This is a genomic window from Spirosoma agri (assembly GCF_010747415.1).
In the GTDB taxonomy this organism is placed as follows: Bacteria; Bacteroidota; Bacteroidia; order Cytophagales; family Spirosomataceae; genus Spirosoma; species Spirosoma agri.
Window position 1 is genome coordinate 173014 of the sequence record NZ_JAAGNZ010000001.1, and the last position, 115343, is coordinate 288356.

Annotated in this window: 109 protein-coding genes and 6 tRNA genes (2 of these 115 only partly in view); 91 read left to right on the top strand and 24 right to left on the bottom strand. The window is 48.8% G+C overall.

From position 1 onward, the window contains the following. The 7 genes from porU to purB form a co-directional block, all read left to right on the top strand. Positions 1-238: the final stretch of a type IX secretion system sortase PorU gene (porU, locus tag GK091_RS00690; RefSeq protein WP_164034731.1), read on the top strand. The gene continues 3233 nt to the left of window position 1, outside the view; the window shows 238 of its 3471 coding nt (coding positions 3234-3471); the start codon falls outside the window, past its left edge; it ends in the stop codon at positions 236-238. A 115-nt stretch (positions 239-353) separates the two neighbouring features. Next, positions 354-1604, top strand: coding sequence for a type IX secretion system outer membrane channel protein PorV (gene porV / locus GK091_RS00695; RefSeq protein WP_164034732.1), 1251 nt, complete (start codon positions 354-356; stop codon positions 1602-1604). A gap of 120 nt (positions 1605-1724) precedes the next feature. Further along, positions 1725-3005, top strand: a complete 1281-nt coding sequence (locus GK091_RS00700) for a M16 family metallopeptidase (RefSeq protein ID WP_164034733.1) — start codon at positions 1725-1727, stop codon at positions 3003-3005. Positions 3006-3164: 159 nt separating this feature from the next. Next, positions 3165-3821 (top strand): glycerol-3-phosphate 1-O-acyltransferase PlsY, encoded by a 657-nt coding sequence (gene plsY, locus GK091_RS00705; RefSeq protein WP_164034734.1) that lies wholly within the window; start codon positions 3165-3167, stop codon positions 3819-3821. A gap of 136 nt (positions 3822-3957) precedes the next feature. Further along, entirely contained in the window at positions 3958-5319 is a 1362-nt protein-coding gene (locus tag GK091_RS00710) for a dipeptidase (protein ID WP_164034735.1), read from the top strand. A gap of 65 nt (positions 5320-5384) precedes the next feature. Then, positions 5385-6791, top strand: coding sequence for a DUF1207 domain-containing protein (locus GK091_RS00715; protein WP_164034736.1), 1407 nt, complete (start codon positions 5385-5387; stop codon positions 6789-6791). 92 nt (positions 6792-6883) lie between these two features. Further along, a complete protein-coding gene (purB, locus tag GK091_RS00720) occupies positions 6884-8224 on the top strand; it encodes an adenylosuccinate lyase (RefSeq protein ID WP_164034737.1) in 1341 nt (446 codons plus the stop codon). A 66-nt stretch (positions 8225-8290) separates the two neighbouring features. Here the strand turns inward: purB and proC are convergent, their stop codons facing one another. The 7 genes from proC to GK091_RS00755 all read right to left on the bottom strand — a co-directional run bounded on the left by proC (position 8291) and on the right by GK091_RS00755 (position 16436). Next, the gene (proC, locus tag GK091_RS00725) at positions 8291-9094 is read right to left on the bottom strand and encodes a pyrroline-5-carboxylate reductase (protein WP_164034738.1); all 804 of its coding nucleotides are present in this window, start codon (positions 9092-9094) and stop codon (positions 8291-8293) included. Positions 9095-9229: 135 nt separating this feature from the next. After that, a complete protein-coding gene (locus GK091_RS00730; protein WP_164034739.1) occupies positions 9230-10366 on the bottom strand; it encodes a TlpA disulfide reductase family protein in 1137 nt (378 codons plus the stop codon). Beyond that, entirely contained in the window at positions 10363-11868 is a 1506-nt protein-coding gene (gatB, locus tag GK091_RS00735; protein WP_164034740.1) for an Asp-tRNA(Asn)/Glu-tRNA(Gln) amidotransferase subunit GatB, read from the bottom strand. Before gatB ends, GK091_RS00730 begins: the two co-directional genes overlap by 4 nt. A gap of 96 nt (positions 11869-11964) precedes the next feature. Continuing rightward, positions 11965-12801, bottom strand: a complete 837-nt coding sequence (locus tag GK091_RS00740) for a phytoene/squalene synthase family protein (RefSeq protein WP_164034741.1) — start codon at positions 12799-12801, stop codon at positions 11965-11967. Between the two features lie 31 nt (positions 12802-12832). Beyond that, positions 12833-14305: a phytoene desaturase family protein gene (locus tag GK091_RS00745; RefSeq protein ID WP_164034742.1), complete on the bottom strand. Its 1473-nt coding sequence runs from the start codon at positions 14303-14305 to the stop codon at positions 12833-12835. A 287-nt stretch (positions 14306-14592) separates the two neighbouring features. Next, positions 14593-15108, bottom strand: coding sequence for an RNA polymerase sigma factor (locus tag GK091_RS00750; protein ID WP_162388520.1), 516 nt, complete (start codon positions 15106-15108; stop codon positions 14593-14595). Positions 15109-15467: 359 nt separating this feature from the next. Beyond that, positions 15468-16436, bottom strand: a complete 969-nt coding sequence (locus GK091_RS00755; RefSeq protein ID WP_164034743.1) for a KpsF/GutQ family sugar-phosphate isomerase — start codon at positions 16434-16436, stop codon at positions 15468-15470. A gap of 108 nt (positions 16437-16544) precedes the next feature. Here GK091_RS00755 and recQ point away from each other — a divergent pair, with 108 nt between their 5' ends. The 3 genes from recQ to GK091_RS00770 all read left to right on the top strand — a co-directional run bounded on the left by recQ (position 16545) and on the right by GK091_RS00770 (position 21433). After that, positions 16545-18755: a DNA helicase RecQ gene (gene recQ / locus GK091_RS00760; protein ID WP_164034744.1), complete on the top strand. Its 2211-nt coding sequence runs from the start codon at positions 16545-16547 to the stop codon at positions 18753-18755. Between the two features lie 94 nt (positions 18756-18849). Further along, on the top strand, positions 18850-20136 hold the full coding sequence (gene purD, locus GK091_RS00765) for a phosphoribosylamine--glycine ligase (protein WP_164034745.1): 1287 nt from the start codon (positions 18850-18852) through the stop codon (positions 20134-20136). A 100-nt stretch (positions 20137-20236) separates the two neighbouring features. Further along, the gene (locus GK091_RS00770; protein ID WP_246202107.1) at positions 20237-21433 is read left to right on the top strand and encodes a PSP1 domain-containing protein; all 1197 of its coding nucleotides are present in this window, start codon (positions 20237-20239) and stop codon (positions 21431-21433) included. 61 nt (positions 21434-21494) lie between these two features. Here the strand turns inward: GK091_RS00770 and GK091_RS00775 are convergent, their stop codons facing one another. Continuing rightward, entirely contained in the window at positions 21495-23273 is a 1779-nt protein-coding gene (locus GK091_RS00775; RefSeq protein WP_164034746.1) for a M56 family metallopeptidase, read from the bottom strand. Positions 23274-23277: 4 nt separating this feature from the next. Continuing rightward, complete coding sequence (locus GK091_RS00780; RefSeq protein WP_164034747.1) at positions 23278-23640, bottom strand: BlaI/MecI/CopY family transcriptional regulator; 363 nt, start codon at positions 23638-23640, stop codon at positions 23278-23280. A 108-nt stretch (positions 23641-23748) separates the two neighbouring features. Here GK091_RS00780 and GK091_RS00785 point away from each other — a divergent pair, with 108 nt between their 5' ends. Continuing rightward, positions 23749-24225 carry a gliding motility lipoprotein GldH gene (locus GK091_RS00785; protein ID WP_164034748.1) on the top strand — a complete coding sequence of 159 codons (477 nt, stop codon included), beginning with the start codon at positions 23749-23751 and terminating at the stop codon, positions 24223-24225. A gap of 18 nt (positions 24226-24243) precedes the next feature. Beyond that, on the top strand, positions 24244-24900 hold the full coding sequence (locus GK091_RS00790; protein ID WP_164034749.1) for a phosphatase PAP2 family protein: 657 nt from the start codon (positions 24244-24246) through the stop codon (positions 24898-24900). A gap of 81 nt (positions 24901-24981) precedes the next feature. Here the strand turns inward: GK091_RS00790 and GK091_RS00795 are convergent, their stop codons facing one another. Further along, positions 24982-25491: a DUF4293 domain-containing protein gene (locus tag GK091_RS00795; protein WP_164034750.1), complete on the bottom strand. Its 510-nt coding sequence runs from the start codon at positions 25489-25491 to the stop codon at positions 24982-24984. A 52-nt stretch (positions 25492-25543) separates the two neighbouring features. On the opposite strand from GK091_RS00795, the gene mnmD reads away from it, so the two are divergent. The 19 genes from mnmD (at position 25544) to GK091_RS00890 (ending at position 45172) form a co-directional block, all read left to right on the top strand. Then, the gene (gene mnmD, locus GK091_RS00800; RefSeq protein ID WP_164034751.1) at positions 25544-26215 is read left to right on the top strand and encodes a tRNA (5-methylaminomethyl-2-thiouridine)(34)-methyltransferase MnmD; all 672 of its coding nucleotides are present in this window, start codon (positions 25544-25546) and stop codon (positions 26213-26215) included. A gap of 92 nt (positions 26216-26307) precedes the next feature. Beyond that, positions 26308-26883, top strand: a complete 576-nt coding sequence (locus GK091_RS00805) for a thioredoxin family protein (RefSeq protein WP_164034752.1) — start codon at positions 26308-26310, stop codon at positions 26881-26883. Positions 26884-27217: 334 nt separating this feature from the next. Further along, on the top strand, positions 27218-29140 hold the full coding sequence (locus GK091_RS00810; protein ID WP_246202245.1) for a M13 family metallopeptidase: 1923 nt from the start codon (positions 27218-27220) through the stop codon (positions 29138-29140). 142 nt (positions 29141-29282) lie between these two features. Further along, positions 29283-29822: a hypothetical protein gene (locus GK091_RS00815; RefSeq protein WP_164034753.1), complete on the top strand. Its 540-nt coding sequence runs from the start codon at positions 29283-29285 to the stop codon at positions 29820-29822. Positions 29823-30078: 256 nt separating this feature from the next. After that, positions 30079-30161: transfer RNA gene (locus GK091_RS00820), tRNA-Tyr, on the top strand. A 49-nt stretch (positions 30162-30210) separates the two neighbouring features. Beyond that, positions 30211-30283 (top strand) — tRNA-Gly (locus GK091_RS00825). Between the two features lie 89 nt (positions 30284-30372). Next, a tRNA-Thr gene (locus GK091_RS00830) sits at positions 30373-30444 on the top strand. 154 nt (positions 30445-30598) lie between these two features. Next, the gene (gene tuf, locus GK091_RS00835) at positions 30599-31786 is read left to right on the top strand and encodes an elongation factor Tu (RefSeq protein WP_164034754.1); all 1188 of its coding nucleotides are present in this window, start codon (positions 30599-30601) and stop codon (positions 31784-31786) included. 110 nt (positions 31787-31896) lie between these two features. Beyond that, positions 31897-31970, top strand: a tRNA-Trp gene (locus GK091_RS00840). Positions 31971-31984: 14 nt separating this feature from the next. Beyond that, complete coding sequence (gene secE, locus GK091_RS00845) at positions 31985-32176, top strand: preprotein translocase subunit SecE (RefSeq protein WP_012928967.1); 192 nt, start codon at positions 31985-31987, stop codon at positions 32174-32176. 75 nt (positions 32177-32251) lie between these two features. Next, positions 32252-32812, top strand: coding sequence for a transcription termination/antitermination protein NusG (gene nusG, locus GK091_RS00850; protein WP_164034755.1), 561 nt, complete (start codon positions 32252-32254; stop codon positions 32810-32812). A 151-nt stretch (positions 32813-32963) separates the two neighbouring features. Next, positions 32964-33407, top strand: coding sequence for a 50S ribosomal protein L11 (gene rplK, locus GK091_RS00855; protein WP_164034756.1), 444 nt, complete (start codon positions 32964-32966; stop codon positions 33405-33407). Between the two features lie 25 nt (positions 33408-33432). Then, a complete protein-coding gene (gene rplA, locus GK091_RS00860) occupies positions 33433-34131 on the top strand; it encodes a 50S ribosomal protein L1 (RefSeq protein ID WP_164034757.1) in 699 nt (232 codons plus the stop codon). Between the two features lie 3 nt (positions 34132-34134). Next, a complete protein-coding gene (gene rplJ, locus GK091_RS00865; RefSeq protein ID WP_164034758.1) occupies positions 34135-34668 on the top strand; it encodes a 50S ribosomal protein L10 in 534 nt (177 codons plus the stop codon). 104 nt (positions 34669-34772) lie between these two features. Further along, positions 34773-35159 carry a 50S ribosomal protein L7/L12 gene (gene rplL, locus GK091_RS00870; RefSeq protein WP_164034759.1) on the top strand — a complete coding sequence of 129 codons (387 nt, stop codon included), beginning with the start codon at positions 34773-34775 and terminating at the stop codon, positions 35157-35159. A 249-nt stretch (positions 35160-35408) separates the two neighbouring features. Then, a complete protein-coding gene (rpoB, locus tag GK091_RS00875; protein WP_164034760.1) occupies positions 35409-39278 on the top strand; it encodes a DNA-directed RNA polymerase subunit beta in 3870 nt (1289 codons plus the stop codon). Positions 39279-39389: 111 nt separating this feature from the next. After that, positions 39390-43739, top strand: coding sequence for a DNA-directed RNA polymerase subunit beta' (gene rpoC / locus GK091_RS00880; protein ID WP_164034761.1), 4350 nt, complete (start codon positions 39390-39392; stop codon positions 43737-43739). Positions 43740-43868: 129 nt separating this feature from the next. Then, the gene (locus GK091_RS00885; RefSeq protein ID WP_164034762.1) at positions 43869-44735 is read left to right on the top strand and encodes a transglutaminase domain-containing protein; all 867 of its coding nucleotides are present in this window, start codon (positions 43869-43871) and stop codon (positions 44733-44735) included. After that, positions 44732-45172: a hypothetical protein gene (locus GK091_RS00890; RefSeq protein WP_164034763.1), complete on the top strand. Its 441-nt coding sequence runs from the start codon at positions 44732-44734 to the stop codon at positions 45170-45172. Before GK091_RS00885 ends, GK091_RS00890 begins: the two co-directional genes overlap by 4 nt. 52 nt (positions 45173-45224) lie before the next feature. On the opposite strand, the gene GK091_RS00895 is transcribed toward GK091_RS00890, so the two are convergent. After that, complete coding sequence (locus GK091_RS00895) at positions 45225-46160, bottom strand: hypothetical protein (RefSeq protein ID WP_164034764.1); 936 nt, start codon at positions 46158-46160, stop codon at positions 45225-45227. Positions 46161-46537: 377 nt separating this feature from the next. Between GK091_RS00895 and GK091_RS00900 the strand changes: the two genes are divergently transcribed. Next, complete coding sequence (locus GK091_RS00900; protein WP_164034765.1) at positions 46538-47356, top strand: Fpg/Nei family DNA glycosylase; 819 nt, start codon at positions 46538-46540, stop codon at positions 47354-47356. A gap of 21 nt (positions 47357-47377) precedes the next feature. On the opposite strand, the gene GK091_RS00905 is transcribed toward GK091_RS00900, so the two are convergent. After that, a complete protein-coding gene (locus tag GK091_RS00905; protein WP_164034766.1) occupies positions 47378-48643 on the bottom strand; it encodes a DNA polymerase Y family protein in 1266 nt (421 codons plus the stop codon). Between the two features lie 297 nt (positions 48644-48940). Here GK091_RS00905 and GK091_RS00910 point away from each other — a divergent pair, with 297 nt between their 5' ends. The 33 genes from GK091_RS00910 (at position 48941) to carA (ending at position 69840) form a co-directional block, all read left to right on the top strand. Next, positions 48941-49477 (top strand): S24 family peptidase, encoded by a 537-nt coding sequence (locus tag GK091_RS00910; RefSeq protein ID WP_246202108.1) that lies wholly within the window; start codon positions 48941-48943, stop codon positions 49475-49477. A gap of 401 nt (positions 49478-49878) precedes the next feature. Then, positions 49879-51996, top strand: coding sequence for an elongation factor G (gene fusA, locus GK091_RS00915; protein WP_164034767.1), 2118 nt, complete (start codon positions 49879-49881; stop codon positions 51994-51996). Between the two features lie 116 nt (positions 51997-52112). Continuing rightward, complete coding sequence (rpsJ, locus tag GK091_RS00920) at positions 52113-52418, top strand: 30S ribosomal protein S10 (RefSeq protein WP_077922220.1); 306 nt, start codon at positions 52113-52115, stop codon at positions 52416-52418. Between the two features lie 445 nt (positions 52419-52863). Continuing rightward, positions 52864-53484 (top strand): 50S ribosomal protein L3, encoded by a 621-nt coding sequence (rplC, locus tag GK091_RS00925; RefSeq protein ID WP_164034768.1) that lies wholly within the window; start codon positions 52864-52866, stop codon positions 53482-53484. A gap of 3 nt (positions 53485-53487) precedes the next feature. Further along, positions 53488-54117 (top strand): 50S ribosomal protein L4, encoded by a 630-nt coding sequence (rplD, locus tag GK091_RS00930; protein WP_164034769.1) that lies wholly within the window; start codon positions 53488-53490, stop codon positions 54115-54117. A gap of 2 nt (positions 54118-54119) precedes the next feature. Continuing rightward, positions 54120-54407, top strand: a complete 288-nt coding sequence (gene rplW / locus GK091_RS00935; RefSeq protein WP_164034770.1) for a 50S ribosomal protein L23 — start codon at positions 54120-54122, stop codon at positions 54405-54407. Positions 54408-54437: 30 nt separating this feature from the next. Beyond that, positions 54438-55262, top strand: coding sequence for a 50S ribosomal protein L2 (gene rplB / locus GK091_RS00940; RefSeq protein ID WP_164034771.1), 825 nt, complete (start codon positions 54438-54440; stop codon positions 55260-55262). A 9-nt stretch (positions 55263-55271) separates the two neighbouring features. After that, complete coding sequence (gene rpsS, locus GK091_RS00945) at positions 55272-55550, top strand: 30S ribosomal protein S19 (protein WP_018618700.1); 279 nt, start codon at positions 55272-55274, stop codon at positions 55548-55550. Between the two features lie 72 nt (positions 55551-55622). Then, a complete protein-coding gene (gene rplV, locus GK091_RS00950) occupies positions 55623-56015 on the top strand; it encodes a 50S ribosomal protein L22 (RefSeq protein ID WP_164034772.1) in 393 nt (130 codons plus the stop codon). 3 nt (positions 56016-56018) lie between these two features. Beyond that, on the top strand, positions 56019-56933 hold the full coding sequence (gene rpsC, locus GK091_RS00955; protein WP_164034773.1) for a 30S ribosomal protein S3: 915 nt from the start codon (positions 56019-56021) through the stop codon (positions 56931-56933). A gap of 87 nt (positions 56934-57020) precedes the next feature. Next, positions 57021-57449: a 50S ribosomal protein L16 gene (gene rplP, locus GK091_RS00960; protein WP_164034774.1), complete on the top strand. Its 429-nt coding sequence runs from the start codon at positions 57021-57023 to the stop codon at positions 57447-57449. Between the two features lie 22 nt (positions 57450-57471). After that, positions 57472-57666 (top strand): 50S ribosomal protein L29, encoded by a 195-nt coding sequence (gene rpmC / locus GK091_RS00965; RefSeq protein WP_164034775.1) that lies wholly within the window; start codon positions 57472-57474, stop codon positions 57664-57666. Between the two features lie 12 nt (positions 57667-57678). Further along, complete coding sequence (gene rpsQ / locus GK091_RS29785) at positions 57679-58050, top strand: 30S ribosomal protein S17 (protein WP_164034776.1); 372 nt, start codon at positions 57679-57681, stop codon at positions 58048-58050. 3 nt (positions 58051-58053) lie between these two features. Beyond that, positions 58054-58422 carry a 50S ribosomal protein L14 gene (gene rplN, locus GK091_RS00975; RefSeq protein ID WP_164034777.1) on the top strand — a complete coding sequence of 123 codons (369 nt, stop codon included), beginning with the start codon at positions 58054-58056 and terminating at the stop codon, positions 58420-58422. 3 nt (positions 58423-58425) lie between these two features. Then, positions 58426-58782 carry a 50S ribosomal protein L24 gene (gene rplX, locus GK091_RS00980; RefSeq protein WP_164034778.1) on the top strand — a complete coding sequence of 119 codons (357 nt, stop codon included), beginning with the start codon at positions 58426-58428 and terminating at the stop codon, positions 58780-58782. A gap of 15 nt (positions 58783-58797) precedes the next feature. Further along, complete coding sequence (gene rplE, locus GK091_RS00985; RefSeq protein WP_164034779.1) at positions 58798-59355, top strand: 50S ribosomal protein L5; 558 nt, start codon at positions 58798-58800, stop codon at positions 59353-59355. A 9-nt stretch (positions 59356-59364) separates the two neighbouring features. Beyond that, positions 59365-59634 (top strand): 30S ribosomal protein S14, encoded by a 270-nt coding sequence (rpsN, locus tag GK091_RS00990; RefSeq protein ID WP_162388479.1) that lies wholly within the window; start codon positions 59365-59367, stop codon positions 59632-59634. 89 nt (positions 59635-59723) lie between these two features. Next, positions 59724-60122: a 30S ribosomal protein S8 gene (gene rpsH, locus GK091_RS00995; RefSeq protein WP_164034780.1), complete on the top strand. Its 399-nt coding sequence runs from the start codon at positions 59724-59726 to the stop codon at positions 60120-60122. Between the two features lie 12 nt (positions 60123-60134). Continuing rightward, a complete protein-coding gene (gene rplF / locus GK091_RS01000; protein WP_164034781.1) occupies positions 60135-60692 on the top strand; it encodes a 50S ribosomal protein L6 in 558 nt (185 codons plus the stop codon). Between the two features lie 124 nt (positions 60693-60816). Next, positions 60817-61170, top strand: a complete 354-nt coding sequence (rplR, locus tag GK091_RS01005; protein ID WP_164034782.1) for a 50S ribosomal protein L18 — start codon at positions 60817-60819, stop codon at positions 61168-61170. Positions 61171-61173: 3 nt separating this feature from the next. Next, on the top strand, positions 61174-61692 hold the full coding sequence (gene rpsE / locus GK091_RS01010) for a 30S ribosomal protein S5 (RefSeq protein WP_164040465.1): 519 nt from the start codon (positions 61174-61176) through the stop codon (positions 61690-61692). 19 nt (positions 61693-61711) lie between these two features. Next, positions 61712-61891, top strand: coding sequence for a 50S ribosomal protein L30 (gene rpmD, locus GK091_RS01015; protein ID WP_164034783.1), 180 nt, complete (start codon positions 61712-61714; stop codon positions 61889-61891). Positions 61892-61987: 96 nt separating this feature from the next. Continuing rightward, positions 61988-62464: a 50S ribosomal protein L15 gene (rplO, locus tag GK091_RS01020; RefSeq protein WP_164034784.1), complete on the top strand. Its 477-nt coding sequence runs from the start codon at positions 61988-61990 to the stop codon at positions 62462-62464. Positions 62465-62491: 27 nt separating this feature from the next. After that, positions 62492-63808 carry a preprotein translocase subunit SecY gene (gene secY / locus GK091_RS01025; RefSeq protein WP_164034785.1) on the top strand — a complete coding sequence of 439 codons (1317 nt, stop codon included), beginning with the start codon at positions 62492-62494 and terminating at the stop codon, positions 63806-63808. Positions 63809-63840: 32 nt separating this feature from the next. Then, on the top strand, positions 63841-64653 hold the full coding sequence (gene map, locus GK091_RS01030) for a type I methionyl aminopeptidase (RefSeq protein WP_164040467.1): 813 nt from the start codon (positions 63841-63843) through the stop codon (positions 64651-64653). 7 nt (positions 64654-64660) lie between these two features. Beyond that, positions 64661-64879: a translation initiation factor IF-1 gene (infA, locus tag GK091_RS01035; RefSeq protein WP_019988520.1), complete on the top strand. Its 219-nt coding sequence runs from the start codon at positions 64661-64663 to the stop codon at positions 64877-64879. Between the two features lie 79 nt (positions 64880-64958). Then, the gene (gene rpmJ / locus GK091_RS01040) at positions 64959-65075 is read left to right on the top strand and encodes a 50S ribosomal protein L36 (RefSeq protein ID WP_046577847.1); all 117 of its coding nucleotides are present in this window, start codon (positions 64959-64961) and stop codon (positions 65073-65075) included. A gap of 2 nt (positions 65076-65077) precedes the next feature. Further along, a complete protein-coding gene (gene rpsM, locus GK091_RS01045; RefSeq protein ID WP_164034786.1) occupies positions 65078-65455 on the top strand; it encodes a 30S ribosomal protein S13 in 378 nt (125 codons plus the stop codon). A 100-nt stretch (positions 65456-65555) separates the two neighbouring features. Continuing rightward, positions 65556-65951: a 30S ribosomal protein S11 gene (rpsK, locus tag GK091_RS01050; protein WP_164034787.1), complete on the top strand. Its 396-nt coding sequence runs from the start codon at positions 65556-65558 to the stop codon at positions 65949-65951. Between the two features lie 78 nt (positions 65952-66029). Beyond that, the gene (rpsD, locus tag GK091_RS01055; protein WP_164034788.1) at positions 66030-66635 is read left to right on the top strand and encodes a 30S ribosomal protein S4; all 606 of its coding nucleotides are present in this window, start codon (positions 66030-66032) and stop codon (positions 66633-66635) included. A gap of 160 nt (positions 66636-66795) precedes the next feature. After that, positions 66796-67785, top strand: a complete 990-nt coding sequence (locus GK091_RS01060; protein ID WP_164034789.1) for a DNA-directed RNA polymerase subunit alpha — start codon at positions 66796-66798, stop codon at positions 67783-67785. Between the two features lie 71 nt (positions 67786-67856). Continuing rightward, entirely contained in the window at positions 67857-68651 is a 795-nt protein-coding gene (gene rplQ, locus GK091_RS01065; protein ID WP_164034790.1) for a 50S ribosomal protein L17, read from the top strand. Positions 68652-68736: 85 nt separating this feature from the next. Next, positions 68737-69840: a glutamine-hydrolyzing carbamoyl-phosphate synthase small subunit gene (carA, locus tag GK091_RS01070; protein WP_164034791.1), complete on the top strand. Its 1104-nt coding sequence runs from the start codon at positions 68737-68739 to the stop codon at positions 69838-69840. Between the two features lie 52 nt (positions 69841-69892). Here carA and GK091_RS01075 read toward each other — a convergent pair whose 3' ends face one another. Together GK091_RS01075 and GK091_RS01080 are read right to left on the bottom strand one after the other, a co-directional pair. Further along, complete coding sequence (locus GK091_RS01075; RefSeq protein WP_164034792.1) at positions 69893-73867, bottom strand: AAA domain-containing protein; 3975 nt, start codon at positions 73865-73867, stop codon at positions 69893-69895. 75 nt (positions 73868-73942) lie between these two features. Beyond that, a complete protein-coding gene (locus GK091_RS01080; RefSeq protein WP_164034793.1) occupies positions 73943-75019 on the bottom strand; it encodes a TerC/Alx family metal homeostasis membrane protein in 1077 nt (358 codons plus the stop codon). A 143-nt stretch (positions 75020-75162) separates the two neighbouring features. On the opposite strand from GK091_RS01080, the gene GK091_RS01085 reads away from it, so the two are divergent. Then, positions 75163-75903: a glycosyltransferase family 2 protein gene (locus tag GK091_RS01085; RefSeq protein WP_164034794.1), complete on the top strand. Its 741-nt coding sequence runs from the start codon at positions 75163-75165 to the stop codon at positions 75901-75903. Here the strand turns inward: GK091_RS01085 and GK091_RS01090 are convergent. Then, a complete protein-coding gene (locus GK091_RS01090) occupies positions 75863-77062 on the bottom strand; it encodes a type III polyketide synthase (RefSeq protein WP_164034795.1) in 1200 nt (399 codons plus the stop codon). The genes GK091_RS01085 and GK091_RS01090 overlap by 41 nt on opposite strands. Positions 77063-77168: 106 nt before the next feature. Here GK091_RS01090 and GK091_RS01095 point away from each other — a divergent pair, with 106 nt between their 5' ends. From GK091_RS01095 to GK091_RS01130, 8 genes are all read left to right on the top strand, one after another. Then, on the top strand, positions 77169-78032 hold the full coding sequence (locus GK091_RS01095; protein WP_164034796.1) for a UbiA family prenyltransferase: 864 nt from the start codon (positions 77169-77171) through the stop codon (positions 78030-78032). A 122-nt stretch (positions 78033-78154) separates the two neighbouring features. Then, positions 78155-78230 (top strand) — tRNA-Gly (locus GK091_RS01100). A 63-nt stretch (positions 78231-78293) separates the two neighbouring features. Continuing rightward, positions 78294-78378: transfer RNA gene (locus tag GK091_RS01105), tRNA-Leu, on the top strand. Positions 78379-78862: 484 nt separating this feature from the next. Further along, entirely contained in the window at positions 78863-79060 is a 198-nt protein-coding gene (locus tag GK091_RS30000) for a tyrosine-type recombinase/integrase (RefSeq protein WP_164034797.1), read from the top strand. Positions 79061-79073: 13 nt separating this feature from the next. Next, on the top strand, positions 79074-80000 hold the full coding sequence (locus tag GK091_RS01115) for a hypothetical protein (RefSeq protein ID WP_164034798.1): 927 nt from the start codon (positions 79074-79076) through the stop codon (positions 79998-80000). 193 nt (positions 80001-80193) lie between these two features. Further along, complete coding sequence (locus GK091_RS01120; protein ID WP_212592936.1) at positions 80194-80532, top strand: helix-turn-helix domain-containing protein; 339 nt, start codon at positions 80194-80196, stop codon at positions 80530-80532. Further along, the gene (locus tag GK091_RS01125) at positions 80529-81065 is read left to right on the top strand and encodes a hypothetical protein (protein WP_164034799.1); all 537 of its coding nucleotides are present in this window, start codon (positions 80529-80531) and stop codon (positions 81063-81065) included. The genes GK091_RS01120 and GK091_RS01125 overlap by 4 nt, the downstream gene beginning before the upstream one ends. Positions 81066-81310: 245 nt before the next feature. Further along, a complete protein-coding gene (locus GK091_RS01130) occupies positions 81311-81457 on the top strand; it encodes a hypothetical protein (protein WP_164034800.1) in 147 nt (48 codons plus the stop codon). Between the two features lie 433 nt (positions 81458-81890). Here GK091_RS01130 and GK091_RS01135 read toward each other — a convergent pair whose 3' ends face one another. From GK091_RS01135 to GK091_RS01150, 4 genes are all read right to left on the bottom strand, one after another. Next, positions 81891-82397 (bottom strand): hypothetical protein, encoded by a 507-nt coding sequence (locus GK091_RS01135; RefSeq protein ID WP_164034801.1) that lies wholly within the window; start codon positions 82395-82397, stop codon positions 81891-81893. A 12-nt stretch (positions 82398-82409) separates the two neighbouring features. Then, the gene (locus tag GK091_RS01140) at positions 82410-83561 is read right to left on the bottom strand and encodes a zinc-dependent alcohol dehydrogenase (protein WP_164034802.1); all 1152 of its coding nucleotides are present in this window, start codon (positions 83559-83561) and stop codon (positions 82410-82412) included. 27 nt (positions 83562-83588) lie between these two features. Beyond that, entirely contained in the window at positions 83589-83927 is a 339-nt protein-coding gene (locus GK091_RS01145) for a hypothetical protein (RefSeq protein ID WP_164034803.1), read from the bottom strand. A gap of 152 nt (positions 83928-84079) precedes the next feature. Next, entirely contained in the window at positions 84080-84856 is a 777-nt protein-coding gene (locus tag GK091_RS01150) for a hypothetical protein (protein WP_164034804.1), read from the bottom strand. Between the two features lie 283 nt (positions 84857-85139). Between GK091_RS01150 and GK091_RS29510 the strand changes: the two genes are divergently transcribed. Then, positions 85140-85361, top strand: a complete 222-nt coding sequence (locus GK091_RS29510; protein ID WP_246202109.1) for an SPW repeat protein — start codon at positions 85140-85142, stop codon at positions 85359-85361. Between the two features lie 224 nt (positions 85362-85585). Here the strand turns inward: GK091_RS29510 and GK091_RS01160 are convergent, their stop codons facing one another. Both GK091_RS01160 and GK091_RS01165 read right to left on the bottom strand, forming a co-directional pair. Further along, the gene (locus GK091_RS01160) at positions 85586-86494 is read right to left on the bottom strand and encodes an NDR1/HIN1-like protein (protein WP_164034805.1); all 909 of its coding nucleotides are present in this window, start codon (positions 86492-86494) and stop codon (positions 85586-85588) included. A 361-nt stretch (positions 86495-86855) separates the two neighbouring features. Continuing rightward, the gene (locus tag GK091_RS01165; protein ID WP_164034806.1) at positions 86856-87485 is read right to left on the bottom strand and encodes a DUF4142 domain-containing protein; all 630 of its coding nucleotides are present in this window, start codon (positions 87483-87485) and stop codon (positions 86856-86858) included. A 786-nt stretch (positions 87486-88271) separates the two neighbouring features. Between GK091_RS01165 and GK091_RS01170 the strand changes: the two genes are divergently transcribed. Continuing rightward, positions 88272-88535 carry an SDR family oxidoreductase gene (locus GK091_RS01170; protein WP_317166259.1) on the top strand — a complete coding sequence of 88 codons (264 nt, stop codon included), beginning with the start codon at positions 88272-88274 and terminating at the stop codon, positions 88533-88535. Further along, a complete protein-coding gene (locus GK091_RS01175) occupies positions 88535-88732 on the top strand; it encodes an OBAP family protein (RefSeq protein ID WP_164034807.1) in 198 nt (65 codons plus the stop codon). The genes GK091_RS01170 and GK091_RS01175 overlap by 1 nt, the downstream gene beginning before the upstream one ends. Positions 88733-88760: 28 nt before the next feature. Here GK091_RS01175 and GK091_RS01180 read toward each other — a convergent pair whose 3' ends face one another. The 3 genes from GK091_RS01180 to GK091_RS01190 form a co-directional block, all read right to left on the bottom strand. Beyond that, positions 88761-89813, bottom strand: a complete 1053-nt coding sequence (locus tag GK091_RS01180) for a glycoside hydrolase family 43 protein (RefSeq protein ID WP_164034808.1) — start codon at positions 89811-89813, stop codon at positions 88761-88763. 97 nt (positions 89814-89910) lie between these two features. Continuing rightward, positions 89911-91434 (bottom strand): RagB/SusD family nutrient uptake outer membrane protein, encoded by a 1524-nt coding sequence (locus tag GK091_RS01185; RefSeq protein WP_164034809.1) that lies wholly within the window; start codon positions 91432-91434, stop codon positions 89911-89913. Between the two features lie 19 nt (positions 91435-91453). Further along, positions 91454-94681, bottom strand: coding sequence for a SusC/RagA family TonB-linked outer membrane protein (locus GK091_RS01190; protein ID WP_164034810.1), 3228 nt, complete (start codon positions 94679-94681; stop codon positions 91454-91456). 1789 nt (positions 94682-96470) lie between these two features. On the opposite strand from GK091_RS01190, the gene GK091_RS01195 reads away from it, so the two are divergent. The 14 genes from GK091_RS01195 to GK091_RS01260 form a co-directional block, all read left to right on the top strand. After that, complete coding sequence (locus tag GK091_RS01195; protein WP_164034811.1) at positions 96471-96752, top strand: ACT domain-containing protein; 282 nt, start codon at positions 96471-96473, stop codon at positions 96750-96752. A gap of 266 nt (positions 96753-97018) precedes the next feature. Next, the gene (locus tag GK091_RS01200; RefSeq protein ID WP_164034812.1) at positions 97019-100057 is read left to right on the top strand and encodes a SusC/RagA family TonB-linked outer membrane protein; all 3039 of its coding nucleotides are present in this window, start codon (positions 97019-97021) and stop codon (positions 100055-100057) included. A gap of 84 nt (positions 100058-100141) precedes the next feature. Continuing rightward, complete coding sequence (locus tag GK091_RS01205; RefSeq protein WP_164034813.1) at positions 100142-101485, top strand: RagB/SusD family nutrient uptake outer membrane protein; 1344 nt, start codon at positions 100142-100144, stop codon at positions 101483-101485. Positions 101486-101497: 12 nt separating this feature from the next. After that, complete coding sequence (locus tag GK091_RS01210; protein ID WP_246202110.1) at positions 101498-102883, top strand: DoxX family protein; 1386 nt, start codon at positions 101498-101500, stop codon at positions 102881-102883. 12 nt (positions 102884-102895) lie between these two features. Further along, positions 102896-104668, top strand: a complete 1773-nt coding sequence (locus GK091_RS01215) for a hypothetical protein (protein ID WP_164034814.1) — start codon at positions 102896-102898, stop codon at positions 104666-104668. Next, entirely contained in the window at positions 104661-105239 is a 579-nt protein-coding gene (locus tag GK091_RS01220) for a c-type cytochrome (RefSeq protein ID WP_164034815.1), read from the top strand. Before GK091_RS01215 ends, GK091_RS01220 begins: the two co-directional genes overlap by 8 nt. A 2-nt stretch (positions 105240-105241) precedes the next feature. After that, positions 105242-106531: a sulfite dehydrogenase gene (gene soxC / locus GK091_RS01225; RefSeq protein WP_164034816.1), complete on the top strand. Its 1290-nt coding sequence runs from the start codon at positions 105242-105244 to the stop codon at positions 106529-106531. Between the two features lie 206 nt (positions 106532-106737). Next, positions 106738-109929 (top strand): SusC/RagA family TonB-linked outer membrane protein, encoded by a 3192-nt coding sequence (locus tag GK091_RS01230; protein WP_164034817.1) that lies wholly within the window; start codon positions 106738-106740, stop codon positions 109927-109929. A gap of 159 nt (positions 109930-110088) precedes the next feature. Then, the gene (locus GK091_RS01235) at positions 110089-111549 is read left to right on the top strand and encodes a RagB/SusD family nutrient uptake outer membrane protein (protein ID WP_164034818.1); all 1461 of its coding nucleotides are present in this window, start codon (positions 110089-110091) and stop codon (positions 111547-111549) included. 14 nt (positions 111550-111563) lie between these two features. After that, positions 111564-113273 carry a tetratricopeptide repeat protein gene (locus tag GK091_RS01240; RefSeq protein WP_164034819.1) on the top strand — a complete coding sequence of 570 codons (1710 nt, stop codon included), beginning with the start codon at positions 111564-111566 and terminating at the stop codon, positions 113271-113273. Positions 113274-113407: 134 nt separating this feature from the next. Beyond that, positions 113408-114289, top strand: coding sequence for a DUF1684 domain-containing protein (locus GK091_RS01245; protein WP_164034820.1), 882 nt, complete (start codon positions 113408-113410; stop codon positions 114287-114289). A 309-nt stretch (positions 114290-114598) separates the two neighbouring features. After that, positions 114599-114856, top strand: coding sequence for a hypothetical protein (locus GK091_RS01250; RefSeq protein ID WP_164034821.1), 258 nt, complete (start codon positions 114599-114601; stop codon positions 114854-114856). A gap of 52 nt (positions 114857-114908) precedes the next feature. Then, positions 114909-115103, top strand: coding sequence for a hypothetical protein (locus tag GK091_RS01255; protein WP_164034822.1), 195 nt, complete (start codon positions 114909-114911; stop codon positions 115101-115103). 146 nt (positions 115104-115249) lie between these two features. Beyond that, on the top strand, positions 115250-115343 hold the beginning of the coding sequence (locus GK091_RS01260; RefSeq protein ID WP_164034823.1) for a hypothetical protein. 551 nt of this gene lie beyond the right edge of the window; only the first 94 of its 645 coding nucleotides appear in the window; the start codon lies at positions 115250-115252; its stop codon lies beyond the right edge, outside the window.

Consider the following 115343-nt stretch of genomic DNA (forward strand, 5'->3'; position numbering starts at 1 on the left):
ATCTGGCGAGCCACTTGACTGGACACTCCAGATTATCGATTTGAATGGCCGGTTACTCAACCAGCAAACGGGCCAGTGCAGCAACTGCTCGTCAGTACTGGACATTGGAGCCTGGAACGGATTAACTGAGGCTCATCAAGTTGCACCCAATGGAGTATACATAATCAGAGTACACGTTCGGTCGGTGGCAGATGATTCTTCGGCCGATGGAAGTTGCAGACTAGTGCTAGTTAGATGATTATGGGTTAATGAAACCCATTTGTTTTCTAATCCGACGAATCCTTGTAATTTTGGCCGTTCAGGGCTGTTCTATTCACCACAACCAGTCGCTGTTGTTGATCAACACTCTTTGTATGAAGCGCAATTTTTTCCGTGTTCTTCTTGGCGTTTGCACTATTTTTCCTTCCGTCATTTTCGCCCAAACCAATCTAGCAGGACAGAATCTGGGCATACCAACATCAGCCGTTCCCTTCCTGAATTTCACGCCGGATGCCCGTTCGGGTGCGCTGGGTGAAGCCGGAGTGGCCTTAGGTGATGCCGATGCCAATGCTATTTTCTGGAACCCATCCAAGCTGGTTTTCGCCAAGCAGGCTAAAGGGGCATCCATTTCGTACACCCCCTGGCTCCGGGATCTGATCGGTGATATGTATTACACCTATCTGACGGGTTATTCTAAAGTGGGTAAGAACTCGGTGATCGGCGGATCGCTGATGTATTTTGACCTGGGAACTGTCAATTTTACAACCGCAACGGGCGTTGCAGCCGGCACGTTTAATTCCCGTGAATATGCCCTTACCGCGTCGTTCTCGCAGCGACTATCCCAGAATTTCTCGCTGGGTGTCGATCTGAAATATTTAAACTCGAACCTAGCCTCTGGTTCATCGAACCCAGGTCTGAAGCCGGGTGGAACGGCAGCCGCTGACATTAGCGCTTTTTACCGGAACGAAGCGCGCGACAATGCGACCGGAAAGGGCATTGGCTGGGCATTCGGCGGTATGATCTCTAACCTAGGTGGTAAAATCAACTACGGTGGACAGCAGCAGTATTTCATTCCCACGAACCTGCGTCTGGGAACCGCACTGACCATTTACGCCGATCAGTACAACAAGTTTAACATTGTGGCAGATGTCAATAAACTGATGGTGCCAACGCCCCCTGAATACGCACGGGATGCTAACGGAAATCTAATTCAGATAGCTGGCAGTAACCCTGCAAAATACCAGATTGCGCGGGGTAAGGACCCCGACCGGAATTACCTCAGCGCTGTCTTCGGCTCGTTTGCTGATGCACCCGGCGGTCTTGGCGAAGAGTTGAGAGAGTTCACCGTTTCGACGGGCGTTGAGTACTGGTACAACGAACAATTTGCGGTTCGGGCCGGCTACTTCGGCGAATCGAACATCAAAGGTGGTCGCAAATACGCGACGACAGGTATCGGCCTGCGCCTTCAGCAGCGATTTGGGGTAGATTTCTCGTACCTTATCCCGGTCAATCAGGGCAATCCGCTCGCCAATACATTCCGTATCTCGCTACACCTGAACTTTAGCGGTACCAATGCCGTCGGTTCAGAAGATGACGAGCCTATCTCAGAAGATACCAACGATTAATCACCTTCACGCATGGAGGTAGCGTGTCGGATGGCTACGAGTCATCACAGACTATAACGACCATAAATCAGAAATGGCATTTCGCGCTGAGATGCCATTTTCTTTATAAATACGCATCCAATGGTACTAGATAGAAAGCAACCACCGGCCTTTCAGGTCATTCAGGAAATACAGCTTCCCGCCTTTCAAACCCACACGTTAGACAACGGTGTTCTTCTGAACCTGGTTGCCATACCGCAGCAACCTGTACTGCGAATAGAGTGTATTTTTGACGCTGGGACATGGCAGGAACAAGTGCCCGGAACATCCTTTTTTGCGTTGAAGATGCTAGCCGAAGGAACCGCTGGTCGCTCATCGGCGCAGATCAGCGAATACCTCGATAGCTATGGTGCGTTTCTGGAGTTGAACAGCGGACCAGACCGGGCGAGTGTGGTTGTTTATTGCCTCACCAAGTTTCTGCCCAACGTGCTGCCCGTTCTTCGTGAACTATTGACGGAGCCGACGTTCCCCCAAAAAGAACTGGATGATCTCCGTAATATCACCCTTCAGAACCTGCGGGTCAACTACGAGAAGAATGCTTATGTAGCCGGGGTTTTATTTCGGGAGAAGTTATTTGGTCCGCACCATCCGTATGGCCGCAGCCAGCGCCCCGATGTGATCGAGCAGCTTACCCGCGAAAGCGTTGTCAATTTCTACGAACGCTCTATACAGAAGCGGCCTTACCGATTGTTGCTGGCTGGCCAGGCATCCGAAAATGAGGTCCTGCTGATCAATAAAGAACTAGGACAGCTGCCGATCGACAACGGAGATGTGTTAACCGGCGGAGCACCGGCTATTGATGACGATGGCTTGCCCGTACTCTCGGAAAAACCGGATAGCATCCAGTCATCGATCCGGTTGGGCCGACGGCTTTTTACCCGCTCGCATCCTGATTTCTTCAAGATGCTTGTGACGAACGAACTGTTGGGCGGCTACTTTGGCTCACGACTCATGAAGAATATTCGTGAAGAGAAGGGCTTTACGTATGGCATTTCATCCAATATGCCTTCCTTCCGGCGGGATGGTTACTTCATAATCGGCACCGACGTTAACAAAGAGAATACGCAACAAACGCTGGACGAGATACAAAAGGAAATTCGGATTCTACAAACTGAAGCTGTGCCACTGGAGGAACTGGAAACCGTGCAAAACTTTATGGCGGGGGAGTTTGTCGGCTCGCTGAATACACCCTTTGAAATTGCTGACCGCTACAAAGTCATTTTGCTGGATGGGTTGCCCGTCGATTTTCTGACCACGTACATTGAGCGTCTGCGAGCCGTAACACCTGATGACATTATGGAAACGGCTAACAACTACCTGGCCGAAGGCAGTCTGCGCGAAGTAGTCGTTGGCGGCAAATAAGGCCATTTAGAAATTTATTAGAACCATGCTTTGTTATAAATAGTATAAAGTTGTCGAATAGATGACAATAACCTAATTTTGGGGCCACATTTCATTAATCCACCCTACAGCTCGTGTTGCTCGTCTGTTTCCTAACATTCGTTTACTAAATTTGCGTTAATGAACGTCTTATTAATTTGTATTACCACACTGGTCGCGTATCTACTTGGCTCCATTCCAACTGCCGTCTGGTATGGTCAGGGCTTTTTTGGGATCGATATTCGTCAGCATGGTAGTGGTAATGCCGGTGCAACAAATACATTCAGAGTATTGGGTAAACGGGCGGGTACGATCGTCATGCTAGTCGATGTACTAAAAGGCTACACGGCTGCCATCATGTCTATATTACTGTGGTATCTGGATGTGATCACCCATAATGAGATCATGACTTTTGAGATCGTGTTTGGGTTGGTTGCCGTTTTTGGGCATCTTTATCCAGTTTTTGCTGATTTCAGAGGAGGCAAGGGCGTTGCATCGTTGTTAGGAATGGTGCTGGCTATCCACCCCGAAATGGCGCTGGTCTGTATCGGCATTTTCCTTCTGGTTGTGATTGCTTCTCAATACGTTTCCCTTGGTTCGATTCTGGCTGCTCTTGCGTTTCCAGTGCTGCTGTTGCTGCGCGTCTTCGGCGAAAAAGAAAACCCATTGCTAATCGTTTTTGGCTTCGTTATGTTTCTGATGGTGGTGATAACGCATCAGAAAAATATAGGTCGATTGATGCGTGGTCAGGAAAACCGAACCGTGTTGATTCGTCTGCGGAAAAAGCGCGAACAATAAGAATCCTATAGATTGACAATATGGAATGCCCCGACGTTGCACAAAATGTGCTTAACTTCGGGGCAAATTCTTTTTCGCCTATAAGATGATACCTGATTCAAAGCACTATCATGTATCAGACACCATATAGCCAGCTATGACTACGTACCTTGACGCTAACAAGCAGCGATTTCTGGATGAGCTTCTTGAATTGCTGCGTATTCCCTCTGTTTCAGCCGATTCCAACTTCAAAGGCGATGTTCGTCGAGCGGCCGAGTTTGTTAAAGAAAAACTAGCGGCTGCTGGTCTTGATAACGCCAGTCTGTACGAAACACCGGGCCATCCGGTCGTTTACGCCGAAAAACTTGTAGATGCCAGTCGTCCAACCGTTCTGGTTTACGGGCACTATGACGTGCAACCCGCTGATCCGTATGAACTCTGGAACTCACCGCCTTTTGAGCCGACTATTCGTAACGAGCGCATCTACGCGCGTGGTGCCTGCGATGATAAAGGTCAATTTTACATGCATATAAAGGCCATCGAAGCGATGATCGCTACCGACGGATTGCCTTGCAACGTGAAAGTGATGATCGAAGGGGAAGAAGAGGTAGGTTCGGATCACCTCGGTACGTTTGTCGCCGAACATCGTGACATGCTCAAGGCCGACGTTATTTTGATTTCTGATACGAGCATCATTTCGAACGAAACACCGTCGCTCGAAACCGGATTGCGGGGCCTCTCTTACGTGGAAGTAGAGGTGACAGGTCCCAATCGCGACCTCCACTCAGGCGTGTATGGTGGGGGTGTGGCCAATCCTGTCAATGTACTCTGTGAGATGATTGCCTCATTGCATGATGAATCCGGCCGCATTACGATTCCTGGTTTTTACGACGATGTTGCTGACCTAAGCGATGCCGAACGGGCCGAATTAGCCAAAGCACCCTTCGTCCTGGAGGACTACAAGCAGGATCTGGGAATCAATGACGTGGCCGGAGAAATGGGTTATTCAACCAACGAACGAACCTCAATTCGTCCTACACTTGATGTGAATGGCATTTGGGGGGGGTACACGGGTGAGGGAGCTAAAACGGTACTGCCATCAAAAGCATCGGCCAAGATTAGTATGCGGCTGGTGCCAAATCAGACACCCGACGAAATCACGGAGCTATTTACGAAGCACTTTACCGCCATTGCACCCGCCAGCGTTAGCGTCAAGGTGACACCGCATCATGGCGGACTACCCTATGTGACACCTGTAGATTCCGTAGAGTTCGAAGCCGCGAGCAAGGCGTTTGAAGATGCCTGGGGTAAAAAGCCGATTCCAACGCGGGGTGGTGGCAGCATTCCCATCGTTGCACTGTTCGAACGAGAATTAGGAATCAAGTCTATTTTGATGGGCTTCGGATTGGATAGCGATGCGCTCCACTCACCCAACGAAAGCTATGGCCTGTTCAACTTTTATAAGGGAATAGAAACCATTCCTTATTTCTACAAAAATTACGCCGAGCTAAAACGATAATCCTAACTCTGCTTTACCCGACGCGGTTGTTTCAAAGCCGCGTCGGTATTAATTGCCCCTAGTCTATGAAGAAAGCGCTACTAATTTTCCTGTTGAGTACTCTAATAGGAACCGTCACGTTTGCCCAGCAACCTGCTACACCAGCTAAAACAACCGCTCCTGCCGCTCGGACATTGACACCAGCGGAGCAAAAGCAAAAGGATAAAATAGACCGTGAAGTTCAGCGCGAACGGCAGATAAGGGCTGAGTGGGCCCAGAAACAGCGTGAGTACGAAGCGAAGCAGGCGGAGAAAGAACGTCAGAAGCAAGCTAAGAAAGCGGAAAAAGAGCGCCAGCAACAGGAAAAAGAATCAGGAAAATTGAGCCCGGCACCCGTCAGCGCACCACCAACGCCTGTAGCAGAGCCTGCATCGCCAACATCAACTCCTACGCCGACGGTCACGGAGCCAACGCGTAAGGAAAAGCGGGAAAAACGGAAAAAAGAGGAGGCTGAGAGACCTGCTCCCCCCGTTCAGGAGGCACCTAAAGAGGTAACACCGGCTGAACCGGCTCCTGTTTCCCCAGCTCCTGTTGAAAAGCCTAAAAAAGCAGAAAAACTACCACGTCCTAAGCGGGAGAAAAAGGCCGTAGTTCAATCGGTTGATTCTGTGGCTGCCCCGTCGATTGCCAGCGAGCCATCGATGTCCAGACCCCGTCGCGAGTTTTTACCGAAAGGGCATCTTTTCGAGCCAATTTTGCTTGATCCGCTCGAAGCACAAACGTACGGTAGCGTACTACCTGCCTATTATACCGACGGAGAGAAGTACAAAGGGAGTATTGTTCCGTTCGCGTTTGGATTTGCAAAGGCGTTTTATCGGCGGACGCCTGAACCCGGCCGTTCATCGGAATGGGTGCTTGATCTGGCTTCGTTTACTCAGTTTGAAGCTTATCATGATAATAAGCTGAACAAAGCGCGTCGGCAGATCATGAACAACGATTATAAGATCAGCATTATTTATAATGTCCGGCGGGGAGCCAACAACTACCGCTTCCGGGTCTATCACATCTCGTCGCACCTGGGTGATGATTACATCTACCGCAACAATATCACAGCGCCGACGCCCAACTCGGTCAACTACGAACAGCTGGACGCGACGTACAGCCGGAACGTGAACAACTGGCGGCTGTATGGGGGGGCTGGTATTGTACTCCGCAAATCAGAAGAACGCAAGCTGCTGAGTGCCCAGCTTGGCGCGTTCTACAAAAAACCATCCGATAAGGCGGCTCGTCTGGTTGGTGGGGCTGACATTAAATTCTGGCAACAGACCGGCTTCCGGCCCGGCATTCATGCGGGTATCGGCATTGAGTTAGGACGGACGCAGAATAATCTGACGTTCCTGCTCGAAGGCTATTCCGGATTCCGACCCTACAGCCAGTACGAGAACCAGCAGGTTAACTGGGTCGGTATCGGCCTGTATCTGAACCCGTTTTGATCGATTTAGGGAGAAGGTCAGCTTCCCGAAAGTTCAGAGCTTTGGAAAAGTTCTAAAGCTATTGACGTTTCTTTTGCCTTTTGTTTTATCGTATGGATTTATCAGCATTAACGGCTATATCACCCGTTGACGGTCGTTATCGGCGTCAGGTTGATGGGTTGGCTCCTTATTTCTCAGAACTTGGTCTTATTCATTACCGGGTTCGTATTGAGATCGAATACTTTATCGCGCTTTGTGAATGGCCAATTCCCCAACTGGCGGGTGTTGAACCTGCGCAATTTCCTGCACTTCGTGCTTTGTACGAAAACTTTACAGAAGCCGATGCCTTACGCATTAAAGACATTGAGAAAACAACCAATCACGATGTAAAGGCCGTCGAGTATTTCATCAAAGAAAAGCTAAAAGGATCGCCCGTAGAGCCGTATCTGGAGTTTGTCCACTTCGGCCTAACATCGCAGGATATTAATAATACCGCTGTGCCGCTCCTGCTGGACGATGCCCTCGAAACAGAGATTCTTCCGCTATATCGTCAGGTGTTTGTTCGCTTACAGCAGTTAGCGGAGCAGTGGGGTGACATACCTATGCTGGCAAAGACACATGGTCAGCCCGCATCGCCAACGCGGCTGGGAAAGGAGTTGATGGTGTTTGTCGAGCGCGTTGAAAAACAACTGCATTTATTGGCCGACATTCCAACGGCTGCTAAATTCGGGGGAGCAACCGGCAACTTCAACGCTCATGTGGTGGCGTATCCGAACGAAGACTGGAAAAAATTTGGTGATGCTTTTGTTGAAGGGCTGGGTATGGTGCGTAGCCAGTTTACAACGCAGATCGAGCATTATGACATGCTGGCGGCTACGCTGGATGCGTTTAAACGGCTGAACACGATTCTGATCGATCTGGATCGTGATATCTGGACGTACGTGTCCATGAATTACTTCAAGCAACGGCTCAAGGAAGGTGAAGTAGGCTCGTCGGCAATGCCGCACAAAGTCAATCCCATCGATTTCGAAAATTCGGAAGGGAATCTGGGTATCGCCAACGCCTTGTTTGAACACCTTTCGGGGAAGTTGCCGATCTCGCGACTGCAACGGGATTTGACTGATTCGACCGTGTTGAGAAGCCTTGGTGTTCCGTTTGCCCATTCCGTCATTGCGCTTAAATCGTTGCTGAAGGGGCTGGACAAACTTGAACTCAATCCGACTGCTATTCACAACGACCTTGACGATAACTGGGCAGTCGTAGCGGAAGGAATTCAGACCATTCTTCGGCGCGAAGGCTATCCGCAACCGTATGAAGCGCTGAAAGCCCTGACCCGCACGAACCAGAAAATTACGGCTGATACCATCAAGACGTTTATCGATGAGTTGAACGTCTCCGATTCGGTAAAGACTGAACTACGGGCGATCACCCCCTTTAGCTACACCGGCTTGTAGATCCGGTCGGCTAGTTATTCTCCGATTTCAAGACGGGCCAAACCGAAGTTTGGCCCGTCTGTTGTATTAGCCTTTTGAGAGTTCGGTGGCTCTGATCTGGGCTGCTTTGATTCCGGTAACGAGCGTATCGGACAGTCCACCGCTTTCAAATTCGCGCAAAGCAGCCTCAGTAGTACCTCCTTTTGATGCCACCGCTTTGATAAGATCGTCCAGCGATTTGTCCGCATTGTTGATCAGGTGGTAAGCGCCCAGCATTGTCTGCTTCACCAGTAATCCGGAAACGGCGTCGTCAAAACCCATTTGCTTACCTGCTTCGATCATGGCTTTCACGACATAGTAGAAATAGGCAGGACCACTACCGCTTAGGGCCGTTACGGCATCCAGCATCGCTTCGTCTTCCAGAAAGATAGACCGTCCCGTAGCGTTGATGAGGTTTTCGACCCGGCGCAAACTGCTCGAATCAACCTCTTTAGCTGCGGTAAAACCAGTGATGCCCATACCCAGCATGGCTGGCGTGTTAGGCATGGCGCGTACTACAAGAGGATGGTCGAGTTTTTCCTGGATCTGGGCGATGGGAATGCCCGCCATAATGGATAGCACAATTTGTTTTGGCTGTATCACATCCCGCAATGCTTCATATACACCATTGAAGTCCTGCGGTTTTACCGAAAGGATAACTAAGTCGGTCTGGCCAACATGGGCGCCGATGGTATCGACAACGACACCCGCTTTTTCCAGTTTCAGTGATTCAGAACGATCGGCGCTTTTTTCGATCAGTAGGAGGTCGTCTTTTTTTACCAGATCATATTGCAGAAACGACTTGGCAAAGGCCATACCCATGTTGCCGCAACCAACGATAGCAATTTTCATTTTTTCACTGAGTGAGTGTGCAAATTAGTAGAGTAGCGCGTGATGAAGTAGTGTTTTCGAGGTGTTGCCGGTCGGACAAAGAAAAAGGTCAGGCTGTTACACCTGACCCTACAAAACTACAAACTTGTCTTTAACCTATTGCCCCCCTTTCAGGATTTCATCGAGTTTCTGCTCCAATGCATCCCCCCGCAGGTTTTTGGCAATGATTTTCCCTTCTTTATCAAGCAGAAAGGTAGCTGGAATCGCCTGAACACCGTATTGCTGAGCGGCTGCCGATTGCCAGTATTTTAGGTCAGAAACGTGCGTCCAGGTCAGGTTATCGTTGCGAATGGCTTTGGTCCAGTTGCCTTTGGTCTGATCGAGCGAAACGCTGTAGATGGCAAAACCCTTGTCTTTGTACTTGTTATACATCCGGACAACGTTCGGGTTTTCCATTCGGCAGGGTCCACACCACGACGCCCAGAAATCAAGCAGAACGTACTTGCCTCGTAGCGACGATAGGGGAACCGGTGTGCCTGTCGTATCAGTAAGTGCAATTTCGGGAGCCTGCGAACCGACCATCACACCTTTGATCCGGGTAACGCGGCCAATCAGCGATTTTGCGTGGGGGCTGTTCGGATTCTCTTTCTCGAAGCGTTGTGCCAGTGCATCGTAGGTTGCAAAATCAGTATCGATATTGATGAAATTCAGCGCAAACAACGATACAAGCGACGTTCCCATTTCGGGCAGTATCGCTTTTACTTTGTTAACCACATCCTGTTCCGCCGTCTGGTACTCCTGCTCGATCTGCGCAATTCGTTTGCTATCCTTCTTCTCGGTCGCGGTTGCCACCTGCTTGTTCCAGTTAGCAACCCGCTTTTCCATATCCGTCCGTAACGCTGACAGCTTTTCGTAGTACTCCATGTTTTTGGAGCCGGTTATAGTTGCCGCACCGGTCTGCCCGGTTTTGGCATCCATCCGATAACCGTCTGCCGTCACCATGAGTGTTTCCCCACCTTCAACCAGCAGCGCCAGTTTTTGACCACCGCCAACGTTCAGGACAAATACTTCCCCGCCATCAGCTACTTTACCGTTCAGCGTGAAGGTGTTGCCTGCCTGCACTTTGGTCGAGTCTACTTTGCGGGTTGGCTGTGAGTTGGTTTCCAGATAGACGTAGCTTCCCGGCGTAGCCGTTTTGATCTTGCCCGTTACTGTGAACGGCTTTGTCGTTTGTGCATTGGCCGAGAAACTGATGACCAGAAAGCCAGCTACGCTCAAAAACAGGTTTTTCATGTTGCTTGTAGTGTCTTCGTTATTAATTCATTCACCAATTTAGGATCGGCCGAACCTTTCGATTTTTTCATTACCTCGCCGACAAACATACCCAGCAAATTCTTCTTTCCCTTCTGGTATTGAGCTACTTTGTCAGGCCAGGCAGCCAGTACTTCTTCTACCAACGATTGCAACGCATCCGTATTGCGATTCTGTACCAAACCATGCGTTTTGGCCAGTTCAGCGGCTGAATGGTCAGGCTGGGCGATCATCAGGGTAAAGACCTGTTGCGCAGCCGTCTGGCTCACCACACCGTCATCAATCAACGTAATGAGCGAAGCCAACCGGTCAGACGAAATTGGAAACTGACGGTCACGAATTGTTTTTTCGTTAAGCTGCCCTTTCACCGCCCCCATGATCCAGTTGGATGCTGCTTTGTAATTAGAAGTATGGCTGCAGACAGCTTCGTAATAGTCAGCCAGTTCTTTCGAATCTGTCAAAAGGGCCGCGTCGTAATCAGGCAAGCCATAATGAGTGATGAATTTCTGGTACAGTTCAGTTGGCAGAATGGGCATCTGCGACTGAATGGTCGCTAACCAGTCGTCCGAAATGTGTACGGGTGTAAGATCGGGATCGGGAAAATACCGATAGTCATTCATCGTCTCTTTCTCGCGCATGGCAAAACTAAGGCCGGTTGCTGCGTCGAATGTGCGGGTCTCCTGTGTAATTCGCCCACCGGATTCAGTAACCTCGACCTGCCGTTTAAATTCGCTATCGACTGCCCGCATCACATTCCGGATAGAGTTCAGGTTCTTCACTTCCACCTTCGTCCCCAGATTAGTCGCACCTTTGGGCCGGATGGAAACGTTGACATCGCACCGCAACGATCCTTCCTCCATATTGCCATCGCAAATGTCCAGATAACGAACCAGCCGACGTACTTCGGTCAGGTATTGCCCGGCTTCATCGGCTGTGCGAATAGTGGGGTCGGTTACCATCTCGATCAGGGGTGTACCAGCACGATTGTAGTCAAGCTGAGTAGCCCATTCATCCCCATCGTGAATCGACTTGCCGGCATCTTCTTCGAGATGAATATGGTGTAGCTGAATCGTCGTTTGATAGGACTGTCCTGTTTCCGGGTCTTTCGCCTTTATCGGAATACCGCCACCCACGCAGATCGGCCCTTTATCCTGCGAAAGCTGATACCCTTTGGGCAGATCAGGATAAAAATAATTTTTTCGGGCGAAAACATTGTGGCGGGTAATTTCACTACCGCAGGCCAGCCCCATACGGATGGCATACTCAACGGCTTTACGATTCAGCTTGGGGAGTGTGCCAGGATGGGCCAGCGTGATGACACTTATGTTTGTATTCGGCTCAGCGCCAAACGCGTTTGCGTCGGCCGCAAAAATTTTGCTTTGGGTCAGCAGCTGGCAGTGCACTTCCAATCCAATTACGGCTTCGTATTGGACTCCGTTTGGCTGCGCCAGCACCTCCGGCGAAGAATTCTCTTCGGCTACCATTGACAGAAACTATATGATTCATAGCAAAGATAGCGAAAAGGCGCGCAGGGCTACGCAATAGCCTTATCATTCCTTTGAGAAGGCTATTGCACTAATTTAGATTACGTTCAGCCGAAACTTCAGATAGGTTTGTGCTAATAACGCAAATTTCTGCGGGTTTGGCACCCGAATGCGCTCATTCTGAATCCGGGAAGCAGGGAGCTGCTTAATTTTATTGAAGAGGGTCTGGTAATAGGCGTAGGCCAGATAAACACCGAGTTTGGCACCCCTTGGCAGATTCATGATACCTCTGTAAGCATCATCGAAGTCGCGCTGGATGTCTTTCTCGATGAGTTGCTTTGCATCGATGCCAAATTCATTGAAATCGACGCCAGGAAAATACGTACGTCCCCTGTCGACAAAATCGCTTTTTAGATCACGTAAAAAATTAACTTTCTGAAAAGCAGCACCGAGTTTTCGGGCTGGTTCGCATAACCGATCGAATTCGCTGCGATCGCCTTCGCAAAAAACCCGAAGGCACATCAGGCCCACGACTTCGGCGGAACCATAGATGTATTCATTATAACCCGCAGCATCGTAGTCCTGAAAATGCAGGTCCATTTCCATGCTCTTTAAAAAGGACTCGATCAGTTCATGTTCAATTTTGTACTGCCTAACAACGAGCTGGAACGATTGTAATATTGGATTGAGGCTAATTCCTTCTTCGATGGCCTGGTATGTATCGTGCTTAAAACGAGCTAGTAACGTCTTTTTGTCATACTCATGGAACGTGTCTACAATCTCATCGGCGTACCGAACGAACCCGTAGATGGCGTAGATCGGCAAGTGAAACTTACTGTCCAGTGTTTTGATACCTAAGGTAAACGACGTACTGTAATGCTCTGTAATTAGTTTACTACATTTCAGTGCGGTTGTGTTGAACAACGCCATCATAGGAGAAAAAGGAAGAGGTTAGTTCCGTAAGTTAGACAAATTCTTTGGCAACTTCGTCCGCAACGACAAGACCAGAGATAAGGGACGGAGGAACACCCGGTCCCGGAACCGTCAGCTGACCCGTGTAGAACAGATTGTTCACTTTTTTGTTTTTCAGCGATGGCTTTAGTAAGGCAGTTTGTTTTAGCGTATTTGCCAGTCCATACGCATTTCCCCGGAACGCATTGTAGTCACCTATGAAGTCGTTATGTGCGTAGCTGCGTTTGTAAATCAAGTGATTACGAATATCATCACCAACGTATGCTTCCAGCCTGTCCATAATGATCGTAAAGTAGCGCTCACGAGTGGCATCATCATCGGTGAGGTCAGGCGCGACTGGAATTAGCAGAAACAAATTCTCGCAGCCTTCCGGTGCAACACTCGGGTCGGTCTTCGATGGGGCCGATGCGTAGAACAAGGGCTTCGTCGGCCAGCGTGGTGTTTCGTAGATTTCCTGGGCGTGTAACGAAAAATCTTCGTCGAAGAACAGGTTATGATGCTGAAGCCGGGGCACCCGCTTGTTGACACCCAAGTAAAACAAAAGCGACGACGGGGCCATGACGCGCGTCTGCCAATACGCATCGTCATAATTACGATAAGCCGCATCGACCAGTTTCGTCTCAACATGATTGTAGTCAGCTCCTGCAACAACGACATCGGTTTCAAAAATACCCTGATCGGTCGTAACGGTATGCGCCCGCCCTTTGAAGACGTCAATTTTTTGCACGGTCTGACCCAGCAGAATCTTCACGCCTTTCTCTTCGGCCAGACTGACCATGGCCTTGACGATTTCGTGCATGCCACCCATCGGATACCAGGTCCCCATCGCCATTTCGGCATAGTTCATCAGGCTATACATAGCCGGAGTGTTACTTGGTGTTGCACCGAGGAACAGAATCGGAAACTCTATAATTTCGAGTAGGCGTGGATGCTTGAAAAATTTGCGGGCGTGGCTGGCAAACGACTGAAAAACGTCGAGTCTCGTGACATCGTACAATAATTTCAGGCTCATAAACTCCCAAACTGAGCGGCTTGGTTTCCAGACGAACTTATTGATGCCAACATCGTACTTGTAAGACGCTTGTTTAAGGAACTCGCGCAGACGTATGGCACTACCTGGTTCGATCTGTTCAAATAAGTTCTCCAGATTATCCAGACCCGCTGGTAGATCGACGGCCTCGTCCGGACCAAAGACGACCGTATAAGAAGGATCAAGCCGAACTAGGTTGTAGTAATCAGCGGTTTTTTTGCCGAAACGCGCGAAGTAATTGTCAAAAACATCAGGCATCCAATACCAGCTCGGTCCCATATCGAAGGTAAACCCGTCTGTTTGAAACATACGAGCTCGTCCACCGGGCATATCGTTTTTTTCGAGGATAGTGACATCGTAACCCTTGTCAGCCAGACTGGTTGCAGCGGCTAACCCGGCAAATCCGGCACCAATAACAAGAACTCGTTGAGGCATTAGTAAAGAGTTAATTGAGCAATCGGGTTAATTAGTAAAATGATTGACCAACCCTTTTGTTCAAAAATACGTAATTACCTAACCTGGTCCTGTATTACTGTAAACAGTTTCTATGTTACACCCAACTGTTGGTTTTACAAGAGTGTATAAACAAAAAAAGTTGGGCGGAAATCCACCCAACTTTTCGAACCTTCCTCTTTTTTAACCAAAAACTACTCAATCAATGTGTTTGAGACGGATGTGAGTCACAAAAGTCTCGCCTATATTTTGTTGCGTACTCAAATTTCTTAGCTGTTGAAATGAGCGTACACCTTCAGTTGGTCTTTCAGTTCTTTCCGCGCGATGTGAATGCGGTTTTTCACCGTGCCAATGGGGATGTCTAGTTTCGCTGCGATCTCGTGGTATTTGAAGCCACGGAAGTGCATCATAAACGGAGTGCGGTATGTGTCGTCCAAGCCATTGACGGCCCGATTGATATCTTCCTGAGCAAATGATGAATAAGCCAGATTGTCTGTGCTACTCTCCATTGAGTTAATGTAGTGCAGATTGTCTGTCGTATCAATGAATGTATTTTTCCGAACCATCCGTTGGTAGTTAGTAATGAATGTGTTCTTCATGATTGTATATAACCAGGCCTTCAGGTTTGTACCGTCCGTGTACTTATCACGATTGGTAAAAGCTTTCAAAAGGGTATCTTGTAACAAATCGTTTGCATCTTCAACATCCTTGGTGAGCCGCAGAGCGAACGGACGCAGCGATTTGGACACTTTTCCAATATGATGAGTAAATTCGAGAGCAGTCATGATTACAAATGTTTTTTTGTTGAACCTGATTTGATAAGCTATTGGACAAAAAAACAACCAGCCTTCAACGGTTCGTCAACAATTCTGAAATTAAACGTATAATTGGCTGATTTTTAGGATATTAATTATAATTTTTTCTGTGCCAGCGTTTACCGTGTTTATAATTTTGGCTGGTCGATTGTGGAATATTCCCCACAGAGTGTGGAACACAGTGTGGGGATAATGTTTAACAAACTCGCTTCTTTAGCTAAACAGATATGCACAATCGAAACATAGTATTATCCATACCAAAAAACCTTTCTTCAAAAAAGCTTAATAGCTTCTCCGAAGAAAGGTTTTTTTGAAACAGGCTTTAATTTTTATACCAGGCCCTCTTTCAACAGGTCATGCAGGTGAATGAACCCTTTGACACGATTATTATCAGTAACAATTAGCTGGGAAATATCCCGATCTCTCATTAATTGAAGGGCACCCATCGCATATTCGTCAGCGTCGACACATACAGGATCGGTCGTCATGACATCGTGAGCCTGAAGTTCCCAGAACGTATTGTGCTGATAAGCCATACGGCGTATATCGCCGTCCGTTACGATACCTGCTAGTAATCCGGACTCATCGACAACGGCGGTTGCGCCGAGTCGTTTTGCCGAAATCTCAAAAATTACATCCCTTACCGATGTGTCGAGCGATACTTGTGGGCATTGGTTATGGGGAAATATATCACCAACTTTCAGGTAAAGCTTTTTGCCGAGTGAACCACCTGGGTGATATCGGGCAAAATCGTGTTGGGTAAAGCCTCGCGCTTCCAGAAGGCTGATAGCCAGGGCATCGCCTAACGCTAGGGCAACCGTTGTGCTGGTTGTTGGGGCCAGATTCATGGGATCGGCTTCACGTTCGGCGAAAGCATGTAAAACAAAGTCTGAGTGCTGAGCCAGGTAGGAACTACGATCACTGACAAGTGCGATCAGTTGCACATTGGCTCGCTTCAACAGAGGCAGCAGAACTTTGATCTCAGCCGTATTCCCGCTTTTGGAAATGATTAGAATTATGTCGTCGGCCTGAATCATCCCCAGGTCACCGTGTATGGCATCAGCCGCGTGCATGAACAAGGCAGGTGTGCCCGTGGAATTCATGGTGGCCACGATTTTTTGACCGATGAGTGCGCTCTTTCCGACTCCGGTCACAACGAGTCTGCCCGTGGCAGTAAGTATTGCCTCGACAGTTGCCTCGAACTGTTCATCGAGTAACTCGATTGCATTCCGAATCGCTTCTGCTTCGGCCAGTAATACCTCTCGGGCTATCGTCTTGGAATTTTTTAACACTTTCAACGTCAGTTTTCGCGATGAAGAATGGTTTGCAGTGTATATTCGCTAACTTTATATAGCAAAGATACGGTAAGCGAATAGAGTAAAGGTAACTTTTGTACGATTTGTAGAATGATGCAGGTTGATCAGACGGTCCATGTGACCATCAAAGAGCGGCTAAAAGAGATTTTTGGGTATAGTCAGTTCCGGGGCGATCAGGAAGCCATTATTCACAGCATTTTGGCGGGCCGTAACACGTTCGTTATCATGCCCACTGGCGCAGGAAAGTCACTGTGCTATCAGTTACCAGCTATTGTCAGTGAGGGCACAGCCATCGTTATCTCGCCCCTTATTGCCCTGATGAAGAATCAGGTCGACCAGTTAAATGCGTTTGGAATAAATGCTCAGTTCCTGAATTCGACGCTTTCCAAAGCGGAAATGAATAAGGTTAAGAAAGATACACTTAGCAGTTCACTTAAGCTTTTATATATTGCGCCAGAGTCATTAACGAAAGAAGAGAATTTGGATTTTTTAAAGAAAGCCAATATTTCTTTTGTCGCGATCGATGAAGCACACTGTATTTCGGAATGGGGTCATGACTTCCGTCCGGAGTACCGAAAAATTCGCGGAATTGTCGACAACATCGGTAATCTGCCTGTAATCGCCCTAACCGCTACGGCTACTCCCAAAGTACAGCAGGACATTCAGAAAAACCTGCAAATGGAGGACGCCAACCTCTATAAAACATCATTCAACCGTAAAAACCTGTACTACGAGATCAAGCCTAAGGTCGATGCCAAGAAGCAACTGATCAAATATGTCAAACAAAACAAGGGAAAATCAGGGATCGTTTACTGCCTGAGCCGTAAGACGGTGGAAGAGATCGCTGAACTGTTGAGAGTGAATGACATAAAAGCCTTGCCGTATCATGCGGGTCTCGATCCACAGACGCGGATGAACAACCAGGACGCGTTTCTGAACGAGGACGCCGATGTTATCTGTGCTACCATCGCTTTCGGAATGGGTATCGATAAGCCCGATGTTCGATTCGTCATTCACTACGATGCGCCAAAATCACTGGAAGGTTATTACCAGGAAACAGGTCGGGCCGGACGCGATGGCCTGGAAGGCAACTGCGTCATGTTCTATAGTTACGACGATATCGTAAAGCTTGAAAAATTCAATAAGGACAAGCCGGTTACCGAACGCGATAATGCCAAGCATCTACTGACTGAAATGGTATCGTACGCCAATCTGGGTGTTTGCCGTCGTCGGCAGCTGCTCGGTTATTTTGGCGAGTACATGGAGAAAGACTGTGGATTTTGCGATAACTGTCTGAAACCAACTGAGAAATATAAGGTCCAAAATGAAGTTGTGCTGGCTTTGCAGGCCGTTCTCCAAACTGACCAGCGGTTTGACGTTGCTCACCTGAGCGACGTTCTGACAGCGACTACGAACCAATACGTGACCAGTTACGAGCATAATCGGCTGGAGGTTTACGGGAAAGGCCGGGAGTTCAATGAGAATGCCGTTTTCTGGTGCTCGTTGCTGAAGCAGATCACCATTTACGGGTATATCGAAAAAGACGTCGACAACTACGGCATTCTGAAGCTCACACAACGGGGGCTTACGTACATTGAAGATCCTTATCCGATCTCGTTATCGAAAGATCACGATTACGAGCAGCAGGCTGTTGATCAGAAAGAAGATGACGACAAGGATTCGGATACGGCTGCCGGTGGCGTTGCCTACGATGAGGAACTGTTAGGCTTACTTAAGGCTCTGCGCAAGAAGATTGCAAAGGAAAAAAACCTGCCGCCATATGTCATCTTCCAGGATCCGTCTATGGAGGAAATGGCCACGACGTATCCAACTACCCGCGAAGAAATGGCGCAGATCAACGGCGTCGGGATGGGGAAGGTGCAGAAATTTGGCCGGCCTTTTATTGAGTTGATAACCAAATACGTTGACGATAATGACATTGAAACGGCAAAGGATGTCGTCATCAAATCCACGGTCAACAAGTCGAAAGTTAAGATTTACATCATTCAGCAGATTGACCGCAAGGTTGATCTGGAAGAAATTGCCGAATCGAAGTCGCTTTCGATGGAAGACCTGATGGAAGAGGTCGAGCATATCTGTTATTCCGGTACCCGGCTCAACCTCGATTATTACATCAATCAGGTTATGGACGAAGATCGGCAGGACGAAATTTACGAGTACTTCATGCGCGCCGAAAGCGATAATATTGCCGTTGCCATGCGCGAGTTTGGAGGAGACGATTTTACCGAGCAGGATTTACGATTGATGCGTATCAAATTCCTGTCGGAAGTAGCCAATTAAAAAGCAACAGTAGTGCGAAGTGAGGAATGAGAATATCAATGCGTAAAACTGTGCGTCAGTATTCTCATTTCTCGCTTTGCACTACTCAGACAAAATGAATATATTAATACTGGGTTCGGGTGGGCGTGAACATGCCTTTGCGTGGAAATTGTCGCAAAGCCCGTTATGTGATAAGCTGTTTGTGGCACCGGGTAATGCCGGAACGGCGCAAATGGCGACTAATTTGCCGATTAGTTACACTGATTTTTCGGCGGTTGCCGATGCCGTTCGGACAAACGCGATCGACTTGCTCATTGTTGGTCCCGAAGAACCGCTGGTGAATGGCGTCGTCGATTATTTTCGGCAACTACCCGACCTGGCTGATTTGCGGATCGTTGGGCCCGATGCACAGGGAGCGCAACTGGAGGGCAGTAAAGACTTTTCGAAGCAGTTCATGGTTCGCTATGGCATACCAACGGCTTCTTCCCAGACATTTACAGCGGCTTCGCTGACCGAAGGACTAGCGTATCTGGACAGCCATTCACTACCGGTTGTTCTTAAGGCGGATGGATTGGCAGCAGGCAAAGGAGTCATCATTGCGGAGACAACGGCGGACGCTAAAAATGCCTTATTCGAGATGCTCGACGGACACAAGTTCGGGGAAGCAGGAAATAAAGTTGTCATCGAGCAGTTTCTGCGGGGCATTGAATTATCTGTATTTGTATTGAGCGACGGCGTTAACTACAAAATTCTGCCTGAAGCAAAAGACTACAAGCGTATTGGCGAAGGTGATACCGGACTCAATACGGGAGGCATGGGCGCGGTGTCGCCTGTTGTATTTGCCAACGATAGTTTCTTGCGGAAGGTTGAAGAAAAAGTAGTTAAACCAACGCTCTCAGGACTGCAGAAAGAAGGAATTCTGTATAAGGGCTTTATTTTTATCGGATTGATGAAAGTAAACGGTGAACCCTACGTTATCGAGTATAACGCTCGCATGGGCGATCCTGAAACCGAAGTTGTTCTGCCCCGTCTTCAGACGGATTTCGCTGAGTTGATGGCGGCAACGGCAGAGGGAACGTTGGATAAAGTCGTGGTGCAGGTTTCGCCCCAAACAGCCGTAACGACGGTTGTCGTGTCAGGTGGTTATCCCGACGCGTACGAAAAGGGTAAAATAATTTCGGAGTTAGGGCGTCTGGAAGATGTGACCGCTTTTCATGCCGGAACGCTGGTCGACGGAAGTGAGATCGTTACGAATGGCGGACGGGTTCTGGCCTTAACGGCACAGGCCAATTCGTTGGAGAATGCCGTACGGAAGTCGCAGGAAGCGGCCCGGATGGTACAATTTGAAGGGAAGCAGTACCGAAAAGATATTGGTCTTGACCTGATCCGGTACGCTGATTAACCGAGAGTTTTAACGTCGTATCGTTATAAAGTTGTCTAGTTTTCATTTATTCCATTCAACTCGATAACGCTACAACCGACAACTCGATAACTATATAGATATGAGTTGTAAATCATGTGCAACCGGCGGTTGCGGAACCCAGCGAGGAGCATCCGATGGTCAGAAAACGGCCACCACAGGATGCGGTAGCGGAGGGTGCAGCACAGGAGGATGTAACAAATTAAATTCGTTCGACTGGCTCAGCGATATTGCGATGCCAGGCTTGAAATATGATGTCGTTGAGGTGAAGTTTAAAGGTGGCCGAAAGGAATACTACCGAAACGTTCACCAGCTTGATTTGACAACGGGGGATTATGTTGTCGTTGAAATGCAGTCCGGTTTTCATATTGGGGCTGTTTCGCTGCAAGGCGAATTAGTCAGGCTACAAGTGAAAAAACGGGCGGTCAAAATAAACGATGACACGAAAGTGATTCATCGGATCACGACACCGAAAGACCTCGAACGTCATGAGCAGTCTGTACTGCGGGACCTTCCCGCTCTTTATCGGTCCAGGGAAATTATTCGGGAACTGAAGCTGAACATGAAACTGTCTGACGTCGAATTTCAGTCAGACAATACGAAAGCGACGTTCTATTACTCATCGGAGGAGCGCGTTGATTTCCGGGAGTTGATCAAGATGCTGGCCAGCGAATTCAAGGTCCGGATCGAGATGCGGCAAATTAGTTTGCGTCAGGAGGCCGGTCGCCTGGGTGGTATCGGTTCCTGCGGTCGCGAGCTATGCTGTTCGACGTGGCTAACCGACTTCAAAAACATTGCTACGTCGGCTGCTCGTTACCAGAATCTGTCGCTGAATCCGGCGAAACTTTCGGGACAATGCGGTCGACTGAAATGCTGCCTGAACTACGAGCTGGACACGTATATGGATGCGTTGCGCGACATTCCCGCGATTGAGAAGCCGCTTGAAACGCAGAAAGGACGGGCCTATTTGCAAAAGACCGACATTTTTCGGAAGCTGATGTGGTTTGGTTACGGGGCAGAGAGTACCTGGTATCCGTTACCAATTAACCGTGTGCTGGAGATTACCGAATTGAACAAGCGAGGTATCATCCCGGAATCGTTCGACGTCCTGACGCCCATCGGGGAGAAAGAACCCACAACGGCAGCGACCCTGAACAGCGATCTACAGAAGCTCGACGCGAAATATGCGACGCGGAATACGAAAAAGAAAAAGAAGAAACCGAAAGGGTCGACTGATAAGGTAACCGTAAAGCCTGCCCCAAACGGAAAGACTCAATAAGTCAAACCCCGGCTCTTGTAGCTGGGGTTTGTTGTTTTGATCAATCAGGTTTTGGTCGCACTCAGAAATCACCGGTGTAAAACGGGCTGAACACGTAGTAACTGCTATCGCGCTTGGCTCGTTTGGGCGTTGTCAGGATATACAGGACAAAGCGGTGTTTGCGATCAGGACCGTCGATGGTCCATTCATCGAACGGTCGTTCGCGTGTATATAACCGATCCACCTCCCGAACGTGGACACTCTCGATTTGCTTTGGTTTGACCGCAATGCCATTGATATACGTGTCGATATCAGCGGTGTAGTCGTCATACAGCGTTAAAAAATCAGCCTTCGTGCGTTTCACAAAAGCATGTTTGTTTGCGAAGAACGTTGCTTCGAGCAGCTTATTCATCGAAAACGTATTCGACGTGCCTAGTGGATTGTCCGATATGGCTGCTGCTTCCAGATAGCGTTTATACGTCAATCGCAGCGACCCCAGGGGGCGGTTTGTGTGCTTTGTAGAAATGAAGATTCTGAACAACTCCGGCGTCTTGTCTGCTTCGGGGGCATCCTCCCATTTTTGATAAACCAGCAGATCACTGACTTCTTCGAAAGTGATCGTCGATAACGATTGAGGAGATGATTCCTGCCCGTTGATGAAAAGCTTCATCGGTCGATAATCCGACTCTCTAACCGCTAGGTGATTATTGCGCAGACACAAGAGTTCTGGGTATTGATTTATCCTTGTAAAATTGATCAGTTTTCCGTTGACCCGTCGCTGGCCAGCGTTGTTTTCGTTTTCCAGCAACGATGACTGCTGAAACCAGGGCATGCCCGATTTGTCGAGTTCGGCCGCTAAAACGCGTGTGGCGTTGGTCAGAGGAAAAGACGGGGTTGGACTTTTCATAAATAGACTCTTTTCGCTCTCTTCACGCTCAACGTGCCGGCAAGCCAGGGCCATGGTGCCCACCAGCGCACACCACACGACATACCAGACCCAGGCGATTACGCTTGATGGCGTACGATTCATCATCGCAATACGCTGGCGTAAGGTCGGGCCGCTGAATTGATTGGCAAACATGGGCGATCCCGTCGATAAACTTACCCGGACCAGGCTGTACTGATAGGCTCTCGTATCAACTCCTTCGGTCAGTACCGCCCGATCTGCACTAAATTCCAGCGATTGATGCAGCAAATGACGAAACAGATAGGCTGCAGGATTAAACCAGAACAGAATACAAACCAGCTCCGCAGTCAGCATATCCAGACTATGCCATAAGCGAACGTGGACCCGCTCATGGCGCAGAATTTGTTCCAGTTCGTCGGGATCGTGATGATCTGGATTCACGACAACCCAGTGGAAAAACGAGAAGGGGGAAGTGACCTGCCTGTCACGTACGAGGGTGAAGCTATCGTATACCTCGTGCGACGACCGGCGAATGATACGCGCCAGCGACGCAACGTGAATGCCAAGTCTGCCAAGCAGCAGCAGTACACCAAGCAGATAGAACGTAACCAAACCGCTTTGCCAGGACCATTCCCGGGAAGGGGCTTTTGTGGTAAAAGCCGGATAGGTACGTCCATTGGGAAAGGTAATCGTTACTTCGGGTTGTCTAAAGGGTGGCTCGGGTAATACACTGGGTAGGATAACCTGCGCTGTCTGCTGCATCACCTTCCGGACGGGTTGAGGCCGCCAATCGGGTAACTCCATCAGGGGAAAGGTAACGGCCGCTATCAGTCCTAACCAGAGCGCAAGGCGATTAGCGCCAAAGAATGTCTTACGCCGGAGCAGCACAAAGTAGGCAGTACTGACAATGGCCAGTAAGACATTCGCCAGCAGAACGTAGCGCAGGGTTTCCATACCGCTATTTTTTTTGTTCGATCATTGCCAGAATCTCCCGCAGTTCGTCGGCCGAAATCTTTTCGTTCTTCGCAAAATAGCTGACCAGATTCTTATACGAGTTATCGAAATAATCGCCCACCACTTTTTTGATCACGAACCGGTTCTGGTAGGCTTCCTTGCTAATAATGGGATAATACTCGTGGGTGTTGCCATAGGCCCGGTGACCGATGTAGCCTTTTTCCTCCAGATTGCGCACGATCGTTGACACCGTATTGTAGTGAAGAGGAGGGTTCGTAAACTGCGGAACCATATCTTTTACGTAGCCCTGTTCCATTTTCCAGAGCACCTGCATTATTTCTTCTTCTTTCGACGTTAACTTTTCCATAGAACAAACGTATAACTATTTGTCTAGTTTGCAAACTAATTGTCTCGTTTTTTACTATTTGAAAAGCCAGATAGCCCGTCGTAGCTTTGTAGCCTATTGAGCGGATGTATGAAACAGTTGAGTTTATTGATGGTGACCCTGTTGCTGGTACTGAGTTGCGACACCAATGCGGTCTATAAGGAATACACGGATATTGACGACGGAAAATGGTATATCAAGAATGCACCAACGTTTACGTTCGAGATTAAGGATGCGTCGATACCCTATAATATCTATTACAACCTGCGAAACAGCCTTTCGTACGGTTACTACAATCTCTACCTGACCCGCTACCTGCGTGATGCCGATGGAAAAGAGATTGAGTCCCGACTCGATGAACTGATCCTGATGGACCCCAAGACGGGCAGACCGAACGGCGACGGTCTCGGTGATCTTTTCGATCACAAATTTTTGATGAAGCGCGATTATCGGTTTCCAAAGCCGGGTAAATACACCATGCAGATCAAGCAGTACATGCGTCAGGACCCGCTCCTGAATATCCAAAGCGTTGGTATCACAGTTGAGAAAGCTATATCTACCAACTAACTTACTGATATACTGCTAATGATAGTCGATTTTCTGCGAAAAAATAGATCGTTCTTCCTGCCTTACCTTGTCGCCCTGATTGTGCTAGGTGCTTTGCAATGGCTCTATACACAGGAGCAATTGATGCAGTGGGTAAACAGTAGAAACAGTTTGATCGCCGACAACCTGTTTCCCTACGTGACGTACATGGGTGACGGCGCTTTTTTTGTCGTTATCTGCGTGATCCTACTGATCTACAATAAGCGTGTTGGCTTTGTAGCGTTTGCGAGTTTCGCTTTGTCTTCCCTGGTTTCGCTCTTCTTAAAAACGGTCGTCTTCCCCAACTCACCCCGGCCGCTCAAATTTTTCGAGCATTCAACGTACGAATATCATCTTATTAAAGGACTGGATATTTACAGCTACAACAGCTTTCCATCGGGCCATACGACCTCGGCTTTTGCCGTGTTTGGCCTACTCGCTTTTCTGGATGCCAGGAAAAAGCGGGGCTATTTCTTTGTACTGTTAGGCTTTCTGACCGGTTATTCGCGCGTGTACTTATTTCAGCACTTCGTTGAAGATGTCTATGTCGGTTCGATCGTTGGTACGCTATCTTCCGTATTCATCTACCTGTTTTTGTACCGATGGATGAAGAACGATAAGGCGCTTAAGCAAGCCTCCGGCGAAGAAGTTGCCTGATGCCATCAGAGACTAAAAACAAGCAATCCCGGTAATCAAGGCCATTGATTACCGGGATTGCTTACTCAGTTAGTAAAAAAACTAACGCAGCCGATCGGAACCACGCACCAGTTTTTCGTCCCGACGAATGAAGCGGTTAGCCAGTGCATTGCAGACGAGCGCGGCAATGATGGCATAGAAGCCCAGCAAAAAGCTACCCTGATCGGCGGGATTACCGTATGCTTTGCCGAAATACAAGGTTCTGTAAAGGACAATACCCATGATAGCCGTCAGCATCAAGGCATTCACCGCGCAAAGTGCCGATTGAGTAAGCCGGTTACGGTACTGAAAAATGGCATAGAGCGATGACAGGGCAACCAGCCCCATCAGGAGCCCCAAATACCAGACCGATGTTACCGAGGTAGACGATGCGATCTGTACGGGAACACCTGCCTGTGGGGAAACATTTTCCTGCTGACTGTATTGCAAAGCAGTAAGACTAGCCATTTCGGGTGACTTCAAGCCGGCTTTTTCCCAGAGTGGATTTGATAAGGCAACGCCCATGGCAACAGCAATAAGAAACAAAAATATCGTTTGAACACGTTGGATCATTTGTGAAATAGATGATTTGGGAGTGCAAAAATAGCCCAAAAATTGATAGTGTATGAAAGCAGATGTTCAGTTGTTGATTACGGCGGATGGATCGCATACCGCCGTTAATCAGGTACTCAATAAAACATACCATTCCATCCACGGTGCTTACCAGGAATCGCAGCGGGTTTACATTGAATTAGGCTTGTTTTCCGCGTTCGATGCGTTTCCGGATGGGCCTATCCACGTCTTCGAAATGGGATTTGGTACCGGTCTGAATGCGTTATTGACTGCGCGTGAAGCAGAACGGCAGCAACGCCAGATTTTTTATACGACAATCGACGCGTACCCAATGCCGCCGGAAGCCACCAGCCAGTTAAACTACGATCAGTTTTTTGGCACGTCGTATCTAACGGCGCTGCACGAATCGCGGTGGAACGAGCCTGTTGAGGTGAATCCCTATTTCAGATTGACAAAAATCGAAAGTGAACTCCAGGCGCTGCAAATTGATGAGCGTTTCCAGCTGATTTATTATGATGCGTTCGCACCAACTGCCCAGCCTGAACTATGGGAGACCGAAATTTTTCAGCAACTGGCCGATCTGTTGCTTCCTGGTGGATTACTGACGACGTATTGCTCCCGAAGTTATGTTCAGCGTAATATGCGGGCAGCTGGTTTTACGGTTACGAAACATTCCGGCCCCTTGCACAAACGCGACATTTTGAAAGCGGAAAAAGTACGTTAGGGCGGCCGAGGATTAAAAAATAGACGACTGCTAATTTTATCGGACCAGTGACGTTATTCTCAAAACAGTTGCTTTATCGATCGAACAAGGCTATGAACCGTCTATTTATTTTCTTTGCCGCTTTCGTTTTACTCACGGCCAGCGCGTTTCGAACCACTCTACCTACCGAGCCAGCAAAAAGCCCACAAACAGACGCCAAACATATCAATTGGCTGACCGTTCAGGAAGCCTATGCGCTGACGCAGAAAAAGCCGAAGAAGTTCGTGATCGATGTTTACACCAACTGGTGCGGCTGGTGTAAGGTTATGGATCGGGAAACATTCTCTAAACCAGCCATCGTCGACTACGTAAACGAAAACTATTATGCCGTCCGACTCAATGCCGAACAGACGCAGGATATAAAACTAGGCAAAGAAACCTTCAAATACGTCAGCTCTGGCGGGCGGGGGATTCACGAACTGGCGGCTGCACTGCTGAAAAACCAGATGAGTTACCCGACGACGGTGTTTCTGGACGAGAAATTTCAGCTTATTCAGCCCATACCCGGTTATCTGGAGCCTCGCACGTTTCATCAGGTGATCACCTATTTCGGGCAAAATTATCATCAGAAAGAGCCATTCGATCGGTACAAGGCAGGTACGTACGCCAGAGTGTATCAGGGTAAATAAACTAACCTGCAATAAAGATGGCCTATAGAGGTCAGTCGACCAACGAAAGCGGTTCGGCTGACCTCTATCCGTTTTATATACGGCGTAAACAAGCCCTCTTAAAGGCCTGCGTATATGTTTGTCTCGTATTTTTGTGGGCTTCATTAACCCTGACCAATAAGCCTGCATGAAGAAACAACTGGTTTTTCTCGTATTGGTACTAGCTGCTGTCAATGCACTGATGGCAAGTGGCGGACCCGCCCGGCCTCGATCGGGCGCGTTCCCCAGAAAAGACGCTATACATATACGTTTACGCCCGAACATACCCCCTCGTAAGTTCATAGATCCGCAGAACATGGACCTGACGGTTAAGCCGGGTGACAATTTCTACCAATATGCGAACGGAAACTGGATTCGTTCCAATCCGATTCCGGCTTCGAAAACGTCGTGGGGGAGCTTCAATGAGCTACGCGAAAAAAGCCTGAATGCGATGAAGTCGCTACTGGAGGAGGCTACTAAAACAACGACGAAGGGTCGTCTTTATCAGATGGTAGGCGATTACTATACGAGCGGTATGGACAGTCTGGCCATCGAAAAAGCCGGTTTCGACCCAATCAAGCCTGATCTGGCCCGCATCGATAAGGTAAATAACAAAGCTGCTTTTCTTAATGAGTTAGCTTACCAGCGGACACAGGGTAATGGCATGCTGTTTGGCTTCAATGTTACACCGGATCGAAAGAACGTTACCAAGTATTTGCCACAGCTTACACAGGGCGGTACAACGCTACCCGACCGTGACTATTATCTGAAGAGTGACCCGCGAAATCAGAAGATCCGTGATGCTTATCATGAGAATCTGATTAAGATGTTTGCCTTGATCGGTGAAGAGCCAACGCAGGCGTCACAGGATGCAGATGTAGTTGTGCGTCTGGAAACGGCGCTGGCAAAGGCGCAAATGCCACGGGTGGAGATGCGCGATCCATATAAGACCTATAATAAAGTGGCCGTGTCTGCTTTTAGTCCGCAAACTCCGGGCGTTAGCTGGGCTGATCAACTGAGTAAATACGGCGCGATGGGGCAGGATACCTTGCTCGTTCAGAGCCCAGCGTTTTTTAAATCGTTAGATAGCCTGCTCACGGCTACACCGATCGAGGACCTGCGGACGTATATGCGCTGGAACATTGTGAAGAATGCCGCTCCCTATCTAAGCGATGGTTTTGTGACACAAAATTTCGCCTTCGCAAAAGTGTTGACTGGTCAGAAAGAGCAGACACCGCGTTGGCAACGTGTGAGTAGTCTGATCGATGGTACGCTCAGCGACCTTCTCGGGCAACTTTATGTGCAAAGTTACTTCAAGCCGGAGGCCAAGCAACGAATGCTGGCGCTGGTCGATAACCTTGAAGCGTCTTACAAGGAGCATATCAAGAATCTGGATTGGATGAGTGAGGATACCAAGAAAAAGGCGCTTGTAAAATTGCTGGCGTTTAAACGAAAAATAGGTTATCCTGATAAATGGAAAGCATATGAAGGGGTTACAATCAGCCGGAATGATTTTTATGGAAATGTAAAATCGGCTAATAAATGGCAATACAATCATGTCATTAGTCGATTGGGAAAACCCGTTGATCGCACCGAGTGGGGGATGACACCGCCAACCGTAAATGCACAATATAGTCCGGTGAATAATGACATATCGTTTCCGGCGGCCATTTTACAATTTCCGTTCTTTGATTTTGACGCTGATGATGCTGTTAACTACGGAGGTATTGGTGCTGTGATTGGCCACGAAATGACGCACGGTTTCGATGATTCTGGCCGACAATACGACGCTGACGGCACCCTACGTGATTGGTGGAGCAAAGACGACGCTACGAAGTTCAAAGAACGGGCTGATAAAGTGCGGGACCAGTTTTTTGGCTTTAAGGTACTGGATTCGATCAAGGTGAACGGACAGTTGACATTGGGCGAAAACCTTGCTGACCTGGGTGGACTGGCCATCGCTTACGACGCGTTCAAAAAAACGTCTCAGGGAAAATCGAAGACCAAAACGGACGGCTTTACCCCCGATCAGCGATTCTTTCTGTCTTGGGCTCAAGTGTGGCGTAGCAATCAACTACCCGAATCGACTGCCCAACGAATCATGACCGATCCACATGCGCCGGATCTTTATCGTGTCAATGGACCTGTGTCCAATATTGACGCATGGTATCAGGCTTTCAACGTTCAGCCTGGTGATAAACTCTACAAACCAAAAGAACAGCGAATCAAGGTATGGTAAACGTCGATTGAGTGTGAACGAACGAAGTATGACGTAGCCAACGATTCAAGCACACTCAATGCTCATCAGTAGTCAATTATATTCTTGGTCATTTGCTGATTGATCGGTAGATATAGTCCCTATTCGCCTGAACTCTAGCTTTATGAAAGCATTCCAATTTCTCGCAGTTTTGTTAATGGTGAGTCTGTCATGTCAGACAAAACCAAAGCAGGAAACTAAAAAGACAGCCGCCAGCGATCAGCCAGACAGCGCGGCAATTCTGGCGAAACGAGCCGGTCCCGAAGCTCCCCGGTCAGCCGCTGATCGTCTGGTAAGAGCCCTCTACTTTGAACATAACGCTAAAGAAAATCCGTTTCAGGAAACGAAAGATCGGACGCTGATCGACCAGTTCTTTGCGAAACCCACTGCTGACCTTATCTGGAGCGATGCGCAAAAAGCACCAGTAAAAGTTGATCGGACAAAAATAAATCTCCTCTATAATGCTCCAAATACAGCCATTAAAAAAATGTGGGTCGAACCAGCCGCTGTAGGTGGGACGAGAGCCATTGTGTACGTAACATTTCAGAACAATGGAAAACCCCAGGAACTCAAAATTGATCTACAACAGCTAAATGGGCGGTGGCGCATCACAGAAATTTTTTATCCCGACAATAGACAGTTGACGAAACTACTTAGTAAATAAGGACTATCACTAGCGGCTGGCAAAAAGCATTAAGTAGGGCCGTAGATAGTAAATAGGTTCTGTATACCCCAAATGACCCGTACTCGTTCACTTTCAAAAGGAGCTATAGTAAATAGCGGTACAGTATTCAACAGCCCGTTTTCTCATTTTCTGTAAATTATTTTTTAATCATTTGTTGACAACACGATAAAAGCGTGTAATTTTGCAACTCCAAACCCGGAAGGGGGCGGGAAATGTTCTTTACCAGTGTTTTTTTGGGGAGTTTCCAGAGTGGCCAAATGGATCAGACTGTAAATCTGCTGGCGTACGCCTTCGGAGGTTCGAATCCTCCACTCCCCACAAAAAAGTTGTACGGTTCATGAATCTAGTAAATTGTACAACTCTTTTTGCGGAAGTAGCTCAATTGGTAGAGCGATAGCCTTCCAAGCTATAGGTTGCGGGTTCGAGACCCGTCTTCCGCTCTACAGTGAGCAGTTAACGACAATGACCACTCGTTTCTACGATGGGAATTTACTTGTTAACTGCTTGCCGTATAACTAGTAACTAACAAGCCGTTATAGCTCAGCGGTAGAGCACTTCCTTGGTAAGGAAGAGGTCCGGGGTTCAAGTCCCCGTAACGGCTCAGGACTTCTTCGCGAGGTCTTTTTGATGGAACCGCCCGTGCGGTTTCAAGCCAAAACAGTGTCAGACCATAATGGAGTGATACCGTCTGGCTTATTTTACGTTCAGCGAGTTCACTCAATAACAAAAACAGTTCATAATAGCGTTTTAAAAACATGGCAAAAGAGAATTTTGACCGCTCGAAACCGCACGTTAACATCGGTACGATTGGTCACGTTGACCACGGTAAAACGACGCTGACGGCTGCCATTACGAAAGTGCTGGCCGAAAAGGGTCTGGCCGCAATTCGGGACTTCTCCTCGATTGACAACGCTCCAGAAGAAAAAGAGCGTGGTATCACCATCAATACATCGCACGTTGAATATTCAACGGCAAACCGTCACTACGCACACGTTGACTGCCCAGGCCACGCTGACTATGTAAAAAACATGGTAACTGGTGCTGCTCAGATGGATGGTGCTATTCTGGTGGTAGCTGCAACGGACGGTCCAATGCCTCAGACTCGTGAGCACATTCTGCTTGCTCGTCAGGTTGGTGTACCTCAGCTTGTTGTGTTCATGAACAAAGTGGACATGGTTGACGATCCAGAGTTGCTCGAACTCGTAGAAATGGAAATCCGCGAACTGTTGAGCTTCTACAACTTTGACGGTGACAACATTCCTGTTATTCAAGGTTCAGCGCTTGGTGGTCTGAACGGCGATGCGAAATGGGTTGGCACAATCGAAGAGTTGATGCAGAGTGTGGATGATTTCATTCCTCTGCCTCCTCGTATGACGGAGCTTCCATTCCTTATGCCTGTAGAGGACGTATTCTCGATCACTGGTCGTGGTACAGTAGCTACGGGTCGTATCGAACGGGGTATCATCAATTCGGGTGAGCAAGTTGAGATCCTGGGTATGGGTGCTGAAAACCTGAAATCAGTTGTAACGGGTGTTGAAATGTTCCGGAAAATTCTGGACCGTGGTGAAGCCGGTGACAACGTAGGTCTTCTGCTCCGTGGTATTGAAAAAACCGATATCCGTCGTGGTATGGTTATTTGCAAACCGGGTTCAGTAACTCCTCACTTGAAATTCAAAGCTGAGGTTTACGTTTTGTCGAAAGAAGAAGGTGGTCGTCACACACCATTCTTTAACAAATACCGCCCTCAGTTCTACTTCCGTACCACGGACGTAACGGGCGAAATTACATTGCCAGCTAATGTTGAGATGGTAATGCCAGGTGATAACATCACGATTGAAGTAAGTTTGATCAACAAAATCGCTATGGAAAAAGGTCTCCGTTTCGCTATCCGCGAAGGTGGTCGTACCGTAGGGGCTGGTCAGGTAACAGAGATCCTCGATTAAGTAAGTAACTCAAAACAAGTGCATTTCTTTCTGGAGTGCACTTGTTTTTTGATATTTTTTCGTACTTTTGCAGTCCGAATTCACAGGCACAGAATTTCGGACTTTTTTATACGGGTGTAGTTCAAGGGTAGAATAGCGGTCTCCAAAACCGTTGATGGGAGTTCGAATCTCTCCACCCGTGCCAATCCCTTACATACAATGGATAAGTTTATCTCGTTTCTGAAAGCTTCATGGGAGGAGGTTCAGCATAACGTGACTTGGCCTAAATTCAGCGATCTGCAATCCAGTTCAACGCTGGTATTGGTAGCATCGTTGATTTTTGCGCTGTTGGTCGGGTTAATTGATTTAGTGTTTGAGAATGGACTGAACGCATTTTATCAGTCATTCTAACGTATGATTTGGGGTTGCTGATTTATGGTGACAGAAATCATACGTCAAAATCAACAATCATAAATCCTAACCAATATGAGCGGCATACAATGGTACGTCATCCGGGCGGTATCGGGACAGGAGAAAAAAATAAAATCCTACCTCGATAACGAAATTATCCGGCAAAAGTTGGATGAAATTATCCCGCAGGTGCTAATTCCTTCTGAGAAGGTATATGAAATGCGTAATGGTAAGAAGCGAGTTCGTGAGAAGTCGTTTTTTCCAGGATATATCATGATCTCGGCTGATTTGGGTAACAACCGCGCGCTCGACATGATCCTGAATATGCCCGGCGTTTTGGGTTTCTTAGGTAATGCTCAGGTTGGAACAACGACTAAAGTGCCCGTTCCTTTGCGACAGTCGGAAGTTAATCGCATGCTGGGTCGAATGGAGGAAGAAGCCCAGGAAGTTGCAGCACCGACAGTAGGCTATCTAAAGGGTGAAAATGTGAAAGTCGTTGATGGCCCATTTGGGGGTTTCATTGGCACAGTAGAAGAAGTATTCGACGACCGGAAGAAATTGAACGTCGTTGTGAAGATATTTGGCCGGAGTACTCCGGTAGAACTCAGTTACGCACAAGTAGAAAAAGAAAGCTAGTTCAACGCTGGTTTTCAATTGGTCAGAAAGCCTATGCTTCCCTCAGAGGACGACTGATCAAAACAGCTTGGTGAATGGTGAATGGTTCTGATTTTATGAATGTGACTAATACATCAGATATCAAACCTCATGAACCGCAAATTTTAATACGATGGCAAAAGAAGTAGGTGGCTATGTAAAGCTGCAAGTCAAAGGCGGGCAAGCTAACCCCTCACCTCCGATCGGTCCGGCGCTTGGTTCCAAAGGTTTAAATATCATGGAATTTTGCAAGCAGTTCAACGGCCGTACGCAGGATAAAGTGGGAACGGTATTGCCGGTTTTGATTACGTACTATAAGGACAAGTCCTTTGATTTCGTCATTAAAACCCCGCCAGCACCAATTCTGCTGATGGAAGCAGCTAAACTGAAAGGTGGCTCTGCTCAACCAAACCGCAACAAAGTTGGCTCCGTGTCGTGGGACCAAATTCGGACAATCGCTGAAACGAAAATGCCCGATTTGAATGCCTTCACGATTGAGTCAGCAATGAAGCAAGTGGCTGGTACAGCCCGCAGCATGGGAATTACGGTGACTGGTGCAGCGCCATTCGAGAACTAATAGACTTGCCCAGGCAAACACAGAAATGGCTAAGTTAACGAAAAAACAAAAGGAAGCTCAGTCGAAATACGACGCTGCTAAAGAATATTCACTGGAACAAGCCGCTGATATTCTGAAGCAGATTTCGTACACGAAGTTTGATGCTTCTGTGGATATTGATGTTCGGTTAGGCGTTGATCCACGTAAAGCTGACCAGATGGTTCGTGGCGTTGCTACTTTACCTCATGGTACAGGTAAAACGATCCGCGTTTTGGTGCTTTGCACCCCGGACAAGGAGAACGAAGCGAAAGAAGCAGGTGCTGACTATGTAGGTCTGGATGACTACATTCAGAAGATTGAACAAGGCTGGACGGACGTTGACGTGATTATCACGATGCCGAGCGTTATGGCTAAAGTTGGTCGTCTGGGTAAAGTTCTGGGTCCACGCGGTCTGATGCCAAACCCGAAATCGGGTACGGTAACACCCGATGTAGCTAAAGCTGTTCGCGAGGTGAAAGCTGGTAAAATCGACTTTAAAGTTGACAAGACCGGTATCATTCACACCAGTATTGGTAAAGTGTCGTTTTCGCCCGAGAAATTGGCTGAAAACGCGCAGGAAGTTATTGCAACACTTATGCGCTTGAAGCCTTCATCAGCCAAAGGTACGTATGTGAAAACAATCTACCTGTCGAGCACAATGAGTCCGGGAGTTAGTATTGATAAAGGCACAGTAGCCGGAATTTAAGCCATGAAGCGCGAGGAAAAAGGAGTAATTATCGAGGAATTAACTGAAAAGTTTCAGAGCGTTCCCTTCTTCTACATCACGGAAGCCAATGGCATGACGGTTGCTGAAACCAACAATCTCCGTCGGATGTGTTTTGATCGGGGTATCGAGTACAAAGTGGTGAAGAATTCATTCATCAAAAAAGCACTCGAAACACTGGATACGGATTATACGCCGTTCAACGAAGCGGTGCTACATGGTCAATCGGCGGTGATGTTTCACCCTGAAAATGGCAAGGCACCGGCGCAGCTTATCAAAGAGTTTCGTAAAACAAACGACAAGCTGCAACTGAAAGCGGCTTCTATTGATAGTAGCCTGTTTATTGGTGCTGATCAACTTGATACGCTCATCGCATTGAAGAGCAAGCAAGAGCTGATTGGCGAAATCATCGGTCTGTTGCAATCGCCTGCTAAAAACGTCATCTCGGCGTTGCAAGGTGGTGGAAACAAGCTGGCCGGTATCCTCAAAACGCTGTCGGAGCGCGAGGAAGCAGCTTAGCTGTAAGGCGGACAAATGTTCGCACTCTTCCGAAAAATCAGATATGGACAGGATGTCCGTATTACTTACATATCGTATCACAACCAAATTAAGAAAATACTACAATGGCAGATTTGAAAGCGTTCGCTGAGCAGCTTGTAAGCCTGACGGTTAAAGAAGTTAACGAACTGGCTACTATCCTTAAGGATGAATACGGAATTGAGCCGGCTGCTGCCGCTCCCGTAATGGTAGCTGGTGGTGCTGCAGGTGGCGGTGATGCTGCTCCAGCTGCTGCAGAAAAAACGTCTTTTGACGTTGTTCTGAAGTCAGCCGGTGCTGCTAAACTGGCTGTTGTTAAACTGGTTAAAGATCTGACAGGTTTGGGCCTGAAAGAAGCAAAAGAACTAGTTGACACCGCGCCAAAACCAGTGAAAGAAGGCGTTAGCAAAGACGAAGCTGAAGCACTGCGTAAGCAACTTGAAGAAGCTGGTGCTGAAGTAGAAGTGAAATAAGCATCCACTTATTGGTATATGCTCCAGGCAGGAGAGGCCAGACCAACGTCTGGTCTTTTCCTGTTTGGAGACTTTTTTGTCTATGCCCTTGCAAAAGACAAACTTTTTTTTATTGCCTTATGTTGTCTATTCACGCCCCTTGGGTTGGGTGACGCCTGGGGTCTGAATAGCCGCCTAGTTCGAGTGCCGTAGCAAATCCTCGCAACGCACTCATAGAGAATCGGTTACGCAACTAAACGAAGCACAATCTTGGCTACAAACGCGAAAATCAGTACGCGCAAAAATTTTGCGACGATTCAGCCAGTGATTGGGTATCCAGATTTTTTGGATATTCAAGTAAAATCCTTCAAAGATTTTTTCCAGCTTGACACGCCTTCCAACCAGCGTTCGGAAGAAGGTCTGTTCAAAGTTTTTCAGGAAAACTTCCCAATTTCGGACTCCCGTGAGAATTTCAGACTGGAGTTCATTGATTATTCTGTCGATCCACCGAAGTACTCTGTTGATGAGTCAATTGACCGGGGATTGACGTATTCTGTTCCTCTGAAAGCTAAATTGCGTTTGTCGAACAATGATCCTGACAATGAGGACTTTGAAACGATCGAGCAAGAGGTATTTCTGGGTAACATTCCGTACATGACCGAGAAAGGCTCGTTTGTTATCAACGGAGCTGAACGGGTGATTGTTTCACAGTTGCATCGTTCGCCGGGAGTGTTCTTCTCTATGAGTAAGCACACAAACGGTACTAAACTTTATTCAGCTCGGATCATTCCGTTTAAAGGGTCGTGGATCGAATTCTCGACGGATGTTAACAATGTCATGTACGCGTACATCGACCGGAAGAAGAAATTCCCGGTTACGACGCTTTTACGTGCCATTGGTTTTGGTTCGGATAAAGATATTCTGGATTTGTTCGGATTGTCGGAAGAAGTTCCAGCTACGCCAGCAAACCTGAAAAAAGCGATCGGTCGTCGGTTAGCTGCTCGGGTACTGCGCACGTGGACGGAAGATTTTGTAGATGAAGATACGGGTGAAGTCGTATCGATCAGTCGGAATGAAGTATTGCTTGAGCGCGACTCGGCTATTTCGGCAGATGATATCGATGTGATCACGGATTCAGGCCAGAAGTCGGTCATCCTGCATAAGGAAGACATGAACATGGCTGATTACAATATCATCTATAACACGCTGCAAAAAGATAGCTCGAACTCTGAAAAAGAGGCCGTTGAGCAAATTTACCGGCAGCTTCGGAACGCCGATGCACCTGATGAACAAACCGCTCGGGAAATTATCCAGAGTTTGTTCTTCTCAGATAAGCGGTATGATCTTGGTGATGTAGGTCGGTACCGGATAAATAAAAAACTCGGTCTGGATATTTCGTCAGACATGAAGGTTTTAACGACAGAAGATATCGTCTCTATCGTAAAATACCTGATTGGCCTGATCAACTCGAAAGCCGTAGTCGATGACATTGACCACCTGAGTAACCGGCGCGTCCGGACGGTAGGTGAGCAATTATATGCTCAGTTCGGTGTTGGTCTGGCACGGATGGCACGGACTATTAAAGAACGGATGAACGTTCGGGACAACGAGGATTTCAAACCCGTTGATCTGATCAATGCCCGTACATTGTCGTCGGTGATCAATTCGTTCTTTGGGACGAACCAGCTGTCACAATTTATGGACCAGACAAACCCTTTGGCTGAAGTGACGCACAAACGTCGTATGTCAGCGCTGGGGCCAGGTGGTCTATCCCGCGAACGGGCGGGCTTCGAGGTTCGTGACGTACACTATACGCACTATGGTCGACTATGTACGATCGAAACACCAGAGGGTCCAAACATTGGTCTGATTTCATCACTTTGCGTCTATGCTAAAATCAATAGCATGGGCTTCATCGAAACGCCGTACCGCATCATTGAAAACGGTAAAGTGTCGATGGATAAGCCAGTGATGTATCTGACGGCCGAAGAAGAAGATACGCACTATATCGCACAGGCAAACGCTGGTATCGACGATAAGGGTAACTTTAACGTGGATCGGTTGAAGGCTCGTTTTGAAGGCGACTTTCCAATTGCTGAACCCGCGAACGTGACGTTCATGGATATTGCGCCAAACCAGATCGTATCGGTGGCTGCGTCGATGATTCCGTTCCTTGAGCACGATGATGCTAACCGCGCCCTGATGGGATCGAACATGCAACGTCAGGCTGTGCCACTGCTCCGTCCTGAAGCGCCAATCGTGGGTACAGGTTTGGAAGGTCGTGTCGCTGTCGATTCCCGGACACTGGTTATCGCCGAAGCGGATGGTGTTATTGAGTTTGTCGATTCAACGAAAATTGTTGTTCGCTATGAACTTGATGATGATCAGTTGGCCGTAACGTTTGACGAAGACCGGAAATCATACAAACTGATCAAGTTCCGTCGTACCAACCAGGATACATGCATCAACCTGAAACCAACTGTACTGAAAGGTCAGAAAGTGAAGAAGGGTGATGTCCTGTGCGAGGGATATGCGACGCAGGCCGGTGAGTTGGCCCTTGGCCGGAATATGAAAGTTGCTTTCATGCCTTGGCAGGGGTATAACTTCGAGGATGCTATCGTAATTTCGGAGCGCGTTGTGCGTGAAGATATTTTCACATCGATCCACATCGAAGAGTTTGAACTGGAAGTACGTGATACGAAACGGGGTGAAGAGGAACTTACTTCTGAAATCCCGAACGTGAGCGAAGAGACGGTTCGGAATCTGGATGAGAATGGTATCGTTCGTGTGGGCACGGAAGTGAAGGAAGGCGATATTCTGATTGGTAAGATTACGCCGAAAGGAGAAAGTGATCCAACACCAGAAGAAAAACTGCTGCGTGCCATCTTCGGAGATAAGGCTGGTGATGTGAAGGATGCTTCCAAAAAAGCGCCACCGTCCCTGAAAGGCGTTGTTATCGACACCAAACTATTTGCTCGTCCGGCCAAAGAAGATCGGGGCAAGCATAAGGATGAGGTAAAAGCGTTGATGAAGAAATACGGCCGTGAATTGAACGACTTCCGTTTCCGGATGATCGAGAAAATGGTCGCATTACTTGACGGCAAAACCAGCTTGGGCGTTAAGCATAAATTCGGTGATGAAATTGTTAGCAAAGGAGTGAAGTTTAACCGGAAGAATATTACGGATAACTTGTTCCCTGACAAAAACTCATACCGAGATGAAAGTGGTTACGCCGTACCAGAAGAAGCGAACATTCTGATTGACCTTAACCTGGATGGTTGGACTGAAGACGATAAGCTGAACCAAATGATTGTTCATCTGGTGAAGAATTACAACAATCGTCGGAGCGAGATCACGGGCAAATTCAAGCGCGAACGGTTTACACTCGAAGTTGGCGATGAACTGCCTGCGGGTATCGTGAAACTGGCTAAAGTTTATATCGCTAAGAAGCGTAAGCTGAAAGTGGGTGATAAAATGGCTGGTCGTCACGGTAATAAAGGGGTTGTTGCCCGGATTGTTCGCGATGAAGACATGCCGTTCCTTGAAGATGGAACAAAGGTCGACATCGTTTTGAACCCGCTTGGCGTACCATCCCGGATGAACCTGGGTCAGATCTATGAAACGGTCTTAGCGTGGGCTGGTCAGAAACTGGATCGTAAATACGCGACGCCAATTTTCGACGGAGCTACCGAGCAGCAGGTTGCTGATGAGCTGGATTTAGCTGGATTACCATCGTTTGGTCGGACGTATCTATACAACGGCCTGACGGGTGAGCGTTTTGATCAGCCGGTAACGGTTGGTATCATTTACATGCTCAAACTTGGCCACTTAGTTGACGATAAGATGCACGCGCGTTCTATCGGACCTTACTCGCTCATTACACAGCAGCCGCTGGGTGGTAAAGCACAGTTCGGTGGTCAGCGTTTCGGTGAGATGGAAGTGTGGGCGTTGGAGGCTTTCGGAGCATCCCACATCCTACAAGAAATCCTGACCGTTAAATCAGATGACGTGGTCGGTCGTGCGAAGGCATATGAGGCTATCGTGAAAGGTGAAAACCTGCCGAAACCGAATATTCCAGAGTCGTTCAACGTACTTGTACACGAGTTGCGTGGTCTGGCGCTTGAAATTACATTAGAGTAGTAATAGGAGCGGGAAATTAGGAGTGAGGAGCAGAAATATTAAACGCAAGTTTTATTCTCGTTCCTTACTTTTAACTTCCAACTCCTCTTTTAAACCTATAATCTCCAACCAATGTCGTTCAAAAAGAACAAGAAACTCAATAGCGACTTTGCCAGCGTGACGATCAGTCTGGCGTCGCCGGAGTCTATTTTGGAGAGTTCCTACGGCGAGGTGACACAGCCGGAGACGATCAACTACCGGACCTACAAACCCGAAATGGGAGGCTTGTTCTGCGAGCGCATTTTCGGGCCAGTAAAGGACTGGGAATGTCACTGCGGTAAATACAAGCGGATTCGCTACAAAGGCATTATCTGCGACCGTTGTGGTGTTGAAGTGACTGAGAAAAAGGTTCGCCGGGAGCGTATGGGCCACATCGAATTGGTGGTGCCTGTTGCGCATATCTGGTATTTCCGCAGCTTACCCAACAAAATTGGTTATCTGCTCGGTCTTTCGACCAAAAAACTTGACCAGGTTATCTACTACGAACGTTACGTAGTCGTTCAGCCCGGTGTGAAAGCCGAAGATGGGATTAACCAACTCGATTTCCTAACGGAAGACGAGTATCTTGATATTATTGACAAGCTGCCGAGCACCAATCAGCATTTAGACGACAAGGACCCGAACAAATTCATCGCCAAGATGGGGGCTGAAGCGTTGGAAATGCTATTGTCGCGCGTTGATCTCGACGAACTGTCGTACTCACTGCGTCACTCGGCAGCTACCGACACATCGCAACAGCGTAAAGCTGAAGCCTTGAAGCGGTTGAAAGTTGTCGAAGCATTCCGGGAAGCGAATGGCCGTATCGAAAATCGTCCCGAATGGATGATTATCAAAATGGTACCGGTAATTCCACCCGAATTACGTCCGCTTGTCCCATTGGACGGTGGTCGTTTTGCTACCTCCGACCTGAATGACCTGTATCGTCGGGTTATCATTCGGAACAACCGCTTGAAGCGTCTGATCGAAATCAAAGCCCCCGAAGTAATTCTCCGTAACGAAAAACGGATGTTGCAGGAAGCTGTCGATTCGCTGTTTGACAACTCGCGGAAAGTAAACGCCGTTCGTTCGGAAGGTAACCGTGCCCTGAAATCGCTGTCTGACATGCTAAAGGGTAAACAAGGTCGTTTCCGTCAGAACCTGTTGGGTAAGCGTGTCGACTATTCTGGTCGTTCGGTTATCGTGGTTGGTCCTGAACTGAAATTACACGAGTGCGGTCTGCCGAAAGACATGGCGGCTGAATTGTTCAAGCCGTTCGTTATCCGGAAGCTCATCGAGCGCGGTATCGTGAAGACAGTTAAATCGGCGAAAAAGATCGTTGACCGGAAAGATCCTGTTATCTGGGATATCCTGGAAAACGTACTGAAGGGTCACCCTGTATTGCTCAACCGGGCTCCAACATTGCACCGGTTAGGTATTCAGGCGTTCCAGCCGAAACTGATCGAAGGAAAAGCGATTCAATTACACCCACTTGTCTGTACAGCCTTCAATGCTGACTTTGATGGTGACCAGATGGCCGTCCACGTGCCGCTGGGCCAGGAAGCTATACTTGAAGCGTCTTTATTGATGCTGGCGTCGCACAATATCCTAAACCCTGCCAACGGTGCACCGATCACGGTACCATCGCAGGACATGGTGTTAGGCTTGTATTATGTGACCAAAGGCCGTAAGAACACGCCAGAGTATCCGATTTCGGGTGAGGGTATGACCTTCTACGGGGCTGAGGAAGTAATCATTGCGATCAACGAAGGAAAAGTTTCTAAACACGCCAACATCAAGTGCCGGGTAAGAGTCCGGGATGAGAGTGGTGAAATGGTGTTCAAAGTAATCGATACCGTTGCCGGCCGATTACTGTTTAACCAGGCTGTTCCAGAAGAGGTAGGATATATCAATGAACTGCTGACGAAGAAAAAGCTGCAACAGATCATTGCGCTTATCTTCAAAATTTCGGGCGGTGCACGGACAGCTCAATTCCTTGACGAGATCAAAGAACTTGGCTTCCAGATGGCGTTCCGGGGCGGTCTGTCAATCGGTTTGAGTGATGTCATGATTCCTGAAGCAAAACAGGGACTCGTTGACGAAGCAAAAGCTGAAGTACAGAGCGTTTGGGATAACTACCTCATGGGTCTGATCACGGAGAACGAACGCTACAACCAGGTTATTGATATCTGGACACGCGTAAACTCCCGTCTGACCGAGACGTTGATGAAACAGCTCGAAGCAGATCAGGGTGGGTTCAACTCAATCTATATGATGATGCACTCGGGAGCCCGTGGTTCGCGTGAGCAGATTCGTCAGCTGGGTGGTATGCGGGGTCTGATGGCCAAGCCGCAGAAAAACTTACAGGGTTCAGTTGGTGAGATTATTGAAAACCCGATTCTGTCAAACTTCAAAGAAGGTCTTGACGTGTTGGAGTACTTTATCTCGACTCACGGTGCCCGGAAAGGTCTTGCCGATACAGCGCTGAAAACAGCTGATGCTGGTTACCTGACCCGTCGTTTACATGACGTGGCGCAGGACGTTATCATCAGTGAAGACGATTGCGGTACACTGCGTGGTCTGCAAGTTTCAGCATTGAAAGATAATGAAGACATCGTTGAGCCACTGTCCGAGCGTATTCTTGGTCGTACTACGGTTCACGATATTTACGATCCGCTTTCCAAGGAACTGATCGTTGGTTCCGGCGAGTTGGTTACTGAAGAAGTGGCTGCTCGTATTGACGAAACCAGCATTGAAACGGTAGAGATCCGCTCGGTACTGACTTGCGAATCGCGTCAGGGTGTTTGTGCGAAGTGCTACGGTCGTAACCTGGCCTCTGGCCGTATGGTTGACATCGGTGAAGCTGTAGGCGTAATTGCCTCGCAGTCGATCGGTGAGCCTGGTACTCAGTTAACCCTGCGTACGTTCCACGTTGGTGGTACAGCATCAAACATTGCCGTTGATGCTTCGATCAAAGCTAAGTTCGACGGTCTGATCGAATTTGAGGAAATGCGTACGGTTCAGTCAGAAGATGCCGAAGGTAATCCGCAAACGGTCGTTATGGGTCGTTCGGGTGAAATTCGGATCGTTAATCCGAATGATCGCAACGTGGTTCTGATCAGCAATAACGTTCCTTATGGTGCGTTCCTGCGGGTTAAGGATGGCGATATGGTGAAAAAAGGTGACGATATATGCGCATGGGATCCTTATAACGCTGTTATCCTTTCTGAACTGACTGGTACACTAGTGTTTGACGCGATTGAAGATGGAATCACCTATCGCGAAGAATTCGATGAGCAGACCGGTTTCCAGGAGAAGGTAATTATCGAAAGCCGCGACAAAGCTAAAAACCCGGCCATCGTTGTAAGTGGTACCAGTTCGCTGTTATTACACCTCGACGAAACGGGCAACGGCCAACTGCAAAAAGGGTACAACCTGCCGGTTGGATCGCGTCTTGTTGTGAAAACAGGGCAATCGATCAAAGCTGGTCAGCCGCTGGCGAAGATCCCACGTAACGTAGGTAAAACCCGCGATATTACGGGTGGTCTGCCCCGAGTAACGGAATTATTCGAAGCACGGAACCCATCGAATCCGGCGGTTGTAAGCGAAATTGATGGTGTCGTGACCTACGGTACGATCAAACGCGGTAACCGTGAGATCTTTATCGAGTCGAAAGACGGTACGAAGAAGAAGTATCTTGTACCGCTGTCGAAATTTATCCTTGTTCAGGATAATGACTTCGTACGGGCAGGGGCTCCTTTATCGGACGGCGCCATTACGCCGAGCGACATTCTGGCTATCAAAGGCCCGACGGCTGTTCAGGAGTATCTGGTAAATGAAATTCAGGAAGTTTACCGTCTGCAAGGGGTAAAAATCAACGATAAGCATATTGAAGCCATCGTGCGTCAGATGATGCAGAAAGTTGAGATTATCGACTCGGGTGATACGAACTTCCTCGAAGGACAGGTCGTTGATAAGTGGGCTTTCCGCGAAGAAAACGACAAAGTTCTCGATGCGAAAGTTGTGATGGATGCGGGTGATTCGGCCAACTTCAAACCTGGCCAGATTGTAACAAGCCGTCAGCTTCGCGATGAAAACTCGAGTTTGAAACGTCGTGATATGACGCTGGTAACTGTCCGTGACGCAATGGCCGCCGTTTCGCAGCCAACGCTGATGGGTATTACGCAATCGTCATTGGGTACGGATAGCTTCATCTCGGCTGCTTCTTTCCAGGAAACGACGAAAGTATTGAGCGAAGCCTCGATCCGTGGTAAACGCGATATGCTCGATGGTCTGAAAGAAAACGTTATCGTCGGTCACTTGATTCCTGCCGGAACAGGTCTCCGTCGCTACCAGAATGCGATTGTTGGTTCGAAAGAAGAACTAGAATCGCTGACAGAATCACGCGAACAATTCGCCCGCACCAAAAAACGGGCGACAGTGTAAGCGTCGAACTACATCGGTAAAAAAAGTACCCCAACTGCTTCCAGTTGGGGTACTTTTTTTATGCTAACTAGCCAAACAAATAAGGAGAAATACGGATTATCAAGCTACAAGCATCACTTAAATTAAACTATGCAACTTAACGCTGGATGCGAACTTTCGTTCGAAGCGCAGGAACTCACTCCATTGATACTAATGCTACGCCCTCGCTCAGGAGCGGGTCAATGGATAATCCGTGAAGAGTATCAAATTACACCAATCGTTAATGTTACGGAGTTCACCGACATGTATGGTAATCTATGCCAGCGGGTTGTTGCTCCAGAAGGTCCTTTTTCAATTTATTTCTCAGCGACGGTTCAAACGGCTGATGAAATAGATGTATCACCTGGCGCTCCTTACACACCAGTTGAAGAACTACCGGACGACGTATTGCATTATACGTTACCAAGTCGCTACTGTCAGTCCGATCAATTAGGTAAGTTGGCTGTAGAAATTACGAAAAACAGCGCGCCGGGCTATGACCAGGCTGAGGCAATTCGCCGGTGGATCCACGAAAATGTAGTGTATCAATACGGGACCAGTGATGCCAGTACGTCGGCTGTAGACACGGCTGATAAGCGTATAGGCGTTTGTCGGGATTTTACGCACTTGGGTATTACGCTATGCCGGGCGCTGAATATTCCTGCACGAATGGTTGTTGGCTATCTTTATGAGCTTGATCCTATGGACTTACACGCCTGGTTCGAAGCGTATGTCGATGGACGCTGGTTTACGTTTGACGCTACCCAAAATCAACCACGGGGCAATCGGATCACAGTAGCTTATGGACGTGATGCGGCTGATGTTGCGTTTACAACTCAATTTGGAGCCATGACGCTAAATAACATGAAAGTTTGGGTTGATGCCGTTGACATAGACAATGAGGAAAAAAAAGTGGATAAAGATGCAACTCTTTCTGCCTCAGTTGGGTCTACTAGTCAAACGGGTACAAGTCAATGAATAAAAATCTTCTCTTTTGTGCTCTACTTTTTTCCATGACTGCTTGTCAGCAAAATGATGAAATTCAGCCGAATTCATCGTCACTGGCAGGTGAGGTTGTTGGAAGCTACCAGACTAACCTATATATAGATCCGTCCTACGCAGCTACGCCAACGGATAAAATGCCATCAGCTGAACTCAAAGCTGAATCAGACAGTACGGTAACACTGATCTATACAAGGCTGTATCCGGCCAGGGAGGTGAAGCAGCTAGCGCACGTAGGTTTGATTCGTCAGGCCGAAGCCGTTCAGCTACGAATAGCCGACTCGAGCATCGGATCGTTCCAGACAGATCGCGTGTTCACCAATAATGGCATGGAGAAGCAGGGTAAGGTCTTACGCATAGCTTTACAACAAGGCGAACAGGATTTAATCTATTTCACTGGGCACAGGAAATGAAAAAAGCGCGACACCGTTGGGTGCCGCGCTTTTTTACTTAGAATGACTGGTGTTATCGAACTGCGAACTCACCGGCACCAATCCGGAATCCTTCTGCATACAGTTCAATGGTGTATTTGCCCGGTTTATAAGGAATGCCCCGAGTATACAGTAATTCAACATTTTGGCCATTACTGGTGTAATTGACCGTTTGTTTGGTTGTATAGATGGTCTCATTTCCATCTACGGTGAACGTACCAGATCCGTTGGCCATATCAGACACAACCGCTCCAGTCGGATCAAGAACACGGACAAATACTTCTTTTGGCTCTTCTCGTGTGAGCGGATTATCCAGCAACGTATAGACCAGCTTGATTTTGTCAAGGCGCTTTGCTTTGTAGGAGTCATCCTCCTTCACTTTGCCTTTGTTGTTCACCGCAAAAACTTTAACGTTTTGCGCTTTCAGAGCAGCGGCCCGCGTGACTTTGGTGCTTAAATCCTGATTCTGTGCAACCACTGTAGTAACGGAATCAGTCAGCCGTTGTTTCTCCGTTTTGAGGCCAGTATTTTCTTCGTCCAATACTTTGACATTGGTGGCCAGTGTCACGTTCTCACGCTGAAGATTAGCAATGAGAGTATCCTTCTCCACTAGGAACGCTTCGTATTGCTTGATCTTGGCATCGTATTTAGACATAGAAATTCTGTTGCCCCGACGAAGCGATGCTTTATCTTCCTCCAGCTGAGCCTTGACCTTCTCTAATTCAGTAACGTCGCCACCTAATTTTTGTACCTCAGCAATTTTGGCATCAAGTGCCGTTGAGATCGAGTCTAGCTTAACGCGAGTGGTTGAGAGCTCCTCAACGCGCTCAGAAATGGTAACTTCCTGGTTATCAGATACCTTCTTCTGGTCGAAGTATAGATAACTAGATACACCAGCCAAACCTGTCATTATGATCAAAGCTGCTAGCAGACCACCATTCGTCTTTGACTTTGGGGGGTTATTCTCCATAATAGTTTTCAGTTTAACGGTTTAACATGCACAGACTCAAAAAAGCCGCTTGCGCGGTTGTGTAGAGGTTGCTCCATCTAAGGTAGTTAGGCTAGGAATGTATACGAATAAGGCAAATAGTCAGATCTTGACGGCTAGACACACTGTCGGAACGACCCTCAATACTGGCATATTGTACAAAAGAACCGATTACTGTTCAAAAAAGTTTTCTACCGGTACCTAGAAGACAAAGGTAATGTACTGTGATTATCAATTTATTAAACCGAATAGTAAATAAATTTAGCGGACTTCTCTAGCGTTAGACACGACAAGATGTAAGCTGTGATGCGGAGTGGCAACAATAAAATGCCACGAGTAGTTATCAGCTAAAAAAAGCAATGCCTGAACTACCTGAAGTCGAAATTCGACGTCAATACTTAGAAGCATCTTCGCTTCACCAGTCGATTAGTACCATCGAAGTAGAGGACAAGAAGCTACTGACAACCGATTACAGCGTGCTGCAGAAAAAGCTGGAAGGATGTCAATTTATCGGCACGCAACGTGTGGGCAAGAACTTGTTTGTGCTCACAAATGATCCAGAAAAGATCGTTCACATGCATTTTGGCATGACCGGTGATTTAGAATATTACCACAATTCAATTGATCGACCCCGTTTTGCGCGAATTGTGTTTGAATTCACAAATGGGTACAATCTTGGTTTTCTCTGCCCACGTAAGTTTGAGCGTGTCGGGCTGATCGATAATATTGACGCGTTCCTGCAACGAAAAAAAATTGGTAAAGATGGATTGGCTATTTCGCTGGACGAACTCGCTTCGAGCATCCGACGTAAAAAAGCGTTGATCAAACCAGTCTTGCTCGATCAGCATGTTGTGGCTGGATTGGGTAACTGGATTGTCGATGAGGTCTTGTTTCAGGCGTATGTTCATCCTGAGCAACGAGCCGACACGCTAACTGATCGTCAGCTAAAGCAAATTCATACGGCGATTTATCTGGTTTTAGAAACCGCTATCCGCTACGAAGCTACGTATCGCGATTTCCCGTCTAGCTTCCTCATCCACGTGCGTGAGTGGGATAACTCTCCTTATGATGACGTCGAAGCCCATAAATTTTGCCCGCGTTGCAAAACAAGGATCGAACGGTCAACCGTTGGTGGACGGACTACCTTCTTTTGTCCGAATGAGCAAAAACTTGCTTAAGCTTACGAAGAGAGACGAAGCTTATAAGTCTTTTATGTTGCCAAAGCCGATAACATCGCGGTAAACGGGGTTATCGCGGAGCTCGGTTGCGCGACCGATCTTATCAGCACCAAATTTTGTCTTTAACTCGTACAGCGTTTGTCGAAATTTGTCCTTGCGGGTGTTGTCGGTAAATAGACTCAAAGGGACAACTTCAGTTGGTATGAATCGAAAAACGGCGACACACATCGTTCGGAGGTGTTCGTTCAAAACAGGTTCGCAGTGGTGCGCTGCCCGAAAGGTATTGAGCCGCGCCAAAATAACCTGATAAAGCTCGATGCCATCCTGTTTGGGTTCTAAGAAGTGTACCTCATAGTTGAACGTCTTACCCGTATGGTATCGGCACGAAAAGGACATATCCTGGCAAAAAACGCCTTGTTTTACCATACGACGTTCAAGCGTCAGACAAAGTGACTGCAAGAGTTCATCCAGCCGTTCCGGGGTTGCTCGCTGTTCAGCCGATAGGGTGCGCAGCGCTGACATGCTCTTATTACTCTCATTCGTTGCCATGTCAACTTCGCCACCAAAGTTCAGACGGATGTGCCAATGCCAGCCAATTATACTTTTACAAACGGCTTTCAGGTGCTGGGGTGATGCGTACCGTAAGTCGATGGGCGTGTGTATCCCGCCCGCTTCCAGGCGGGCTGCCATACGTTGCCCGATACCAGGTAAATCAGTAAGGGATAATGTCTGTAAAATAGTGTCAATCGTATCAGGTGTGATGATGGTAAGACCATCTGGTTTTTGGATATCCGACGCTAGCTTAGCCAGGAAGGCGTTGGGAGCAATACCTATGGAACACAACAAATAATCGCCAACTTTCTCACGAATGGCCAGCTTGATCGTTCGGGCAACTTGTACCATATCCTTGTAAATCAGTTGATAATTCGTCAGATCAATGATCGCTTCGTCAATACTTTTTGGAACAACGTCGTCAGAAAATGAACGCAAAACGGTAATAATCCTGGCGTGGAATTCCCGATATCGATTTGGATGTGTTTCTATTGGCACTAACTCAGGGCACAGTGTAATCGCCTGATCCAGACGCATTCCCGTTTTCACACCTCGCTGCTTGGCTTCTATCGAAGGAGAGATTACGCAACCATGCCGACCCGTGTAGACGCATACGCCCACAGGACGTCCACGCAACCAGTAATTCTCCTGTTGTTCGCAGGAAGCAAAAAAGCTGTTCATGTCCACAAACAGCACCGTAGGCTGGATATGCTGGGCAAGTCGGTTGCGATTCATTAATTTTAATAGAATAAAGTGGCTACTAGGCTGTTCATTTATTTGTATTTGTAGTATGTTTGCTGTAATACAAGCGCAATATATTTTACTTGTATTATATCTGCTAACTATTGTACAACAATGGCAGAAAAATGTTTGGAAAAAATAAAGGACGTGGTGACTATACAAGATCGACTTAAGCAGGTTTTCGATGCCTTAGGTATCACTATATATCAGATAGCCAAGGAGTTAGGTGAAAACCCATCTAAATTTTATAATATTTTGAATGGTCGGGCAAAACCATCGTACGACACGATAATGAGTTTACTGGCTTGCTACCCGCAAATCAGCGCCGATTACCTGATTCGGGGAACATTGCCAGTACTGAATTCATTAGAGGCTAATGCAAAAGTGATGGTAACCGATGAGGATACGCTTGAAATACCGTTCGTGCCCGTCAGATTTTATGCCACGTTTGTCGAAAGCTACGCCGATGGCTACGGGTCTTCCGAAACTGAATTGTTCCGGGTGCGCAAGCCCGTCCTGAAAGGTCACAAACAGGCGGTCGTGCTGGAAATTTCGGGCAATAGTATGAGTCCGCAGCTGGCGCACGGGGCAAAAGTTCTAGCAGTACCCATCAATGAAAGCGATTGGGAATACCAATCGGGGGGTGTGTACGCAGTGATGTACCGTGATTATTTTGTTGTCAAGCGGATTCGCGATAACGAACTCATCACTCGCAAATACCTGACCTTACACTCCGATAATCCGAACGGCGGCAATGTAACGGTATCACTACAGGACATTCGGGGTATGTGGAAGATAGTGACAATTGTCGAAGCACCCGTGGAATAAACATTCACGGTACCAATCAAAAAAGTCTGTCTTGAGAGCAGACTTTTTTGATTGGTACCAGATAGTATACTACCCGATTGAACCGTCCTATTGCAGGTCCCGCTCCTTGTTTATCTTAAATCTATCAGATAGAGCGTACAGACATGGTTAACCGTGGCTACCGGGTGTAAGAGCACATTGGATGTAGTTTGGCGCTTCAACGGATAGACAGAGCAAATTGAGACTATTTGTGAGGAAAGCTTCGCTATCAGGGAATAAGCAACTACATTTCTACGACTTCTGTTTGTTTTCTGGTTGACTTTCAGTAATTTTGCGACCTGATTTGTGAAAGGTGCCTACTGTGAACTTACCGGCCCTTTCCTGCTGTTTTAGAATCAAATAACTCTCAGTATAACAAGCTAATGGCTCGCGATTTAAATTTCACGAGAAACATCGGTATCGCTGCTCACATTGACGCAGGTAAAACGACCACAACCGAACGAATTCTCTATTACGCCGGAGTAAGCCACAAAATTGGTGAGGTTCACGATGGTGCTGCTACGATGGACTGGATGGAGCAGGAGCAGGAGCGTGGTATCACGATCACTTCTGCTGCTACGACTGTTGACTGGACGTACCGCGAAAATAAGTACCACATCAACATCATCGATACGCCAGGTCACGTTGACTTCACCGTTGAAGTGAACCGTTCGTTGCGCGTTCTTGATGGCCTGGTGTTTCTTTTCAGTGCCGTTGATGGCGTTGAACCACAGTCGGAAACCAACTGGCGTCTGGCTAACAACTACAACGTTGCTCGTTTAGGCTTCGTAAACAAAATGGACCGCTCTGGTGCCGACTTCCTGAACGTGTGCAAGCAGGTGAAGGAAATGTTGGGTAGCTACGCTGTCCCCCTTCAGTTGCCAATCGGCGAAGAAGAAAACTTCAAAGGTGTTGTTGACCTCGTTAACTTCCGCGGTATTCAGTGGAACGAAGATGATAAAGGTATGACGTTCCAAGAGGTCCCTATTCCGGCTGATATGTTGGAAGAAGCTACCGAATGGCGCGAGAAACTGCTTGAAGCCGTTGCCGAATTTGACGATTCGCTGATGGAGAAGTATTTTGAAGATCCCGAATCAATCTCGGAAGACGAAATTCTGGCGGCTCTGCGTAAAGCAACGATCGCTATGAAAGTTGTTCCGATGCTTTGCGGTTCATCGTTCAAAAACAAGGGTGTTCAAACCATGCTCGATTACGTGATGGCATTGTTGCCATCACCAATGGACAAGGAAAGCATCAAAGGAACGAACCCAAACACGGGTGAAGAGATTTCTCGGAAACCATCGTCGTCTGAGCCGTTCTCTGCCTTGGCGTTCAAAATTGCAACGGATCCATACGTAGGTCGGTTATGTTTTGTACGTTCGTATTCAGGTGTTCTGGAGTCTGGTTCTTACATCTTGAATAACCGTTCGGGTAACAAAGAGCGGATTTCGCGGATTTTCCAGATGCACGCTAACAAACAGAATCAGATCGAGCGTCTGGAAGCGGGTGACATCGGTGCTGTAGTTGGTTTCAAGGATATCAAAACCGGCGATACGCTGTCGGATGAAAAGAACCCAATCGTTCTTGAATCGATGGTATTCCCAGAGCCCGTTATTGGTTATGCGATCGAGCCTAAGAAATCGGCTGATCAGGATAACTTCTCGAAGGCGATTGGTAAACTGATTGAAGAAGATCCAACCCTCAAAGTTGAGTCAAATGAAGAAACCGGCCAAACCATCATCCGTGGTATGGGCGAACTTCACCTCGAAATCATCATTGACCGTATGCGTCGTGAGTTCAAGGTAGAGGTGAACCAGGGTGCTCCACAGGTAGCTTACAAAGAGAAGCTAACTAAAAACGTTGAGCACCGTGAAGTATACAAGAAGCAGTCAGGTGGCCGTGGTAAATTTGCTGACATCGTATTTGAACTCGGACCACGTACCGAAGACGAAGCAGGTGTTATTCAGCCAGGCTTGGAGTTTGTAAACGGTATCGTAGGTGGTGTTATTCCCCGTGAATTCATTCCTGCTGTACAGAAAGGCTTTGACGAATCGCTGAAAAACGGTCCGTTGGCTGGTTTCCCACTTCAAAGTATGCGGGTTCGGTTGTTCCATGGTTCGTACCACGATGTCGACTCCGATTCGCTATCTTTCGAAATGGCAGCTCGTCTTGGCTTCCGTGAAGCAGCCCGTCAGGCTGGTCCGAAATTGCTCGAACCAATCATGGCGGTTGAGGTACTAACTCCAGAGGAATACACCGGTCCGATTACAGGTGACTTGAATCGTCGTCGGGGTGTGATGAAAGGTATGGATACGAAAGCCGGATCACAGGTGATCAAAGCCGACGTTCCGCTTTCTGAATTGTTTGGTTACGTAACTGATCTGCGTACAATGTCTTCTGGTCGTGCTACAGCGAACCTGACGTTTGCGCACTATGAAGTTGTTCCTCAGAACATTTCTGATACAGTTGTTGCCAAAGAAAAAGGTACAGTGAAGGCGTAAGCCTATTCGATATTGGGCAGTAAGTCAATCATGGCTTGCTGCCCATTTTTTGTGCTGTCGGAGTAAATGGTTCTTTCGGCAGTATTCTTCATAAACACATAACGAACCACAACACAATGAGCCAAAAAATTCGCATTAAGCTAAAGTCGTTCGACCACATGCTGGTTGACAAATCGGCCGAGAAAATTGTAAAGGCTGTAAAATCGACGGGTGCTATCGTAAGTGGTCCAATCCCACTGCCGACAGACAAAGAGATTTACACCGTACTGCGGTCGCCCCACGTTAACAAAAAAGCGCGGGAGCAATTCCAGCTTTGCACCTACAAGAGGCTAGTAGACATCTACAGCAGCAGCGCAAAAACGGTTGATGCGTTGATGAAACTCGAATTGCCGAGTGGTGTTGATGTAGAGATCAAAGTCTAACGATTTTTTGCCAAAGGCTTACTGCCGTCAGTTCGAGACACAAGTGTTTTGAATTGGCGGCATTTTATATTAATGGCTTAGTTAGCTAATGAATTGTTTTTTATTCCGAAAATAGTTTGAAATAGTAGTTTTATTTATGTAAAATATTTTCTACTTTTGCACTCCCAAACTCGGAATATTGAGGCAGTGACATACGAGGGTGAAGGTCCGCTACTGGTGGAAACCACATCTGACTTTTTAGCAAGCAAACCTTGTAACACATGGTTTTGTCTGCTGCTTAAGGTCAGGTGCAACGCGCCCGTCCTTTTTTTATGTCATTTTGGGTCTGACTGTTAAGCACATATAGGATTAATCTGACTATTTGCTTACCTTTGCGGCCCGATTCAGAAAGTCTGATGCGGGAAATAATACCTATTTTTTACCTGCTTACTTTAAACAAACACAAATGTCTGGTTTAATTGGCAAGAAAATCGGGATGACCAGCGTGTACAATGCGGACGGGCAGGCTCTGGCATGTACAGTGATTGAGACGGGTCCCTGTGTCGTAACTCAAGTCCGTAGCGTCGAGAAAGATGGCTACACGGCTGTGCAACTAGGTTTCGGCGACAAGAAAGAAAAGCACACCAACAAGCCTGAGATGGGCCACTTCAAAAAAGCTGGCACTACACCAAAGCGTAAACTCGTTGAATTCAAAGAATTCACGCAGGAGTTTAATCTCGGTGATACACTCACGGCAGTCGACGTATTTGGCGAAGGTGATTTCGTTGATGTAGTCGGAACAGCCAAAGGACGCGGTTTTCAAGGCGTTGTAAAACGGCATGGATTCGGCGGTGTCGGTGGCCAGACGCACGGTCAGCATAACCGGGGTCGTCACCCAGGTTCGATTGGTGCCTGCTCATTCCCTTCACGGGTATTTAAAGGTCTGCGCATGGCAGGCCGTATGGGTGGCAACCGCGTTAAGGTTCAAAACCTGCGTGTTCTGCGCATTTTGCCTGAGCAAAACTTGCTCGTTGTTAGCGGTTCGATTCCTGGAGCCAAAAATTCATACGTTATTATCGAGAAGTAGGTCATGGAAGTAATCGTATATAACAGCAAGGGCGAAGACACAGGCAAAAAGGTCACCCTTCCGGAGGAGGTTTTCGGGATTGAACCGAACCAACACGCGATTTACCTCGACGTGAAACAATACCTGGCCAATCAGCGTCAGGGAACGCACAAAGCGAAAGAGCGTGCTGAAAATGCGCACTCAACTCGCAAATTGAAGAAGCAAAAAGGTACAGGTGGTGCTCGCGCCGGTAGCGCTAAGTCGCCTGTGTTCGTTGGTGGTGGCACAATTTTCGGACCACGTCCACGTGACTATAGCTTCAAACTGAACAAAAAAGTGAAATCGCTGGCTCGCAAATCGGCACTTGCTGCTAAAGCGCAGGCTAATAACATTTCGGTTATTGACAGCATCACGATAGACGCACCACGCACGAAAGATTACATCCAGTTCCTGACCGACCTGAATGTAACGGGCCGCAAAACGCTGCTTATCCTGCCAGACGTGAATCTAAACGTTGTCTTGTCGAGCCGGAACGTACAGAAAGCAAAAGTAATGACTGCTTCGCAGGTGAATACCTATGATCTGGTCAACGCTGACCGGTTGCTGATTAGCGAAGAAGCTTTGTCAACCATCCAAACGCTGTTCGACAAATAATCATGAGCGTACTGAAACGACCAATCGTCACCGAAAAAATGACGGGCCTTAACAAGCAGGGGAAGTATGCTTTTGAGGTTGAATTGAAAGCGAATAAACTTGAAATCGTTAAAGCTGTCGAGAAATTGTACGGCGTAAACGTTGAAGCTGTTCACACGATGCGTTCGCTTGGTAAAAAGCGTAGCAAAAATATTAACGGGCGCGTTGTAACGGGCAAAACCCCAACTACCAAGAAAGCAATCGTTACGGTTGCAGAAGGCGAAGTAATCGATATTTACGCTGACCTGTAAACCGGGCGTTGCCCTACCAATTAATCAGTCATGGGAGTTAAAAAACTAAGACCAATAACGCCGAGTACACGTTTTCGCGTGGCACCCGACTTTGCGGAAATAACGACCTCCAAGCCGGAAAAAAGCCTGCTGGAGCCCCTAAAGAGAACCGGTGGCCGGAACAATGAAGGTCACCGCACTATGCGCTACATTGGAGGAGGTCATAAGCGGCATTACCGTATCATTGACTTCAAGCGCGATAAAGTCGGCCAGACTGCCGAAGTTTTGACTGTAGAATACGATCCAAACCGTTCTGCCCGCATTTCGCTGGTTCAGTACGCTGATGGCGAAAAGCGATATATCATCGCACCTCAGGGTATTACGGTTGGCCAGACGATCCAGTCTGGCGCAGGTTCTACCCCCGATGTGGGCAATGCGATGCCATTAGCGTCAATGCCGATTGGTACTATTGTTCACAACATCGAACTGACACCTGGAAAAGGTGGTGCAATGGCCCGCTCTGCTGGTACATACGCTCAGTTAGTTGGTCGTGAGGACAAGTACGCGATCCTACGTCTGCCTTCGGGCGAAACCCGCCGGGTTTTAAGCGCAGGTATGGCAACGGTTGGTTCGGTCTCTAACCCGGATCACATGAACGTTGTTGTGGGTAAGGCTGGCCGTAACCGTTGGTTAGGTCGTCGTCCACGAGTTCGCGCTGTGGTGATGAACCCTGTCGATCACCCGATGGGTGGTGGCGAAGGCCGGGCATCCGGTGGTCACCCACGCTCGCGCAATGGCCAGTTCGCTAAGGGTCAGAAGACCCGTAATAAGAACAAGGCATCAGAAAGCATGATTATTAGCCGACGCAAAAAGTAACAGATACTAATGGCACGTTCACTCAAAAAAGGCCCATATATTGATTTTCGTCTGGACAATAAAGTTCAAACGCAAAATGACTCGGGCAAGAAATCGGTCATCAAAACCTGGTCGCGTCGTTCAATGATTTCGCCGGATTTCGTAGGCCACACGTTTGCTGTGCACAACGGCAATAAATTTATCCCGGTCTACGTAACGGAAAACATGGTAGGCCACAAGCTCGGTGAGTTTTCTCCGACACGCAACTTCCGGGGTCACACCGCAAAGAAAGACAAGGGCAAACGATAAGCTGTTCGCCGTTTATGGATTGTAGGTACTAACAAACTATAAATCATAAACGACAAACCACAAACTGAAAACATGGAAGCAGTAGCAAGACTTAGAGATGTGCCCACGTCGCCCCGTAAGATGCGGTTAATCGCCGATCTGATTCGTGGTCAGCGCGTTAGCCGGGCGTTGGGTCTGTTAAAATATCAGCCGCAAGCCGGTGCCGCCGTATTGCAGAAAGTGCTGTTGTCGGCAGTTGCCAACTGGCAGCAAAAGAATGGAGATGAGCGTATTGAAGATGCTGATCTCTATGTAAAAACGATCTTTGTAGACGGTGGTCCAATGCTGAAGCGTCTGCGCCCGGCTCCTCAGGGCCGTGGTCACCGGATTCGGAAGCGGTCGAACCATATCACGATTGTGATAGACAGCGCTGCTCAGCCGGTATTAGGTCAGGCAGAAGTAGAAACCCCAGAAAACGAGAACTAAGAAATGGGACAAAAAATTAATCCAGTTGGCCTACGACTTGGTATTGTTCGGGGCTGGGAATCGAGCTGGTACGGTGGTAAAGAGTTTGCGGAAAAGCTCGTTGAAGACGAAAAAATCCGTAAGTACGTTGCAGCCCGTATTCCGAAAGGAGCCATCGCACGCGTGGTTATCGAACGTACACTGAAGCGTGTTACATTAACAATTCACACAGCCCGTCCGGGTATTGTAATCGGCAAAGGTGGTGGAGAGGTCGATAAGATCAAAGAAGAATTGAAGAAGGTAACCGGTAAGGACGTTCAGATCAATATCTTCGAAATCAAACGGCCTGAAATTGATGCTAAACTAGTTGGTGAGGCTATCGCTCAGCAATTACAAGCGCGTATTTCGTTCCGTCGTGCCATGAAGCAAGCCATCCAGTCAGCAATGCGGGTGGGTGCTCAAGGAATCAAAGTAAAAGTATCAGGTCGTTTAGGTGGTGCAGAAATTGCCCGCTCGGAACAGTATAAAGAAGGACGTGTTCCTCTTCACACGCTCCGTGCTGACATCGACTATGCTATTTCAGAAGCACAAACCGTCTATGGTAAAATCGGCATTAAAGTGTGGATTTTTAAAGGCGAAGTGTATGGCAAACGTGATCTGTCGCCGGCGGCTATGATGAGCCAGGCACAGGCAGGAGAGCGTAGCGCTGGTGCAAATGACCGTGGTGATCGTCGTGGTCCACGTGGAGACCGTGATGGTAACGAACGTGGTGGCCGTAACCGGAATGACCGTGGCGGCAACGACCGTGGTGGTAATCGCGGTGGCGGTGGTGGCCAGGGCGGAAATCGTGGTGGCCAAGGTGGTCAGGGCGGTAACCGTGGTGGCGGTGGTGGCCAAGGTGGCAATCGCGCTGGTGGCGGTGGAGGACCAAGACGATAAAATCAGCCAGATAGTCAATCAGTCGGTCAGTTAGTAAGTGTACTGTTCGACTGACCAGCTGTCAAACTGACTAACTGATATTGAGCTATGTTACAGCCAAAAAGAACAAAATTTCGCAAGCAGCATAAAGGACGGATTCCTGGCATCGCATCGCGCGGCCACGAAATAGCATTCGGCACGTTCGGTATTAAATCACTGGAACCAGGCCGGATAACTGCCCGTCAAATTGAAGCCGCTCGTATTTCAGTAACGCGGGCTATGAAACGCGAAGGCCAGGTTTGGATTCGTATTTTTCCCGATAAGCCAATCACCAAGAAGCCAGCCGAAGTACGGATGGGTAAAGGTAAGGGTGCACCAGAATACTGGGTGGCTGTAGTAAAGCCCGGCACGATCATGTTTGAAGCAACGGGCGTTAGTCTGGAAACGGGTATGGAAGCCTTACGCTTAGCAGCTCAGAAACTGCCGGTTCGGACCAAATTTGTGGTCCGGCGTGATTACCAGGAGCAAGGCGCATAAACTCCCCTAAGCGACGAACAAAATGAAAAAAGAAGACCTGAAAGGACTGTCGGCAGACGACCTGCGTAATGAACTTAACGCAGAAAAGGATCGCCTGCTGAAACTGAAGTTCGCTCATGCGGTATCTCCTGTTGAGAACCCTATGCGCATCCGCGAGAGCCGGAAACGGATTGCTCGCCTGAATACTGAACTGACGGTTAAATCGCGGCAAGCCTAATAAGATACGACGATGGAAGAGCAACAAGCACCAGCACCGCAGGAAGAAGCAAACACTTCGGCGGTCGTAGCAACAGAACAGCCGCAGGCAGCCACTCAAGCAACACCTGCAACAGGTGATGCCACGGCGTCAGAGCGGAACGCTCGGAAAGAGCGTATCGGACGGGTGACAAGCAATAAAATGCAGAAAACGATCACTGTCGCTATTGAGCGTAAAGTGAAACACCCATTGTATGGTAAGTTTCAGAACAAGACGAAGAAACTGACTGTACATGATGAGAAAAATGAGTGTGGTATCGGTGACACAGTTCGTGTTATGGAAACTCGCCCATTGAGCAAGAACAAACGTTGGCGTTTAGTCGAAGTCATCGAAAAAGCGAAGTAAGCCATGGTACAGCAAGAATCTAGATTAGGTGTAGCCGATAACAGTGGCGCGAAAGAAGTGCTGGTTATCCGCGTTCTGGGTGGTACGGGCAAGCGTTATGCATCGGTCGGTGACAAGATTGTCGTCACGGTGAAACAGGCTCTGTCATCCAGTAGTATGAAGAAGGGTACGGTATCGAAAGCCGTAGTCGTTCGGACGAAGAAGGAAATACGTCGCAAAGATGGGTCATACATCCGTTTTGAAGATAACGCGGCTGTGCTTCTTAACAACAACGATGAGCCTCGCGGCACCCGGATTTTCGGACCTGTGGCTCGCGAACTTCGTGAGAAGCAGTTTATGAAAATCGTATCGTTAGCTCCAGAGGTATTGTAAGCAATGGAAAAGAAAATAACGCTGCCGAAACATAAATTCCACATCAAGACGGGTGATACCGTCCTCGTGATTGGTGGTAACTCGAAAGGCCTGCGCGGTGTAGTGAAAGAAGTAATTGTAGAGAAAGATCGTGCTCGGGTTGAGGGCGTCGCTATAATTACCAAACACATGAAGCCAACAGCCTCTAGCCCGCAGGGAAGCCTGGAAAAAACGGAAGGTTCTGTTCACATCAGTAACTTGAAAGTGATCGATCCTGCCACCGGCGAACCAACCCGTACGGGCCGCAAGTTGAATGAAAAGGGCAAACTGCAACGGTTCTCGAAAAAGACCGGCAATTTTATCCCTGACGTCCGTAAATAATAAAGGTCTAAGAAAATGGCAACGCCAAGACTGAAAGAAAAATATCTAAATGAGGTCGTGCCTCAGTTGAAAGATAAGTTCCAGTATAAGTCGGTTATGCAAGTACCGCGCCTGAGCAAAATCGTTATCAACAAAGGGATCGGTGCCGCTGTCGCAGATAAAAAGCTGGTTGACGTAGGTGTCGAAGAACTAACGACCATCACGGGTCAGAAGGCCGTTCCGACTATGTCGAAAAAGGCCGTTTCTAACTTCAAACTACGGGAGAAAATGCCCATCGGCGCGAAGGTAACATTACGTGGTGAGCGGATGTATGAATTCATGGACCGGTTGACGACTGTATCGTTACCCCGCGTTCGTGACTTCAAAGGCATCAGCGATAAAGGATTTGATGGCCGTGGCAACTACACATTCGGTGTGCAGGAGCAGATCATCTTCCCTGAGATTAGCATTGACAAAGTAGCTCGGATTTCGGGAATGGATATCACTTTTGTGACGACTGCCGGTACTGATACCGAAAGCTACGAATTGTTGAAATCATTGGGTATGCCGTTTGCAAACGCTAGCAAGAAATAACCGATAGACATGGCAAAAGAATCAATCAAAGCACGGGAGCGGAAACGTGAAGCACTTGTAGCTAAGTATGCGACAAAGCGTGCTGCTCTGAAAGCTGCTGGTGACTATATCGGTCTGGACAAGCTACCTAAAAATGCATCGCCTGTTCGTCTGCACAATCGGTGCAAACTGACAGGACGCCCACGGGGTTACATGCGCAAGTTTGGTATCTCTCGGGTAACGTTCCGTGAGATGGCATCAGCCGGTAAAATCCCAGGTGTAACTAAATCAAGCTGGTAGTTCCAGTACCATTTCCATTTGTAATTCAGTTTCCGTAATTTTGCGAACTTTCTTGGAAACAAGGGTTTGCAAGTAACGCAACACTAAGAATGAATACAGATCCAATAGCAGATTTTCTGACTCGTATCAGAAACGCTATCCGGGCCAAGCACCGGGTTGTCGAAATTCCTGCTTCTAATATAAAGAAAGAAATTACTAAGGTTTTGTACGATAAAGGGTACATCCAGAACTACAAGTTCGACGATAGCTCTGTACAGGGTACGATTAAAATCGCTCTGAAGTATAATCCTACGACGAAGCAACCCGCTATTGTTGATCTGCAACGCATCAGCCGCCCAGGTCTACGTCAATACCGGGGAGCTGACCATCTCCCCCGTATCCTGAACGGATTGGGTGTGGCCATCATCTCTACGTCGAAAGGCGTTATGACGGACAAAGAAGCAAAAGTGCTGAATGTGGGTGGTGAGGTATTGTGTTACGTGTATTAATCCGAACGAACGATGTCACGCATAGGTAAGAAACCCATCGCCCTTCCAAGCAACGTTACCTTGTCCGTTGATGGACAAAACGTTGTGACCGTAAAGGGGCCCAAAGGCACGCTGACCCAAACGATTGACCCGGACATTTCGGTAGCAGTCGAAGAAGGGCAGATACAAGTGTCACGCCCTACTGAACAAAAACGTCATAAAGCACTACATGGCCTGTACCGTTCACTGGTAAGCAACATGGTCGTCGGTGTTAGTGAAGGTTTTAAACTGAACCTCGAAGTAATTGGGGTAGGTTATAAAGCATCCGTTGCCAACAACGTACTCGAACTTCAGCTTGGATACTCACACAACGTGTATCTGGCTGTTCCAACCGAGATCAAAGTAACGGCTGTAACTGAAAAAGGACAGAATCCGAAAGTATATCTGGAAGGATCAGACAAGCAACTTCTTGGTGATGTAGCGGCCAAAATTCGCTCACTTCGTAAAGTTGAGCCTTATAAGGGCAAAGGTATCCGTTTTGTCGGCGAGCAAGTTCGCCGGAAAGCTGGTAAGTCTTCGTCGAAGAAATAAATGGCCTGTGGCTTATTGGTTGTATAAGATTGTCAGCGCGATTTTCACAATACGTAGATCGGATACAATCAATAAGCTACAGACAACAAACCTATAATCGCCTATTTGGTCGGAATCAAATAACATGGCAACTAGTAAACAAGAAAGAAGACAGCGGATTAAGTTTGGTATCCGGGCAAAAGTTTCCGGTACGGCTGAACGCCCCCGGCTGTCAGTTTTTCGCTCTAACACAGCGATCTATGCCCAGTTGATCGATGACGTAGCCGGTAACACACTAGCTGCTGTTTCGTCGGTCGAATTGAAGAGCGAAGTCGAAGGTAACACCGTCGAAACGGCGAAGAAAGTCGGACAACGGCTTGCCGAAAAAGCGCTTGCGAAGAACATCAACACTGTTGTGTTTGACCGCAATGGCTATCTGTATCACGGTAAAGTAAAAGCACTGGCCGACGCAGCCCGCGAGGGTGGCCTTAAGTTCTAGATGATGAACACAAACGCAGCAAGACCGACAAAGTTTAACGAAGCCGACCTGAAAGAAAAGGTGGTCGCCATCAACCGCGTAGCGAAGGTGGTAAAAGGTGGTCGCCGGTTCAGTTTCTCGGCAATTGTCGTCGTTGGAGACGGTAATGGTGTTGTCGGATATGGACTAGGCAAAGCCAATGAAGTAACGGACGCTATTGCTAAAGGAGTAGAAGATGCCAAGAAAAATCTGGTGCAGATTCCATTGCTCAAGCATACGGTGCCTCACGAAATGGAAGGCAAATTCAGTGGTGGATTCGTTTTGCTGAAGCCTGCGGCACCTGGTACAGGTGTAATCGCCGGTGGTGCAATGCGGGCTGTTCTTGAATCAGCTGGTGTACGCGATGTATTAGCGAAGTCAAAAGGTTCGTCAAACCCACACAATGTAGTTAAAGCTACACTTGACGCACTTCTGAAAATGCGTTTACCGCATCAGGTTGCTTTTCAGCGCCAGATAAGTTTAGCAAAAGTATTCAACGGTTAATTAGAAAGGAGCAACAGACATGGCACGAGTACGCATCACGCAGGTCAGCAGCACCATCAAGAGACCGCTTTCCCAGAAAAATGCAATCAAGTCATTAGGCTTGGGCAAAATCAACCACAGCGTTGAGTTAGAATACAATGACTCTTTGAAAGGTGCAATCAATAAGGTGCAGCACTTAGTAAAGGTTGAAGAAATTTAAGTATCTTTGCGATTCTTTTGGCTTCCTGTCTGTCATGATGATCAATCATCGGTGTAGTAAGGAGTCAAAAGAATCATCTTTTTAACAATTATAGCAATGAATTTAAGCAACCTTAGACCGGCAAAAGGTTCCGTCAGAGAGCGCAAGCGAGTCGGACGCGGGCAGGGATCAGGCATGGGCGGTACGTCTACGCGTGGTCATAAAGGAGCGCAGTCGCGCTCAGGTTATAGCCGCAAAACACATTTCGAAGGTGGTCAAATGCCACTGCAACGTCGTGTGCCGAAATTTGGCTTTAAGAATATCAACCGCGTCGAATACAAACCTCTCAATCTGGATTCTATCCAGGCTTTAGTTGATGAAACGCAAGCAACGGTAGTAGATATCGCTTTTCTGCTTCAACATGGGCTGGTGAGTAAAAAAGATCTTGTGAAAATCTTAAGCCGCGGTGAATTGACTGCGTCTGTAGAAGTTCATGCACATGCGTTCTCGAATAGTGCCAAAGAAGCTATCGAAAAGGCAGGTGGAAAAGCAATTGTGCCCGCTAAACAAGCGAAAGAGGAAGCAACGAACTAAGTTGTACGGCATCAGCCGCCTACTTTTATGAACCGACTGATCACCACGTTTAAAAATATTTTTGCAATTGACGAGTTGCGGAGTCGTATCCTCAACACGTTGTTGTTTATTACGGCGTTTCGTCTCGGTTCGGCAATCGTGCTACCGGGTGTTGACCCTAGCAAACTGAATCTCAACCCTCAGGGGTTGCTCGGTTTGCTAGATACCTTTCTGGGTGGTGCGTTTAGCAAGGCGTCTATTTTTGCACTAGGCATCATGCCATATATTTCGGCATCGATTGCTATTCAGTTGCTTACGCTTGCTCTACCTTACTTCCAGAAGATGCAGAAGGAAGGAGAGTCTGGTCGAAAACGCCTGAATCAAATTACGCGGGTATTAACAATTGGCGTAACGGCTGTACAGGCAATTACGTACATTCGTACTACCATACCCGCTGATGCGCTATTGATTGACCGTGGTCTGTTTACCATATCCTCTCTGTTCATTTTAACTTCAGGTACAATTTTTTGTATGTGGTTAGGTGAACGAATCACAGACAAAGGTATTGGCAATGGTATATCGATGATCATCATGATCGGCATCGTATCACGGCTTCCAGGCGCTATTATCGGCGAGCAGCAATCTAGAGGTACGGGTGGAATCTTGCTTTTTGTCATTGAGTTGGTTGCGCTGTACTTCGTCGTCATGGGTGCTGTTGTCCTGACGCAAGCTGTTCGGCGGATACCTATTCAGTACGCCAAGCAGGTTATTGGTAACAAAGTAGTGGGAGGGCAGCGACAGTATCTACCGCTTAAACTTAATGCTGCTGGGGTAATGCCAATCATCTTTGCTCAAGCGTTGATGTTCATTCCTGGTTATCTATCGGGCCTTTTTGCGGAGAAAAGCGATTTTGCAGCTGGTGTACAAAACGCCTTCCAGAGTTATACGACTTGGCAGTACAATGTTCTGTTCGCGCTGCTGATCATCATCTTTACATTCTTTTACACAGCTATCTCTGTTAACCCGACTCAAATTGCGGACGACATGAAACGTAGCGGTGGGTTTATTCCAGGGGTCAAGCCAGGGATTCAAACGTCAGAATATATTGGAACTGTTCTTGATCGTATCACACTACCAGGTGCTATTATGTTAGCCATTGTAGCGATCCTGCCTGCTATTGCTAATTTATTGGGGATGACAAGCGGCTTTGCTCAGTTTTTTGGTGGTACATCATTGCTGATCATGGTTGGTGTTGTTCTTGATACGTTGCAACAGGTTGAGAGTTATTTGTTGATGCGTCGTTACGAAGGATTGATGAAATCCGGTCGTGTACAGGGACGGACGAACGAGACAGTTGCAGCCTAACGATAATGGCAGGTTCCGATAAAAAAGAAAAAATGATTTATTACAGGAGCGATGAAGAAATCGCCCTGATAAAAATCAGTGCGCAGGTACTCGGTAAGGCTCATGCTGAAATTGCCAAGCTGATCCGACCCGGTGTTCAAACGAAGGAACTTGATAGGGTCGCCGAAACGTTCATTAAGGATAATGGTGGCTCTCCATCTTTCTTGGGCTACAACAAGTTTCCAGCTTCCCTGTGCATATCGGTTAATGATGTCGTCGTCCATGGTTTTCCGAGCCGTTACGAGCTTCGGGATGGTGACATTATCTCAATTGATTGCGGAGTAAAATTAAATGGCTTTCACAGTGACAGCGCCTATACGTATCCAGTAGGAGACGTAAACACCGCAACCCGCCGATTGCTATCCCGGACAAAAGAATCACTTTATATCGGAATAGAAAAAGCAATTGAGGGAAATCGGGTAGGTGATATCGGATTTGCTATTCAAACGTACACGGAGAAATTTGGTTATTCGGTGGTTCGTGAATTAGTTGGCCATGGTGTTGGTCAGGACTTGCACGAGGCTCCGGAAGTGCCAAATTATGGTAAAAGAGGGCAGGGGCCCCAATTACGTGAAGGAATGATCTTGGCGATTGAGCCGATGATCAACTTTGGTAAGAAGGGAATTGTACAGGAACGGGACGGCTGGACGATTCGGACAGTTGATCGCAAACCTTCTGCTCACTTTGAACATACGGTAGCGGTACGTAAGGGAAAAGCGGAAATCTTGACAACCTTTGAATACATTGAAGCAGTCACCGCGAACACGAGCCTGATGGTCGAAACACCTGAACTGATGGCGGCATAAAGCGAACATGGCAAAGCAGAATTCTATAGAACAGGATGGTGTGATTTTGGAGGCATTATCAAATGCAATGTTCCGAGTCGAATTAGCGAACAAGCATGAGGTAGTTGCTCATATCTCTGGTAAGATGCGGATGAACTACATCAAGATTTTACCCGGAGATCGCGTGAAACTGGAAATGTCGCCCTATGATTTGAGTAAGGCGCGGATTGTGTATCGATACAAGTAAGAACGAAAAGAAAGAGTACATCTACCTCGATTAGATTATTGCTCTTGATTTTACTTCTTAACTATTAACTCTAACAAAGATGAAAGTTAAAGCGTCCATCAAGAAGCGTAGCGAAGACTGCGTCGTGATCCGTCGGAAAGGGAAACTGTACGTGATCAACAAGAAGAATCCCCGTTATAAACAAAGACAAGGCTAAGAATGGCACGTATTGCAGGTGTTGATATTCCAGATAAGAAGCGTGGCGAAATCGCGCTTACTTACATCTACGGCATTGGCCGCAGTCGGGCTAAGAAAATCCTGGTAGATGCAGGTATCAGTGTTGATAAAAAAGCCAGCGAGTGGTCGGATGAAGAAGCGAGCGCAGTGCGTAATGCTATTTCAAACGAGTACAAAGTTGAAGGTCAGCTACGTTCTGAAGTTCAGTTGAGCATCAAACGTTTGATGGACATCGGTTGCTATCGCGGCTTGCGTCACCGGAAAGGGTTGCCTGTCCGTGGCCAGCACACGAAAAACAACTCACGTACTCGGAAGGGTAAGCGTAAAACTGTTGCTAACAAGAAGAAAGTCACCAAATAATTAATTGGTCGTTTCGAATCATATATAGTCATGTGCGGTTACTCAACCTTTGGGTAGCAAATTATGACAGCTTATGATAATGACGATTACCTAACAAACAATGGCTCAAGCAAAACGCAAAGACAAAGCGAAAAAGCGGGTAGTAATTGTTGAACCCGTTGGCCAGGTACACATCCGGGCTACGTTCAACAATATTATCATTTCGATTACCAACATGAACGGCCAGGTTATCTCCTGGGCATCGGCGGGTAAAATGGGCTTCCGTGGCTCAAAGAAAAATACCCCATACGCTGCTCAAACTGCCGCTCAAAACTGCGCTACCGTTGCTCATGATCTGGGCATGCGTAAAGCAGAAGTATTCGTGAAAGGTCCAGGATCAGGTCGTGAGTCGGCCATTCGTACCATTCAGAATTCTGGTATTGAAGTTACGACAATTCGTGATATTACTCCGTTGCCGCACAATGGTTGCCGGCCGCCAAAACGTCGTCGCGTATAACTACGGATGGCATGAATAGGGGCAGGCGACATTTGGTTGTGTCTGTCCATTGTTTCACACTTATTCATTCATTGAAGAATGGCACGTTACACAGGGCCTAAGGCCAAAATTTCGCGCAAGTTCGGTGAGCCAATCATGGGCCCGAGCAAAGCGCTTCAGAAGAAAAACTACGGACCAGGTATGCATGGTCGGGGGCGTAAACGGAAACAGTCCGAATATGCACTCCAATTGCTCGAAAAGCAGAAAGTAAAATATACATATGGTATTCTGGAGCGTCAGTTCCGGGCATTGTTCCACCGGGCTCAGGTTCGTGAAGGCATTACGGGTGAAAACCTGTTGAAGCTGTGTGAAGCCCGTCTTGACAATACTGTTTACCGTCTTGGTATTGCTTCGTCACGCCGTGCAGCTCGTCAGTTAGTATCGCACAAGCATATTGTTGTTGACGGTGAAGTTGTCAACATTCCGTCTTACTCGTTGAAGCCAGGCCAATTGATTGGTGTTCGTGAAAAATCGAAATCGCTCGAAGCCGTTACATCCAGTCTATCCGCTCGTAATACAAAGCGTTATAACTGGGTTGAATGGGATAATCAGGAGCTAACAGGTAAGTTTATCAGCTATCCTGAGCGTGATCAGATTCCGGAGAACTTCAACGAACAGGCCATCGTCGAATTGTATTCGAAGTAATTAGGCTGGCAGAACTCAACCGGGTTCTGCTGGTTTTACTATAAATTGTTTATAGTCTGTGGTTTATGATTCCTGGTGATGGAACACATAGGCCAAATAGTATAAACTTGTTTCAGTCTTCACGCCAAGGCAGAGAACTGCTGTAAACGATACGAAACGTATGTCAATTTTAGCGTTCCAAATGCCCGACAAAGTCGTAGTGGAGAAAGCTGACGACTTTCACGGGGTGTTTGAATTCAAACCCCTTGAAAAAGGATATGGTGTGACAATAGGCAATGCGCTTCGGCGTATTCTGCTGTCGTCGCTGGAAGGTTACACGATAACAAGTGTAAAATTTCCGGGCGTGTTACACGAATTCTCCTCCATTGAGGGTGTTGTTGAAGACGTGACCGAGATCATCTTGAACCTGAAAATGGTTCGATTTAAGAAGATTTCGGACATGGTTGACAACAAAATTACAGTCAACATTAAGAAGCAATCAGTCCTGAAGGCTGGTGATATATCTAAGTTTTCGCCGTCATTCGAAGTGCTGAATCCAGAGCTGGAAATCTGCCACATCGATGATACGCGTGATTTAGAAATGGAAATTTTTGTGGAAAAGGGTCGGGGTTATGTTCCGGCTGACGAACCACGGGCGAATGAACTGCCATTTGGGCATATTCCTATCGATGCTATTTACACGCCAATCAAAAACGTGAAGTATAGTGTTGAGAATACCCGGGTTGAGCAGAAAACAGATTACGAGCGGCTTTTACTGGACATCGAAACGGATGGATCAATTCATCCCGAAGAGGCTCTGAAAGGTGCAGCTTACATTTTGATTCAGCACTTCATGTTATTCTCGGATCAGACGATGACGTTTGAAACGGCGAAACCGGAAGAAGAAAATGTGGTGGATGAAGAAGTACTGCACATGCGGAAACTTCTTAAAACATCATTGGCTGATCTCGATTTGTCCGTTCGTGCTTACAACTGCCTAAAATCGGCGGATGTACGGACACTGGGTGATCTCGTTCGGTTAGAAATTTCGGACATGATGAAATTCCGCAACTTCGGTAAGAAGTCATTGACGGAGTTAGAGCAACTGGTTGCTGAGAAGAATTTAACGTTCGGTATGGACGTTGCCAAGTACAGACTAGACGAAGACTAACATAGTTTGTGGTTTGTAGTTTGTGGCTTAGTACCTACAGACTACAAGCTACGAACCACACACTTACAATAATGAGACACGGTAAAAAAGATAATCACTTAAGCCGGACACACTCGCACCGCGAAGCGATGTTGCAGAACCTGGCGGGTTCGCTCATTCTGCACAAGCGGATCGAGACGACCGTTGCGAAGGCGAAAGAACTACGTAAATTCGTAGAGCCAATACTGACTCGGGCAAAAGACGATACGCACCAGAATCGTCGGATTGTATTCCAGTCGTTGACCAACAAAGAAACCGTAAAAGAACTATTTGGAGCCGTAGCAGATAAAATTGCTAGCCGTCCCGGTGGTTACACACGGATTATAAAATTGGGCAACCGGCAGGGCGATAATGCAGAAACATGCCTGATCGAATTAGTTGACTTCAACGAAGTGCTGATCGCTGCCGCTGCTGATAAAGCTACTGCTACAACCAAAACACGTCGTAGCCGTCGGGGTAGTGCCCGTCCGGCATCGGATGAGATTCCTACGGCTGAGGTTGTTGAGGATACACCAGCCGCTGAAGCGGCTGCTACGGAAGCTACTCCCGTGGCTGAAGCACCAGCTAGTGCAGGGGACGACCTTACCATCATTGAAGGCGTTGGTCCTAAGATAGCTGAGCTGTTAAACAATGCCGGTATTACTACCTTCGCTCAATTGGCAGATGCTGATGATGCGACGGTTCAGCAAGTACTGACAGAAGCTGGTTCACGTTTCAATGTGCATGATGCAACAACCTGGAATGAACAGGCTGCCTTAGCACGTGACGGTAAGACAGACGAACTGAAAGAGTTACAGGATCGTTTGAAAGGTGGAAAAGGAGAATAGTGATCGACCAATACGTCATATAGAATTGGGTTAACCGTTATGGGTTAACCCTTTTTTTTAGTCTAGTCAAGTCAAAAAAGTATCCATGAAACATACGCAGCAGCCAGAAGCCTTATTGGTTTTACAAGATGGTACCGTATATCGGGGACTAGCTCTCGGTAAGAAGGGAACGGCCGGGGGAGAAATTTGCTTTAATACCGGCATGACCGGTTACCAGGAAATTTATACCGATCCATCCTACTATGGTCAGATCGTTATCAATACAACATCACACATAGGCAATTATGGGGTATTAAATAATGCTGAGCAGGAGTCAAACAGCGTAAAGATTCGGGGAATGGTTTGCAATTTCTTCTCGAATATTCATTCACGGTATACGGCTGATGGTTCTTTGCAGGATTACTTCGAACGAGCGGGAATTGTAGGTATTCATGGTGTTGATACCCGGCAACTTGTCCGCTATATTCGTTCGAAAGGCGTTATGAACTGTATCATCTCGTCGGAGATTCTTGATCCTGTCGTCCTGTTAGCTGAGTTGAACAAGGTACCTGATATGGCCGGTCTTGAGCTCTCGTCGGAGGTTAGTACGAAGGAAGCGTATGAGTACGGAGATCCGGAGGCAGAACTACGAGTGGCCGTACTTGATTTGGGCGTAAAACGCAGCATTCTGACGAATTTCAACGAACGCGGTGTCTTTTGTAAAGTGTTTCCTGCCAAGACGCCTTACGAGGAACTGGAGAATTGGAAACCGAACGGTTATTTTATCGCTAACGGACCGGGCGATCCATCGGCGATGCCCTATGCAGTCGAGACGGTAAAACAGGCATTGGATGCTGAGACGCCTTTGTTTGGCATTTGTCTAGGCCACCAGATTCTTTCGCTAGCCAGCGGTATCTCAACCTATAAAATGCACAACGGCCATCGTGGGCTCAACCATCCGGTAAAAAACCTGATCACAGGCCATTGCGAAGTGACATCGCAGAACCATGGTTTTGCCGTGCAGGCAGAAGAAGTCATGGACCACGACAATGTGGAGCTTACGCACGTCAATCTGAATGATAAGACAATTGAGGGTATTCGTCGGAAAGACAAGCCTGCTTTTTCGGTACAGTATCACCCTGAATCATCACCGGGACCGCACGATTCGCGCTACCTGTTCGATCAGTTCGTGGGTATGATGAAGGAATAGTAAAAAAGCCTGGACGAGTCCAGGCTTTTTTTATTGAATGAAGGCATGTGGCCTATCTGTTTCCTCGCCAGAACTCGCGGCTCCAGAGTCGTTGAAATAGCCAATTTCTGGTGCGGAGTGCTATCGGCAAGTACGCGTGAGATTGTTTAATTGATTGTTGATAATAGATATCATCATCCGTCAGGACGAGTGATTCGTAAGAATCTCCTTGCATTACGGTCAAGTCGGCAAACGGCAACTCAGGAAGCCAGTTCGGATGCTTTGCCGCCAAATGCACTTTCAACAAGGCGTTTATAGTTAAGATGGTGTTCGGCTGATAACCTGCCCTGAACTGCTTCTGCGACACACGAAGGGCATAGGCTAAGTAAGCTTTCAACAACCTGGGACCTTCATTCGTTGCTTCCCCGGTGGTTAATTGATCGGGCCATAAGCTAGTGACCACGTAAACTTGCTCACGCGCTCTCGTGACGGCTACATTCAGGCGGTTAGCACCACCCTTGGTGTTAAGGCTACCAAACTGCATCGACAACCTGCCGCGTTCGTCAGGGGCATAGCCAATGGAGAAGACAATAATGTCACGTTCATCACCCTGCACATTTTCGATATTTTTAACGAATAACCGTTCGCTGCGTTCTTTGTCCGGTTCAACCGCGTTCTTACTTGGCGGAAAAGCCCCCTCTTCCACTTGTTCCAGCATCTCTTGGATCAGTTGCTGTTGCTGATAATTGAACGTAACAACGCCAACTGAGCAACCGGGCCTGCCGATGGCTAGCTGATCAAGTAATTTTAATACCGCTTCTGCTTCAGCACGATTTGTATTCTGGTGCCAAACGCCTTTAACGTTCAAATAGTGAATGGCCGGTTCCTGCTGGTTGACATCGTCAAAATAGGGGAGAAGCTGTAATTTGTTCTGGTAAAAATGTTCGTTCGAGAACGTGATCAAATCCAATGATCGACTGCGGTAATGCTCCGTCAGGGAAATTTGAGGTAACTCTTGCGCAGCCAATTCAAGTAGCGATTCGACTTCAAGGGCGGCAGCAATCGTTTCGTCTTCCAGTTCAGACTCGCCCAGCTGAACGCGATAAAGATCACTGGGTCGTAGCTGTTGGTTGTCACCAGTGACGACCACCTGTTTCGCGCGGAAAATGGCCGGGATACCATTCTCCGCGAAACACTGCGACGCTTCATCAAAAATGACTAGATCAAATAGGCCTTCCTGTAACGGAAACATGGCCGATACGGCCTCCGGTGAGGCCAACCAACAAGGAATCAGCTTAAACACCTCATCGGCAAACGTATTCATAAGTTTCCGAATGGGCCAGATGTTACGCTTCTTGGTCGTCTGATGAAGGAGATCACGATACGTGACAATATTGTTCAGGCGATTAAACGTCAGATTTCGATACGTCTGCTCCCGCAGCTTAACCAGTAAGATATCCCTGCTTAATGATTGTTTGCGTTGAACGCTTTCCTGTAACACCTCTTCCGTCTGTACCAGCCTAAGCGAGGATACGCTACTCAATTCGGGGTGTTTGCGTTCTATGTGATCGATCCAGGCCAGACGAAGGGAGTTTGTGAAGGTGTCAACCCAATCAGGGGAGTCAACCGTTTTGAGTCGTTCAAACACGAGTTGTTCCTGGGCGGAGAAGGTCTCCAGGAGTCGGTCCGACTCAACCAATAAGTCGAAATCCTGTCGAAGTGACTGCCTGAGTACAGCTGTCGAAGCCTGGTTCTGCCAGATATCTGCCAGCTGATTTTCCGTCAAATAAACTTGCGAGCTTACTTGTTGTGTTATTACGACATTGACAAGAGTAAGCAGTTGATTAACCGTGTCACGGAATGTCGTTCTTGTCAACCAGGCCGATAAAGGTAATTGACGAAGTACCTGAATCGCGGCCAAACGCTCAACAAGATGAATCGCGCGCTGGAGTACACGCAAACTGGTTGGCGAGTCCGAGAGGGGTAGCGAAGCCAGGATGGGGGCAGCCTGCTGTTTGCTAGCTTCTACCTCGATTCGTTGAGCAATCTTACGTTCCAGCGTTCGTAAGTCCTGCTCTGACAAAGTCAGGTTATTGGATGTCGCTACCGCCTGAAGTTGGGTCTTACCCCCATTAATCAGTTGCCACCAGTTCCAGCGTATCCACGATGAGCGAGCTTGTCGCGCATCATTCAGCATCGTACTGAAATTTGGTATGTCGGCAACAGACAGACTTGATTCAGGTCCAGGATGAGCCAAGGCTGCTTCCCAGTCAGTGGCTAGTGCTTCGAATCGTACTTCGCTGACAGCAAAGGCTGAGTGCGTTGGATTGTTCCGTAAATAATGAACGAGCGGCCAGAACTCTGCTTCGCCAGCCGTATCCAGAAGCGTCAGTAATGCTGTGAGATCCCAATCGTGCGCCGACCAGTCAGCCAGCTGAGTTAACGTCAATGCCTGACCGAGGATGTCAGTAGTTTGTGTATTCGTAAGCTGAGCCGTAACTGCCCACTGGTCAATAGCCTGATCGGCCTTGGTTAAGTCTGATGGAGAGAACTGGCTAAATCGTACGCGATCATGCCAAGGATGAGTTACGGGCAGGCGTTGCCGGTAATTGGATAAGATGCGTAACCGCTCAGTGAAGTTATCCACACTGTCAACACGGAAATGTGGATAACTTTCCGATACGTCAATAGTGGGAGCGGCCGGATCAGTCGTTAAGTAGAGTTCTTTAATCGAAACCCCGCAGTCGTCAATCGTGAAAAGTGCCTCTTTGATCGCTTGAAGGGCCGCAACCGACTCATCGATTCGGCGGCTCTCCTGATCAAAATTTCGCTCGAGCAACACCGCGTTCAAGCTGTTATTCTGTTGCTTATACCTATCCAGTTGTTCGATCTGCCCGGCAATTTGGGCATAAAGCGCCCGACGATCATCCTGAAAATCATGGATCAACGCCAGAAAAGAAGCCATGCCTACCTGTCGAAGACGTTCCTGTACGACGTCGAGCGCGGCCCGTTTCTGACAAACGAGCAACACCCGTTTACCGTTGGCCGCGGCATCGGCCATCAAGTTGGCGATAAGCTGTGATTTACCCGTGCCGGGCGGTCCCTGCACAACCAGCGACTGACCTGATTTTACTGCTCGTAAAGCGGCCTCCTGCGACGCATCGAGCGGTAGTGGTGTATGGATTTTAGTCTCGGGCAGCGCGCGGGCAGATGGTGACTCAGCAGCCGAAGAGAACAACCCAAAATCGTTAGCATCCGCTGTATCATCTGCCGAATTTTCAATTAGTGCGTCATAATCAGGCACGAGAAATGACCCGGCTTGAGGAAAGATGCCTAGCACTGCTTCCTGATACAGCTTCAGCTCGCCCGTTCGCTCCAGTTGCCCGAGACTTTTGGCTGTTTGGTTATCGAAAAAGTGAAGCGTATCGGTAAAGAGATCCTGATTGAAGTTAATCTCCAGCGGACTTGACTTCAGCCATTCGTAGAGCTGGGTACGGAAGACGAGCGGATCGCGGTCAAACTCATCGACTGTCTTATCGAGGATATCGTCCGGAATTTTAACCTGATTGAATTGACCATATGCCAGCGCAAACGTTGGATTTATAAACGCAGATTCGTCACCACGTCTTAATAATTTCCAGAACTTACCCTGCTGCTCGACCTGCACAGGAAAAAAGAGTAATGGCGCATGAATGACCGTGTCGTCCAGAAACTTACCCCGCACGAACGGCCAGCCAACGTATAGATCTTCCGTACCACGCTCTTCGGTTATGAACGTAGCCGTACGGGCAATACGCCGAATTCGCTTACTGACGTCGTTGCTGCGTTCCTGCCTGGCATCCAGTACTTCGCATACGGTTAGTGAGTGTTTTCTGGCAAGCAGTTCAGCCACTAACGTGAAGGATGATTTGTTGAGCAGAAAATCAGCATCATGCAGATCCAGGAACTGGCTGGCTGGCAGACTCGTCAGGAGTAACGACCGGTTTCGGCTGCTCAGGTTGGTCAGGCGTCGGCGAAAGGCACGGAGAATAGCTGAACGACGATTCATTCGGTTAGTTTAACGGACTATGACACCCCAGGGGCGTAAACGCAAAGACACAGTCCGTCAAAATAACCATAAAACTTATACGGGGTCGCCAGTCGATTCGGATTTCTTCTCTGGAATCAGTAACGAGGCTAGAATACTAACGCCCAAAATACCGACGATGATGTACAAGGAATAAACGGGTTGGAAACCAATTCCGGCGAGCCAGTGCTCTGCCAGCATTTTAGCGCCAATAAAGGTCAGCAGAACCGCCAGGCCCACTTTCAGGAAGCGGAACTTGCTCATGATGCTCGATAAGAAAAAGAACATCGACCGTAACCCCATGATGGCGAACACATTCGAGAAGAAAACAATGTAGGGATCCTTTGTGATCGAAAAAATGGCCGGTATAGAGTCAACGGCGAACACCAGATCCGTAAAGGCCACTACGATAACGATGATGAACAGGGGCGTTACAAATAGCTTATGATCGGACTTCCGGCGGATGAAGAAGTTGTCCGATACGTTACGGCCATAAACGTTCAGGTACTTGCTCGCGAACCGAACGACGGGGTGCTTGGAAGGGTCGATCTTTTCATCTTCTTCACCCTGAAAGAACAGTTGAATGCCGGTGTAGACTAGGAAGGCACCGAACAGATACATAATCCACTCGAACCGTTGAATGAGGGCCGAACCGAGAAAAATAAAGACAAAGCGTAGAATGATAGCTCCCAGAATTCCCCAAACCAGAATTTTCTTGTAGTAACGCTGATGAACCCCGAACGAGCTGAAGATCAGAATAAAGACAAAGATGTTATCGGCTGATAGCGAATACTCGACCAGATAACCCGTGATGTATTCCAGCGACATGTTGTTCTGAAAGCGCTCCAGACTGGCGGTAAAATCACCCGGCACTAATTTTACGTGGCTGGCATACCGCCCCCGAACTTCCTCGAGTTTGGCCATATCGGTAATGCCATGAACGAGGTAGCCGAAATTCTTCAGGAAAAAATAGAACCCAATGGACAAGGCAACCCAGATGGCACTCCAGATAGCCGCTTCCTTAAACTCGACAACGTGACTTTTTTGTTTGGTGAACGCTCCCAGGTCGATGGCCATGATGAGCAGAACAAAAGCAGCAAAGGCTAGAAAAAACAGGACTTCGTTAGATAGCATGATCAATAAGGCAGACAGAGAATCAACACCTTGACGGCGAAAAAGTTGACTTTAATCGACAAATCTACGTCCAATCCGCTGAAGCTACTGGCTTCGTTCTGCAAAAAATTGGCATAATGCCAGCAACCCGTTAGTTTTGGACTATGTTTAATAATAAAAAAGTTATTGTCGTGATGCCCGCCTACCGGGCAGCGCTGACATTGGGACGTACCTACCACGAAATCCCGTTTGATCTTGTTGATGATGTAATTCTGGTCGATGATGCCAGTCCTGACAATACGGTTGACGTAGCTCGGCAATTAGGTATCCAGCATGTGATCCGACATGACCGGAACAAAGGCTACGGCGGCAATCAGAAAACCTGTTATGCCAAAGCGCTGGAACTGGGCGCTGATATTGTTGTAATGCTACACCCTGATTATCAATACACACCAATGCTGTTGCCCGCCATGATTTCCATCATCGGCAATGGCTTGTATCCAGTCGTTTTTGCCTCCCGGATTCTGGGGAAAGGGGCACTCAAGGGTGGTATGCCCATGTATAAATACATTGCCAACCGGTTTTTGACGCTGGCTCAGAATGTACTGATGAACCAGAAACTATCGGAATACCATACCGGCTACCGGGCTTTTTCGGGCGAAGTACTACGCAGTCTGGATTTTACGCATAACTCCGACGATTTCATTTTTGATAACGAAATGATCGCCCAGATTTTTTATAAGGGTTATGAGATCGCTGAAGTGACCTGTCCTACCAAGTATTTTGAAGAAGCCTCATCAATCAATTTTCGCCGAAGTTCGATCTATGGATTGGGCGTTCTGCGCACGTCTTTATACTATTTTCTTACGAAACTAGGGCTAATGCGCTGGAAGATTCTGACGTAGCATAGGCATTACCTACCGCTGACTCATCAACCATCGCTTCGAGAACCATTGCTTCTAACGTCAGACCTGGCCCGAAAGCGCAACTCAGAATATTGGGCCGATTGGGATCGAATTCAACGGCTCCCGACCGAAGGTCGTCCCAGACCGATTTCAGCACGAATAGTACCGTTGCCGATGACATGTTCCCAAATTGCTTCAGTACGTTATAGGCATAGTGGTCGTCTTTTGCCGTAATGCCAAGCTGCTCTTCGATGACCTCCAGAATTCGACGGCCACCAGGATGCAGGGCATACTGACCAATATCGGCTAACGACAAATCGCACTGGGCGAGCAGCCGCTTCATAAGCTGTCCGATGCCGCGCTGAATGTGGTTGGGCACTTCAGCCGTTAGGGTCATTTCAAAGCCAAAATCACTAATGTGCCACGCCATGGCATCCTTACCTTCGGGCAACAGGTCACAGTAGAATGACCGAAGCCGGAACGATTGTTCGGGCCGCGGCTTACTTTCGACCAGAACAGCCGCTGAACCATCCGCAAACAACGCATTTGAGAGGAGATAGTCCGTTTCGGTCTTTTTCTGGAAGTGGATAGTGCATAATTCGACACAAACGACCAGCACTTTGGCGTCCGGCTCTGACCGGACAATTGCGTTTGCGGCTTTCAGTCCATTGAACGCACCATAGCAGCCCATGAAATTGATCGCCAGTCGTTGCGTTGTTGTTGGCAGGCCAAGGGCTTCAATGATCTCAATATCCGGCCCTGGCGCATACAAACCCGTACAACTGACCGTAATAAGATGCGTAATGGTTTGCGGATCGAAATCGGGGTAACTGGCAAAGCAACTCTCAATCGCTTTTAACGCTAACGGTACAGCTTCCTGACGGTAAATACCCATTCGCTGGGTCACCGTCGGAAACGGTTCCATACCCGGCGTGTTCGGATAAAAGGTAAACTCGCCCATCGACCGCGTATAATCGGCCATGACCGTATGCCGCTTCTCGATACGCGTGTAGCGGTACAAGGTCATTAACCGACGCCGATCACGTTCATCAAATTGAAGGAGGTCGGCCATAAACTCGGCTGCATGTTGTTGAGAAGCGTAATAAGCTGGTACGGCGGTACCAATAGCGTTGATATAACCGTCTGATTGAGATTGCATTAGAGCCATTCGCCGGAGCGTTCATTTATTCTGGAGTGCCATTGGTGGTATAACTATGCTGATTGCCGAAAGTTCTTTAAATTGAGGCTTCTATCAAAAACAAGCCATGACCGCCCGTACCATTTGGCTACACCTGCGCGTACCCTTCTCCTTTTTCCTATTGCCGATGTTCTGGTTTGCCGTCAGCCAGTCTCCCTCGCCCGACGTTGATAAGTCAATAGTAGTACTACTGGTCGTCCATCTACTGCTCTATCCGGCCAGTAATGCGTACAATAGCTATTTTGACAAGGATGAGGGCAGTATCGGTGGTCTGGAAACACCGCCACCCGTTGACAAAGACTTGTACTGGGTATCGTGGGTGCTGGATGGTATCGCCTTATTGCTTGGCATGTTCGTTAACTGGTCTTTCATACTGTATTTGCTCGTCTATGGATTCGTAACAAAAGCCTATAGTCATGATCGTATCCGACTCAAAAAGTACCCGATTCTTAGCTGGTTCCTGATCAGCATTCTCCAGGGTGGGTTGACCTATACCATGACCTATATAGCCATTAATGATTTACCAGTATCGACCATTACGGAGCCTAAGCTTCTGTTCGGCGGGTTACTGGCTACGTTAAATCTGATGGCGTTATATCCTGTCACCCAGGTTTACCAACACGAAGAGGATGCCAGCCGGGGTGACATGACCATCAGCCGGATGCTGGGTGTGCGGGGAACGTTTGTTTGTGCGGTTGTGCTCTACTCGCTGTCTCTGGTTGGCTTTTACCGGTATTTCGAGGGGAGTTACGTTGTGTTGATCTATCTGGCGTTCTTGTTACCGGCAGTCGTTTTCTTTTTGCGTTGGTTTTGGCGGGTGTACCAAGACAGTAGTTTCGCGAATTATCGTACAACTATGCGCATGATGTGGATCTCGAGTATCGGTCTGAACAGTTTTTTCTTAGTTTTAATCGCTCTAACTCATTCGTAATCAGTTTTCAGAGAAAATTTAGACAAAAAATGATGATTTTTTTTCGGTGATAGACTTGACAAACGACCAAAACCTTCTAATTTTGCATCCACAATTCGCCGAGGTAGGGCGGATGACAAAATGCGAAAGTAGCTCAGCTGGTAGAGCGCGACCTTGCCAAGGTCGAGGTCGCGGGTTCGAACCCCGTCTTTCGCTCCACGAAAAAAGGCACCGACCAACGGTGCTTTTTTCGTAAATGTCCGCTCCGGTGGAGAATGGAATGCCGGGATGGTGGAATCGGTAGACACGCCGGACTTAAAATCCTGTGGGCCTCAAGCCCGTGCGGGTTCGACTCCCGCTCCTGGTACAACGCCCTCTAAAAAGGGAAAACGAACGCTTAGTAAAAGCCCTGATAATCAGGGCTTTTATTGTTTTAGTGCTTTTCAGTTTTCTGTTGATTTGATCTTGTTTTATTGCTTTTTGTTACTCATTTGGTACTTGGTTTTGCAATTTATTTGTATGTTTATCAACGGATTACAACATCCAAACAGAGGTAAAATAGGGTACGGCTATCAAACTCAGGAAAAAGCCGTTAGCAAGCGGTAAACTCAGCCTCTACTTAGATAATTGGGATGGGCTTACGATGGTGCGATGTAAAAATTTTGCAGTGGAAACACATTCATGGATGCTCTCTCTAAATGACTCAGTAAAAAACAGGCAAGCCCGTTATCATCAACCTTAATCCTACTTCAATACGGCTCTCAGGACAGAAAGGCAAGCCAGAGGAGGCCGTTTTTACTCTCCCCTCTCATACAGGAACGTTGAATGCATTACGTTACTGAAGAGACCGGGTGAGCATTAACAGAACTGTTACATTCCATGTCGCGCGCCACTCGTTTGCAACTAATCTATTGATCTACGAGACCGATGTTAAAACGGTTTCTTCTCTCTTGGGACACACCAGTCTAGAGCATACACACAAGTATGTCAGGGTTGTTGAGTCTCTCAAACAAAACGCTGTTAATCGTCTACTTGAGATTGATCTGTGATCCTAAAATGGCAATGAGTTACGAAGAGATTAGTGGCTTAATCAAAGAGATAGATAACTTGGTTTGTGGTGAAGGAATCTACTTGTCTACTTGGTACTTAGATGAGAAAGAGGAATTTGGCCAGATGCTGCACAGCGCATATTACAGTAGCTGGTGGAGTGATAATCAACTGAAACATATTTATGATTATGAGAATTATTTAGAAAATAAACTCCTGACGTCTACGTATGAAGAAAGAAAAGTGACTCTTGCAAAACACAAGGAACTTTGGCTAACGCTAATCCAAAAAAGCGAGATGTCCAATGTCTATCATACTCCCAATGACAAGGACTTATATAATCGTCTCATACCTTTAGCGAGAGCAGAATATGTGATTCCCCTAAACTCATATAATTTCATTCCAGAAAAGCTTTTAGAAGCACATAAACTTGACCCTTCAATTGAGTTGGTTAGGCATGAAGTTATGTCATTTGTAATTATATGGAAGAAGGAACTGATAAGACGTTACCATCTTATTAATCATTTACAGGATATATACACAACAGGGGGGGGCACTTGCAATGATTGGTTGGAATGGACTATAGACTCAAAACAGATAAAACAATTAATATCCTTAATTAAACGATATTTTTTAAATAGAACTGATACAGACTTGATTGTAAATATTCTTATAGGTCAGGAGCAGGGAAATATCGTATGGGTCAAAAGTACAGAAGCTCTTGTCCACTTATTCACTCTTCTTGTTGAAAAAAACTATCTTATAACAAGAGATTGGGGAATGGTATTAACCCGTCGTTTGATGTTTTATAGCAAGCAAGGCAACCTTATTAACAATAGAAATATAAATGCGACACTTTATAGAATTAGAAATAAGGAAATTGTATCAAGAGAGCAAAAGTTAATAACGAAAACTATCGAGAGATTTGATCTGATAAGGTAATTATAACCAAGTTGCGGTCCCGGCTTATTTTGTAAGTATTTGATTATTAATTAAATGTAGTTATTTTGTTTATCTCGTAGTAGGTACTTTGCTTTTTATGCCATTTTCTCTATTTTCTTTGCTCTCGTTATAACATTGTTTAGTTAACCGGGCTTGCAAGTCCATTTTTTCAAACGTTTAAACCGTCTGAAGGATGGATACAATCACAATGAGCGGGGCTGATCTTAGCCAGCAGTTACAGGAGCATGGGCAACAGTTGGCCCGTATTAAACGGCTATTGGCCAGACAAAAGGAAACGCTGATCTTAGAGGAGGATTCAGCCTATTCAGGTAGTAGTAAGAGCTACATCTATGAGCTGACCTCAACGGGGGCTATCCCGCATTACAAGCCAGAATGTAAAACTATTTACTTCGATCGAGCTGAGTTAGTCAGTTGGCTAAAGCGTAATCGGGTTAAGACCGTTCAGGAAATTGAACAGGAGACCACAACTTTTGTACTGGTAAAGGGGCAAAAAGGAGGGGTAAGCAAATGAACTATATAACTGCTTACTACCGCTTTGAGGTTCTGGCTAAAGAAATCAGAACAATGAATGGGTTCAAGAGTCCAAACCGCTTGGATTGCACCCTAACGCATGACCCTACAGGGCATGGATTACTGCCACTTTTTCAGCGCAAAAATGGGATGCTGTTTTTCTACCTCATTCCTGCAAAGGAAGTGGTGAAGGCCAACAGTAAGCGACGGGCAACGTATGTTCTGGGGGACGGTAATCAAAACCTATCTTCCTTATACTTCGAGCATTCTGAGTTATCTCATTTGGCCTATGGGTACTGCAATGGCAAAGAACGTTTGAGTGATGGTCGACCAAACCCGGCTATGCCCTACAAACATGACGCTTTGCTAATGGTGTGTAATTGGCCTCAGCAGGTTATTGAGATATTGATTGTTAAGAACGGGAAACCGCTTATTGAGAATCTTTACAACCTGTTGATTGATGGGAAGTTTGACGAGGAGTTAAGCCAGCTTAAGAAGTTGGCAAGGCCGTACTACCCGTACAAGATGCCCTGAGCTATTATGATACGGCTCATTTGTTTTTGCCAGCAGAACGGGCGGGGAGAGTGGATCTCCCTGCTTACGTTTCTGCCTCACTAGAGCGCATTACAGAACACTATCACGCCAATGGCCAGCAATCAATAAGCGGTTACTTCAACAACCTCAGAGTAAATACGGGCGGGGCGGGTGTATCAGTCAAAGGTAGTCTAATCACAGTAACAACTTTGGCAACTTAACCAGACAGGATACTCAGCGAGTAATTGAACAACTCTGATGCACTCCGCCTGCCCATCAACCGGGCCAACGTTGGTCGGGTCGATGTGTGCAAAACCATGTTGACAAAGCACCCGCCAACGGTGTATCTGGCTGAGTTGGGTTTGTGCCAATCCAATACTATGCCCGTTTAGGTCAGCCTAAGAGCATCCGTTACCAGAATGGTAAGCGATGGCATTCTACGATAAACAGGCAGAGGGCAAACATGCGGGTTTAATGATACCGGCTATTTAATCCGATAAACCTTTCGTCAGGAGAAATAGTCTGATCGTCCGCTTGCCAGATAGCTGTGGCCGTGTGATCAACTGAAGAGCCGCCGATCGAACTGCAACCGCCTAAATAAGCGCGAAAACGGCTAATGAACAGGTGTGATACAGCGGAAATTTTCGACCAATTGGGGTCGCTAGCGCTTTTAAAGGCAAGACGTAGCAAAGGGATCACGGGATTAAAGTCGTTTGTGGCTTGTTCCACCAACGGCTTAAGTCCCGTGATCCCTTTACCGACTGTCTCTACAAAAATCAAGTTTACCGACTGCTGAACGAGTTCTTTGAAAAATTACTGCTTGCCTTACCTCTTCCTCGTGCGCTTGTTTCTGGATAGGAGGGTAAACGCAACGGTCGTTATGGCGGCTCCAATGAGCACTTTCTTGATCAGGCCGTTTCGATCATATTTCCAATCGGCTTGCATACCCTTCTCGGCAAAAATGTTGGGCACACGACCTCGTCTAAAATCATCGACAATGCCTTCCACCACGTTGACCCGGTCAGCCAGCAATAACGGTAACCAGTGGCCGTATTCAGACTCACTGAATCGGAACGCAAACCGACGAATCTGACCGCTAAGTCCTGAAGGCGGAGTGGATGTACCAAATACCGCACTAACAGTAGGCCGTTCGATGGAGCGAAGTACTTCAATGTCGACGGGTTGTTGTTCTGGCCGATCCCAGGTATGCCCCGTCTGCTCATTGTCGGTACGTAGTTTGATGGGATAGGTGGGATCGTTTTTAGGGTCCGCATCAATGCCCCAGCCCAGAATATGTGAATAATCCTTTGCTTTCTCTTCTATCGTTTCCATGATACGTTGGGTTTAGCTTTTGGTCGAAGGGATGAGAACGGGCTTGATGCAGTTGTCCAGCTTATTGGCAAAAATGTTGTAAGCATCCGCCACATCCTCCAGCGGCACCCGGTGGGTAATCATCGCTTTAGGATTGAGAATACCGTTTTGCACATGCTCAATTAGCCGGGGGAGCAACCGTTTTACCGAAGCCTGATTCGCCCGAATCGTAATGCCCTTGTTCACGACGTTTCCGATCGGGACCAGATTGTCGGTAGGACCGTAAACGCCGACGATCGAAACAATACCCCCTTTTTTAACGGAGTTGATCGCCCAGTGCAGGGCCGTTGCCGAACCGGCCTGTATCAGTAACTTACGTCCGGTGATGGTTTGCAGAGCACTGCCAGCCGCTTCCGCGCCTACCGCATCAATACAAACGTCCGCGCCCATCCAATCGGTTATTTTCTTGATGAATACCACCGGGTCGTCCATCTCCGTGAAATTGTAGGCCTCACAAGGCGCGTAATTGCGCACGAATTCCAGCCGGTATTCGACCTTATCGAGTACAATGACGCGTCCGGCTCCGAACAACCAGGCGCACCGGGCGGCCATAATACCCACCGGGCCCGCCCCAAAGACCACAACTGTATCGCCCGGTTGTATACCGCCCATTTCAGCCGCCTGATAGCCTGTTGGTACAACGTCCGTTAAGAGAACGGCATCATCGGGGTCCATATCCGGCGGAATAACTGTTGGGCCAAAATTGGCGTAAGGGACCCGAACATATTCTGCCTGACCGCCATCATAGCCACCCGCTGTGTGCGAATAGCCGAAAATGCCGCCTACTGCCGAGGCCTGCGTATTTGACTCGTGACAGTTACCATAAAGGCCTTGCTGACAAAACGTGCATTTTCCGCAGGCAATGTTGAAGGGAACCAGTACCTGGTCACCAACCTTGATCTTGTGTACTTCTGGCCCAATCTGATCCACTATGCCAATAAATTCATGGCCAAAGGTCATCCCAACGCGTGTGTCGGGAACGTTGCCGTTGTACAAATGGAGATCAGAGCCACAAATACAGGAGCGCGTAACCCGTATAATAGCGTCCTCGGGGTGCTTGATCTCGGGGTAAGGTTTGGAATCAATGCGGACTCGTCGAGGCCCCCGGTAATTCATGGCTAACATAGGCTGCGTTCTGATTAGTTGTTCGATTTATTGATTCGTTCCACTTCCTGATGATTGACGGCTCATCTTCGCGCCGGATTTCTTACTCGGGCTGGTGCCTCCCTGACCGCCCGTCGATGAACCGTTTCCTACGGAAGATCGAGGGGTAGTCGGCGAGCCGCTTTTAGCGTCTGCGCGGCTTTGCCGTTGTTCCTTATCTTTCGAGTAGGGAACGCCGTTGCCTTGCGTCTGGCTCGTATTGGCTTTTTCGGCATAATTTACGGGTGCGGCCCCGCGTTGCCCTTTGCTGACGCTACCCGACTGAGCCTGACCACTTAGTTGGCCGCCCAGTACAAGGAACGTGATTATAGCTGCAATTTTTTTCATGTGTTGAGTCGCCAGCTTACACTGGGCTTTACTGGGTATTCGTGGGTTACATTCGGTCTAACCAACGGCTATATGGCAGGAAGACACGTAAAGGACCGATTCCCGGTTAGGCAAAGGCTAGTTCGTACAAGTGTCACGACATCGGAGCTTGACTAGTCTCTGGGATCTCGCTTGTCGCTTATCGAATCGATAACCAGCTTCGCCAAACTGATCGAGCCTTGCTTTATTGTTGCTATATCACCGGGCATCTGGGCCACTACGCTGAACACATGGTTATTGAACAGTACGTGCAGGGATTTTTTGCCCGGCTCCCAAATGGCTTTATCGCCTACTCCGCTTATAGCTTGACCGGTAGGCGTGTCTTTTGCCGTGGCGGTAAGGGGTGGCGTCGGGTGCGTTATACCTTCGAGGGGAGCTGATGGGTCGGCACCGCGCGTCGAATCCTGCTTCGCGGTGGCAGTTGTTGTGCTGGCTGGTACTTCCGCGCCCGTACCCGATGTGATTGGGCCAGACAGGGGCGGCTTGACGGCGGTATTCTGGTTGATCGCTTTATTGGCCTCCGGCTCGAACAACTTATTGAAAAAGTATTCCGACTGGTAGACCGATTCAAAGGGTTTTTCGCTTTCCAGATGGAAACCAATCTTGTTCGAACCCCACCGCAACTCACAACTATTAAGTTCGCTAACTTTCTCTAACTCTACCGTTTCACCTAACTGGAACAGATTCCGCACGAATTCTTCGGGCAGGTAGTTGCAGGGTTCCTGGTAATGATAATCGGTGCTGAGCAGGTAAACTCCCGTAACTCGTCGAGCTTCGTGCGCGTCCCCCAAACCAGCGGCACTGCCGGTATCCATGTTATCGCGGTCTTGCGTCGAGCAGGCGACTAAACTCATCCCGAGAAGTAATACGTTTAGTTGTCTCGTGCTCATTCCTGAAAAATAAAAAGTAACAGACCGATTGGTTGATTGTACAACTGCCCCGCTCAGAACTAGCCCCACTCTGTCAAGGCTATTGTGAGGATTCGGTCACGAGGCCCGCAGGTACTTTCAATCGTTAATCCGTTACCTCATTTCAGATCATGTCCTTCAATCATTTACGCAAAACCAGCGGTAGTGCAGTCGGTTGTGCGCTGGAGTTTGCCATCCTTTAGCCGACTCCAGCACTACGGTTTGATCCAACCGATGCTTGTTTCATTTATAAATCCAGTACGATATGAAACCAATACCAACAAGAGTTCACGGATTGCTCGACTACACGACGGGCGCACTGTTTATGGCATCTCCCTGGCTGCTTGGCTTTGCCAGCAATGATGCAGCCCGTCGTGTTGCTGTTGGTACAGGGATTGCCGTAATTGGTCTATCAACGCTGACAGATTATGAGGCCGGTTTGTCCAAACGAATTCCGATGGCTACTCACCTGACTGTCGATAGATAGAGTGGTGTGTTGGTAGCCGCTTCGCCCTGGTTGTTGGGGTTCGCCAAACGGATTAGCTGGCCACATGTTGCGTTTGGCTTACTCGAACTAGGGGCAGGATTAGTAACACAGAGCAAGCCTGCTTACGATCAATAAAGGCCGATCGAATATGTACTACTGCCGAGTCTGGGCTGGACAGACCCAACCGCTGGCTACCGGGAACCCTCTATTCAGGCACGTCGTCGTTAGTCCTTCTTGAAGTCAGCCAGTGTTCCCCGGATAACGGTGCGCAGCTTACTGTTTTTAAGTGCCAGATTTCCGTCTTTGTCGATCAGTTTGCAACTCATTGTTACCAGGAAAGGCGTATCCTTTTTATCGAACAACATCTTGGGCAATAAGCTCAGTGACTGACCCGGTTTGACTGTAACGGGAAATACAACCGGCGTGGTTGCCTGCTTCCTGATCAAGATCGGCTCGGGCTGATAACCCTGGGCAATTTCCTTACCATCGATTGACACCGTGTACCGCGTATCGGTAAATGTAAACGCGAACGTGTTGTCGTTGGTTATGGCTACTTTCGCAGCAACATCGGTGCGCTTTAGCCCCAGTTTGCCGAAATCGATGTCTTCAATTTTGATCTTCGGCAGGTAGTAGGTCGGTAACCGGCGCGTAATAGTTGGACTAAACGTGCGCTTACCCAGAATGGGTATATCCAGATCAAAGCGACTACGAATAGTGTAGGTCGTGCTGTCGATATCCTTCCTGTCTAACGTTTTCAGCACTTGCATCAGCTTTTTATTGAGCACGGTCACGGGCAGCGTCACATAGCTACTATCGCCTGATTCTATGGTAATGGGCTTTGCATACGTATCTTCGACGATGGGTGTGTTGGCCATCAAAATTGTATAAGACAGCCGACTGGCTTTAAAACCTACCGGTAATGGGTTGTCGATGAGCATCTTTACCGTCATCTTGATTCGGTCGTCATCGATATCGTCTATGCTGAGCGTACTCATCTCAAGCCGGGGTTTAAGCGTGTTGTCATACGGACCGCCTTCGGCCACAGCGTTGCTCTTCAACCGACTGTACCAGATATACGCACCAGCGATACCAATCAGCAGCAGTGCAAGCGCAATAATCCATCCTTTTTTCATAGCGTCCGTGGTCGTAAAATTTTGTTTAATTCTATAGGTATGCCCAGTTGTGTCAACTATGGCAAATGGAGTAGCCTGTCGTGTGTGTTAATCCCACGGTCGGGCATTTACTTGGTCGTGTGTAGATGCATATACGCCCTCTTCTCGCCGTTGCTACATCAGGTAGGCTGGCTAACGGGCCATTTGGCGTACGCGTTTTAATCTTGTGCCGGATGGTAAGCAGATAGAAGCTGCAGCTACAACCAGTTGTGTAGATAATAAGCAGGCCATCCTGTAAAAGAATGGCCTGCTTCATTCAGTCAAAAAAACGCTTCAGAAGAGCAACGGGATAAGTACCTGTTGGCCCATCCTGGCCCTCGCTTTACATTTTCATCTCGATTTGTTTCGCTACTTTCAAATGCGTTTTCACGAGTGGGTGCGCGGCTTTACCAATTCCTTTCAAACTGGCATCAGAGGCTGTTGAAACAACCGTTGACATCACTTTGTCGAGTTTTTCATGACCTTTCACACCACTTTCATCCATATACATTTTATCCAGAGCTGACCCCGAAGCACCCTGCATTTTGGTGATTATGGCCTGCGTTTCTGCGTCAGGCTCTGATGGTAAGATGACTCCTTTAGCACTGGCAATCTCCTGCAACTTTGCGGACAAACCCGTTTGTTCGTCTACTTCGGCCTGAGCGAATTGACGTACTTCAGGGCTGCTGGCTTTTTGTACTGCCACGCGGCTTACTTCCAGTTGCATCATACCGCCCTTGGCTACCTCCAGCATCAGGTTTTGGTCCGCACTGGAAAGCTTAGCTGGCGTGGCCGCTACCGCACTTACAGCCGCAGCTCCTTTTTTATTTTGGCTGTCAAATTCAGCCTTAGTTTCTTTACCGACCATCGTGGCCGTACCCGAACTCATGCTGCCGCTGTTCTGCTGGGCGAATGTCGCTCCGGTTACTAGCAAGGCCATCAACAGGCCCAGGCTCATTGATTTGGTTTTCATAACGTGCACTACTTTCTTGTGAGTTAACTACTAATTGGACCGGTCTAACGGTTAATCTTGTACGATTGTTTAGTGATGTATCATCCTGTGAGCGAATGAGTTCCGCTGTGACCGTTACCTAACTTTCGTCATCAATCACCAACCACAGACAGGAATGCCAGTGCTGGTCTTTTCCCCGGTCAGGTCTTGACATTCGCTCTCTTTTCGAAGGGCTTATACAACGAGAGTTCATACGAAAACGATGTTTTTTCGTCGGATTAACGCGGATAACTAAACTGGCCTTATTCTCCCGTTTCAGCGTCAGGTGCATCGACTGTTTAGATTCCGGGGACCTTTTCTGGCATAGACCAATGAACAACATCAGGACGGAGAGACCCGGAAGAATTTACTCTGCCAGCTTTGCCGCGATTGAAACCAAAATCTGTTCAGGAATGGCGAAGGAATGTGTCACATGCCCGTTCCTTCGAAGGTTCTATGCATTGTCAAACGATTCGGCCGAACGGAGGTAGTGTGGCGTGTATCCGTTAGCACCAACAAGCTACGGGCTTTAGAACCGCCAAGTGAACCAACACTAGTTTTAGGCAAGATCCACAAACAACGTATTCACAGCCCCCTTTCCCCGGTCAGAAACAAGCCTTTCCGGGATCGGACGCTGATATGCAGCCTAAAGCAGACCACAGTGAGTAGTCTTACCGGGGTTCAGGCAAGTTAACAGGACGTAAAGCACGGATCACCGGGGAGACTCCCGCATTGGTCGGGCCGTAGTGATTGCCTTTGACCGCGAAGGTGCTGATTTCTTACCTCAATGAAAACAAAGATGCGCAACAAACAGCCCGCTACGTAGAAGCAGCCGGCCAGAAAGCTGTGCTCGTGCCGGGCGACATCAGCGACGAAAGCCACTGTCAGCAGCTTATCCAGCGCGCGGTCGATGAATTGGGCGGACTGGATATTCTGGTCAATAATGCGGCCTTTCAGATGGCGCACGAATCGTTGCAGGAGATTTCTAGTGAAGAACTGGATCGCACGTTCCGGACGGTAGTCCGGCCTTGATGATGGGGTTCATCCAGGATAGCCAGCTTCATACGTCATTAGAACAAACCCGTGACCGGCATTTCAACGTACCAAGTGCCGACAAGAAAAAGAATCGTGCCAGCATTCCCGCCCCTCAAAGCCAGCCGGGTGCCGATGCCTGGCAAACCGGTTCCGTTACCCAACTACCTGCCCTTATGAAGCGAAAACAGCATTAAGTTTTCGTGGTATACCCGCTCTTGACGCTTACTCGCCTGAAGGTCGTTTGACGTAATCGGCCAGATTGACGGGCGTACCAAAATCGGGCGATCCGTCGGTTTTCCAGCTAAAAGGCTGCATCCGGGCCGATCGGAAATCGCCACAGCCCTGTCCTGGTGCCGCATTAGCGTGATAAACCAGCCAGTTTTCTTTAGCATCGGGCGTTGTAAAAAAACTATTGTGGCCTGGACCATAGGTGCTGCCGCTGGCATAAGGGCCAAAAACCGGGTTTTGCGCTTTTGTCCACGAAGTTTGAGTGGCAAGATTCGCACTCGTGTCGGCAGAAAGTTGACCCAGGGCGTACTGATCGGTCCCGCAGAAACTGGCGGAATAAATTAGAAAGACCTTGCTGGCGTGGGGCAGAAACTCAGGCGCTTCGTTGACGCCAAACCCCTGCTTTTCCCACGTCAGTTCCGGCGCAGACACGCGAACACGTGGCCCTTCTGCCGTGTAGGGATTCGTTAGTTTACAGATATAAATGTTTTGTGAGCCGCCAAGGTCGTTTTCCCACCCTGACCACGCGTAATACAGCTGGCCATTGATCTGACCCAGCGTACCGTCGATAGCCCATTTGTTGTCGGGTAGGTTGAGTTGTCCCCGATCCGTCCAGGTTCCGGTGGTTGGGTCAGCCGCTTTATTTTCAAGCACAAACATGCGGTGAGTAGCATCGACGCCATTGTTATCCGCTGCGTAATAAATGTACCAGGTGCCGTTGACATTGTGAAGTTCGGGAGCCCAGATGTCGCGGGAGTTTGGGCCGGTGGTGGGCGGTGTCCAGACCGTAATGGGTCGGGCTGCGCTCAAACGGCTCATGCTGCTCGTTTTGTAGATACGCAGGTTGTTGCCGGTGGTATGCATCACGTAATAGAATCCGTCTTTGTAGGCTACCCAGGGGTCGGGGGCGGGGGAGAGGATAGGATTTCTGAATTTGCCGGTCGTATCAACGGACGTGACAGGCGGGGTCGGGTCAGTATTGGCAGTGTCGGTTGATTTACAGGCTATCACCAGTGCCACTACTAGCAGGAAAAGGTAATGTTTCATCGTTGAGAAGCAAGGCTATAAGCCAGCGGCCCGCCGATCAACGTAGCCATAAAACGCTGCTTCGTTGGGTTAATCGCCGGGTCGCTGGTCTGGTAAATCAATAGTTCGGGTTTTGCGTCAGGTTCGGGTTCAGATCGCGGTCGAGTTGGGGAATAGGAAGCAATTCGCTTTTTCCCTTCACGAACGTGGAGAAAGCCGGGTCACGACTAGCGAGCTGCGGACCTAGATCACCCCAGCGGGCCAGATCGTTCCAGCGGTGGCCTTCCCCTGACAGTTCGGTTACCCGCTCGTGTTTGAGCTGCGCCAGAAACTGAGCCTGGGTCAGACCGGGCATAGCCGTGGTCAGCGTGCGCAAACCGGCCCGCTGGCGCACCTGATCGACGTAGGTATAGGCCTGCGTCGTTTTGCCGGTGGCATTCAGGGCTTCGGCGTATAGCAGCAACACATCGGCGTAGCGAATGTACCGCCAATTGTTCGGCGAGCGATACCCTTCTTCGTTTTTCCAGTGATCGTTCTGGAACTTGCGGAACCACACGCGCTTGTTATCCCGCCCGTACCGCTGGGTGAACGTCTGACCATAAATCAGCGTTGAATCCGGACCTTTCACGTTGGTCGAGTCAAAGAAAAAAGACGCTTCCAACCGTGGATCGCGGGTACCCGTCGTTGTTTTTTCGTAGAACTCACGCGTCGGCCACCGCTGTGCTTCCCCATCCGACCAGCCGATGGAAGGCGGACCGAAAAACTGAGCGATTGACGTGCCGTAGTTCTGGTTGGGCGTCTGGCTATCATCGTCGGTGTACTCCGCCGTATTGATCTGAAACTGCCATTCAAACACCGATTCCCGGTTGTTTTCGGTGGTGATCAGAAAATTCTCGCGGTAGTTGGGCATCAGCGAATACACCGTTTTGCCCTCCCCATCTACCAGCCATTGCAACGGTGTCAGTGATTCGGTGTATTTCTGCTGCTGCATGTAGGCTTTGGCCAATAGGGCATAAGCGGCTCCTTTCGTCGCCCGTCCCAGATCAGCATTGCCGTAGGTAGTAGGCAGTATGGCTGCGGCATCGGTCAGGTCTTTTTCGATCTGTGCCCACACCTGTGCTGTTGTCGACGAAGCCGGTTTGTCCCCAACGACCGACGTTTGCAGGATCAGCGGTACGTTTCCCCACAGCGTGACCAGGTGGTAGTAATACATCGCCCGCAAAAACTTAGCCTCGCCAATGTAGCGGTTCCGCAGGGTCGCGTCCATCTGAATGGTCGGTACATTGTCGATTACCTGATTGGCCCGGTTCACCCCGATGTAGTTATCATTCCAGATGCCAACGGCATTGCCATAATTGTAGTCCGTGATCAGAAACTGATCCATGTTGTTCACAATATCGGTAGCCGGACTCTGGCTGCGGCCTTCATCGGATCGAATAATGTAATAAAAAGGCAGCCAGCGGGATATGCCGCCCCGGTGTGTGGTACTGTACACCGCGTTGACCCCCGCCAGTGCATCGGCATCGGTTTTCCAGAACGATTGAGCCGTCAGCTGATTGGGGTTGACGATATCTAAATTTCGGTCGCAGGCCGATAGCAGCGATACGGCTACCAGTCCCAGACATATAAAACTATTTTTCATGGATGCGATTCGTTTTTGGTTAAAAATCACCGGTTATACCAACTGAAATCACGCGGGGCGATGGCCAATGACCGTTATCGACGCCACGTTCCTGAATGTTCGCTCCGGTTATATCCGGATCAAGACCTGAATAACTGGTGATCGTAAACAGATTCTGACCACTTACATACAGCCGAACATTGCGGACGCTTAGTTTGGTGAGCAGCGTTTTCTGGAAGGTGTAGCCTACTTCCACATTGCGTAGCCGGACGTAGGACGCATTTTCGAGCCAGCGATCGGTGTAGGAAAAATTGTTGGAAATGATACCCTGATCACCCGATTCAAGGCCGATACGCGGGTCATTGGTACCGGTATTCGTCGATGACCACGGGTTCACATCGCCCCGGAAGTTGGTGTTCTGGTAGGTGTCCAGACTGCGCCGTACGTCGTTGTACACCGTATAGCCAAACACGCCGATGAACTGCACATTCACGCTGAACTGTTTGTAGCTCCCGTTAAACTGAGCACCCGCCTGGAGCTTTGGCCAGGGAGAGCCCACAAACTGCCGGTCGTCGTTCTGGGTAATCTGTCCGTCGCCGTTGGTGTCCACGTAGCGAATGTCGCCGGGTTTGGCATTAGGCTGAATCAGCGCGCCGTTCGGACCTCGGTAGTTGTTGACATCTTCCTGCGTCTGAAAAATACCCGCCGTTTTCAGCACATACCACTGGCCAACGGGACGGCCCACCTGCGAACGGGTATTGCCACTCTGGATGTAATTCACGTCCTGCCCCTGGTTACCTACGTTCTCGATCCGGTTCTTGATGGTGGTGAAATTTCCCGATACATCCCATTTGAACGGGTTTTTGTTGTTCCGGTACGTTAGCGAGAACTCAAATCCCTGGTTGCGGATCGACGCCGTATTGACGTACGGATTTCCCTGAAGATTACCCAGATAACCCGGCACCGCCAGATTCAGAATAGCATCCGATGAGAGCGAATTGTAATAGTTGATTTCGGTCGAGATGCGGTTGTTGAGAAAGCTGGCCGTTACGCCGTAGTTCTGCGACAGTCGCTGCTCCCAGCGCAGATCGGGGTTGGCCAGCTGGGCCTGATAAGCCCCAACGTTGGGCGTTTGATCGACCCCGAAAATGGTACGGGGATTGTTGTTGATGAAGGCCGTGTACGGAAATGAGCCCAATGTCGGAACAACAATGCCAAGCTTCCCATATGAGGCACTAAGTTTCAGGTCCGAAATCCAGTCGGCGTGGAAAAACTTCTCCTCACTGATACGCCAAGCTCCGGCAACCGACGGGAAGAAACCGGTGCGGTAGTTGGCTCCAAATCGTGAATCCTGATCGACCCGACCGGTCAACGTCAGCAAATACCGGTCATTGTAGGTATAGTTGAGCCGGCCCAGATACCCCAGAATCCGGTAATCGGTTCCGGTACCACCGGCGGAGTTCGAGGTACCCGTTGCGGCATCGATCGTGCTGAAATACTGTCCGCCTGAGGTCGCCAGATTTGTCCGGGAGCCCGTCGTATTATCCCGCCGGGCGGTTTGCTGACTGATCCCGACAACGCCATTGATGCTGTGCAGGCCAACCGTTTTGTTGAAATTCAATGTGTGCTCGAACAACAGGCTGTAGTATCGCGACCGATCTTCGCTAACTGAACTGGGGACCGGTGAGGCACTATACTGGTAGACACCAAGCTGACGGAGCCCCTGATTATAGTCGAAACTCGCTTCCAGACCCGCATTGGCGCGGTAAGACAGCCAATCGGTCAGCTTCACGTCCAGATAGGCATTCCCGACCAGTTTGGCAAAGTTACTTTTGTTTGTAGACAGGTTGCGGGCGGCTACGGGGTTAAACGCATAAGTGATCGCATCCGGATTCGTGCCAATGCCGTAGCCACCCGGATTACTGGCGTTGATGTAGCGCGGGTCCTGCACCGGAATGACGGGCAGCATGGTGGCCATGTCGTAAATCGGGTTGATGCCTGCCGGTGGGTTCTGAATGTTCGAGTTTGTCAGCACAACGTTCTCGCCAACCGTGAACCGCCCCAGCTCACTCCGTGTATTGATGCGCAGACTCGCCCGGTCGAACGTACTGCCGATCACATAGCCCTCATTTTTGAAGTAACTTCCCGAAATCAGATACGAACTGGTCTTCGTGCCTCCCGACAGGGTCAGGTTGTAGTCCTGTAAACTGCCCGTATGCAGGACCTGGTCTTGCCAGTTAGTGTTGATGTTCGGGTTAAACGTGCCCGTGGCTACGCTGGATGGTGGGGTCTGACCGGAGTTCTGATACTGTTGTCGTTGAAGGGCTGCAAAGGCGGAAGCATCGGTGACGTTCCAGCGTTTGTAAATGTCCTGCGCGCCATATTTTGCCGAAAACGACACGCGGGCCGGCCCTTCCTTGCCCTGTTTGGTGGTAATGATAATCACCCCATTTGCGGCTCTCGACCCGTAAATGGCGGCTGCCGACGCATCTTTCAGCACCTGGATCGATTCGATATCATCATTGTTGATGGTCGGGTTCGCATCGGCGATCATGCCGTCAATCACGTAGAGTGGATCGGTATTCAGAAAGCTGGCAACGCCCCGGATCTGAATCGACGCCTGCTGACCCGGCACGCCCGTGTTTCGCACCGTAACGCCCGGCGACAGCCCCTGAATGGATTCGGCCAGGGAGTTTGCTGTCACTTTATTGGATTGAGCGGGATTGATCACATCGTTAGCGCCCGTCACGTCCCGTTTGCGAATCGTCTGATACCCAATCACAACGACTTCGGTGAGCGACCGGGCGTCTGGCACCAGTTTAACGCTGACCGTCGTGCCATTGGCAAGCGATACATCCTGCGTGGTGTAGCCAACACTCGACACCGTAAGCGTTGTCGCGTTGTCGGCTACGTTCAGCGAGAAATTACCATTGGCGTCGGTCGTCGTGCCGTTTTGCCGGTCCGGCGTTCCGGTACTTTTTTCGATGACCGATGCCCCCGGCAGGCCGGTGTTGTTTTCGTCCAGCACCTGACCGGTAATTTGTTTCACCACGGCCGGCGAAGGACGTCTAAATGGAGCACCATTGTTCGGAGCCATCGCAACAAACGGACTCTGTTGCTGGCGGGATTCTATTGGCCCTTGAGCTACGTTGATTCTGTCGGGTTTGATATCGGTCTGCATCAGCCGTTGTGCCATTGAGAGCTGGGCAATGCTGGTCAAACTAAACCCCAGTAGCAAAACGGACAAGGGTACATAGCGGTTTTTCATAAAATTGAGCGGCTTGTTGAGTAGGCAGATAACGTTTGCGGATGATAAACGGGAGCAGTCGCTACCGATAGATTTAGGTATTGACCAGTCATTAGCTGATAAGAAGGCCAACGAACGTACAGTTGCTGGAGTATTATTAATTTATCGCCGGTAGGGTATATTTGATTTATAAGCAGCTATAAACGTAGCGTACGGTAATCGGTCGGTCGATTTTAGCGTGAGTGCTAATTGATCGTAGATTGGTTTGGTTTGCGACGCGTGGCTGACCAGTTCACGTTAGTTCTCTGGTAAAAAATTACAAAAAAATGGGTGAATAACAACAAAATAAGAAGGCCTAAGTATCTAACAAACTGTAGACACGAAGGGTGAAAAAGCGAATTGCGTTGTGAGGCAACGGTCATATGAATGATTTTGTCGATTGGTACGAAACCGGCCGTCACCCCGCCATTACGGGTATCGTATAACGGTATTCGATTGCTTACGTTAGCTCATCGACTAAAGATTAGTGCTGGACAAAAGGCTTTCGTAGTGCTGATGTTTTGAGCATAATCAGCCCATTGTCAAGAATTTTTTAGTGGTCTTTTTCAAACGCTTGCCAACCAAGGCCAGCCACGCAATTCGTTCTAGTTGGTCCAAATCCTCACTGTTACACACAGTTCAGTATGCGTCAGGTTATGTACGGAGAAGAATATAATGACTGATAGACGAACAACAAGGCCTGGTTGGTAACCGGGCTTTTGTTTGTCTTCAGGAGTGAGTAAAGGTATCAGGCAGGAATTTTCTGGCGTAATATGCAGTGGATAAAGGTAACCATAGAGACAGGCCCGGTTCGACAGACTGGGTTTTGCTTTGCCCCGAATCCTCATCAAGCCCAACTCCTATATGCTGACCCGGTTAGAGACATGGAGAAATCTTTCAGGTAGTACAGACAAGGCCCGTTCATATTGTACGGGTTTTTCTATGCCGAATTTCTCAGGTGATTGACGGGTTGATGAGCTACAGGTTGTTAAACCGAAATTCGAGAATGTCGACTTACTAGCGCCGTTATCTCACCAAAATGGCCGCTTCATTAACGCTATTGTTCAGTAAAGTAATTCATAAACGTATAGACAGATAGGACAAGGCCTGACCCATGGTCGGGCTTTTGTTTTACTTATCCCATACTCTTTTTGGGTTACCAGGCCCAGCGGAACGGGAGTCAACTGATCCCTGAGCCAAACGAAACGTATCAATCTGTAGCTTTTGTCAACATCTGACAGCTGTTGAGTTGGCGGTGTCCGCAAATTTTTTCGAAATCCTGCACTACTATTGTTGACCGATAAAACGCTGTTTATCTAGATAAAAGCAAAGCATTGCCTTAATAAGTGCTATTCTGTAGATGTAATAGGCTATAACAGTATATCTCGATAGACTAATAGGTAAATGACTGTCTATCAGATTTTTGCAAAAATGTTTGCATAGAAAAAAAACGTAACCCACCTTTGTTCACTGATCCATAAGCGTTGTACTAAGTTGTCTTGTGGAACAGGCGAACCATGAACGTAGTCAATCGAATTGTTGCGTGTGCCGATCCCGGCTTTCAGACCAGCAACTCCTTTCTTCAGCTTATGCGTTGTTGTCACTAACACACGCTGGCAGTTTCTTGACCTGGTCTACCGGCAAGTGCTGCTGATTTGATTCGCCAGACAAAACACGACATCAACTTATTGTTCGTAAAAATCACCCAGTTAACCTAACTAGACACTTATATTCTATTTAATATATAGATTAATAGTACTAATGAAAAGCCATGAATGTTAACACTAATGCTATTGATTGGTACCAGGTAAGCTACGCAATCACTGGATTCGACCGGCCGAGTTTTGTCCGAGATATTGCCGAGGTCATTCCCCAAGACGACACCTGTCAACTCACTCAGCTTTGTTTTGAAGCGGATGGAGTACGGGCGAGTGGATGGCTGACTGTCCGGGTGCAACAAAAGCAGGGATTTATAACCATAGACAATCGGCTGCGCGCTGTGCGGGGGATCGTAAGCGTAAAAGCGGATCAGTCTCAGTTTGCCAACTCTTGATAAGCAACGAAACGCGCACATCTTGCCGTACTCATTTTCTCACTAATCCAACGAGTTCTACCATGACAATTCCCCAGATGACTAGCTGAAGTAGCCAATTACCACGGCAGTAGCCGCACGCGCATCGGTGCATAAAAAACCGGAACGGCGCCAACCGTCCCGGCCAGTCACAATAAGACAGCAATCGCCGAAGCAATTTTCAGTGCCAATAGGTGCTTCCAACACCCACTGGTCTGCCTCATTTCTCATGTAACCATCGCAAAGTAATGACAAAAGCTCTATTCCTGTGGGGATTAAGCCTAATAATTCCATTTTCAGTACTGGCACAATCAAACGCGCCGACCATTAATGCCACGATCAATGGCCGAATCAATGACCAGCGAACTCAGGAGCCATTGATCGGTGCCACCGTCTTGATCAAAGGAACGACCAACGGGGCAACGGCTGATACCAAGGGTCGATTTGTGCTGAAAACCGGCCAAAAACTTCCCTTCACGCTGGTCGTAAGTTACATTGGATACCAGTCGAAAGAAGTCGTTGCCGAAGGAACGACCATCAATATCGATCTGGCTGCCGATGCCAAGCAACTCTCCGAAGTCGCCGTTGTGGGCTATGGCACTGTCGAACGGAAGAACCTGATCGGGTCACTCTCTAAAATTGATCCTACCGATACAAAATTGATTCCGGTCGGCAGTGTCGATGCCCAGCTACAGGGTAAAGTAGTGGGTGTCCAGATTTCCAGTGCAACGGGTGTGCCGGGCGAAAAGGTGAATATCCGGGTGCGGGGAGCCACCTCCATCAACGGCAGCAACGATCCGCTTTATGTGGTCGATGGGGTGTTTATAAACAACAATAGTCTGCAAACCATCGGTACGGGTGGTAAAGCGACTTCACCCATCGCCGATATCAATCCATCGGACATTGAACGGATCGACGTGTTAAAAGACGCCGAAGCAACGGCTTTGTACGGTTCGCGTGGGGCGAATGGTGTGGTACTGATCACCACCAAGCGTGGATCATTCGGCCAAAAACCGACTATCAATTTGAGTGTGTCGGCTGGCGCAGCGAAAGCGGCCAAACTCTGGGATCTGACTACGGGTCCTGAACACGCTACGTTAGTGAATGAGTGGTGGATCAATACCGGCAACGATGACCCGACGCTGAAACGAACGTTCGAAAATCGCCCATTCCGGCCGGTTGCCGAAGGTGGACGGGGTTTACCCGAAGAGCAAAAAACGTATGACCGCCTGGGTGAACTGTTCCGCACGGCCCAGCTCCGAAACTACGATCTCTCCCTGACGGGCGGCACCCAAACGACCAAATATTACATTGGCGGGGGCTTCAACAAACAGGACGCCATCATCAAGCCGGTCACATTTGATCGGGCCAGTTTCAAGGTCAATCTTGATCAACAAGTAAACGACAACGTGCAAGTGGGCGTGAGCAATACGTTCACCCGGACGTACCGGAACCAGGCGCGGGCGGGCGATGGTCCCGCCGGGGGGCTGTTGCAGGCGGCTCTGCATACGCCAACGTACCTGTCGCCGGTCAATGATCAGGGTGTGTTGGTGGGTCGGGCCGGATTCGATAACCTGACTTTACTGCTTAACAACTATGCCGTTAACACGACAAGTCTGCGGTACATCGGTAATCTGTACGCTGATGCGCAACTCCTGCCGGGCCTGAAATTTCGCACCAGTGTTGGCATCGATTACAACAATTACAACGAATCAGAATACTGGAATTCATTGCTCATTGCGGGTAGTCCAAACGGCTTTGCTACCTCAACCGTCAGCCAATACACAACCTGGCTCAATGAACAGACGCTTACCTACCGCAAACGGATCGGGTCTAACCATTCCTTCGGCGCGTTGGTGGGCAATACCCTTCAAAGCGATAACTTGACCCGGACGTATGCCGAAGGCCGTGGCTTCCCAAATAACTCGTTCACCCAGATTTCGTCGGCGGCCACAACGGCCAGTTCACAAAACTGGACGAAAAGTACGCTGGCTTCGTTTTTCGGTAAGGTCGATTACAATTTTGGCGGTAAGTACCTCCTCGATGCCAGCCTGCGGGCCGATGGTTCATCTCGGTTCGGTTCGTCGCGCAAATGGGGGTATTTCCCCGCCGTGGGAGCCGCCTGGCGCATCAAACAGGAAGATTTTCTACGAAACAACGCCGTTATCAGCGATTTGAAACTGCGGGCCAGCTGGGGCGTGACCGGCAATCAGAATGGCATCGGTAATTTTGCCGCTCAAGGGCTATGGATGGGGGGAACCGGCTACCAGGGCAGTCCCGGAATTTCACCGCAGCAGTTGGGTAACCCGGATTTACAGTGGGAACGTACGCGGCAACTGAACGCTGGTCTGGACGCTTCGCTGTTCAATGACCGGATAAGTGTTGAGTTCAATGTGTACAACAAATACACGACTAACGGGCTCATGCAACTGGCCTTACCCGGCACGACAGGCTTTAGTAATTATTGGAGCAATAAGGCCGAGATCAGCAATAAAGGCTTTGAGTTCGGGCTGAACACGGTCAACATTCAGCGGGGCGGATTAACCTGGAGCACAAGCTTCAACGTCGCTCAGAACGTCAACCGAATTGAGAAGCTAGCCACTCCGCTCCGCTACGGAAGCCGCGATCTGATCCTGCAACAGCAAGGCACCCCGCTTTATTCATTCTGGGTCTATAAGCAGCTTAATGTCGATCCACAGACGGGGAACGTGGTGTACGAGGATGTCAACAAAGACGGACAAATCACCGTTGCCGACCGGCAGATATTGGGTAGCATCTGGCCAAAATTCTTCGGTGGATTGACCAATACGCTGACGTATCGGGGTTTTGATGTCAATCTGTTTTTTGCTTACCAGTACGGTAACAAGATTTACAACCACAACAAGTTTTTTGGCGAAGGCGGTGGTGCACGTGATGCCGCTCGAATCATTTTTGCCTCCAATCTGGCCCGCTGGCAGAAACCCGGCGACATCACCGACGTACCCCGTCCCGATGGAATCAATGTCAACAACTACCGCGATGGGGGCAGTCGCTGGCTCGAAGATGGGTCGTTTCTCCGGCTACGATCGCTCACAATCGGCTATACGTTTCCCAAAGAGCTTACACGTCGATTTGGCCTTCAAGGTTTACGCGTATACGCGGTTGGCACTAACCTCTGGCTATTAACTAAATACACCGGTCTTGATCCCGAATCGAGCGCCAGCAGCGACCCTAACTCACAGGGTATTGACCTGGGTACGCCCCCGCAACCTGTTGGTTTACAGGGGGGAATTAGTGTAACGCTGTAATTCAGATCGTCAGTTCTAGGGACCGGACCGCCGTCGGATCACCGACGCGGGGCCGCTTCAAAATAGGGCTAAAACCTCACAAGTATGAACGCTACAAAAGTTATTTTTTCGCTGCTCCTGCTGCTGACGGTCAGTAGTTGCGCTAAATTTCTGGACGTAAAACCGCTGGAGTCCATCTCCGACGCGGTAACGATAACCGATCAAAATTCGGCGCTGACGGCCCTGCGGGGTGTCTACAGCGCGCTGGCTAGTGGCGATTATTACGGCACTAGTTTTCAGTCCATTGGTTACCTGTCGGGCGATAACGTTCAGTGGACGGGCTCTCAGTCGCAGGTGCAGGAGTTCATCAATCATAAAGTCAACGCCGATAATTCAACCATTGCAAGCGTCTGGATCGCGATTTATCGAACGATCAACCGGGCAAACAATGTCCTGGCGAAGGTGCCGACCGTTACCGATCCGGCGTTGACAACAGACCTGAAAAACCAATACCTGGGTGAAGCCTATTTTATTCGGGCACTGGCTTATTTCGATCTGGCAAGGACCTTCGGCGGTGTGCCGCTGATCACCAGTCCAACGGTCAAGCCAACGGACAACGTAGGTGTCAAGCGGAGCAGTCAGGCTGAGACGTACGCGCAGGCATTACGCGACCTCGAAACTGCTGAATCGCTCCTGCCTGCCACCACCGATCGTTACCGGGCTACTCGAAAAACGGTCTGGGCGTTGAAAGCCCGCTATTACCTGTACCAAAACGAGTGGGCTAAAGCGGAAGAACAGGCCACGAAGTTGATCAGTGAGACCACAAACTACCAGCTGCTGAAACCGTTCAGTGCGTTTTTTGCCAGCGATGCGCGGGGTACGGCGGAGTCGGTATTTGAACTGTTTTATAATGGAACAACCGAAGTGAACAACCACCGCAATCAGTGGCAGGCCCAGACCAATGGTGGCACCCGGCAATGGGCTCCCAACGATGCCCTGGTGACCTTGCTTACTACGCCCGCGACTGGTGGTACCCGTAGTACGCTCATCGCGAAAGACAACCAGAACCGCTGGTACGGCAACCTGTATTACCGTAATCCGGCTTCCGATCCGTCATACATCATTCGTATTGCCGAACTCTACCTGATCCGGGCCGAAGCCCGTGCTCAACAGGATAAGTTATCGGGTTCCTTGGCTGATCTGAACGCCGTTCGCGACCGGGCGGGACTGGCCACCACCACCGCGGCCACCAAAGACGCGGCCCTGCTGGCCATCGAAAACGAGCGTCGGGTCGAGTTCGCATTAGAGCCGCACCGCTGGTTCGACCTGGTTCGGACGGATCGCGCTAAGGACGTATTGAACGTAACTGATTCCAAACGGTATCTGCTGCCCATTCCCGTTCAGCAACTGCTGTCGGACCCGACACTTGAGCAAAATCCTGGCTATTAAACTCCGTAAACTATGGCTGTTTTAGATGCACCCCCGCTTCGCCATGAGGCTAACGTGGTCCGCAAGGTTACCGATTGGCAACCCTACGAAAAGACCTTGTTCCGGTTCGTTTTTATCTATTTCGGTATTCAGTTGTTGCCGATCGACGGGCAATTCGTCCAAAATCTGGTTGCGACCGGGGGAGGGTATTCACGCTATGTCTTTAACCTTTCCCGGTACGCTCCGCATTTTTTCGGTCCGCAGGATACCTTCCTGAACTGGCTGGTTGTTGCGATTATTGCGGTCATTGGTACGGTAATCTGGAGCCTGCGGGACCGACAAACCGCGAACTATGATGGCCTGTATTACTGGTTGCGCGTCGCGCTACGATACCGGCTGGCGATCGGACTGATTGCCTACGGGTTTATCAAACTTTTCCCGTTACAGGCCCCGCTACCGTCGATCAGCAATCTGAACACGGCATACGGCGATCATTCGGCCTGGAAACTGTTCTCACTCACACTCGGCATCGTGCCTTCCTACCAATCCTTTCTGGGTGGGGTCGAACTGCTGGGCGGACTGTTACTGCTGCATCGCAAAACGGCCACTATCGGAACGTTGATCATTCTGCCATTCTTGGGGAACGTGTTTTTTTCCAATCTGGCGTACGAGGGCGGGGAGTATGTGTATAGCGGGCTGCTCATCACGTTCGCGCTGGTTCTCTTTGCTTTCGATGCGATCCGGCTCTTCAGACTGGTATCGCTCGAACTACCAACGGCTCCGAATCGGTTTCGGCCAATCTTCTCGGAACAGTGGCAACGCTACGGTCGGCTGGCGCTCAAGGGTGCGTTTGTGCTCTTCGCGGTCGTGGTTTATGGCTACAGCACGTATGCGGCCTACCGCACAGGACCGGTTCGATTCCCGCAAACGCCGGGGTTGCCGGGTGTATCTGGGCTCTATAATGTCAGCGCGTTTCGGATTGGCAACAAAACGCTGCCTTATTCAAAAACAGATCTGATTCGCTGGCAGGACGTTGTTTTCGAAACCTGGAACACGATCAGCATTAAGTCCAACCGGCCCGTAACGCTGCTGAACACGAACGTCGAACAGGTGTCGGGAGCGGACACGGAGCGGGATTATGAACTGGCGGGTTCGCAAGGCCGTCATTACTACCGCTACAGCATCGATAGTACGTCGCGTGGTGCGGATGGTTCGGTATTGACGCTGAAAAATGCCAATCCCAACCATAAGACTGAGACGCTGAAGTTATCGCTGAAGCGGCAAAATGCGTCGACGCTGATCGTATCGGGTCTGAATGAAACCCGTGATTCGGTATATGCTGTGCTTACTAAAATCGATAAGAAGTACCTCATCGACGAAGCCGCCAAAGCGGGTCGGCGCGGGTCGCTTACACTTTAACCTCCTCCGAACATGGCAATTCCTAACATCTCTCCCGAACGGGCTGACCTGGGGCTGGTATCGCCCGAAGAACTGGTTGGGACACATCAGGCTGGGCCGCATCAGGTTGGGCCACATCCAGCGGAAATGAAACAGGCTGGGCCGCATCAGGCTGGGCCGCATCAGGCCAATAGTCGAACAGAAGCGATTAAGCAGCCACCTGCTCAACATCGTCGGGCGTGGACCGAAGGACAGAAGGTTCTGTTCCGAATCGCGTTTGTGTTTTTTGTGAGTATGTCGTTGCCCAACAACGTAGCGTGGTACAAAGAGGTGATTGCCTTGGATTGGCTGCATCTGCATTACCGCGATCTGTACGATGTGGCCCGTTTCGGATCAGGCTTGACAATTTTCGGTAATAAACTGTTTGGTAGTCCTTTGAACGGGTACGCATCCTGGATCATCACCCTGATTTTTGCCACGGTCGGCGGACTGATCTGGACGGCTGTTGCCCGGTTTCGCCGGAAAGAAGCCCGCGATTATGACCTGTTGTATTACTGGTTACGGGTAATTGTCCGTTACCGGGCGGGCATTGGTATTATCGGTTTCGGCTTCACGAAGCTGATGCCCACGCAGTTACCCTATCCTTCGCTGGGCTTACTGAACACGAACTTCGGCGATCTGACCGCGCAGAAGATCTACTGGCTCTCCATCGGCATTGCGCCCTGGTACGAAGTCTTTACGGGTGTGGTCGAGGTACTGGCTGGGGCACTGTTGTTCTTTCGGGCTACCACGTTCTGGGGTGCGGTACTGCTGTTTGGTGCGCTGGCCGACATTGTGTACGTCAATTTAGCCTACGACGGTGGGGTTCACGGCTACAGTTCTTATTTCGTGTTGCTGTCGGGTTTTCTGCTGGTGTACTACATCAAAGACATCTATACCCTCCTGATCCGGGAGCGCCCCACTATCCCCGCTTATTTTTATCCCGCGCTGACGGGTTGGCAGCAATACGTTCGCATTGGCCTGAAAACGGCGACCATTGGCATTTTTTTGGTACTGCTCTATTGGCTCCAATACGTCAACTTCGTCTATGATCCGTACAAACAACCGGCGCAGAAAGGGGTGAAAGAACTGCGCGGTAATTACAACGTCACGGAGTTTCGGCTCAATGGTAAACCAGTACCGTATTCACCGTTGGATTCGGTACGCTGGCAGGAAGCGACCTTTGAGAATTGGACGACGTTGACGTTTAAAACGGCTAAACCTGTTGAACTGGACCTCTCGAACGGGGGCGGGGCACCGATGCGCGACATCAACCGGACGTTCGAGCTGACGGGCGTTGCGGGTGGACAGCGGGTGTTCTATTACGAGGCTGATACGAAAAATCACGTACTGTACTTGCAGGACAAAAATCGGGGGGCACGAAATGCCGAAAACCGGGAATTCCTCGCTAACAACGGTGATCTGGGTGGCGCTGGCCGGCGACGGGGTGAACCGGGGGGGGGCAAATCAGAAAAAGCGACCCAGCCTGACAACTGGATACCGAAAACAGCGCTGGCCAACATAGGTCCCGAGGATTCAAAAATTGATCCCATCGCCCGCTCTACCCGACGTACGAAAGGCATTGACGCCGAATCGAAACCGGCCAACCGCAACCGGATGATTCTCAACTATAAAACAACGGATGGGCAGCGGGTTGTTTTGACCGGTATCAACGAGCATAACGATTCGATCTACGTTGTGCTGGACCGGATGAAACGAGCCTATGCGCTGTCGGAAAGTACGCTCAAAGCCGGCACGTATGAGTAAACTACTGGTGATTTTATCTACCATATGGGTAGGGCTGGGCGGCTTGATTCCCCAACTGCCCAGACCACCTTTGCCCCACGCAGTCGGCGATACGTTGCCGAATCGATTTGGGTTTGGCAAGCCCGCGACAGCCGCTCAGATCTCCCGGATCGATATCGACGTGCGACCCGATGGGGTTGGGCTACCTGCCGGATCGGGAACGGCCGCGAAGGGACAAGTGATTTTTGTCAGCAAGTGTGCGGCCTGCCACGGTGTAGGGGGCACAGGCGGAGCCCAGGGGGCTTTGGTCGTCACAGCGCCCGCGCCTGGCAAACGGCCGGCCAACGTCATTGGCAATTACTGGCCTTACGCGAGTACGGTCTTCGATTACATCCGGCGCGCTATGCCTTTTGCCGAACCGGGATCACTCACCAACAACGAAGTGTATGCACTCACGGCCTATCTGCTCAGTGCCAATAACCTTATGGATGAGAAAACGGTCCTCGACGCGAAAATTCTACCGACAATACAAATGCCCGCTCAGAAACGGTTTGTGCCCGACGATCGACGGGGTGGTCCTGACATACATTGATAATGAGTTTCTTTGACAAACAACAAAACCTGAAGCCCGAGCGCGACGAGAATCAATCGACGCATCCGCCGAAACTTACCCGAAGAACGCTGCTGGGTGGAGCGGCAACGGTTGCCGTCGCGGTCGTACAAACTTCATGGACAAAAGGCGTGCAGATCGGCATTCCCGAACAACCCGACGATCCTACCCGACGAATGGGCATACCGCCGGGCGAGGTTGGCACCCGGTCGCCGTTCGAGAAAGTGGTTAGGAAAGCGTCTGATATCTCGTCCCGAACGCCGTTGCAGGATTTACACGGGACCATCACGCCGTCCGATCTGCATTTCGAGCGACATCATAACGGTGTACCGGCCATCAATCCCGCTACGTATGAACTGCTCATCCATGGGCAGGTAGAGCGGCCAACCGTGTTTTCGCTGGCTGATCTGAAGCGGTTTCCATCCGTGTCCCGTATTGCCTTTTTGGAATGTTCCGGCAACTTCCGGACGGGTAAAGAAACCATGAGTCCGCAGGAAATTTGCGGGCTGACCAGCCAGAGCGAATGGACTGGCGTGCGACTCTCGACCTTATTTCGGGAAGTGGGCGTGAAGCCAGACTCCGCTGACGGTCGCCCCGGCTGGTTTCTGGCCGAGGGCGGTGATGCCGCTGTTATGTCACGTAGCATTCCGCTTCGCAAGGGCTGGGACGATGCGATTATTGCGTACGCCCAGAACGGGGAAGCACTTCGCCCCGAACAGGGTTATCCGGTACGTCTGTTTTTGCCCGGCTGGGAAGGGAACACCAGCGTGAAATGGCTGCGTCGGCTCGAAATCGGTGATCAGCCCTGGCAGACCCGTGAAGAAACATCGAAGTACACCGAAGGTATCAAAGGGGGCAAAATCCGGCAATTTAGTTTCGACATAGACGCACGGTCGATCATTACCTTTCCCGCTTATCCCGTGCAGGTGGAGCGGGGCTGGATCGAGATTCGGGGACTGGCCTGGAGCGGGCGGGGCAAAGTTGTTCTTGTGGAGGTTAGCACGGATGCTGGCAAGCGTTGGCAACGAGCTGACTTGCAGGAGCCGGTACTGGATAAAGCGCACGTTCGCTTTCGGCATCTCTGGCAGTGGAACGGTGCAGAAACCGAAATTATGAGTCGCGTGACGGACGAGACAGGATATACCCAGCCCACGTTTGCCCAGTTGATCGACGCACGGGGGGCTGATACGGGCGGCTACCATTTCAACCCGATTACGGCCTGGCAAATCAAACCCGATGGTCGGGTGCTGAACCGTCCGGAGAACTGGCGATAACTTCCTGGTCAAAGCAAGAGGGTATCTGGCTAAGCACGAAGTACAGGTATCGATTTTAAGACGCAACGGCAAGCCTACACGAATTGCATCCTCTTTTTAAGTAGTCACTTATAATCTATTTGTTATATAGGTTTTGTGTATTAATTAAAAAATCCGGTCTATTGATGAGAACTACTAATTCACGATACAACCTAAAAGACAAAACCATGACACAGAAAATTTTACGAAGTTTTTACACGACGATACGAGTGAGTATAGCCCTTTTATGGCTTACCAGCCATGCACACGCGCAGGGGCAAAACGTAACCGGAACCATCAAAGACAAGCAGACGGGTGAGGTATTGCCCGGCGTATCGGTTGTCGTAAAAGGGACTACCAACGGCACCACCTCCGATCAAGAGGGCACGTTCAAGCTGACTGTGTCGCCCAGCGCAACCCTTATCTTTTCGTTCATCGGGTATGCATCCGTTGAGCAGCCCGTACAGAACCGAACGGTTTTCGCGATTGAGCTAAGTGCGGATACCAAGCAGCTCAGCGAAGTGATGGTCGTGGGGTATGGCACGCAGGCGAAAGCTGAATTTACGGGGTCAGCGGTGCGGGTAAACGGTGATGCGATCAAAGAGCAACCCGTTCAAAGTTTCGACCAGGCATTGCAGGGCCGGGCCGCCGGAGTAAGTATTGCGCAGCCCAACGGAGTCCTCAATAACCCGCCTGTCATCCGGATCAGGGGCGTAAACTCAATCTCACTCAGCTCGTATCCACTAGTCGTGGTGGATGGTATTCCCATCAATACCGGCAATGTATCGGCCAGTACGGCGGTTCCGAATAATCCGCTGGGCGACATAAACCCGGCTGATATTGAGTCAATCGATGTGTTGAAAGATGCGGCCTCAACGTCGATCTATGGCTCACGGGCGGCAGCGGGCGTCTTGCTGATCACGACCAAACGCGGCAAAACCGGCAAACCCCGGATTGCGTACGAAACCTGGGTGGGTGCTTCGGAGGCCGTCCGTCTGCCGGAGCTATTGAACGCCGACCAATACATTGCCATCAAGAACGAAGCCGTTTTGAACGCTAAAATTCTGGGCGGTAATCAGGCAAATGACAACGTAGCCTCGGCCCTGTTTTTCCCGAACAGAAACGCGGATGGTTCGGCAGTGGACACCCGCTGGTACGACTACATCTACCGCACGGGAGTATCGCAGAGCCAGAATATAAGCGTTTCGGGAGGCTCAGCCGCGACGACCTATTATTTCTCCGCTAATTATACCAAGCAAAACGGTATCCTGAAAGGCAACGAATTCGCCCGGAAAGCGGCTCGGTTCAACATCGACCAAGAAGTAACGAGTTGGTTGAAACTGAAAGGCAGCATCTCCTACAACACGAGCAATAACCTGTCTCCCTATTCGGGTTCGACGCCCAATACCACGTTTCTGCTGGTATCGGCTGCGCGTTTAGCCATTGCCCTGCCTCCCAACGTAGCGGCCTACAATGCCGATGGTAGCTATAACATCAGTACTGCCAGTCCCAACACGATTGGTATGGGGAACAATCAGGTCGTGAGCAATTTTGGCAATCCGGTCGCCTTGCTGGATTTGAACCGTTATTCGTCAGTAAACGATCGCATTATTGGTAGTCTGGGTGCCACCGCTACCCTCCTGAAGAACCTAACGTTTACGACGACGTATTCAATCGACCGGTTGCGGACTGACAACGTAAGTTTCGACAGCGCCATTCAGGGGAACGGTTTCTCAACGAAGGGGGCGGTTGCCAATGCCACGGCTATTCGCGATAACTGGGATTGGGCCAGCACGCTGACGTATAACGAAACGTTCGGGGGTAAACATGGCGTATCGGTTTTAGCCGGTTACGATGTACAAAAGTTCAATAACTCGTCCTGGGGCGCAACCCGAACGCAGGGATCGGATCAATTCTTTCAGAATTACCAGGGTAACTGGGGCGTCATTACGGCATCGGACAATGATCTCAGCGAGCGGGCTTACCTATCGTTCTTCTCCCGGCTGACGTATGATCTGAATAAGAAATACTTCCTAACGGTCAACTTCCGGCGGGATGGTAATTCGGCACTCGGTACGGGTAGAAAATACGGCAATTTTGGCGGTGTATCCGGCGGCTGGGTAGTATCCGAAGAAAGGTTTTACAAAAATTCCGGACTGGTATCGACGCTTAGTACTATCAAACTGCGCGCCAGCTGGGGTAGGGTCGGCAATGGTAACCTGAGCAATGCGTTCAATTCGCAGGAGTTATATAGCGGTTCGCTGTATGGTAGTGCACCTACCTGGGCTATTTCGCAGGCGGGCAACCCAAATCTGGGTTGGGAAACCAGTGACCAGACAAACGTTGGGGCCGATCTGGGCTTCTGGAATAACCGCATTCAGGTCGATCTGACGTATTTCAATAACGACGTAAATGGGTTGATTCTCAGCGCACCCCAGGCGGTGTCGAAAGGTATTCCCGGCAACGCCATTCTGGGGAACGTTGGCTCGATGTACAACCGGGGTATCGAGATTGGCATCAACGGAACGATCATCCGTAAAGGCGATTTCTCCTGGAATGCGGGGTTCAATTACACGAATCTACGCAATAAGGTAACTGCCCTGTCGAGTGGCAGCACCGACATTGTTGGTACGACGATGGTATCGTACGAGACGACGAATATTACGCGCGTCGGGTATTCGGTCGGTAGCTTGTATGGCGCGAAAACGGCGGGTGTGAATCCCGATAATGGGCGTCGGATTTTTATCAATGCCAAAGGCGAACAGGTTCAATATAGCCAGGTCGTGGCACCCGGCGAAAGCCAGTGGACCTACCTGGATGGCAAAACCGCAGCGGCCATTACGGGGGCTGATTACTATCTGATTGGCAATGCCTTACCAAAATGGTACGGTGGTTTCAATAGTAACTTTAAATACAGAAACTTTGATGCCGGACTAAACCTGACGTTCTCGGGCGGTAACCTGATCATGTACGGAACCCGCGCTACGCTGCTGGATCAACGGGCCTACAACAACTCGACCGAAGTGCTGACCCGCTGGCAAAAGCCGGGCGACATCACCGACGTACCGCGTCTGGTGTATAATGATCAAACATCGAGTGGTTCCTCATTCCCGGTATCGACCAACGCTGAAAAAGGTGATTTCGTCCGCCTGCAAAATGCATCCATTGGCTACAGATTACCAGCCAGCTTATTTGGTAAAACAGGTATCAGTTCTGTTCGGGTGTATGCGCAGGGGTCAAATCTTCTGCTGCTAACGCCTTACACCGGTGCTGATCCGGAATCATCCTCGAATGGTAATTCTAACACTACGCCGGGCGTCGAAAAGAATTCCATCGGCCAGGCACGCACCTTCACGTTTGGTCTTAACGTAGGATTTTAAGCGCCAGCAATTGATTCTCCAAAACTAAATCAAGGTATAGTTTATGGTTTGGGTGTATAGTACGTTCCGAACGTCAATGGTTTAGTCTGCGTGATGCAGGCCGCTGGCTAAACGCTATACCCCAAATCACAAGCTACCTGTCATCAGCTATTTACTCGAATGAAAAAACAGATAGTAACTCCACGAATTCCTCGTTTTGGTCGCTACTTGAGTGTAGGTTTACTGCTTACCATCTCGGCTTGTACGGACACCGAACTGCTTAATCCGACCCCCGCTACCGCAATCAGCGGGACCAATGCATTCGACACGCCCGACCGGATTCTGGGTCTTGTCAATGGCGTTTATAAAGCCGTGAAAAACGCAAACTTCTACGGAGGGAACTACTTTACCTATTCGGAAGCGCGGGGGGAAGAATTCATCAACCGGACGAGCAATACGTTTACAGCCTACGAAGCCTGGAACCAGACGCTGAACTCAGGCTCGAACTTCGTAGCCGGATTCTGGGCGGCTGGGTATGCGTCGATTAACAATGCCAATATCCTGATCAAAGGACTGGCGGATAATCCGACCAAGGTAAGCGCCACGCTCGCCAGGCAATACACCGCCGAAGCGAAATTTCTGCGGGCACTTAGCTATTACAGCCTGATAACAGCATATGCGCGTCCGTATAACGAGAACAAAGGAGCCTCGCCGGGACTCCCGCTCCGGTTGCAGGCTGAGACCACAACGGCCAATAATGACCTCAAGCGGAGTACCGTAGCCGAGGTATACGCGCAAATTCTGAAAGACCTGGATGAGGCTGAGGCCGATCTACCGCTCAACTATTCGACGGCTTTGCTCAACACGACGCGGGCGCACCGAAACACGGCGATTGCCCTGAAAACGCGCGTTTATCTGAACAGCGGCAACTGGGCAAAAGTGATTGAGGAAGCCAAAAAAATCGTGTCAACCGCTGCACCTTATTCGGCGGCTACGGGCGTGAGTCATAAGCTGCAAAACATTGTCGAGATTTTTACCACCAATTACACCAGCACCGAGTCGATTCTGTCGGTGCCGATGACTGAGCTGGATAACGTAACGGGGCAATCCTCGTTTCCCTATGTGTTCAACGCCAATTCTGAATATAACCTCAATCCAAACGGAATCTGGGGGGAAACCGAATGGAAATCAACGGACGCCCGGAGAACGTTTGCCCGGACAGCGTCGGGGGTGCAGTTCCTGACGAAATACAGCAAACCCTCGCCATTTCTGGATTATCTGCCCATTCTTCGGTACTCGGAAGTGTTGCTGAATTACGCTGAAGCGTCGGCCCGCACCGGTGATCTGACAACAGCAACTAATCTGCTGAAAGCGGTTCGTACGCGGTCCGATGCGACGTATACGTTTCCGGCCAGCGCCACGGGTACGCAGGATGCGCTGGTCAATACGATCCTGAAAGAGCGCCGGATCGAATTACTTGGTGAAGGGTTCCGGTCGAATGATTTACTACGAAACCTGTTGCCGTTACCCGCCAAGTCGAGTAGCTCGAACAGTGCGCCGGTGGTTCTGCCGTCGCAGAGCAATTACATTTTCCCCTTGCCCAATACGGAGATTACGACCAATAAACTGCTCTTGAGTTAGCCAACCCGTTCTTTATGAAACGCTTTATTTTACTAGCCTGTCTGATAACCTGTAGCGCGTTGGGACAACGCGTTCGGCAGGCGGAACATCAGCACGAAGCACACGATGGCGAAAGCCATGATCACCTGACGCATATTCAGGATTATCGGAAGGAAACGGTTTATGTGCACAATCTGCCAGCTCCTGAGCTACTTACCGGCATCGGTACATCCGACCTCAAAATAAAGACAACGTCAACGAAGACGCAGGCTTTTTTCAGTCAGGGCGTATCGCTGCTGCATTGCTTCTGGGATTTTGAAGCGTACCGATCGTTCAAGGAAGCCATTCGCCACGATTCAAGTGCGGTTATGCCCTACTGGGGATTATACAGTGCCATTGGGGCGATCGAAGGAACCGATTTCGACGCGGATAAAAAGCTGGCGATCCGGAAACTGAAAGCGTTAAAAGCAACCGCGTCAGAACACGAAAAACTCTATGCCGACTGTATTTTACTGCGGGATGCTGACAGTGAAAACGGCAAAGTAGGCTATCAGAAGAGGCTGGAACTCATCGTCCATAAATACCCTGATGATGTTGATGCAAAGCTCTTTCTGGCCCTGAGCAAAATGGGCGGTTACGATGCGGCTATGAATCCGCGTGAAGGTCAACTGTATTCGGAGTACCTGCTCCGGGATTTGCTCAAAACGCATCCTACTAATGCCGCCGTGCATCATTACTGGATCCATTTGATGGAAAACTGCTGCGCCGAAGAAGCCCTGAAAAGCGCGGAAATCCTGCCCAGACTGGCACCAGCTTCGGGACACATGGTGCACATGCCGGGCCATGTTTACTACAAAGTCGGCGATTACAAAAAGGCGTATGATGCGTTTACGGCCTCGCTGGCTGTGGACTCAGCGTACATGAAAAAACAGCATATTCCGGAAGTCGATGCCTGGAATTATATCCACAACATCAATTACCTGCTGTCCAATTGCGCCGAAGATGGTCGGTACGCCACCGCTTTGTATTATGCCGAGAAACTTCAGCGGATGCCAGCCACTAAAGAGCGGAAGCAGAAATACGAAGGTCGGTTCTTCTACCAGGGTGTAATTGCACCGGCTAAAATGGAATTATGCTTTGGGTTCTACGAGAAAGCTGCGGCTCGGCTGGCGGCTATTCAACTGGATAAGGATAGTCTCTACTCCGCCAAAGCGATGGCTTATAAGGATGGACTCTTTTATTTCGCATCGGGCATGAACGCTGTCCGGAAAAACAACCTAACCGAAGCGAAACGATTTGCGGATGCGCTCGATGCCTCACTCTGGCGAAATAGTAACCAGACTGGTCCCGACGATGTGATCGCAACCCGGCGCATCAACGATTTGAATGTCGCATCGCTGGAGTTACAGGGCGTTATCCAAAGCGCCGGGAACAACTATGCTGAAGCGATTTTGCTGCTCGAAAAAGCGAAGAAGAAAGAAGATGAACTTGGCTATAGTGAGCCACCCTCGTATGCGCGTCCGGTCTTGATCAGTCTGGCCGAAGCTCATCTGAAAGCCAGAAAGTACGACAAAGCAATTGCCGCCTACAACGCCCTTCTGGAACGTCATCCAAATTCGGCTAACGCCTATTGGGGACTCTATAACGTGTATAAACAGAAAGGTGATCTGACCAAGGCCAGAGACTACGCAATGCGCGTGAAAGCCGTCGCACAGGATGGTGATAAAGGCTTATTCCCCTTGTAGTTAAAGGAGATTTTTTGCCTACAGAGATGCACATAGTTAAAAATCAGTGCTGTATAGCGCTATAATCGCTGTGCCTCTGCGGGTCATACAGTTAAGGCTAAATAAAATCGTTTCAACCAATCGACTACAAACACATGAAAACACAATCGAATCTCCTGTTTTTTCTCCTTGCATTAGCCTCGGTACTGGCGTTCAAATCGGATAGCGCCTACGAAGAGGAAATTAAAGCCTGGCATGCTAAACGAGTCAAAGACCTGAAAAAAGAAGAAGGCTGGCTCAATCTGGCTGGTTTGTTCTGGTTGAAAGAGGGCGTCAATACGTTCGGGGGAAGCGACAAGAATAGCATCGTATTTCCCGCCGATCACAGTGATGCGCAACTCGGGAAAATTGTATTGGACAAGGGCAAGGTCACGCTGGAAACGATTGCTGGCGCACAGGTTTATGCGGGTGATGAGCCCGTGATGAGCCTCGTCCTTTTTCCGTACACGGGCAAGCCACTTGTTTTGAGCCACAAGTCACTACGCTGGTTTGTCATTCAGCGGGGCAATAAATTTGCGGTTCGTCTCCGCGATCTGGAAAGCCCGTATCTGAAAGAGTTCAAAGGCATCGATACCTATCCGATCAGTGCGGACTGGCGTATCAAGGCTAAGTTTGTGCCTACCGCTGGTAAGAAAATTTCGATTACCGATATTACAGGTCGAGTAAGCGAACAAGACTCGCCGGGTAAATTAGTATTCAGCGTGAATGGGAACGAATACAGTCTGGATGCTACCGGCACCGTCAACCATCTGCACTTTATTTTTGCGGATCAGACCAACCGGCACGAAACCTATGGCGGTGGCCGGTTCCTGGATGCGCCCGGTCCTGATGCCGATGGGTACACGTATCTGGATTTCAATAAAGCGACGAATCCGCCTTGTGCCTTTACGCCTTACGCAACGTGCCCAACACCGCCCAAGGAAAACAAACTGGCCGTGGCCATTGCCGCCGGTGAAAAACGTTATGGTGATCATTAAGACGGTTGGTCAGCGTGTATATCGCTACTGAGCAAGGTGACCGTTAGTATCGTATCGAGCAGGATCAGGAATTGATTACGACTTACGGGAATGTACGACAAAGCCCGGTAACAGCATCATTGTTGCCGGGCTTTGTCGTACATTTTCGATTATAACGGCGTCGTGATCGGGTATCAGAGCATGTCTTTGGATGATTCGTAACGGATCTATTGCCAAACGGGAGCGTACGCTATTAAAATCTGTGACGCAAAGGCAATTGGTTATTATGTAAAATAATCCTATTTATAGTAACTTTGTGTTATACAGAAAATGGAAAAGTATCTTAAGGGGATTGTTATGACTCATGAAGGTTTCATTATTTCGCCACGATCGGTACTAGACTGTGTCATCAACGACGATTATTACATAGCGCTGGGTGCAGCGGTCGCTTACCAAATTATTGAGCCTACATCGGGTCATATTTATAAAACAGTGTCAACAATTGAACGGGCCAAGAACGTGATCGACAAGTACGGGCAGCGATGGCTTTCGTCATCAGTCGGTTTGGTAGAAGAATGCGATCTGTAAAGGTCAGTTCGTTGTCCAGTACGTTCATTTCCTAAGCCATCAGCCAGTTTATATGCAACAACCTATACACCTTCATCTCTATTACCAAGGCCGGAAACTGGGCGGAGTTCGATTGCCATCCATTCCTCGAGTTGGCGAAAAAGTTTCTGATGCCAATCGGTTTTTGACCATCCGGGATGTCGTGTATGTTGTTTGTCCGGATGGTGATTTAGACGAGATTCAACTGCATTGCCTGCTTGATGATTGATCAACACCAGCCGAGAAGAGGTCAATCATGAGCGTAAATCGTATGCACTTGGTGCTCATTATACGAAATGATAAAACTCTCTCCGTCAGCAGTGGAGGCTAGGTGATTACGTAAGCTAACTCTAGCTGATAGAACCGTGTTTTATAATGAAGTTCAATCAACCCACGTACGTATTTGGCGTTGTCAGTGTGTTCATGTTGGTGCTGGGAGTAGTAATCTATACCGGTACACGAGCCACAA

Coding starts and splice junctions, on each gene's coding strand:
- porV (WP_164034732.1), top strand. CDS start 354: ATGAAGCGCAATTTTTTCCGTGTTCTTCTTGGCGTTTGCACTATTTTT.
- GK091_RS00700 (WP_164034733.1), top strand. CDS start 1,725: ATGGTACTAGATAGAAAGCAACCACCGGCCTTTCAGGTCATTCAGGAA.
- plsY (WP_164034734.1), top strand. CDS start 3,165: ATGAACGTCTTATTAATTTGTATTACCACACTGGTCGCGTATCTACTT.
- GK091_RS00710 (WP_164034735.1), top strand. CDS start 3,958: ATGACTACGTACCTTGACGCTAACAAGCAGCGATTTCTGGATGAGCTT.
- GK091_RS00715 (WP_164034736.1), top strand. CDS start 5,385: ATGAAGAAAGCGCTACTAATTTTCCTGTTGAGTACTCTAATAGGAACC.
- purB (WP_164034737.1), top strand. CDS start 6,884: ATGGATTTATCAGCATTAACGGCTATATCACCCGTTGACGGTCGTTAT.
- proC (WP_164034738.1), bottom strand. CDS start 9,094: ATGAAAATTGCTATCGTTGGTTGCGGCAACATGGGTATGGCCTTTGCC.
- GK091_RS00730 (WP_164034739.1), bottom strand. CDS start 10,366: ATGAAAAACCTGTTTTTGAGCGTAGCTGGCTTTCTGGTCATCAGTTTC.
- gatB (WP_164034740.1), bottom strand. CDS start 11,868: ATGGTAGCCGAAGAGAATTCTTCGCCGGAGGTGCTGGCGCAGCCAAAC.
- GK091_RS00740 (WP_164034741.1), bottom strand. CDS start 12,801: ATGATGGCGTTGTTCAACACAACCGCACTGAAATGTAGTAAACTAATT.
- GK091_RS00745 (WP_164034742.1), bottom strand. CDS start 14,305: ATGCCTCAACGAGTTCTTGTTATTGGTGCCGGATTTGCCGGGTTAGCC.
- GK091_RS00750 (WP_162388520.1), bottom strand. CDS start 15,108: ATGACTGCTCTCGAATTTACTCATCATATTGGAAAAGTGTCCAAATCG.
- recQ (WP_164034744.1), top strand. CDS start 16,545: ATGATGCAGGTTGATCAGACGGTCCATGTGACCATCAAAGAGCGGCTA.
- purD (WP_164034745.1), top strand. CDS start 18,850: ATGAATATATTAATACTGGGTTCGGGTGGGCGTGAACATGCCTTTGCG.
- GK091_RS00770 (WP_246202107.1), top strand. CDS start 20,237: ATGAGTTGTAAATCATGTGCAACCGGCGGTTGCGGAACCCAGCGAGGA.
- GK091_RS00775 (WP_164034746.1), bottom strand. CDS start 23,273: ATGGAAACCCTGCGCTACGTTCTGCTGGCGAATGTCTTACTGGCCATT.
- GK091_RS00780 (WP_164034747.1), bottom strand. CDS start 23,640: ATGGAAAAGTTAACGTCGAAAGAAGAAGAAATAATGCAGGTGCTCTGG.
- GK091_RS00785 (WP_164034748.1), top strand. CDS start 23,749: ATGAAACAGTTGAGTTTATTGATGGTGACCCTGTTGCTGGTACTGAGT.
- GK091_RS00790 (WP_164034749.1), top strand. CDS start 24,244: ATGATAGTCGATTTTCTGCGAAAAAATAGATCGTTCTTCCTGCCTTAC.
- GK091_RS00795 (WP_164034750.1), bottom strand. CDS start 25,491: ATGATCCAACGTGTTCAAACGATATTTTTGTTTCTTATTGCTGTTGCC.
- mnmD (WP_164034751.1), top strand. CDS start 25,544: ATGAAAGCAGATGTTCAGTTGTTGATTACGGCGGATGGATCGCATACC.
- GK091_RS00805 (WP_164034752.1), top strand. CDS start 26,308: ATGAACCGTCTATTTATTTTCTTTGCCGCTTTCGTTTTACTCACGGCC.
- GK091_RS00810 (WP_246202245.1), top strand. CDS start 27,218: ATGGACCTGACGGTTAAGCCGGGTGACAATTTCTACCAATATGCGAAC.
- GK091_RS00815 (WP_164034753.1), top strand. CDS start 29,283: ATGAAAGCATTCCAATTTCTCGCAGTTTTGTTAATGGTGAGTCTGTCA.
- tuf (WP_164034754.1), top strand. CDS start 30,599: ATGGCAAAAGAGAATTTTGACCGCTCGAAACCGCACGTTAACATCGGT.
- secE (WP_012928967.1), top strand. CDS start 31,985: ATGGATAAGTTTATCTCGTTTCTGAAAGCTTCATGGGAGGAGGTTCAG.
- nusG (WP_164034755.1), top strand. CDS start 32,252: ATGAGCGGCATACAATGGTACGTCATCCGGGCGGTATCGGGACAGGAG.
- rplK (WP_164034756.1), top strand. CDS start 32,964: ATGGCAAAAGAAGTAGGTGGCTATGTAAAGCTGCAAGTCAAAGGCGGG.
- rplA (WP_164034757.1), top strand. CDS start 33,433: ATGGCTAAGTTAACGAAAAAACAAAAGGAAGCTCAGTCGAAATACGAC.
- rplJ (WP_164034758.1), top strand. CDS start 34,135: ATGAAGCGCGAGGAAAAAGGAGTAATTATCGAGGAATTAACTGAAAAG.
- rplL (WP_164034759.1), top strand. CDS start 34,773: ATGGCAGATTTGAAAGCGTTCGCTGAGCAGCTTGTAAGCCTGACGGTT.
- rpoC (WP_164034761.1), top strand. CDS start 39,390: ATGTCGTTCAAAAAGAACAAGAAACTCAATAGCGACTTTGCCAGCGTG.
- GK091_RS00885 (WP_164034762.1), top strand. CDS start 43,869: ATGCAACTTAACGCTGGATGCGAACTTTCGTTCGAAGCGCAGGAACTC.
- GK091_RS00890 (WP_164034763.1), top strand. CDS start 44,732: ATGAATAAAAATCTTCTCTTTTGTGCTCTACTTTTTTCCATGACTGCT.
- GK091_RS00895 (WP_164034764.1), bottom strand. CDS start 46,160: ATGGAGAATAACCCCCCAAAGTCAAAGACGAATGGTGGTCTGCTAGCA.
- GK091_RS00900 (WP_164034765.1), top strand. CDS start 46,538: ATGCCTGAACTACCTGAAGTCGAAATTCGACGTCAATACTTAGAAGCA.
- GK091_RS00905 (WP_164034766.1), bottom strand. CDS start 48,643: ATGAATCGCAACCGACTTGCCCAGCATATCCAGCCTACGGTGCTGTTT.
- GK091_RS00910 (WP_246202108.1), top strand. CDS start 48,941: ATGAGTTTACTGGCTTGCTACCCGCAAATCAGCGCCGATTACCTGATT.
- fusA (WP_164034767.1), top strand. CDS start 49,879: ATGGCTCGCGATTTAAATTTCACGAGAAACATCGGTATCGCTGCTCAC.
- rpsJ (WP_077922220.1), top strand. CDS start 52,113: ATGAGCCAAAAAATTCGCATTAAGCTAAAGTCGTTCGACCACATGCTG.
- rplC (WP_164034768.1), top strand. CDS start 52,864: ATGTCTGGTTTAATTGGCAAGAAAATCGGGATGACCAGCGTGTACAAT.
- rplD (WP_164034769.1), top strand. CDS start 53,488: ATGGAAGTAATCGTATATAACAGCAAGGGCGAAGACACAGGCAAAAAG.
- rplW (WP_164034770.1), top strand. CDS start 54,120: ATGAGCGTACTGAAACGACCAATCGTCACCGAAAAAATGACGGGCCTT.
- rplB (WP_164034771.1), top strand. CDS start 54,438: ATGGGAGTTAAAAAACTAAGACCAATAACGCCGAGTACACGTTTTCGC.
- rpsS (WP_018618700.1), top strand. CDS start 55,272: ATGGCACGTTCACTCAAAAAAGGCCCATATATTGATTTTCGTCTGGAC.
- rplV (WP_164034772.1), top strand. CDS start 55,623: ATGGAAGCAGTAGCAAGACTTAGAGATGTGCCCACGTCGCCCCGTAAG.
- rpsC (WP_164034773.1), top strand. CDS start 56,019: ATGGGACAAAAAATTAATCCAGTTGGCCTACGACTTGGTATTGTTCGG.
- rplP (WP_164034774.1), top strand. CDS start 57,021: ATGTTACAGCCAAAAAGAACAAAATTTCGCAAGCAGCATAAAGGACGG.
- rpmC (WP_164034775.1), top strand. CDS start 57,472: ATGAAAAAAGAAGACCTGAAAGGACTGTCGGCAGACGACCTGCGTAAT.
- rpsQ (WP_164034776.1), top strand. CDS start 57,679: ATGGAAGAGCAACAAGCACCAGCACCGCAGGAAGAAGCAAACACTTCG.
- rplN (WP_164034777.1), top strand. CDS start 58,054: ATGGTACAGCAAGAATCTAGATTAGGTGTAGCCGATAACAGTGGCGCG.
- rplX (WP_164034778.1), top strand. CDS start 58,426: ATGGAAAAGAAAATAACGCTGCCGAAACATAAATTCCACATCAAGACG.
- rplE (WP_164034779.1), top strand. CDS start 58,798: ATGGCAACGCCAAGACTGAAAGAAAAATATCTAAATGAGGTCGTGCCT.
- rpsN (WP_162388479.1), top strand. CDS start 59,365: ATGGCAAAAGAATCAATCAAAGCACGGGAGCGGAAACGTGAAGCACTT.
- rpsH (WP_164034780.1), top strand. CDS start 59,724: ATGAATACAGATCCAATAGCAGATTTTCTGACTCGTATCAGAAACGCT.
- rplF (WP_164034781.1), top strand. CDS start 60,135: ATGTCACGCATAGGTAAGAAACCCATCGCCCTTCCAAGCAACGTTACC.
- rplR (WP_164034782.1), top strand. CDS start 60,817: ATGGCAACTAGTAAACAAGAAAGAAGACAGCGGATTAAGTTTGGTATC.
- rpsE (WP_164040465.1), top strand. CDS start 61,174: ATGAACACAAACGCAGCAAGACCGACAAAGTTTAACGAAGCCGACCTG.
- rpmD (WP_164034783.1), top strand. CDS start 61,712: ATGGCACGAGTACGCATCACGCAGGTCAGCAGCACCATCAAGAGACCG.
- rplO (WP_164034784.1), top strand. CDS start 61,988: ATGAATTTAAGCAACCTTAGACCGGCAAAAGGTTCCGTCAGAGAGCGC.
- secY (WP_164034785.1), top strand. CDS start 62,492: ATGAACCGACTGATCACCACGTTTAAAAATATTTTTGCAATTGACGAG.
- map (WP_164040467.1), top strand. CDS start 63,841: ATGATTTATTACAGGAGCGATGAAGAAATCGCCCTGATAAAAATCAGT.
- infA (WP_019988520.1), top strand. CDS start 64,661: ATGGCAAAGCAGAATTCTATAGAACAGGATGGTGTGATTTTGGAGGCA.
- rpmJ (WP_046577847.1), top strand. CDS start 64,959: ATGAAAGTTAAAGCGTCCATCAAGAAGCGTAGCGAAGACTGCGTCGTG.
- rpsM (WP_164034786.1), top strand. CDS start 65,078: ATGGCACGTATTGCAGGTGTTGATATTCCAGATAAGAAGCGTGGCGAA.
- rpsK (WP_164034787.1), top strand. CDS start 65,556: ATGGCTCAAGCAAAACGCAAAGACAAAGCGAAAAAGCGGGTAGTAATT.
- rpsD (WP_164034788.1), top strand. CDS start 66,030: ATGGCACGTTACACAGGGCCTAAGGCCAAAATTTCGCGCAAGTTCGGT.
- GK091_RS01060 (WP_164034789.1), top strand. CDS start 66,796: ATGTCAATTTTAGCGTTCCAAATGCCCGACAAAGTCGTAGTGGAGAAA.
- rplQ (WP_164034790.1), top strand. CDS start 67,857: ATGAGACACGGTAAAAAAGATAATCACTTAAGCCGGACACACTCGCAC.
- carA (WP_164034791.1), top strand. CDS start 68,737: ATGAAACATACGCAGCAGCCAGAAGCCTTATTGGTTTTACAAGATGGT.
- GK091_RS01075 (WP_164034792.1), bottom strand. CDS start 73,867: ATGAATCGTCGTTCAGCTATTCTCCGTGCCTTTCGCCGACGCCTGACC.
- GK091_RS01080 (WP_164034793.1), bottom strand. CDS start 75,019: ATGCTATCTAACGAAGTCCTGTTTTTTCTAGCCTTTGCTGCTTTTGTT.
- GK091_RS01085 (WP_164034794.1), top strand. CDS start 75,163: ATGTTTAATAATAAAAAAGTTATTGTCGTGATGCCCGCCTACCGGGCA.
- GK091_RS01090 (WP_164034795.1), bottom strand. CDS start 77,062: ATGCAATCTCAATCAGACGGTTATATCAACGCTATTGGTACCGCCGTA.
- GK091_RS01095 (WP_164034796.1), top strand. CDS start 77,169: ATGACCGCCCGTACCATTTGGCTACACCTGCGCGTACCCTTCTCCTTT.
- GK091_RS01115 (WP_164034798.1), top strand. CDS start 79,074: ATGAGTTACGAAGAGATTAGTGGCTTAATCAAAGAGATAGATAACTTG.
- GK091_RS01120 (WP_212592936.1), top strand. CDS start 80,194: ATGGATACAATCACAATGAGCGGGGCTGATCTTAGCCAGCAGTTACAG.
- GK091_RS01125 (WP_164034799.1), top strand. CDS start 80,529: ATGAACTATATAACTGCTTACTACCGCTTTGAGGTTCTGGCTAAAGAA.
- GK091_RS01135 (WP_164034801.1), bottom strand. CDS start 82,397: ATGGAAACGATAGAAGAGAAAGCAAAGGATTATTCACATATTCTGGGC.
- GK091_RS01140 (WP_164034802.1), bottom strand. CDS start 83,561: ATGTTAGCCATGAATTACCGGGGGCCTCGACGAGTCCGCATTGATTCC.
- GK091_RS01145 (WP_164034803.1), bottom strand. CDS start 83,927: ATGAAAAAAATTGCAGCTATAATCACGTTCCTTGTACTGGGCGGCCAA.
- GK091_RS01150 (WP_164034804.1), bottom strand. CDS start 84,856: ATGAGCACGAGACAACTAAACGTATTACTTCTCGGGATGAGTTTAGTC.
- GK091_RS29510 (WP_246202109.1), top strand. CDS start 85,140: ATGAAACCAATACCAACAAGAGTTCACGGATTGCTCGACTACACGACG.
- GK091_RS01160 (WP_164034805.1), bottom strand. CDS start 86,494: ATGAAAAAAGGATGGATTATTGCGCTTGCACTGCTGCTGATTGGTATC.
- GK091_RS01165 (WP_164034806.1), bottom strand. CDS start 87,485: ATGAAAACCAAATCAATGAGCCTGGGCCTGTTGATGGCCTTGCTAGTA.
- GK091_RS01175 (WP_164034807.1), top strand. CDS start 88,535: ATGATGGGGTTCATCCAGGATAGCCAGCTTCATACGTCATTAGAACAA.
- GK091_RS01180 (WP_164034808.1), bottom strand. CDS start 89,813: ATGAAACATTACCTTTTCCTGCTAGTAGTGGCACTGGTGATAGCCTGT.
- GK091_RS01185 (WP_164034809.1), bottom strand. CDS start 91,434: ATGAAAAATAGTTTTATATGTCTGGGACTGGTAGCCGTATCGCTGCTA.
- GK091_RS01190 (WP_164034810.1), bottom strand. CDS start 94,681: ATGAAAAACCGCTATGTACCCTTGTCCGTTTTGCTACTGGGGTTTAGT.
- GK091_RS01195 (WP_164034811.1), top strand. CDS start 96,471: ATGAATGTTAACACTAATGCTATTGATTGGTACCAGGTAAGCTACGCA.
- GK091_RS01200 (WP_164034812.1), top strand. CDS start 97,019: ATGACAAAAGCTCTATTCCTGTGGGGATTAAGCCTAATAATTCCATTT.
- GK091_RS01205 (WP_164034813.1), top strand. CDS start 100,142: ATGAACGCTACAAAAGTTATTTTTTCGCTGCTCCTGCTGCTGACGGTC.
- GK091_RS01210 (WP_246202110.1), top strand. CDS start 101,498: ATGGCTGTTTTAGATGCACCCCCGCTTCGCCATGAGGCTAACGTGGTC.
- GK091_RS01215 (WP_164034814.1), top strand. CDS start 102,896: ATGGCAATTCCTAACATCTCTCCCGAACGGGCTGACCTGGGGCTGGTA.
- GK091_RS01220 (WP_164034815.1), top strand. CDS start 104,661: ATGAGTAAACTACTGGTGATTTTATCTACCATATGGGTAGGGCTGGGC.
- soxC (WP_164034816.1), top strand. CDS start 105,242: ATGAGTTTCTTTGACAAACAACAAAACCTGAAGCCCGAGCGCGACGAG.
- GK091_RS01230 (WP_164034817.1), top strand. CDS start 106,738: ATGACACAGAAAATTTTACGAAGTTTTTACACGACGATACGAGTGAGT.
- GK091_RS01235 (WP_164034818.1), top strand. CDS start 110,089: ATGAAAAAACAGATAGTAACTCCACGAATTCCTCGTTTTGGTCGCTAC.
- GK091_RS01240 (WP_164034819.1), top strand. CDS start 111,564: ATGAAACGCTTTATTTTACTAGCCTGTCTGATAACCTGTAGCGCGTTG.
- GK091_RS01245 (WP_164034820.1), top strand. CDS start 113,408: ATGAAAACACAATCGAATCTCCTGTTTTTTCTCCTTGCATTAGCCTCG.
- GK091_RS01250 (WP_164034821.1), top strand. CDS start 114,599: ATGGAAAAGTATCTTAAGGGGATTGTTATGACTCATGAAGGTTTCATT.
- GK091_RS01255 (WP_164034822.1), top strand. CDS start 114,909: ATGCAACAACCTATACACCTTCATCTCTATTACCAAGGCCGGAAACTG.